The sequence below is a fragment of the Streptomyces sp. NPDC020898 genome (assembly GCF_044333925.1).
In the GTDB taxonomy this organism is placed as follows: Bacteria; Actinomycetota; Actinomycetes; order Streptomycetales; family Streptomycetaceae; genus Streptomyces.
This window is the reverse complement of sequence record NZ_JBIRRV010000004.1, coordinates 134,859-248,396: the sequence shown is the minus strand read 5'-3', so window position 1 is coordinate 248,396 and position 113,538 is coordinate 134,859. Positions and strand designations below refer to the sequence as shown.

Here is a 113,538-nt window from a genome sequence, read left to right as displayed (position 1 = left end):
CCCCCACCTCTCCTCGCTCGAACGGGCATGCGCCATAATTGCTTGTGAATGTGAACGCGTTCACAAGCGTGTCCCGTTTGTTCCTCTCGTGCGGGTGGCAACCGGGGCAGACTGCCGCAACGACCACGGCACGTAAGGAGGAGAAGTGGACATCGCTTTGGCGCCGGAGACCCTGGCGCGATGGCAGTTCGGCATCACCACCGTCTACCACTTCCTGTTCGTCCCGCTGACGATCTCCCTCGCCGCGCTCACCGCCGGCCTGCAGACCGCCTGGGTGCGCACGGAGAAGGAGAAGTACCTCAAGGCCACCAAGTTCTGGGGCAAGCTCTTCCTGATCAACATCGCGATGGGTGTCGTCACCGGCATCGTGCAGGAGTTCCAGTTCGGCATGAACTGGTCCGACTACTCGCGCTTCGTCGGCGATGTCTTCGGTGCCCCGCTCGCCTTCGAGGCGCTGATCGCCTTCTTCTTCGAGTCCACCTTCATCGGGCTGTGGATCTTCGGCTGGGACAAGCTGCCGAAGAGGATCCACCTGGCCTGCATCTGGATGGTCTCGATCGGCACGATCCTGTCGGCGTACTTCATCCTCGCGGCCAACTCCTGGATGCAGCACCCCGTCGGCTACCGGATCAACGAGCAGAAGGGGCGCGCCGAACTCACCGACTTCTGGCTGGTTCTCACCCAGAACACCGCGCTGACCCAGGTCTTCCACACCCTTACCGCGGCCTTCCTCACGGGTGGCGCCTTCATGGTCGGCATCGCCGCCTTCCATCTGACGCGCAAGAAGCACATCGAGGTGATGAAGACCTCGCTGCGGCTCGGGCTGGTCACCGTAGTCATCGGCGGTCTGCTCACCGCGGTGAGCGGGGACTTCCTCGGCAAGGTCATGTTCAAGCAGCAGCCGATGAAGATGGCCGCCGCCGAGGCCCTGTGGGACGGCGAGGCGCCCGCGCCCTTCTCCGTCTTCGCCTATGGCGACGTCGACGCCGGCCACAACAAGGTCGCCATCGAGATCCCCGGCCTGCTGTCCTTCCTCGCCAACGACGACTTCAGCTCGTACGTCCCGGGCATCAATGACGTCAACAAGGCCGAGCAGGAGAAGTTCGGGCCCGGTGACTACCGGCCCAACATCCCGGTCGCCTACTGGGGCTTCCGCTGGATGATCGGCTTCGGCATGACGTCCTTCGCGATCGGGTTGCTCGGGCTCTGGCTGACCCGCAAGAAGTTCATGCTGCCGCAGCATCTACGGGTCGGCGACGGCGAGGTGCCGCACCTCTCACTGCTGCCGGGTAAGGCGCTCGGTCCGGCGCTCACCAAGTGGTACTGGCGCATCGCGATTCTGACCCTGGGCTTCCCGCTGATCGCCAGTTCCTGGGGCTGGATCTTCACCGAGATGGGCCGCCAGCCGTGGGTCGTGTACGGCCTCTTCCAGACCCGGGACGCGGTCTCCCCCGGGGTCTCGCAGGGCGAGATCATCACCTCGATGATCGTCTTCACCTCGCTGTACGCGATCCTCGCCGTCATCGAGGTCAAGCTCCTGGTGAAGTACGTCAAGGCCGGGCCGCCCGAACTGACCGAGGCCGACCTCAACCCGCCCACGAAGATCGGCGGCGACCCACAGGACGCCGACAAGCCGATGGCCTTCTCCTACTAGGCCCAGGGAGCTGGAATCGCCATGGAACTTCACGACGTCTGGTTCGTCCTCATCGCCGTCCTGTGGACCGGCTACTTCTTCCTGGAGGGCTTCGACTTCGGGGTCGGCGTCCTCACCAAGCTGCTCGCCCGCGACCGGGCGGAGAAGCGGGTCCTGATCAACACCATCGGGCCCGTCTGGGACGGCAACGAGGTGTGGCTGCTGTCGGCGGCCGGCGCCACCTTCGCCGCCTTCCCCGAGTGGTACGCCACCCTCTTCTCCGGGTTCTATCTGCCGCTGCTGCTCATCCTGGTCTGCCTGATCGTGCGGGGCGTCGCCTTCGAGTACCGGGTGAAGCGCCCCGAGGAGAACTGGCAGCGCAACTGGGAGACCGCGATCTTCTGGACCTCCCTGCTGCCCGCGTTCCTGTGGGGCGTGGCCTTCGCCAACATCACGCGTGGGGTGAAGATCGACGCCGACTTCGAGTACGTCGGCAGTCTCGCCGACCTGCTCAACCCGTACGCCCTGCTCGGCGGCCTGGTCACCCTGTCGCTGTTCACCTTCCACGGCACGGTGTTCGTCGGCCTCAAGACCGTCGGGGACATCCGGGAACGGGCACGGAAGCTGGCGGTTCGCGTCGGACTGGTGGCCGCCGTCGCCGCGCTCGTCTTCCTGGCCTGGACCCAGGCCGACAAGGGCGACAGCGGCTCCCTGGCCGCGACGATCGTGGCCGTGGTCGCGCTTCTCGTGGCGCTGGGGGCGGCACAGAGGGGACGTGAGGGCTGGGCGTTCGCGTTCTCCGGGGTCACCATCGTGGCCACCGTCGCGATGCTGTTCCTGACGCTCTTCCCGAACGTCATGCCGTCCTCGCTCAACCCGGACTGGAGCCTCACGGTCACCAACGCCTCGTCGAGCCCGTACACGCTGAAGATCATGACGTGGTGTGCGGGGATCGCCACTCCCGTGGTTCTGCTCTACCAGGGCTGGACGTACTGGGTGTTCCGCAAGCGGATCGGCACGCAGCACCTCGCCGAAGCCGCGCACTGAGTCGCTTTGTCTGCGGGGGACGGTTTCGCGATGTTTCACGTGAAACATCGTGAAACCGTCCCCTTGGACCGAAGGGTGTGTTTCACGTGAAACCAATCGATCCGCGGCTCCTCCGGTACGCCGGTGCCACGCGCCGCTTCCTGCTGGCGGTCGTCGGCCTGGGTGCCGTCGGCGCGGGGCTGGTCATCGCGCAGGCCATGCTCATCGCCGAGGTGGTGGTCGGCGCCTTCCAGCACAGGCTGTCGGTCACTGAACTCCGTACGCCCCTGCTGCTGTTGGTGGCGGTCGCCGGGGGCCGGGCGATCGTGTCCTGGCTCACCGAGCTGGCCGCGCACCGGACGAGCGCGGCGGTGAAGTCGGAACTGCGCGGGCGGTTGCTGGAGCGGGCTGTCGCACTCGGTCCCGGGTGGCTGAGCGGGCAGCGGACCGGGTCGCTGGTCGCCCTCGCGACCCGGGGGGTCGACGCGCTCGACGACTACTTCTCGCGCTATGTGCCGCAGTTGGGGCTCGCGGTGGTGGTGCCCGTGGCGGTGCTGGCGCGGATCGTCACCGAGGACTGGGTGTCGGCGGCGATCATCGTCGGCACTCTGCCGCTCATCCCGGTCTTCATGGTGCTGATCGGCTGGGCGACCCAGTCCCGGATGGACCGCCAGTGGCGGCTGCTGTCCCGGCTGTCGGGCCATTTCCTCGATGTCGTGGCCGGTCTGCCGACGCTGAAGGTGTTCGGCCGGGCCAAGGCGCAGGCCGACTCGATCCGGCGGATCACCGGCGAGTACCGGCAGGCGACGATGCGGACCCTGCGGATCGCCTTCATCTCGTCCTTCGCACTGGAACTGCTGGCGACGCTGTCCGTGGCGCTGGTCGCGGTGACCATCGGTATGCGGCTCGTGCACGGCGAGATGGACCTGTACATCGGGCTCGTCATCCTCATCCTCGCGCCCGAGGCGTACCTGCCGCTGAGGCAGGTGGGCGCCCAGTTCCACGCGGCGGCTGAGGGGCTGGCCGCGGCCGAGGAGATCTTCGCCGTCCTGGAGACGCCGGTGCCGGCATCCGGGACCGGGGCGGTTCCGGAGGGCGGGGTGGCCTTCGAGGGCGTGACGGTCCGGTACCCCGGGCGGTCGGCGGACGCGGTGACAGACGCGTCCTTCGCGGTGGAGGCCGGCGAGACGGTCGCGCTCGTCGGGCCCAGCGGTGTGGGCAAGTCGACGCTGCTGCACGCGCTGCTCGGGTTCGTACAACCGACGGAAGGGCGGGTGCGCGTCGGGGGCGCCGACCTTGCCGGCCTCGACCTGGAGCAGTGGCGCTCCAGGGTGGCCTGGGTGCCGCAGCGGCCCCATCTGTTCGCCGGGTCGATCGCCGAGAACGTACGGCTGGCCCGCCCCGACGCCGACGACACCGCCGTACGGCGGGCACTGGCCGACGCCGGTGCGCTGGCGTTCGTGGACGCGCTGCCCGAGGGCGTCCACGCGGTGCTCGGTGAGGACGGGGCCGGGCTCTCCGCCGGGCAGCGGCAACGGCTCGCGCTGGCCCGGGCGTTCCTCGCGGACCGGCCCGTGCTGCTGCTCGACGAGCCGACTGCCGCGTTGGACGGGGAGACCGAGGCCGAGGTCGTGGCCGCCGTGCGGCGCCTTGCCGTCGGGCGGACGGTACTGCTGGTCGTCCATCGGCCGGCGCTGCTGGGAGTGGCGGACCGGGTGGTGCGCCTGGAGGAGGCTGCCGGGCCCGCTCACCTGCTTGGTTCCGGGCAACCGGACAGTGCGTTCGGGGCTGCCGGCGGAGATGGGCTGCTCGTGGGCCATCGGGAGAGCGCGCAGGTGCCCGTGTTCGGCGATGCGGAAGCCGTTTCCGGGGCTCCCGCAGGGCAACGTGGTGTGCTCGCGCGGGTGCGGGCCATGTCCGGCGCCTGGCACGGCCGGCTCGGACTCGCGCTGCTGCTCGGGAGTCTCGCGCTCGGCAGTGCCGTGGGGCTCATGGCGACCTCCGGGTGGCTGATCTCGCGGGCCTCGCAGCAGCCGCCCGTGCTGTATCTGATGGTCGCCGTGACGGCCACGCGGGCCTTCGGGATCGGGCGGGCCGTCTTCCGGTACGCCGAGCGGCTGGTGTCGCACGACGCCGTGCTGCGGATGCTGGCCGACACCCGGGTCGCCGTCTACCGGCGGCTTGAGCGGCTGGCGCCCGCCGGACTGCGGACGACCCGGCGCGGGGACCTGCTGTCGCGGCTCGTCGCCGATGTGGACGCCCTCCAGGACTACTGGCTGCGCTGGCTGCTGCCCGCCGGGGCCGCGCTCGTCGTGTCCGCCGCCTCCGTCGGGTTCACGGCGTGGCTGCTGCCCGAGGCCGGGGCCGTGCTCGCGGCCGGGCTGCTCGCGGCCGGCGTCGGCGTCCCGCTCGTGACCAGTGCCGTCGCCCGGCGCGCGGAGCGCAGGCTGTCCCCGGCCCGCGGGGCACTCGCGACACACGTGGCCGACCTGCTCACCGGAACCGCCGAGTCGACGGTCGCCGGCGCCCTGAACGGACGTACCGGGCAAGTGCGGCGATGCGACTCCGAACTCACCCGGATCGCCTCGCGCGCCGCCACCGCCACCGCGCTCGGTGACGGACTCACCGCGCTGCTGTCCGGACTCACCGTCGCGGCCACCGCCCTCGTGGGCGCCCAGGGCGTCGCCGACGGGGCGCTGAGCGGCGTGACGATGGCCGTGGTCGTCCTCACTCCCCTGGCCGCCTTCGAGGCCGTCCTCGGGCTGCCGCTCGCCGCGCGGTACCGGCAGCGGGTGCGCAGGAGCGCGGAGCGCGTGTACGAGGTCCTGGACGCGCCCGAGCCCGTACGCGAACCCGAACAGCCGCAGCCGGCGCCGCTGTCGCCCTTCCCGGTCGTTCTCCAGGAACTGGCCGCCCGCCATGCCGGACAGGACCGGGACGCGCTCGCCCGGCTCGACCTCACCCTCGACGAAGGGCGTCGGATCGCCGTGGTCGGCCCGTCCGGGTCCGGCAAGACGACGCTCGCGCAGGTCCTGCTGCGGTTCCTGGACGCGGACACCGGCTCCTACACGCTGGGCGGAGTGGACGCGTACGCGCTGGACGGCGACGACGTACGGCGACTGGTCGGGCTGTGTGCCCAGGACGCGCACCTCTTCGACAGTTCCGTCCGCGAGAACCTGCTGCTGGCGAAGAAGGACGCGACCGAGGGCGAGTTGCGGGACGTGCTCGCGCGGGCGCGGCTGCTGGACTGGGCCGAGTCGCTGCCCGACGGGCTCGACACGCTGGTCGGCGAGCACGGGGCGCGGCTGTCCGGCGGGCAGCGGCAGCGGCTGGCGCTCGCCCGGGCGCTGCTGGCGGACTTCCCGGTGCTCGTGCTCGACGAACCCGCCGAACACCTCGACCTGCCGACCGCCGACGCGCTCACCGCCGATCTGCTGGCCGCCACCGAGGGCCGTACGACACTGCTCATCACGCACCGGCTGGCCGGCCTCGACGCCGTGGACGAGGTGATCGTGCTGGACGGCGGACGGGTCGCGCAGCGGGGGGCGTACTCGGAGCTCGTCGCCGTGGACGGGCCGCTGCGGAGGATGGCGGAACGGGAGGCGGAGTCCGAGAAGCTGTCGCTGCTGGCGGCGGTGGGGTAGGCGCCTGCCCGGCAGGGGGCGCTGCGCTCGACTTTCGGGGGCAAACGCGACTAACTACGCTCGGGGGATGTCCGACGTACCGCATTCCCCGGAGTCGACCGCGTGCGTCCCGCAGTTGCTGGAGGCGATGCGGGCCGTCGGGAGCGGGCTCGGACTGCACGCCACCCTGGAGCGGATCTGCGCGACGGCGGTGGCCTTGACGGACGCCGCGCACGCGGCCATCGGGGTCGTCGCCGAGGGCACCGCCGGTTTCGCCGACCTCGTCCACCACGGCGTCGACGAGGAGAGCGCCCGGTGGGCGCAGGGGCTGACCGACGGGCACGAAGCGCTGCTGAGCCAGGGCCTCCTCGACGTCCCTGTCCGGGTGCACGGCGAGGTCCTCGGGACCCTGTACCTGGCCGGCAAGCGCGGTGGCGGGCCGTTCACCGAGCACGACGTGACCCTGGTCCGCGTGCTGGCCACCGAGGCGGGCATCGCCATCGGCAACGCCCGCCTGTACGAGGCCGCCCGGCAGCGCGAGCGCTGGATCGACGGCTCCGTGGCCGTGACCACCGCGCTGCTCTCCGGCGGCGACATCGACGGCTCCCTCCGGATCGTCGCCGAACAGGCCCGCCGGCTCTCCGGGGCCGCGGCCGGGATCGTGCTGCTGCCCGCCGACGAGGGCGGCCTGGAGATCGTCGCCGTGGACGCGGAACCGGCGTCGGACGCGCTCGGCGTGATTCTCCCGCCGGAGAGCGAGATCGTCGCCGAACTCCTCGACGGCGAGCCGGTGTTCGTCGCGGACGCGGCCACCGACCCCCGGTTGGCCCACGTGACCGGCCTCACCCGCGACCACGGGCCCACCATGCTGCTGCCCCTCCAGAGCGACGGCCGGGTCGTCGGCAGCCTCGCCATGCTCCGCGCCCGGGGCGAGCACGCGTTCACGGAGACGGAACGCGCCCTCGCCGTCCAGTTCGCCGCGCAGGCCGCCCTCGCGCTGATGATGGCCGAGGCACAGCGCGACCGGGAGCGCCTCGCGGTGTACGAGGACCGCGACCGGATCGCCCGTGACCTGCACGATCTCGTCATCCAACGACTGTTCGCCACCGGGATGATGCTGGAGAGCGCCCAGCGCGGGCCGGTCGCGCCCGAGGTACGGGACGGGGTCGGCAGGGCCGTCGACGAACTCGACGTCACCATCCAGGAGATCCGCACCGCGATCTTCGCCCTGGAGGAGGACCCCGGCGAGGTGCCGTCCGAGCTGTCCACCCGGGTGGAGCGGGAGGTCCACATGGCTGCCGTGGCGCTCGGCTTCAAGCCCTCGCTCCGCGTTGCCGGTCCGGTCGACACCGCCGTCGGCGAACCGACCGGCAAGAATCTCGTCGCCGCTCTCCGCGAGGGCCTGTCCAACGCCTTCCGGCATGCCGGGGCGTCCAGGATCGACGTCGTGGTCGACGCGAACGTGACCCTGCCCGACGGCCGGCCGGCCGTACGGCTGACCGTCGCCGACGACGGCGTCGGCATCCCTCAAGGCGGTCGGCGCAGCGGCCTCAGGAACCTGAAACGGCGTGCCGAGTCGCTGGGCGGCGACAGCCGGCACGGGCCCGGCAGCGGCTCGGACGGCGGCGGTACGACGGTCGTATGGCAGGCGCCGTACTGAGCCCGTGAACGGCCCCGGCTGACCCGTTCGTGGCAACGGGTCCCCCAGGCGTACGACTTGAACAGGCAAACGGGCCGGTTTGCGGTACACGATCGCTGACATGGGCTCACCTCGCCGTCACCCGCTGCTCGTTCCGGCACTGCTGTGCGCGCTCGCGGTCCTGGTCGCCCGGCCCACGGCCGCCTCCGGCGAAGACGCCGACCCCGGGCCGGACTCCGCCACGGACTCGGGCCTCAGCACCCAGGTGACACGGCTGTACGCCGATGCCGCCGTGGTGACCCAGCAGTACGAGGCCGGGCGGCGCGAGGCCGAGGTGGAGCGGGCGAGGGCCCGGCGGTACGAGGAACTCCTCACCCGCGAACGGCGCGACATCGCCGTCCTGCACGAGGACCTCGGCCGGATCGCCCGCGGCCAGTACCGCAGCGGCGGCGGCCTGCCGCTCACCGCGCAGATGCTGCTCGCGGACAACCCCGAAGAGCTGATGCGCGGTCAGCGGGCCGTGTGGCAGGCCGATCTCGCCGTGAACAACGCGATCGACAAGAGCCGGCGTGCGGAGGCCCGGCTCGCCGCCGACGAGGCGAAGGCGGCGGCGCAGTGGCAGACGCTGGAGCGGCAAAACAGCGAGATCGCCAAGCTGAAGCGGACGATCGAGGAGAAGCTCGAAGAGGCCCGCTGGACGCTGCAGGGCCGCGCCGACGCCTCGGTCGCGGCGGGCTCCTGCCGGGGCGCCGTCCGGCTCGACCAGCCGGACCCCGGGACCATGCCGGAGTACGTCACGCCCGTGGAGGCGTACGAACTCTCCGCGAGTTTCGGCAGTGGCGGCGACCGCTGGGCGAACGGGCACACCGGGCAGGACTTCGCGGTACCGATCGGCACGCCGGTGCGGGCGGTCGGCGCCGGCACCGTGGTGTCGGTGTCGTGCGGGGGCGCCTTCGGCATCGAGATCGTGATCGAGCATGCCGGGGGCTACTACACGCAGTACGCGCACCTCGCCGCCGTCACCGTCGACCAGGGTCAGCGGGTGACCCCCGGGCAGTGGATCGGCCAGACCGGCACGACCGGCAACTCGACCGGCCCGCACCTGCACTTCGAGGTACGCGTCACACCGGAACTGGGGTCGGGGGTGGACCCGGCACCCTGGCTGACGGCGCGCGGGGTGCAGTTGTAGGGGCCCGGTCCGGCCGGCTCAGAGGCGTTCCGCGAGCAGCCGCTCGATCACGACCGCCACCCCGTCCTCGTTGTTGGGCGCCGTCCGTCCCGAGGCCGCGGCGAGGACGTCGGGGTGCGCGTTGCCCATCGCGTACGACCGGCCCGCCCAGGTGAGCATCTCGACGTCGTTCGGCATGTCCCCGAAGGCGACGACCTCCTCGTGCGAGATGCCCCGCTCGGCGCAGCACAGGGCCAGCGTGCTGGCCTTGGAGACACCGGGGCCGCTGATCTCCAGCAGGGCACTGGGGCTGGAGCGGGTGACGGTGGCACGGTCGCCGATCGCGAGCCGGGCGGTGGTGAGGAAGGCGTCGGGGTCGATCGTGCGGTGGTACGCGAGGATCTTGAGCACGGGCTCACCGTCGCTCGGCCCGCCCGGGGCCAGCAGTTTCTCGGCGGGCTGGAGGTTGTCCGGCACCTCCATGTGCAGCTTCGGGTACTCCGGCTCCTGGTGGAAGCCGTACGTCTGCTCCACGGCGTACACGGTTCCCGGCGCGGCCTCGCGCAGCAGGCGTACGGCGTCCAGCGCGTTGTCCCTGGCCAGGTCCCGCACCTTCACGAAGCGGTGGGCGCCGGGGCCGCCGTGCAGGTCGACCACGGCGGCGCCGTTGCCGCAGATCGCCAGGCCGTGCCCGTGGACGTGCTGGCTGACGACGTCCATCCAGCGGGCCGGGCGGCCGGTGACGAAGAAGACCTCGACACCCGCGGCCTCGGCGGCGGCCAGGGCGGCGACCGTGCGCGGGGACACCGACTGGTCGTCGCGCAGCAGCGTGCCGTCGAGGTCGGTGGCGATCAGCCGGATCGGGACGGCGGCGGCGGGGGTCTCGGGCTCTCTGGTCGCTGAGGTCACCGGGCCATTCTCGCGTATGTGCGCGCACACCCAGGCGGGCGCCCGCACAGGCGGGTGGCCGTCCCGGCAGAAAGCGTCAGCGCAGCTGTGCCGGTGCCTCCGTGGCGATGCGCTCGAAGACCTGCTGGTCGGCGGCGAAGTCGGAGTCGGGGATGGGCCAGTGGACCACGATCTCGGTGAAGCCCAGTTCCTGGTGCCGGCCCGCGAAGTCGACGAACGCGTCCACGGACTGCAGCGGGCGGCCCCGGTCCGGGGTGAACCCGGTGAGCAGGATCCTGTCGATCCCGTTCACGTCCCGGCCGATCGCGGCACAGGCGTCGGCCAGCTTCTCGGCCTGTCCGCGCAGCGCCTGGACCGACTGCTCGGGCGTGCCCTTCTCGTACAGCCGGGGGTCGCCGGTCGTCACCCAGGCCTGCCCGTACCGCGCCGCGAGTTTCATCCCGCGCGGCCCGGTGGCGGCCACCGCCAAGGGCAGCCGGGGACGCTGCACACAGCCCGGGATGTTGCGCACCTCGTGCGCCGAGTAGTAGTCGCCCTGGTACGAGACGCCGTCCTTGCCGTCCTCGACCAGCAGCTTGTCGAGCAGGGTGACGAACTCGCCGAACCGGTCGGCACGCTCCCGGGGTGTCCACGGGTCCTGGCCCAGCGCGGTGGCGTCGAATCCGGTGCCACCCGCGCCGACGCCGAGGGTGAACCGGCCGTTCGACACGTCATCGAGGGAGATCAGATCCTTGGCGAGCGTCACCGGGTGCCGGAAGTTCGGCGACGTCACCAGGGTGCCCAGGCGCAGCCGGTCGGTGACAGCGGCGGCGGCCGTGAGCGTGGGGACGGCACCGAACCAGGGGCCGTCCCGGAAGGTGCGCCAGGACAGGTGGTCGTACGTGAACGCGGTGTGGAAGCCGAGCTGCTCCGCGTGCTGCCAGGTCGAACGGCCGCCCTCGTGCCAACGGCGGTACGGCAGGATCACGGTGCTCAGACGCAGACTCATGCCTCAAAGCCTAGATGCCGTCATGTTTCACGTGAAACATGACACCGGGCGGTCACCGAGCGCGGTCAGGTGTCAGTGCGGCCTGGGAAACCGCAGATAGCGCGGCGGTACGGCCTCGGTGAGCCACACCCCGTTCGCGCTGACGTGGAAGAGGTGGCCGTCGCGGTGCATGGCGGCCGAGTCCACGGGGAGCACCACGGGCCGGCCTCGGCGGGCGCCGACCCGGGTCGCGGTCTCACGGTCGGGCGAGAGGTGGACGGCGTGCCGGTTCATGGGCCGGAGGCCCTCGGCGCGGATCGCGTCCAGAAAGAGGCCCACCGTGCCGTGGTAGAGGTACGGCGGCGGGGTCGCCGGGGGCAGCCCGAGGTCGACCTCGACGCTGTGGCCCTGGCTGGCGCGGATCCGGGTGCCGTCGATCGCGAAGCGCTTCTTGTCGTTGGCGGCGACCACGTGGTCCAGCTCGTCCCGGCTGAACCGGAAGCCGTGTGCGGCGCACGCGGCGATCAGCTCGTCGATCTCGACCCAGCCGGCCTCGTCGAGCGTGAGCCCGATCCGCTCCGGCTGGTGCCGCAGATGCTTCGACAGGTACTTCGACACCTTCACGGTGCGTCTTTCATCCATCCTGTTCTCGGTCATCCCGTAAGGGTGCCGGGCGAGACGGTGATCACGCATTTGATTTTGGTCCGGAGGTTTGATCCACAGCCAAGTCCAGTTATCCACAGGGGAATTGAAGAAACTGTGGACAACTGGCCTGCGGCTTTGGGGCTATTCGTCAACTTAGTTCTATTTGTTCCTCTTTGGGGTTTCCGGTCACAGCGGTGGATCCACCCGCGCCAACGCCCTCAACGCCCCCGGCATGAAGCGGGACATGAGATGCGTGCCCCGGGCCTCCGGGGTCACCGGGACGACCGCCTCGTCACGCGCCACCGCACGCAGGATCGCCGAAGCGACCTTCTCCGGCGGGTAGTTGCGCAGCCCGTACAGACGGGCCGTCCGCTTCTGCCGACGGGCCTGCTCCTCGGCGTCGACTCCCGTGAAGCGCGCGGTCGTTGTGATGTTCGTGTTGACGAACCCGGGGCAGATCGCCGAGACGCCGATGCCCTGGTTCGCCAGCTCGGCGCGCAGACACTCGCTGAGCATGAGCACCGCGGCTTTCGAAGTGCTGTACGCGGGCAGCGCCTTGGAGGGCTGGTACGCCGCGGCCGACGCGATGTTCACGATGTGGCCGCCCTGCCCGCGCTCGGTCATCTGCTTCCCGAAGAGGCGGCAACCGTGGATCACGCCCCACAAGTTGACGTCCAGGACCTTCTTCCAGTCCTCCGGCGTCGTGTCGAAGAAGGACCCGGAGAGCCCGATCCCCGCGTTGTTCACGAGTACGTCCACCACGCCGTACTCGGTGGCGACCTTCTCGGCCAGCTTCTCCATGGCCTGTTCGTCCGAGACGTCGACCGTTTCCGCCCAGGCCTCGGGGGCGCCGACCAGACGGGCCAACTCGGCGGTGCGCGCCGCGCCTTCGGCATCCCGGTCGACGGCCACCACGCGGGCGCCCGCCTCGGCGAACGCGAACGCCGTGGCCCGTCCGATGCCACTGCCCGCCCCGGTGACCAGGACGAGCCGGCCGGAGAAACGCTCCGCGTACGCGCCTGTTGCCTTCTTCGGGAGCCGTCCGCTCTCGTTGGCGGTCACGAACTCGTCGATCCAGGCGGCCAGTTGGTCGGGCCGGGTGCGCGGGACCCAGTGTCTGGCAGGGAGCGTGCGGCGCGTCAGTCGGGGCGCCCACCGCTCCAGTCCGTCGCACAGCCGCTCGGAGAGGAAGACATCCTGCAGGGGCGTGATGAGCTGCACGGGCGTGTGGGCGTACGCGTCCGTGCGCGGCCTGTTCAGCCGGGACCGCACGTTGTCCCGGTACAGCCACAGGCCGTTGACCGCGTCCGAGGACAGGGAGGCGGTCGGATAGGAGTCCGTGGAGACCTGTTCGAGGCGGGTCAGCATCTTCGGCCAGCGTTTGCCGAGCGGGCCGCGCCAGGCGAGTTCGGGCAGCACGGGCGTGTGCATCGCGTACACGTACCAGGACTTGCCGGCCTGGCCGAGGAGTTGGGCGAGGGCGCGCGGCGTGGGCCTTCTCATGCGCTGCTTTATCCAGTGGCCCAAGTGGTCCAGGGACGGCCCGGACATCGACGTGAACGACGCGATCCGGCCCTCGGTACGGGCGACGGTGACGAACTCCCAGGACTGCACCGAGCCCCAGTCGTGTCCCACCAGGTGCACCGGCCGGTCCGGGCTGACCGCGTCCGCGACCGCCAGGAAGTCGTCGGTCAGCTTCTCCAGGGTGAAGCCGCCGCGCAGCGGACGCGGCGCCGTGGAACGGCCGTGGCCCCGCACGTCGTACACCACCACATGGAAACGGCCGGCGAGGCGCGCGGCGACCTCCGACCACACCTCCTTGGTGTCCGGGAAGCCGTGCAGAAGGATCACCGTGGGGTTCGCCGGGTTCCCCGACTCGGCGACGCACAGCTCGATTCCGCCCGTCCGCACCCGGCGCTCACGCGCTCCGTCGAGAGTCACTCGTCCTCCACCCGGCGCTCCTGCGCGTCCTCAAGGTCCACGACCGTCACTTCGCCTCCGCCCAGCGCCGCACATGCGGCAGATCGTCGTCCAGCCAGAACGCGCTCTCCTGCGGGTCCGCGGAGTCCGTGACGACCAGGATCTCCTCGAACTTCGCACCCGTGCCCCGGAATCCGAGATGCGGCTCGACCGCCCACAGGCCCGGCTGCGGAGGGTGGTCGGAGAAGCGGTACGGCGACCACAGCGGCGACCAGCCCTCGCGGTGGCCGCGCAGCGCGTCGCCCGCCAGCCCCTTCAGGGACTGCGTACCGAACCCGAACAGCCTGGGTGACCAGGGCCGTTCCCGCACCCGGTCGATCTTGTGCGCGATCACTCCGAAGGGGTACGCGCGATGCCGGTTGGCGTAGCCCTGGCGGACCATGAGGCGGTCCACGTCCTCATAGATCTCGCGCAGCGGGCGCCGCTCGCGCACCTCGCGCAGGATCAGCTCGCGGTGCGACTCCAGGTCGGCCATCAGCCGGTCCTGCACCGGGTTGCCGTCGAGCGAGCCCGAGTAGCCGATGTCGGCCGCGAAGCCCTGGTGGACCGGGGCGAGGTCCAGGATGAACGGCATCCCGGGCTCCAGCCGGCGGCCGGTCGGGAAGAACTGGAGCGGGACGCGGAAGTTCACGAAGGCGGTGCGGTCCCCGAACCAGGCGAAGGGCAGATGGAACCAGTCCCGCACACCCCGCTCACGCAGCCACTCCCGCTGCATCCGGGCCGCCTCCCGCTCGGTGATCCCCGGTTCGAGGCGTGCCGCGACGGCCTCCGCGCACTCGTACGCCAGCCGCTGCACCCGCCTGAACCCGGCCAGTTCCGCGGTGAGTTCGCCCGCCTCCGCCGTCGCCATTGCCGCCGCCCACCGTCCCCATCGACCGCGCTACGCGCCCGTAACTTGACCTCGCGAATCTGGCACTTGTTAGAGCCTGCGTCAACAGTCGAACGTCTGTCTGTGGATAACCGCGCTGATGTGGACAACCCGTCGTCGGTTGTTCGACCTCAGGGGGACCCCTACGGGCCCGTACGCCTGAAGTCGGACGCCGAGACAGCTCTTCGGGTTGACGACCGGTGTGGTGTGCGCCACTACCGTCGAGGACGTGACTGTGATCGCGACCGAAAGCCTGAGCAAGCGGTTCCCCCGGGTGACCGCGCTCGACCGGCTCTCCATGGACATCGGACCCGGTGTGACCGGACTCGTCGGCGCCAACGGCGCCGGCAAATCCACCCTGATCAAGATCCTGCTGGGTCTGTCTCCCGCTACGGAGGGCCGCGCCGAAGTGCTCGGCCTCGATGTCGCCACCAAGGGCGGCGACATCCGTGAGCGGGTCGGCTACATGCCGGAGCACGACTGCCTGCCACCCGACGTCTCGGCCACCGAGTTCGTCGTGCACATGGCGCGCATGTCCGGACTCCCGCCTGCCGCCGCCCGCGAGCGCACCGCCGACACTCTGCGCCATGTCGGCCTGTACGAGGAGCGCTACCGACCCATCGGCGGCTACTCGACCGGCATGAAACAGCGCGTGAAGCTCGCCCAGGCGCTGGTCCACGACCCGCAGCTGGTCTTCCTGGACGAGCCGACCAACGGCCTCGACCCGGTCGGCCGCGACGAGATGCTCGGCCTGATCCGCCGGATCCACACCGACTTCGGCATCTCGGTCCTGGTCACCTCGCACCTGCTCGGCGAGCTGGAGCGGACCTGCGACCACGTGGTGGTCGTCGACGGCGGCAAACTCCTGCGGTCCAGCTCCACCACGGACTTCACCCAGTCCACGGCCATCCTCGCCATCGAGGTGACCGACACCGACGAACACCCGGACGGCACCAACGCGGTGCGCGAGGCGCTCCACGCGCGCGGGGTGGACACCCATGAGGGCAGCGGCGGCCTGCCCGGCGCCGGACACATCCTGCTGCTCACCGCCCAGGGCGAGGACACCTACGACCTCGTACGGGACACGGTCGCCGACCTCGGCCTCGGCCTGGTGCGCATGGAACAGCGCAGGCACCACATCTCCGAGGTCTTCACCGACAGCGACGAGAAACAGAGCACCGCACAGCACAGCGCGGGAAAGGAGGCGGTCGGCCATGGCGGTTGAGCAGACCCCGGCACAGGCGGGCCCCCAGTCCCGCATCCACAACATCGGCTACCGCTCGTACGACGGCCCGCGCCTCGGCCGGGCCTACGCCCGGCGATCGCTCTACTCGCAGTCCCTGCGCGGCTCCTACGGCCTCGGCCGCTCGGTCAAGTCCAAAGTGCTGCCGATGGTGCTCTTCGCGGTGATGTGCGTCCCGGCGGCCATCATGGTGGCGGTCACGGTCGCCACCACGGCCAACGAACTGCCCGTCGAGTACACGAACTACGCGATCGTCATGCAGGCGGTCATCGGTCTGTACGTCGCCTCGCAGGCACCCCAGGCCGTCTCCCGCGACCTGCGCTTCAAGACCGTCCCCCTGTACTTCTCGCGCCCGATCGAGACCGCGGACTACGTCCGCGCGAAGTTCGCGGCGCTGGCCTCGGCCCTGTTCCTCATCACCGCGGTGCCGCTGGTCGTGCTCTACGTGGGCGCCCTGCTGGCCAAGCTCGACTTCACCGACCAGACCAAGGGATTCCTCCAGGGGCTCGTCTCCGTGGCACTGCTCTCGCTGCTGTTCGCCGGTATCGGCCTCGTCATCTCGGCGGTCACCCCGCGCCGCGGCTTCGGTATCGCGGCCGTCATCGCCGTACTGACCATCTCCTACGGCGCGGTGTCCACGCTCCAGGCCATCGCCGACGTGCAGGGCAGCGGCGGTGCCGTCCCCTGGATCGGCCTCTTCTCGCCCATCACGCTCATCGACGGGGTGCAGACGGCCTTCCTGGGCGCGACGTCCGCCTACCCCGGAGGGGTAGGCCCCAGCACCGGTGAAGGCGTGGTCTTCCTCCTTGTCTTCCTGGGTCTCGTCGCCGGCTGCTACGGCCTTCTGATGCGCCGCTACCGAAAGGTCGGACTGTGACCACGCTCAACATCGACCATGTCTCGCGCTGGTTCGGCAACGTGGTGGCGGTCAACGACATCACCATGACGATCGGCCCCGGCGTCACCGGCCTCCTCGGCCCCAACGGCGCGGGGAAGTCCACCCTCATCAACATGATGGGCGGCTTCCTGGCCCCCTCCACCGGCACCGTCACCCTCGACGGACAGCCCGTGTGGCGCAACGAGCAGATCTACAAGCACATCGGCATCGTCCCCGAGCGCGAGGCGATGTACGACTTCCTGACCGGCAAGGAATTCGTGGTCGCCAACGCCGAGCTGCACGGTCTGGGCGCCAAGGCGGCCCAGCGGGCGCTCGCCACGGTCGAGATGGAGTACGCGCAGGACCGCAAGATCGCCACGTACTCCAAGGGCATGCGCCAGCGCGTCAAGATGGCGAGCGCGCTCGTCCACGACCCGTCGCTCTTCCTGCTCGACGAGCCGTTCAACGGCATGGACCCGCGTCAGCGCATGCAGCTCATGGACCTCCTGCGCCGCATGGGCGCCGAGGGCCGCACGGTCCTGTTCTCCTCGCACATCCTCGAAGAGGTCGAGCAGCTGGCCTCCCACATCGAGGTCGTCGTCGCCGGACGGCACGCGGCCAGCGGCGACTTCCGGCGCATCCGCCGCCTGATGACCGACCGCCCGCACCGCTACCTCGTCCGCTCCAGCGACGACCGCGCCCTCGCCGCCGCACTGATCGCCGACGCGTCCACCTCCGGCATCGAAGTGGACCTCGCGGAGGGCGCCTTGCGCATCCAGGCCGTCGACTTCGGCCGCTTCACCGCCCTGCTGCCCCGCGTCGCCCGCGATCACGGCATCCGGCTGCTCACGGTCTCGCCGTCCGACGAGTCCCTCGAATCCGTGTTCTCGTATCTCGTCGCCGCGTAGGAGGCCGAACATGTACGACCCCACAGTCGCCCGGCTCACCTACCGGGCCCTGCTCGGCCGCCGCCGAGCCCTCATCCTCGGCGCGCTGCCGCTGCTGCTCATCGTCATCGCCGTCGCCGTACGCGTCCTCGTCGGAGCCGACGACCAGACCGCGGCGGACGTCCTGGGCGGGCTCGCCCTCGCCACGATGGTGCCGCTCATCGGTGTCATCGCGGGAACCGGCGCGATCGGCCCGGAGATCGACGACGGCTCCGTCGTCTACCTGCTCTCCAAGCCGATCAAGCGGCCCACGATCATCTTCACCAAGCTGATCGTCGCGATCGGCGTCACCATGGCGTTCTCGGCGGTGCCGACGTTCATCGCGGGCCTCATCCTCAACGGCAACGGCCAGCAGATCGCCGTCGCCTACACGGTCGCCGCGCTGGTCGCCTCCATCGCGTACGCCGCGCTCTTCCTGCTGCTCGGCACGGTGTCCCGGCACGCGGTGGTCTTCGGGCTCGTCTACGCCCTGGTCTGGGAGGCCCTGTTCGGCTCCCTGGTGCCCGGGGCGCGCACGCTGAGCGTCCAGCAGTGGGCGCTGGCCGTCGGCCACGAGGTCACGGGCGGCGAACTGGTCACCTCGGACGTCGGACTGACCACGGCGACGGTCCTGCTGATCGCGGTCACCGTCCTCGCCACCTGGTACGCGGGGCAGAAGCTGCGCACACTGACGCCGACCGGCGAGGAGTAGGCCCGACGGCGGCTTCTTGACAGGGACTTCACGCGTGTCCCGGCACACTGGACAAACGGGGACGCAGGGGCGAGGAGGACGGGGATGGCAAGGAAGGCAGTACGGGGAGAGGGCCGGGGCCAGGAACAGGGCGACGGACCCGCCGGGTCCGAGTCCGGGGACACCTGGGGGGAGCTGGTCCTCGACGAGGACTTCATACGCTCCGCCGACACCGCCGAACCGTCCGCCCGCGCCCGGATGCTCGCGGCGCGGTGGCGCGACAAGGCGCCGGAGCCGCAGCCCTGGCGGTCGGACGAGCCCCCGGCCGGCTGGTTCTTCAGCAAGTCGCGTCGCCGCAGGTGGCGCCGCCGGTAGGACGGTCGGTACGGCGGTCGGCAGAGCAGCCGGCCCGCCCCCGGCGCCTGTTCACGAGTTCACTCAGGTTTTCCTGGCGATGTCCGCACCGGTCACAGCTGCCGACCTGCTCTTTTATGCTGGGGGTCCGGGGGTTATCCCCCGGGAAGGCGCAGTATTGGGTGGCGTTCGAGTTGGCGGACAGGCACAGTAGTTGTGTCCAGTACGCCGGATCTGTCCGAGTCGCGGATCCAGTGTCTGGTGTCGGGTCTGGGAGCGGAGCCGAGCGACGCCGGTGCACGGCGTACCGCACGGCTCCCTTCAGGGCAGCCCGCGGCGGGCTCCGGAGCAGTCACTACCTCCGGGGGGCCGCTCAGCTGGGGGAGCTGCCCGGGGCGGCCAATTCGAGCGCGCGAGTCACTTCGCGCGGGCCGCCCTCCCCAGGCCCTCCGACTCTCAGGCCCCCAACTCTCAGGCCCCGCCTACGACAGCAACCGCTCCAGCACCACCGCGATGCCGTCCTCGTCGTTCGACGACGTCACCTCGTCCGCCACCGCCCGCAGTTCGGCGTGGGCGTTGGCCATCGCCACCCCGCGTGCCGCCCAGGCGAACATCGGGATGTCGTTCGGCATGTCGCCGAAGGCGATCGTGTCCGCGGACTTCAGGCCCAGCCGGCGGGCCGCCAGCGACAGGCCCTTCGCCTTGGACAGGCCCAGGGGGAGAAGTTCGACGATCCCCTCGCCTGCCATGGCGACCGTCACGAAGCCGCCCGCGGTCCGCACGGCGACCTCGGTGAGCTCGTCGGAGGACAGGGTCGGATGCTGGATGTAGATCTTGCCCAGCGGCTCGGACCAGAGGTCCGACGGGTCCGTGAGCGGGACGAAGGGCAGCGCGCCCATGCTCGCGTAGCCCGGCCCGACCAGCACCTCGCCGTCGAGGCCGGCCCGGCTCGCCGCCAGGAACAGTGGCCCGACCTCCGCCTCGATCTTCGCCAGCGCCAGCGAGGCCAGCTGCCGGTCCAGGGTGATCGACGTCAGCAGGCGATGCGCCCCGACGTCGTACACCTGTGCGCCCTGGCCGCAGACCGCGAGTCCCTCGTAGCCCAGTTCGTCGAGTATGTGGCGCGTCCAGCGCACCCCCCGGCCGGTGACGACGATGTGCGCGGCGCCCGCCGCGGCGGTCGCGGTGAGGGCCTCGCGGGTGCGCGCCGAGACCGAGTCGTCGGAGCGCAGGAGCGTTCCGTCGAGGTCGGTCGCGACGAGTTTGTACGGGAACGACCCGGCGGCGTCGGTCACTTGGAGACCGGCTCCAGCAGCTCCCGGCCGCCCAGGTACGGACGCAGCACCTCGGGGACGCGCACCGAGCCGTCGGCCAGCTGGTGGTTCTCCAGGATCGCCACGATCGTGCGCGGTACGGCGCACAGCGTGCCGTTCAGCGTCGCGAGCGGCTGCACCTTGCTCTTGCCGTCGCGGGTGTCGCGCATCCGCACGGACAGGCGCCGCGCCTGGAAGCCGTCGCAGTTGGAGGCCGAGGTCAGCTCGCGGTACTTGCCCTGGGTCGGGATCCACGCCTCACAGTCGAACTTGCGCGAGGCGGACGCGCCCAGGTCGCCCGAGGCCACGTCGATGACCTGGAAGGGCAGGTCGAGGGCGGTCAGCCACTGCTTCTCCCAGTCCAGGAGACGCTGGTGCTCGTTCTCCGCGTCCGCGGGGTCGACGTACGAGAACATCTCGACCTTGTCGAACTGGTGCACGCGGAAGATGCCGCGGGTGTCCTTGCCGTAGGTGCCGGCCTCGCGGCGGAAGCACGGCGAGAAGCCGGCGTAGCGCATCGGCAGCTTGTCGGCGTCGAGGATCTCGTCCATGTGGTAAGCGGCGAGGGGGACCTCGGAGGTGCCGACCAGGTAGAGGTCGTCGTTCTCCAGGTGGTACACGTTCTCCGCGGCCTGGCCGAGGAAGCCGGTGCCCTCCATCGCGCGCGGGCGGACCAGCGCCGGGGTCAGCATCGGCGTGAAGCCGGCCTCGGTGGCCTGCGCGATCGCCGCGTTGACGAGGGCGAGCTCAAGGAGCGCGCCGATGCCGGTGAGGTAGTAGAAGCGCGAGCCGGACACCTTGGCGCCGCGCTCGACGTCGATGGCGCCCAGCGCCTCGCCCAGCTCCAGGTGGTCCTTGGGCTCGAAGCCCTCGGCGCCGAAGTCGCGGATCGTGCCGTGCGTCTCCAGGACGACGAAGTCCTCCTCGCCGCCGACCGGGACGTCCGGGTGGACCACGTTGCCGAGCTGGAGGAGAAGCTTCTTGGCCTCCTCGTCCGCCTCGTGCTGCTCGGCGTCGGCCGCCTTGACGCCGGCGGCGAGCTGCCCGGCCTTCGCCAGCAGCTCGGCCTTCTCGTCGCCCGAGGCCTTGGGGATCAGCTTGCCGAGCGCCTTCTGCTCGGAACGCAGCTCGTCGAAACGGACGCCGGACGACCTGCGCCGCTCGTCGGCGGACAGGAGAGCGTCGACGAGCGCGACGTCCTCTCCACGGGCGCGTTGCGAAGCGCGCACACGGTCGGGGTCCTCACGAAGCAGGCGAAGGTCAATCACCCTCCAAGGCTACCGGTGTGGGATTGGCGCTCACGACTAGGTCTTTCCTTACATGGCTTAACCGGCCATTTGCCCTAAATGTCTCTCACGTCAAAGAGAAGGATGCGACTCCCTGGAAGGGTCAGGGAGCCGCCTCTCGGTTGACTCGAATCCCTTGTGGAGAACGGGACTTGGGGGTGGTCCCGGGCCCGGTAATCCACACCCTGGAAAAGTTATCCACAGGCTGTGCGAAAGATCTGTGGATTACGGAAGTGATCGTTCCGAAAGGTGTCCACGAGGTGATCAATTCCCGAAGCAAACCACCTTCACGCCCACTTTCGGGTGGAAATGCGTAACCCCCGCGGGTTACGCCAGGGAAACGGGTGGACGAAGGGTGGTGTGTGCGGTTGTGGACGAACTCGGCGTCCGCAGGCCGATTTGTCGACAGACCGGCATACCGTTGTCGACTTGTCCCCAGGTCGAGAAGCCAGCCTGTGGATAACTTCTGTGGATAACGGAAATCTGCTGGTAGGACCGGCCGCCCACCCGGCACCTGGCGCCCGCCCGGCACCTGGCGCCCGCCCGGCACCTGCCGGCCGCCCACACCGGGCACCCCTGGTTAGAAGCGGCCGTCCTGGCAGCGCGCCACCCAGTCCGCGGCCGTCACGAACTCCTCGTCGGACGTCCCCGGCAGCGGTGCCCGGACATCCTCCACGCCGATGTCCGCACGCGGGTACGACCCCAGGTACCGCACCTGGAGACAGATCCGCCTGAGCCCCATCAGGGCCTCGGCGACCTTCCGGTCGGAGATATGGCCCTCGGCGTCAATGGCGAAGCAGTAGTTGCCGATGCCCTGCCCGGTCGGCCGGGACTGGAGCAGCATCAGGTTGACGCCCCGCACGGCGAACTCGCCCAGCAGATCGCGCAGTCCGCCGGGGTGGTCGTCGCGCTGCCAGATGACGACGGACGTCTTGTCCGCGCCGGTCGGTGCCGCGGGCCGGGCGGGTCTGCCCACCAGGACGAACCGTGTCTGCGCGTTCTCCGCGTCGTGGATGCCGGTCTCCAGCGGGACCAGGCCGTACCGGGCGGCGGCGAACTCGCCCGCGAAGGCGGCGTCGTAGCGACCCTCCTGCACCAGCCGGGCACCGTCCGCGTTCGAGGCGGACGACTCCCAGATCACGTCCGGGAGGTTGATCTTCATCCAGTTGCGGACCTGGGTCTGCGCGGCCGGATGGGCGGTGACCGTCTTGATCTCCGACAGCTTCGTGCCCGGCCTGACCAGCAGCGCGAAGGTGATCGACAGCAGCACCTCGCGGTAGATCATCAGCGGGGTGCCGGCGACCAGCTCGTCGAGGGTGGTGGTGATACCGCCCTCGACGGAGTTCTCGATCGGGACGAACGCGGCCTCGGCCTCACCGCTGCGCACCGCGTCGAGCGCGGCCGGCACGGACACCATCGGGATCAGTTCCCGGGTGGCCGCCTCGGGAAGCGTGCGCAGGGCGACCTCGGTGAAGGTGCCCTCGGGGCCGAGATAGGCGTAGCTGGCTGGCATGACCTCACCCTAATGGCCCTTGCGGAGGCCGGCGCACGCTTCCCGCCCCCACCGCCCCAAGGGGTGAGACCGGGCCCCGGACGCATCCCCGGTCCGCCTCACCCCTCCAGCAGCCGCTGACCCACGTACTCTCCCTCGGCCGCCCCGCCCGGTACCGCGTACAGCCCGCTCGACTCGTGCCGGATGAACGTGGACAGCGCGTCCCCTCGGTCGAGCTTGCGCTGGACGGGGACGAAACCGCGCAGCGGGTCGGCCTGCCAGCAGACGAACAGGAGTCCGGCGTCGGGCGTCCCGTCCGTGCCGATCCCGTCGTGGAAGGAGAACGGGCGCCGCAGGACGGCCGCGCCCCCGTTCTCGTCGGGGCGGGTGATCCGGGCGTGGGCGTTGATGGGGACGACCAGATCGCCGTTGGCGTCGACCTTCTCCAGGTCCATCGCGGTCGTCTCACCGCCGCCGGAGAGCGGTGCCCCGTTCGTTTTCCGCCGCCCGACGACGTTCTCCTGGTCCTTGACCGACAGCTGTTCCCAGTCGTCGAGAAGCATGCGGATACGGCGTACGACGGCATAGGAGCCGTTCGCCATCCAGGCTGGTTCGCCGGAGGCGGGCACGAAGATGCGCTGGTCGAAGTCGGCCTCGGACGGCTTCGGGTTGCGGGTGCCGTCGATCTGGCCCATCAGGTTGCGGGCGGTCATCGGGTGGGCGGTGGCACCCGGCGACCGGTTGAAGCCGTTCATCTGCCAGCGGACGCGGGCCGCGTTGCCCGCGTCCTTCTGGATCGCGCGCAGCGCGTGGAAGGCGACCAGGGCGTCGTTGGCGCCGATCTGGACCCAGAGATCGCCGTTGCTGCGGGCCTTGTCGAGGTGGTCGGAGGAGAAGTCGGGCAGCGGGTCGAGCGCGACCGGGCGCTGTTTCTCCAGCCCGGTGCGGGCGAAGAAGCCGTACCCGAAGCCGAAGGTGACCGTCAGGGACGACGGGCCCGCGTCCCGGGCGACGTCCGTGTCGTCGTTCGCGGCGGCCTCGCCCGCCATGAGCCGCTGGGCGGTGTCGGACCAGCGGCGCAGCAGCGCGGCGGCCTCCTTGCGGCCCGCGCCCGCCGCCAGGTCGAAGGCGACGAGGTGGCCGCGGGCCTGGAGGCCTTCGGTGATCCCCGGCTGATGTTTCCCGTGAAACATTGCCATGTCCGCGCCCACCGAAGTGAGCGCCACGGACCGGCCGGAGGACTCGGAACCGGAGGAGTCGGAGGAGCCGACGGCATAGCCGGTGGCCCCGCCCGCAGCCCCGAGCGCGAGCCCGGTGGCACCGGCGGTACCGAGCAGCCGGCGACGCGAGAAGCCCTGCGGGGCCTTTCCCGCGGCCCCTGCCTCGGCGCTGTCCTTGTTGCTGTTGCTTTCCTTGGTGGACTGGTCAGACATGGTGCGGTTCAGCCGATCTGCGCGTTCTTGTCGACGGTTACTTGGTCGATGTCGGAGGTCCGCACGGTCACGGCGATGTTCCAGTTGCCGGCCATGGGGATCTGGAGTCCGTTCGCCGTCCAGTGTCCGGTGGCGAGGTGGTCCGGGGTCACGGGCAGCGGCCCGATCTTCTTGGCGGTGAGGGTGAAGGCGACCTTCACCTCGGGCACGTCGAACGCCCTGCCGTTGGGCCGGTCCACGTACACGTGCATGACGTTGCCGCCGACCTGGGCGGGGCTGATGTCGACCCGGACGACGCCCTTGCCGTCCTGGCCGCCGGTGTCGAAGGGCATGTCCAGGGTCAGCGCGCCCGTCGCGTCCGACGAGGAATCGGAGGAAGAGGAGGACGACGACGCCGAGGTGGCGGCCTTGGCCTCCTCCTCCGTGCGGCCCGGTTCGGTGGACGTCAGCGCCGTGGTGACGGCCAGCAGCACGACGGCGATGCCCGCCTCGGCGAGCACCGAGCGGCGCAGCCCCGAGCGCAGCGGGTCGGCGTTGCGCAGCCGCTTCAGCCGTGCGGTGTCGACGGCCGCGCGCTGCCGCGCGAGCTGGGCGGTCCGCTTGGCGTCCCCGCCCCCGGCGGCCCCGGCGGCGACCGGTTCCTTCTCGGCGTCGGCGGCCAGGTCCTCCGTATGCTCCGCCGCCACGGTGGCCGCGGTCTCCGGCAGCTGTGCGGTCCAGCGGCGCGAGATGTAGGCGATGCCGACGAGGACGACCACCAGGCCGATCTTGACGAGCAGCAACTGGCCGTACGAGGTGCCGGTGAACGCCGACCAGGAGCCGACCTGGCGCCACGACTGGTAGATGCCGGTCGCGACCAGCGCCAGCACGCTGCCGAAGGCGACCTGGGAGAAGCGGCGTACGGCCGAACCCTCGATCGGGGCGTCCGCGGGCGCCCGGAACAGGGCGACCAGGAGTGCGCAGAGGCCGCCGAGCCAGAGGGCGACGGCCAGCAGGTGGACCACGTCGACGGGCATCGCGATGCCGGCCTGGAGGCCGGTCGAGGCGTGTTCGGCCAGCGCCCAGGTGGCGGCCAGCCCGATCGCCACGACACCGCCGCCGATCGCGAGCCCGAAGGTGAGGTCCCGCTTCGCGGAGTAGCCGTCCTCGGACTCGTCGGCCCCCTCGGCCCCTTCGTCCGAGTCCGCGGCAGCGTCCTTGTCGGCCTCGTCCTCGGGCCGGGCGTACGCCCCGAAGAGGACCGCGATGAACAGCGCGGCGGCCGCGAGCAGCAGCAGCCGGGAGACGAGGGCCGCGCCCGTCTTGGTCTGGAGGACGTCTGAGAGCAGGCCGAGGTCGAAGATGTCGCCGACCTTGCCGGAGCCGGTGTACGAGCCGCGCATCAGCAGCAGCGCGAGCGTGGCCGCGGTCATCGCGAGCCACCCGGCGGCGACGAACCGCTGGAGTGCCCGTACGCCGGCCCCGCGCTGCCAGCAGGCGAGGACGAAGGCGGCGCCACCGACCATGACGATGAAGCCGGCGTACGAGACGTACCGCCCGAAGCCGTAGAGGGCGCCGACGACTCCGCCGCCCGCCGACTCGTCGGAGACCTTGACGGAGGTGACGGAGGGGGCGCCGATGGAGAAGGTGAAGGCGCCGGCGACGGGGTGGCTGTCCGCCGAGACGACCTGGTAGGCGACGGTGAACGTGCCGTCGGGCAGGCCGGAGTGGAGCGGGACGGCGTAGGTCGTGCCGCTCACCTCGGTGGCCTTGCCGGTGTCGACGCGCTTGCCCTTGGGGTCGAGCACGCGGATCGCGCCGTCGGACAGCGCGATCTGCTCGGAGAAGGTCAGCGTCACCCGGGCCGGTGCCTTGTCGGCCACCGCTCCCTGCTGCGGTGCGCTGCCGATCAGTGCGGCGTGTGCGGAGACCGGCGCGGCGCCGGCCAGGCCGGCGAGCAGCGCGCCGACGACCGCGAGGAACAGCAGCACCAGGGGCCGTACGCGGGGGGCGATGGTCTGTGTCACGGTGATCCCTCCCTCGGTCTCAGTGTCCGGTCTTCGGGTTGTACGTCGGGGACTTCACCGGCACATCGACGGTGATCGGCGAGGCTTTGGCAAAGCGCAGTTCGACGGTGACCTTCTCGCCCTCGCGCGGCTTGCGCTTGAGCTGTTCGAACATCAGATGGTTTCCGCCGCTCTGGAGGACGAGTTCGCCGTGGGCGGGGATGTCGAGGCGCGAGGCCTCCTCCATGGTCTGCCCGACGGTCCTGTGCACGGTGACCTGGCCCGCGATGTCACTGGTGACGCGGGTGAGCGCGTCACCGGCGCCGCCGTTGTTGGTGATGACGAGGAAGCCCGCGGCCATGGAGTCCGAGACCGGCTGGGGCATGTAGGCCGAGCCGACGGACAGTCCGGTGCCGGCGGCGTCGTCGGACCCTGAGCCCGAACTCCCGCACCCGGCAAGGGCGAGCGCTCCGGCGAGGACCGTGGCCGTCGCGAGGGCGAGATGCCGCACGGGCCTTGCGGGCCTCGGGAGCTTTACGGGCCTCACGGGTTCTGCCCCTTGATGATCTTGGGGAGGTCCTTGGTGTAGTCGTCGACGGTGGCGTCCTCGCCGTACAGGACATAGCCGCCGTCGGTCTTCGGGGAGAACGCGATGACCTGGGTGCCGTGCATCGAGATCGTCTTGCCGTTCTTGTCCTTGGACGTCGGCTCGATGGAGATGCCGAGGGTGCGGGCGCCGGCCTGGATGGTGGCGAAGTCGCCGGTCAGGCCGACCACCTGGGGGTCGATGCCCTTGAGCCACTTGCCGAGCTCGGCTGGGGTGTCCCGCTTCGGGTCGGTGGTGACGAACACGATGCGGAGCTTGTCCTGGTCGGCCTCGGACAGCTGCTTCTTGGCGACGGCGATGTTGCTCATCGTCAGCGGGCAGACGTCGGGGCAGTTGGTGTAGCCGAAGTAGACGAGCGTGGGCCGGCCCTTGGTCTCCTTGCGGAGGTCGTACTGCTTGCCCTGGGTGTCGGTGAGGACGAGGTCGGGCTTCTCGAACGGCTGGTCGAGGATCGTGGCCGCCTTGTCCGTGCCGGTCTCGACGGAGACGTCGGCGACGGACTGGCCGGAATCATCGCCACTGGCGCAGGCGGAGAGGGTCAGGGTGGCCGCGACGAGCAGGGCGGACGCGGCGAACAGCTTCTTGCGCATAAGAGAGGTTTCCCGAAGGTGTTGTTCGTGGGAGGTCCGGTGCGCACCCGAGGGTGTACGGGACACAGGGGGCGTGCGGGACAACCGCCCGCCCCCGGCGCGCACCGGAAGGTGAACGGGTGTCAGGCGGTGGTGCGGCGACGGCCGGCCAGTACGCCGAACGCCACGCCCGCGACCCCGACGACGATGCCCACGACGCCCAGCACGCGCGCGGTGGTGTCGCTGGTGTCGGCGGGCTCGGCGGCGGTGGTCGTGGTCTTCGCGGCGGGCTCGGCGGAGGCCGCCGCGGACTCCTCGGCGGTCGAGGAGCCGCCGTGGTGGTCCTCGGTGGCGGCGGACAGCGCCAGCATCGGAGCGGGGTTGTCAGGCTCCTCGGCGCCCGCCTCCGGGACCTCGATCCAGCGGACGACCTCCTTGTTGGAGTACGTCTGGAGCGCCTTGAAGACGAGTTCGTCGGTGTCCTCGGGCAGCTGGCCGATGGAGAGCGGGAACTTCTGGAAGAAGCCGGCCTGGATGCCCTTCCCGTCGTCGGCGGTCCAGGTGACCTTGGAGACGGCCTCGGAGATCTTCTCGCCGTGCAGCTCGACGGGCTTGTCCAGCTTGGAGCTGGTGACCTTGATGGTCCAGCCGTCGATCGGCTCCGGCATCACCGAGGCGAGCGGGTGGTCGGTCGGGAAGCTGACCTCGAGCTTGGTCGTCGAGGCGTTGTCGCGCTCGTTCGGCACCTTGAAGTTGACGGTCGCGTAACCGCCCTTGGCGGCGGTGCCCTCCGCCGACACGCTGACGTGCGCGAAGGCGGGGCCGGACAGGGCGAGGACGGTGGCACCGGCGAGGGCGCCGGCGGCGGCGATACGGGAAACCTTCATGACGTGAGAGAGCTCCACTTCGAGTGACGATCCGGTGAGGAAGAGGGGCGCGGGTGCGAAGCGGTGCCCACGGGAGCGTCTGGAGCGGCCAGAGCGAGCCGTGGGGAACACCGGCACACGCGCGCGTGCCGCACGACGGCGGCGTCTCCTTCCGGTGTCCGGGGAGCGGTCGCGTCGTGTCAGGCGGCGAGCACGGGAGCGTCGGCGGGCGGGCCGCGCCGGATCACCGTGTGCTGGAGCGCGGTGGCGGGCGGCCCGATCGGTACGAGGGTCCACGCGCGCGGGGCACACGGTGCGGTACCGGGCGTACCCGGAAGGCCCGTACGGAGTGCGCGCGCCAGAGCGAGCGCCCCGCGCAGGGATCGTACGAGCGCCCCCTCGGCCACCCCGTGTGCCGACAGCCGCAGGAGCCGCAGCAGGGCCAGATCGCCGTGGCGCAGCAGCCAGCCGGTGGCGACGGCCGCGAGGACGTGACCGAGCAGCATGGGCAGGGACGGCAGGAGGGACGGCAGTACGGAGGTGGCGGACCCGGCGGAGGCGACGGCGTCCGCCGCGTGGTGTCCGGACGCCAGGTCCGTACCCGTACCGATCCGCGCGTCGGCGAGCATCTGCTGGGCCCGGGCCGGGCTGATCGCCGCGAGCGGGGCGCCGCACAGCAGGCGGGCGGCGCGGGCGACCAGGTCGGTGTCCGTCGCGGCGGCGGTGGAGGCCACCGGCGACGTCGAATGCTGGCCCAGTCCGAAGAGCGTGTGCAGGACGGTCTGGCCGGCGGCCAGCAGGGCGGCTATGCCCGGGAGCGAGCGTTGCCGTCCGGCGAGCGGCGCCGCGCACGCGAGGACCCCGAGGAAACCGGCGCCCAGCGTCCACAGCGGAACCGAGGCGCAGGAGGCGAGCGTGTGACCGGCCCCGGCCAGCACGACACAGACCGCGGCGAACACCGCGGCCCTCAGTATCCGCAGATCGCTTCCGGAGGCGTTCCCGGAGTGCGCTGTGCGCCGGCGGCGGGCAGTCATGGCGGGGTCATCATCGCACTGGCCCCACCGCGCACACAGGGCAGGTCCACAAGGTGGCGTACGGCCGGGTACCGCCGGGCAAAAACAGATGAAGACAGATAAAGACAGGCACAAACGGAAGATCGGTATTGCCACCTGACGCCCTACATACACCGATTGCAGCCCTCGCTACATCCCCCGTATGGGCGGCATCACGTCAATAGCGTGCTTACACACCGCCACTCGCGGCAATACGTACAGGTATGTCGAGCCGCGGCCTGGAGGCTGGAGCATGAGCATCTGGTGGTCACTCCATCTGCGGCGCGAGGCTGCGAGCGTTCCGCTCGCCAGGCGCCTGCTGCTGGGCACCATGGAGACGGCGGGCGTCGACCCGGACATCTCCTACGACCTCTCCGTCGCGCTCACCGAGGCGTGCGCGAACGCCGTCGAGCACGGCGGGGGCACCGCGCACGGCGACTCCCTCGGGGCCTATCGCGTCACCGCGTACCTCGACGGGGAGAAGTGCCGCATCGAGGTCGCGGACTCGGGCCCCGGTTTCCCGGCGGTCCGGGGGGAGCGAGGAGTCCTCGCCGTCCAGGAGGCCCCGCGCCGACCGGTACCCGTCGCCGCCGTGCCGTACGACGCGGAGCACGGCCGCGGTCTGTCCCTGATCGAGGAACTCGCCGATCACGTCACCATCGGCAACAAGCCGGGCCGGGGCGGTGCGGTGGTCAGCTTCGACAAGATCCTCAAGTGGCGGAAGGACGCGCCGCTGATGGCGGTGTGACGCCCTTCCGGCCCTAGACCCTTTTCAGCCGGACGCCCTTCCCACCCGACGCCCTTTCCGCCGACGTCATGACTGGGGAGATTCCGGTCTGCATACTGACCGGACGGGAAGTCGGCGTGACGTCGGGCCACGGGGGGACTGACCATGGCATGGACGGTACGGGCGGGGGACGGGCGGCGGCTGTCGGTCGAGGAACGGGGTGATCCGCAGGGCCGTCCGGTGTTTCTGCTGCACGGCACCCCCGGCAGCAGACTCGGACCCGCGCCGCGGCCGTCGCTTCTCTACCGCATGAGGGTCCGGCTGATCACGTTCGACCGGCCGGGATACGGAGGTTCGGACCGCAGCCCGGGCCGTTCGGTGAGCGCGGCGGCCGAGGACGTCCGCCTGATCGCCGACGCCCTCGGACTCGGCACGTTCGGGGTGGTGGGCCGCTCGGGCGGCGCTCCGCACGCGCTCGCCTGCGCGGCGCTGCTTCCGGAGCGCACGGCACGGGTCGGCTCACTGGTCGGGCTCGCCCCTCCGGACGCCGCCGACCTCGACTGGTTCGCCGGTATGACCGAGGCCAACGTCCACGCGTACGTCAACGCGGCCGCGGGACGGCACCGGCTCACCGCCACCTTGGGGCGGCGCACGCTGACCATCCGCGCCGATCCGGCGGCCTCCATCGCCGAGATGCGCAGCGGGCTGCCCGAGTCCGACCGCTGGATCATCGCGGACGCCGGTATCCGGGCCATGCTGGAGCGCAACTTCGCCGAGGGGCTGCGCAGTTCCGCCGACGGCTGGGTGGACGACGTCATGGCGTTCAGCACCGGCTGGGGCTTCGAGCCGTCGGGCATCACCGCCCCCGTCTTCCTCTGGCACGGCGAGGAGGACATCTTCGCCCCGGTGGAACACACCCGCTGGCTCGGCCGCAACATCCCCGGCGCCCGCGTCGAGGTCGAACGCCATGCCGCCCACTTCGGAGCGCTGCGCGTGATGACCCGCATCATCGGATGGGCCTCCCGGCACGACGGATGAGCACGACGGATGACCGCGACGGATGAGCACCACGCGCCCGCTCACACCTGCTGCGGCTCCAGATCCCGGTCGATCCGCAGCCACCCGACCACCGCCGCGCTCAGGGGATGCGTCTCGACCAGACGTTGGAGCAGCCCGGTCTCCGCCTCCTGGTGGAGCTGGGTGGCCTCCTTGTCCCGGCCCAGCTCGCGGAGGGTGATCGCGAGGTTGGCCATGCTGCTCAGGGTGTCGGGATGGGTGGGGCCGAGCCGCCCCCGCAGGCCGGTCACGGCCGGCCGCTCCCAGCGCTCGGCCTCTTCCAGGCGTCCGAGGTCGGCCAGGGCGTTGGCGAGGGTGGTCCGCGTGCTGAGGGTGGACGGGTGTTCGTCGCCGAGGGTCGCCGCGAGACCGGCGTGGGCCTGTTCGGCCAGTTCCGCGGCCTTCTCCGGCTCGCCGAGGGCCCGGTGGTAGGTCGCCAGGTTGTTGAGGCAGAACATGGTGAACGGGTGTTCGGGACCGAAGGAGTTCCGGTAGCCCGCCTGCACCTCCGCGATCTGCTGCACCGCCCGCCGGGCCCCCTGCTCGGGGTCGGTGGCGAAGTAGTCGGCGGCGAGATTGAGTCCGCAGGCCAGTTCCTCGGGAATGGAGCGGCCGTACCGGTCGCGGTAGCGGGTGTGGGTCTCCCAGGTCTGCTCGCTCAGCCGCAGCGCCTCCTCGAGCCGGCCGGCCCTGCGCAGGGACACGGCGAGGCTCTTGTCGACCCGCAGCACCTCCGGAACGTACGGGTTGAGCACCTGCCCGAAGTTGTCCCTGACCTCGCGCAGGATCTCCACCGAGTCGTCGTACGCGCCGAGCTCCCTCAGGTCGCGGGCGTAGTGGCTGCGGGTGGTGAGGGTGTACGGGTGCCGGGGGCCGTCCAGCGCGGTGCGGCGGCGCACGGTGTCCTCGTCGAGTCGCAGGGCGGCCTCGCTGTCCCCGGTGAGGCGGTGGTCGATGGCGAGGTTGTTGGCGGAGCGCAGGGTCCGGGAGTCGTCCTCGCCGAGGATCCCGCGGAATCCGCTGTAGATCCGCTGGTCCAACTGCAGAGCCTCGTTGAAGCGGCCGAGCGCCCGCAGGTCGGCGGCCACACTGCCGGAGGTGATGAGCAGGGAGGGATGGTCCTCGCCGAGGAGCCGGCGTTGTGAGGTCAGGGTGTCCTCGTCCATCTTGCGGGCGGCCTGGTACTCGCCCTGGGAGCGCAGGATGTTGGCCAGCTCGAAACGGAGGTTGAGGATCTGCTCGTCGTTGGAGTCCGGGAACTCGGTGCTCCAGAACTCGTTGAGCTGCGTGCCCAGGGTGCGGGCGACATGCAGTTCGCCGCGCTTCCACAGATAGCGCATCCGGTCCACCATCAGCTGCCGGGGTTCCTCCTCCGCGCACTCGCGGATGTTGGAGGGGACGAGGTGCGGCCAGATCACTTCGAACTTCGGCCACTCGGCGGGGTTGTCCACCGCGCCCTCCGGCGGCCGTACGGCGGCGAGGATGCGGTGCACCTCGTGGACGGTGTCCTCGGCCACGTCCGGGGCCATGCTGTCGCGCACCGCGGCCTGGACCAGCCGGTGCACCTGGATGGTGTTGTCGGTGGAGTCGACCTTGGCCAGCGCGAACTTGCGCAGCGCCTGGGTGACCTTGCCGAGCATGTACCGGGCGCGCAGGTCCTTGTCGTAGGGCAGCAGCGCCCTGATCATGGGGTCGCTGCCGACGAGGGTCATGGAGATCGGCTCGGCGGACAGGAAGCTGCACAGTTCGAGCAGCCGGGCCGCCGCGGGGGATTCATGGCGCAGCCGGGTGATCGAGATGTTCCAGGTGGCGCCCACGGAGGACGGGTACTCCACGGCGTCGACGGCGGCGGGCATCGACAGCACCCGGGTGCTCTGCTCGCGCAGCTGCTCGATGTACTCGCCCACGGGCGTCGCGGTCGTCTCCAGCCAGCCCGCCGCGACCTCGATCGCCAGGGGCAGGTCGCCGACCGCGTCGGCGACCAGGGCCGCGTCCTCCTCGCTCAGTCCCGGGACCCGCCGGGTCAGGTGCTCGACGCTCTCCTCCCGGGTGAAGACCTCGACCTGCAGCGACCGCACCTGGGTGGAGGTCGGCTTGGTGCGGGTGGTGACGAGGAGATGGCCGTAGACATCGTCCGGGATCGGGCCGGTCAGTTCGCTGAAGCGGTTGATCACCTGGTCCAGGTCCTCGACGTTGTCGAAGACCAGCAGCCAGCGCTTGTACGGGCGGGCCGCCCTGAGCGCCTGGAGCGCGGCCTCGACGGCCTCGGACACCTCGTCGCCGATGCTCGGGTCGAGCCGCCGGCCGAGGTCGGCGAGCTTGGGCGCGACCAGGTCGGGCTGTTCGGCGTCGACCCACCACACCAGGTCGTAGTCGGCCTTGAAGCGGTTGGCGTACTCACGGGCCAGATGGGTCTTTCCCACGCCGCCGAGACCGTGCAGCACCTGGGGCAGCCGCTGTCCGGCGGCGGCTGCCACGAACTGGCTGCGCACCTGCTCCAGGAGCGGCGAGCGGCCGGTGAAGAACGGGTAGCGGGGCTGGACGTTGGACACACTGGTGCTGGTGTTCGGGAAGCGTGTGCCGGGCGGGCGGGCGGTCGTCTGGGGCGATCCGGGGCGGCCCAGACCGGTGAGCAGCGCGGTCGTCGCCGTCTCCTCGTCCAGCCGGGCGAGATCGATGGTGCCGCCCCGGCTCGCGTTCGGGATCTGCTGCACGTCACCGACCCGCAGGGCGACCGGCTGGTGCTTCTGCGAACCGCCGAAGTGCACCGTGGCCTCCCAGGCCGCCATGGCCGTGCGGGAACTGAGGAAGGTGGGGGAGACCACGGCGAGCACCCGGTGCGAGCCGCTGGAGACGGCCTCGCCGCCGACCTCCAGGGTCGTCATCGCCCGCACGTCCTGGGAGACCACGTCGAACCGCGCCTCGCCCAGCACCGACTCCAGCCAGTCCACCCACATCCGGTCCTCGGAGACGTACTGCAGCAGCAGCTTCGACGGGGGCAGGGGGCGGCGGCGGGTGTAGGCCGTGACGTACTGGTTGCGCTTGACCTCGTTGAAGGGCGGCAAGGAGGCCACGCGGCCCGCGGTGACGACGGAGGTCAGCCGTTCGCAGGCGGTCAGCATGGAGCTGGCGACCTTGGGCGGGTCGCCGAAGGGGGCGAGGATCTCCTCGTAGGCGTAGTAGGGGCGGTAGGGGATCTCCAACGCGCCCCAGTAGGCGTCGAGTTCATCGGCGTCCAGACCGCTGGGCAGGCCTTCGAAGCGCTCCCTTGCCAGCGCCCGTCCCGCGTCGACCTTGTCCTTCTCGCCGTCGTCGATGCGCATGGCGACCGGGAGGATGCGGATCCCCTTGTCGCCGTAGCGCTCCTCGATGTCCTGGGCGACCGCGGCGGCGCCGTCGATGCTCTGGTCGCTGAGGGTGTAGCAGACCACCAGGGTGCTGGGCATCTGCACGGTGCAGATGTCGGCCAGGTCGCTGTGGCCGGTACGGCTGTCGATCAGTGTGTAGTCGTAGTACCGCTCCATGTCCGAGCGCATCGCGTCGAAGAACTGCCCGCCGCCGTAGCTGCTGTAGAAGCTGTCCCAGTCCATGTTGCCGACGATCGGGTAGTCGCGGTGCTGCATGCCGGCCGACAGGAAGTCCAGGCTGCCCGGCTTCGGGAAGGTCCAGTCCAGGGAGATGGCATGGGGGCGGACGCGGGCGTAGCGGCGGTGCCAGTCCGGCTCGCGGTCGGGGAGGTCGCGCAGTGCCTCGCGGCGGTAGTCGTCGATCAGGTTGATCAGGCCGGGGGTGGCCCGCAGTAAGGAGGGCTTGAGGAACGGGTGGAAGAACCGGTGCAGGCCCGGGGCCTCCAGGTCCCAGTCGACGGCGAGCACGCGATACCCGTTGGCGGCCAGGATCCAGGCCACGTTGGCGAGCGCCATGGTCCGGCCGGTCCCGCCCTTGTACGAGTAGAAGGTGATCACTGAACCCTTGCGGTTCTCGGTCATGGAACCCTCCGCTGTGTCGGCCTTGCTCTTCCCTCGTGCCGTGTCCGCCGGGTCTCCCGGCGGCGTGCTCAGACGGGATTCCCCAGCCTGGGCAGCCACGGAGGATCGGTGGGCGTCCCCGGCGGCGGGTAGGTCTTCGCGTGGGCCTCGTAGTAGGTCACTGCCTGTCGTACGGCCTTGTGGAGTTCGGCCTGGAAGGCTTCCAGCGTGCGGATGCCACCGCTGTGCGACCGATGACCCGAGCCGACGGTCTGCCGTGCGGCCAGGGCCCGGTCGGTGAGTTCCTGCAGTTGCCGCTCCCGGTCCGGGGGGATCGCGTCGTCCTTGTACTGGGGGACCATCACGCTGATCCAGGGCCGCTGCTGCTCGCCCAGTTGCGCCATGAGCTGGGCGACGCGCGGGGAGTACAGGGCCCACCGGTCGAGCAGCAGCAGGACGGGGGCGGTGGGCGGGCCCGTGGAGAGGAGGCGGTCGGCATCGTTCTCGAAGTCGCTGACGGTGACCTGGTAGTTCATGGCCCGTACGAGGTCGGCGGCGTGCTCCGCGATGGGGCGGGTCGACACCGGGTGGTACGGGTTCCACTCGGCCGGCGTGTCCCCGTAGTAGTCGGGCATCCGGCCCAGGGGCAGGTCCGACCGGGAGGGGGCGATCACCGTGACGTCGAACTCGGGAGGGTGCGCGGCGTCACCGAAGGCGCTGGGCAGCGACTCGTACTGCCGGAAGACCTGTCCTTCCTCCAGGTCGACGGCCCTGCTGGCGCGCACGATCCGCTGGGCCAGCCGGTACACGGCGCGTTCGTACTGCTCGTTGAGGTAGCTGAGCTTGGTCAGTCCGTAGAAACCCTCCGTCGAGTAGTCGTCCCCGAAGTCCGCGTGGTGGAACTGCAGGTCCTTCGCCACCTGGGGCAGTTGGGCGAGTTCGACGGGCACCCATAACGCCGGGACGATGGCGCTCTCGCGTGACTCCCCGCGCAGGGCCCGGCGGTAGATCTCCCGCTGGGAGAACGCCCACCACTCACGTCCGCACTGGTCGCTGATGAAGTACCGGGGCGAGTACAGCGGCACGAACACCTGGCAGCGCGCCAGATTCTCCGACAACTCGTCCGTCCACCGCGTCCCCAGCGCCATTCCCTGGTCCAGAAAACCGGCCTTCGCGCCCACCGGTAACGACGTCATCTCCAGAATGTGCGCACACAGCCCGTCGTAGAGCTTTTTCACCCATGCGTTGGGACCGGCGACCTCGGAGTCGTTCCGTGGCGTGTGCGCGTAACTGAGGAAGAAGTACGGTCGCCCGTTCCTGGGGTTTTCCGCGTCCACCCGCACGAAGACCCCCCGATACGCCGCCGATGACGACTCAGTGTAGGAACGTGAGCCTCAACTGCGGAACAGCGCAGCGAAGTTGACGGCGGAAGTGCTTGTGCCTACGGCGTGGCCCGCACCCTGTGGTCCGCCGCCGTCCTGCGGGCCTCGGCCAGGGCGTCGGCGCTCACCGGATCCGTCAGGCGTGCCGACAGGGTCTCCTCCATGGCCGTCACGAACCGCTCCCCCAGCGCCGTCAGGGCCCCGGAGCCGGCCAGCGTCCCGGCCGCCGCCACGGTCTGCTCGCGCCACCGGGCGAACCGCACCTCGGCGGCACGCGCCTCGGCGCCGTCTGCCGCGGTCCGCCACCGCGCGCGCCAGTAGTCCACCACGGCGATGTGTGCGTACGTCCCCTGCAGCAGCCCCTCCAGCGGCCGCGGATCCGGACGCCAGGGCGCGTAGAACAGCCGCTCGCAGCCGGGGTCGTAAAGATCCGTCAGATCGAGTACGGCGCCCAGCTTGACGTGCTGGAACTCGTGCACCAGCAGACATGCCAGAGTCCGGGGCTCCCCGGGCCGCGCGACGGCGACCGCGCCGAAGGCGTCCCGCGCCGCCGAGCTGATGTCCGCGCCCGTGGCGGCCTCACGCAGGGGGGTGACGACACTCAGCCCCGCGGCGAGGCCCGGCGCGTACGCGGGCAGTTCGCGTCGGATCCACTCCCACGCGGCGGCGAGATCGCTCCGCCAGTCCTCGGCCGCCGCGGCGGACAGCCGGGCCCGTACGGGATACCCGTGGGCGTCCCGCCAGGGGTCGGTGTCCTCCAGGGCGACGGCCCAGCCGGACAGTTCGAACCGGTGCCGGGCCAGCCACGCCGGATCCGAACCGGCCTTGCGGCCCACGAGGTGCTCCCGCCCCGAGACCCGGACACCGAAGCCCTCGTCCCCACTCGCGGTGACCCGCGCCTCGCCCGCCTCGCCCACCACCAGGGCGCCCAGCGTCGGCAGCCGCAGCACCCCGGAGCCGGTCGGCACGGTGACCGTGCCCCCCCGCCCGGACCGGAGCAGCGCGGCCGCGGCGAGTTCCGCCACCCCGCGCATCGCGAGCGGACCGGCCTCCGCGTCGCCGGTCAGGACCCGCTGCGCCCAGGGCCGCAGGTAGGGGTGGGCCAGCACCGCGTCCACCGACTCGGGCGCCTCGGCGTCGAGGACCGCCAGGGTCTCCCAGGCCGCCGTACCGGTCGCGTCGTGCCGGCTGTTGTGCCAGACGGCGCCGAGGAGTTCGCGGTTGACGGTCAGCTCGTGCCGGGCCAGCGCCTCCACGGCGTCGGCGCCACCGAAGCCGGCGGCGAGTTCACTGAAGTGCGCGTCGTCCAGGGGGAGTTGGGGAACGGGCATCCTGCGGGCCTCCCTGTCACGGATCCCGGTGATGAGCTGTTTCAGGTCGGCGCAGTACACGGACGGGTTCATGAATCCGCCGGCACCGCTCCCGGAGCGGTAGCGGTGCGCGTACAGCCCGCCGCCGCACGACTGGACGACCTCACAGGTGCGGCAGGTGTCGCACAGTCCGTCCAGCCCCAGCTGCCGGGCCACGATGCCGGGGTGCGCGGCCATCGCGTCCAGCGAGTCGGCGGTGACGTTCATGCCGGTGCCGGGTGCTCCGTCGTACGCCGTCTTCAGCGAGTCCGCCTGTTCGAGCGAGCCGTCGGTCTCGATGACCGCCAGCTCCACCGGGGCCAGTCCGAGGGACTCGGTGAGACTGTCCGCCCCGCGCAGGGTGCGCAGCACGGAGTCGAGCACCCGTACTCCCATGGGCCGGCCCGTCGCGGTCCAGCGGTCATGGACGGTCAGCAGCCAGTCGCCGTAGGACATGCTGCCGACGGGGCGTGCCGGTGGCTCGTCCCAGGTGGCGTGGGGGATGAGGAAGTCGATGCGCGGCGGCGCGAGCTCGGCCAGGGAGTCGTAGACGGCGACGGGATCGTTGCGCAGATCGACCGTGCAGAGCAGGCCGGCGAAGAGGTGGAGGTAGCGGGGCCGGCTCAGCAGGCCGATCGCGCGCAGCACCTGATCGTGGCTGCTGCGGCCGTCGCGATAGCGGCGGTGCAGGTCGTTGGCGGCGCGTCCGCCGTCGAGCGAGACGCTGACCTTGATGTCGAACTCCGCGAACAGGTCGCAGAACTTCTCGTCGAGGGTGACGCCGTTGGTGTGAATGCGCAGATCGAGGGCGCAGACACCGGAAAGGGCGGTCTGTAAGTTCTCCGCCGCCCGGCGCAGTCTCGCCCGGCCGGCGAGGAGGGGCTCCCCGCCGTGCAGGACGACGTGAACGGTGTCGAGCCGATGGGCGCGGGCGTGCTCGGCGATGCGTTGGGCGGTGAGGTCCAGGATCTCACCGGAGATCACCTTGGGACGGCCACGCCAACTCTGGTCCGCATGTTCGAACACATAGCAGTGATCACAGGCGAGATCACAGCGGCTGTGCATCTTCAGTACGAACTGGCTCAGAGGGTGCGGCGACGGGTCCATGAGCGCTCGGCGCGGTTGCCTGCCCGGCGGCGGCGGATCAGAGCGCCGACTGGAATGCCGCGACCGACACACGACCGGGCCCGCGGCCCGGGTCGCCGTGCGACACGACACGGGTGAGGGCACCGGAACCGAGACCGTCCGCGCGGGCGGCGAGCCGCACCAGGGGGACCCGCTCGGGTCCGGCGGCCGACTGCTTCCCCGGCTCTTCGGTCGAGGCGGTGGTGGGCGCGTTCATGGGCGAACCTCGATCTTCCGTAAGTCCGGACAAAAAGGACATTACGATACCTGGAGCGTCCCGGGTGGCGAACACGCTCATGGCTGATGGCGGCCCGGATGCCGGGCCTTCGGGCAGCCATGAAACCATCCATGCGGCTCGCCGTGTGACGGTCGCCCAACTCCGCTTCTGGCTAAGGGGGTTGCGCATATGACCATATGGGCTTCGAATCCCCGGTCCCGAGAGAGTGTTTGTCGTGGGTTTTTCGGCGTCGGAGTCATTTTTTAGGGATTCAAGCAATACCCGACCGGTTGTGAACGTGAGGGTATGTTATCGAATCGTTACCGCGGTGGGGGGTTTGAAACGGCAGTACCCGCGCGCAAGTTCACGCACGCGCGTCACGGTCGCACCCCCGTGCGCCTGTCAAAGGTGCCGTTTTAGCTTTTTCAGCATCCTCAGCCCGCACACAGCTCCCGCCCAAGTTCTTGAGAGCCCGCGCTTCTACCGTCCCGTTCATGACGGGAAACCACAAGGACACAACGATCACCCGGCGCCGCGCTCTCGCGGTGACCGGAGGCACGCTCGCCGCCGGCGGACTCGCGGTCGCGGGCTACCAGTCGGCCTTCGCCGACGAGGCGACGACCACGGCCACGGCCACCGCGTCCGACAGCGCAAGTGAGAGCAGCGGCACCTGCGTCCTCATGTCCAGCGTCACGGAGGGGCCGTACTACCTCGACAACGCGCTGGTGAGAAAAGACATCACCGAGGGCAAATCCGGCGTCCCACTGACACTGCGCATCACCGTCCAGGACACCACCGAATCCTGCGCCCCGGTCGCCGGCGCGGCCGTGGAGATCTGGCACTGCGACGCCTGGGGCTACTACTCCGGCTACACCACCGCCAACCCCGGCGGCTCGGCTCCCGCCGAGAGCGAGGACGGCTCCACCGCCGACGACAACACCTATCTGCGCGGCTACCAGATCGCCAACGCCAACGGGGTCGTCAAGTTCGAGACGATCTTCCCCGGCTGGTACACCCCGCGCACCTGCCACATCCACCTCAAGGTCCACACCGGCGGCCAGAAGGAGGACGGCACCTACGAGGGCGGCACGGTCAACTACACCGGCCAGCTGTTCTTCCCCGACGACGCGGCCGAGGCGATCTTCGCCCTGGAGCCCTACTCCCAGCACTCCGGCAGCTACACCACCCTCGACAACGACATGGTGTACGACGGCGGCGGCGCCTCCAGCGGTCTCCTCACTCTGCAGCCGGTCCACAAGAAGGACGTCTCCAAGGGCTACAAGGGCTTCATCACCCTGGGCATCGATCCGGACGCCGAGAACACCGGCGCGGGCGGTGGCGGTACGCCTCCGAGCGGCGAGCCTCCGACGGATGCCCCGTCCGACAGCGCCTCCCCCGCCGCCTCGGCGTCCTCGTAAGGTACGGCCATGAGCAGCCGTGAGGACGAGGCTCTGGCGCTGGCCGCCGTGGACGCGCTGACCGGGCAGCTGGCCCTGGCTCCCAAGCCGGGCCTGCCCGACCCGCGCGATCTCGACGCCCGCGCCACGCGCAAGGACCAACTTGCCCTGCGCTGGTCGGCGAAGGCGCTCGCGCCGGGCCTCGCGGCGATGGCCGCCGCGGCCCGCCGCACCGGCGAACCGACCCCCGCGCTCCGTACGGAACTCGGCGCGATCGGCCGGTCCACCGAGCACTCGGTGGCACTCGCGGGCGGAGGCCACCGGGGTGCCCTGTGGGCGCTCGGCCTGCTGGTCGCGGCAGCCGCCCTGAACCCCGGGGCCAAGGCACTCGACGTCGCCGCAGCGGCCAAACGCATCGCCTCCCACCCCGACAAGCGCGCCCCGCGCCGCCCCTCCCGGGGTTCCTCGGTGTCGGCCAAGTACGGTGCGGCCGGCGCCCGCGGCGAGGCGAGGGCCGGATTCCCGCACGTACGGCGGGCGTTGGACGCCCTGGCCACCGCCCGCTCGAACGGCGCACCGGAGGCCGAGGCCCGCCTCGACGCCCTCCTGACCGTCATGTCGACGCTCCAGGACACCGAGTTGCTCTACACGGCGGGCCCGCACGGCCTACGGCACGTCCAGGCGGGCGCCCGCGAAGTACTGGAAGCGGGCGGCACGTCCACGAAGGCGGGAGCCACAGCCCTGGCCGCCTTCGACGACGACCTCCACACCCGCGCCTGGAGCCCCCGCGGCAGCGCGGGCCTCCTCGCGGGGACCCTGTTCCTGGACTCGTTGCCGGTCAACGCGGCGCCCCTATAGGGCGCGGGGAACTGCGCGATCAGCCACGAACCACCCGCAGACAAAACTCAACCCTTGAGTCGCGCCATCCAAGCCTCGACCTCGTCAGAACGCCGAGGCAGCCCACCCGACAGATTCCGGTTCCCGGACTCAGTCACCAGAATGTCGTCCTCGATCCGCACCCCGATACCCCGATACTCCACAGGCACAGTCAGATCATCAGCCTGGAAATACAGCCCGGGCTCAACGGTCAGCACCATCCCAGGCTCCAACGTCCCGTCGACATACGACTCCACGCGCGCCGCAGCACAGTCATGAACATCCATGCCGAGCATGTGCCCCGTCCCGTGCAGCGTCCACCGCCGCTGCAACCCCAGCTCCAGCACCCGCTCCACAGGCCCCTCGACAAGCCCCCACTCCACGATCCGCTCGGCCAGCACATGCTGCGCCGCATCGTGGAAGTCCCGGTACTTGCCCCCGGGCCGTACCGCCGCGATACCGGCCTCCTGGGCGTCGTACACCGCGTCGTAGATCTTCTTCTGGATGTCGGTGTACGTGCCGTTGATCGGCAGCGTCCGTGTCACGTCGGCCGTGTAGTACGTGTGCGTCTCGACGCCCGCGTCCAGCAGCAGCAGCTCACCGGAGCGCACGGCCCCGTCGTTGCGCACCCAGTGCAGCGTGCAGGCGTGCGGACCGGCCGCGCAGATGGAGCCGTAGCCGATGTCGTTGCCCTCCACGCGCGCGCGCAGGAAGAACGTCCCCTCGATGTACCGCTCGCTCGTGGCCTCGGCCTTGTCGAGGACCTTCACCACGTCCTCGAAACCGCGCACCGTCGAGTCGACGGCCTTCTGCAGCTCACCGATCTCGAACTCGTCCTTGACCAGCCGGGCCTCGGACAGGAAGACCCGCAGCTCCTCGTCGCGCTCGGCGGTGACCTTGTCGGTCAGCGCGGCCTCGATACCGGCGTCGAACCCGCGTACGACCCGCACCGGGCCGGTGGACTCCGTCAGCGCGCCGGCCAGCTCCCGCACGTCCGAGGCCGGAATGCCGTACACCTGTTCGGCCTCGGTGAGGGAGTGCCGGCGGCCGACCCACAGCTCACCCTGTCCCGAGAGCCAGAACTCACCGTTCTCACGGTCGGAGCGCGGCAGGAGATAGATCGTCGCCCTGTGGCCGTCGGCGACCGGCTCCAGGACGAGGACGCCGTCCTCTGTCTGGTTGCCGGTCAGGTAGGCGTACTCGACCGAGGCGCGGAAGGGGTACTCCGTGTCGTTCGAACGCGTCTTCAGGTTGCCCGCGGGGATCACCAGGCGCTCGCCCGGGAAACGCGCGGAGAGCGCGGCGCGGCGGGCAGCGGTGTGCCCGGCCTGCGCGATGGGTTCGAGCCCGTGCAGCTCGGTGTCCGCCCAGCCGGACTTCATGCTCTCGGCCAGTTCGTCGGACACGCCCGGGTACAGACCGTTCTTCCGCTGCTTGATCGGTTCTTCAGGCTCGGTCTCAGTTTCCGGGATCGCCGGATTGAGCTCGTCCGCCACGGTCATCCTCCTAGATACGGCACTGGACCCCGTCCATCGTACGGTCGTACAAGACAGGGCCCGGAGCCATAAAAGGCGACCGGCCGCTCACTCGAACCGAGCCGCCAGCAGTACGACGTCCTCCTGGCCGTCCGACGCGTCCACCTCGTCCGGCAGCATGCTCCGCAGGACGTGGTCCGCGACCGCGCCGGGATCGTCCCGCAGCCCCTTGGGCACGCTCACCGCCGCCGCGTGCAGCCGCGAGAAGGCCCGGTCCACGGGGTCGCCGGTACGGTGCAGCAGCCCGTCGGTGTAGAGCAGAACCGTCTCCCCGGGCTCGGTCAGGAACTCCACGCTGGGCGCCTCCCAGCAGGCCAGCATCCCGAGCGGCGCCGACACGGTGGTCTCCACGAACTCCGTGCGCCGCTCGCCGATCACCAGGGGCGGGCAGTGCCCGGCGCCGGCCAGCGTGACCTTGCGCAGCGCGGGCTCGCAGTACGCGAACAGGGCGGTGGCGCAGCGGGCGGGTTCGGTGAGCCTCAGGAGCAGCTCCAGGTCGGAGAGGACAGCCACCGGGTCCTCGCCCTCCATCACGGCGTACGCGCGCAGGGAGGCCCGCAGCCGGCCCATCGCGGCGATCGCGCTGGGCCCCGAGCCGGTCACCGCGCCCACGGCCAGGCCGAGGGCCGCGTCGGGGAGCGGCAGCGCGTCGTACCAGTCGCCACCGCCGCGCGGACCGGTGCGGTGCCGGGCGGCGAGCTGGACGCCGGCCACCCGGGGCAGCCGGGCGGGCAGCAGTTCCTCGGCGATCGTCGTCAGGCACGCGCGCGTGCGCTCCACCTCGACCAGCCGCGCCAGGTGCTCGGTCGCGTACCGCGCGTACAGGCCGACGAGATGGCGCTGCCGTTCGACGGGCTCCGCGGGCTCGTCGTACAGCCAGACGGCCGCGCCCAGGCGGCCCGCGGCCTCGGTGGAGAGGGGGAGCGCGTAGCTCGCCGCGTAGCCGAGACGGGCGGCCACCTCACGGTGGCGGGGGTCGAGACCGTCCTCCGCGAGGAGATCCGGGTGTGTGATTTCGCTCTCGCCGCCGGGCAGCCCGGCGGCCGTGTCGAGGAGCGGTCCGTACGGCATCGCGCCGCGCGGGATCGTCTCCATGTGACCGAGGTCCGCGCGGGCAAGTCCCAGGCCAAGGGTGGTGTCGGGGCCGAGTCCGTCACCGGGTTCCAGGACGACGAGACCGCGCCGGGCACCCACGAGGGCGGCTCCGGCGCGCAGCAGTTCCTGGAGTGCGTCGGTGAGTGTCGCCGTGCGCACCAGCCGTTCGGTGAGTTCGTGCAGCGTTGTGAGGTCGGACACCCACCCGGCGAGCCGGTCCTGAAGGAGGGCACCGGGGCCGTTCTGGCAGGTCAGCGCGGTTGTGTCCGCAGAGGTGTCCGGGACCACGGGCGCGGGCGCGACAGTGTGTGCGGGCGAGGGAACCGTTGCATCGATTCCAGCCACTTTCGGGAGGTGAGGGGCGTTCATGGCGTCCGGCTTTCCGACCGGCGCTTATTGCTCAATAGCATCGCAAACCCCCATGTGATTCTGCGCCGCTAGCAGTGTCTCCACATGTACACGCACTCGTGAGGGGATGTCCAGCATTGTCCTGCCGGGATTCCTGGTGTCCGTGAGTTCACCGGGTCCCCTTGCGAAAAAGCAAAGTTGGCCTAAAACTGACTCGGGTAGCGGGTTATTGCGGTCGACTGGCCTGGTTCGACGGAGCGTCACAGCGGTCTTGATGGGTACGTACTCGGTGAAGGCCAGGGGTGGTTGTACAACCGCCCGGAACCTGGCGTCGGACCCGGGCGTCTTAACCATCGACGACCGTGCCCCATCCTCCCGTGGTGGAGGCGGAGAGAACTACGCGGGACAGCAAACGCCAGACTCCGCCACCCCACGCCATGCCCATGCTTTTGATGAAGATCAGTGTGGACGCGGACGCAGCCAACGCTTGATGCTCGGCCCGCCAGCGGGCCGCCCTTTGTCTGCGGCAGGGGTGTGATGCGCCAACAGGTACGCACAGCGAAGTGATCGACACATGGTGTGAGTGGCCCACGGTGTTGCCAGGCGTGCAACGGAAAGGAACGAGCGCTCATGCGCGAGATCCTCGGAAGGCTCGGAAGGCGACGCAGGCTCCTGTCCCGGCGTAACGGCGGGAAGCCTGAGGTGCTCGGCGCGGCCCTGACGTTCGCGGCCGCATGGCAGTGGCCCGTACTCCCGGGCGTGGCACCGGATCCAGAGGGGCGCGCCCGTTGCGGCTGCCCCGACCCGGAGTGCACGGTCCCGGGTGCTCATCCGTTCGACCCCGGTCTGCTCGCGGCCACCACCGACGAGCGCATGGTCCGCTGGTGGTGGACGAACCGGCCGACGGCCCCGATCATCCTCGCCACCGGCGGCGCGGCCCCGTGCGCGGTCAGCCTGCCGGCCCCGGCCGCGGCCCGTGCTCTCGGCGCACTCGACCGCATGGGCATGCGGCTCGGCCCGGTCGTCGCGGCGCCCACCCGCTGGTCGCTGCTCGTGAAGCCGTACACGATGGAACAGCTGGGCGAGCTGCTGTACGCGAAGGACTTCGTGCCCGGCTCCCTCCGCTTCCACAGCGAGGGCGGCTACATCGCGCTGCCCCCGTCCGAGACCGGCCAGGGTCAGATCCGCTGGGAGCGCGCACCGCTGCCCGGCTCGGCCTCGCCCTGGGTACCCGATGTCGAGGCCGTGGTGGACGCCGTGGTCGAGGCCCTCACTCGTACGGGTGTGAGCGCGCCCGAGTTGTAGGGGTGTCGGGCGCGCGGGGAACCGGGCGCCCCTCCCCGGTCGTTATGTTCACCACCATGAACCTCCGTCTGCTCGCTCTCTCGGGCGTCGTGGCGCTCACGGTCGTGCTGCCGCTGGCCGTCGCGTCCGCGGGTCCCGTGGGCGACGCGGACCGCGACGCCCTCCTTTCCCTGCTGCCGGACGAAGGTTCTCAGGAGGTCCCTTCCGGGGCTCCTGGGGACGGCAAGGCGGGCGAAGCCGCCGAACCCACCGACTCCCCGACACAGCTGGGCCTGGGGCTCGCCACGGCCGCCCGCTGCGGTCCCGAAGTCACCTCTCCCGACGGCATCGAGGCACAGACCTGTGTCCTGGCCCAGGGGGAGGAGACCTGGGCGCGCACCTACTACCGCAACGCGACCGGCCACGAACTCACGTCCGTACTCAGCCTCATGGGCCCTCGGGGCCGCACGGTGCAACTCCGGTGCGCCGTGGGCGCGGAGGACGAGCCGGGGGTGTGCGAGACGCCCAGGGAGCGCACGGCGGGCGGGCCGGGGTCCTACACGGCGGTCGCGGAGTTCGCGGCGGCGGCACGGGGCGGGGCGCAGGCGCGGGATGTCGGAGAGGGTCCGCTGCTGCTGCGTTCGGGGAGCAACTCCGGGGCGCCTGGCGGGAGTTGACGGACGACGCTGTTCCGTACAGAACGTCGTGCGGATCTCCGGGCAGAGAAAGACCCGGTTGCTGGCGACGGGGGATGCACCAGCAACCGGGCTGCTCCAACGCTAACAAGAGATCGGCTGTTAGCAAATTCGATCTCGGCTATTCGGACACCGATTCACCGGTTCTCAGAGGGAGTTGTGACCGGAGTCACCGCCTTCCGAAGTCCGCTGGGTGTCAGCTGAGCGTGACCTGCCGGTTGGTCAGGCCGCCGCGGGCCCGGCGCTCTTCGGGGGTGAGCGGGGAGTCCGAGGCCAGCGCGGTGGCGAGGCGGTCGGCGAACTCGGCGGCCGGCTTCTCGATGTCCTCCGCGGTGACGCCGGTCGGCAGGTCCCAGACCGGGACGGTGAGCCCGTGCGCACGGAAGGAGCCCACCAGACGGGTGCCCTCGCCCAGGCTGGACTGCCCAGCCGCGTGCAGCCGCGCGAGCGCGTCGAGCAGGTGCTCCTCGGCGTGCGGCATCACCCAGCGCAGGTGGTTCTTCTCCGGGGTCTCGCACCAGTACGCGGCGTCGACACCCGTCAGCTTCACGGTCGGGATGGCGGCGTCGTTGGCCCGCTCCAGGGAGGCGGTGACATCCGGCGTCGCGTTCTGCGCGTCCGGAACCCAGAACTCGAAGCCCGTGTGCACAACTGGCTCGAACACGCCTTCGGGATCGAGCAGATCCTGCAGGCGCGGCCCCTCGGCCGGGGCGCGGCGGCCCTGGACGGGAGTCCCGGGCGCGGCGGCGAGCGCGCGCTGGAGGGTGTCGGCCAGGTCGCGGCTGATGTCGCCGGACGCCGTGTCGTTCTGGAGGCCGAGCAGCACCGAGCCGTCGTCGCGGCGCAGGGCGGGCCAGGCCATCGGCAGGACCGTCGCGAGTGTGACCGAGGGAACGCCCTCGGGGAGGCCGGCCTTCAGGGTCAGCTCCACCGTGGCGGCCGGGACCAGCTCGCGCAGGGCGACCCAGTCGCCCTCGCCGGGCAGGCCCTCGAAGGGCCGGTGCACCAGTTCGGTCACCGCGTGCGCGGCGGCCCGGCCGTGGCAGGCCTTGTAGCGCCGGCCGCTGTTGCAGGGGCAGGGCTCGCGGGCGCCCACAACCGGGATCTCTCCTGCGGCGAGCTGAGGCCGCGAGGCCTTGGTCTGGGGTCGCTTCTTCGCCATCGTGGGTGTCTCCCGGTTACGGCTCGTCTCGTACTGGCGCGAGCCTAGCCGCTCGTACGACGGCCGAAGGGACCCTGTGGACAACGCACCGTACGACGGCGGCCGGACCTGTGGACACGTACCGCCGTCGATCTGTCGTCGATCCGACCTTCGATCTGCCGTCAGTCCAGGTCGTCGAACGCGTCTGCGAAGCCCAGGTCGGGTATCGCGGACATCGAGCGCGCCGTGATGCGGGTCGCGAAGTCCGTACGCCGGTGGCCGGCATCCGGATCGTGGACGTCGTCGTTGACGACGACCCACACCGTGACCTCGCCGCGCGTGTCGTCCCGGACGCCCCAGTCGTTGGCCAGCGCCGTGATGATGTTCAGCCCGCGACCGCCGTGCGCCGTGACCGAAGGGGTCGCCGGAACCGGGCGGGTCGGGCCGCCGCCGTCCGTCACCTCGACGGTGAGTCTGCCGCCGGAGTCCACGCGCCACGCGGCCCGGACGTCGCCGTCCCCGGCCAGGGCTTCGCCCAGTGGCCGACCGTGCTTGCACGCATTGCTCAAGAGTTCGGACAGGATCAATACGGCGTCGTCGATGACCGATTCCGCCACGCCACCCGTGCGCAGCTGATCGCGCATCCGGTGTCTCGCTTTCCCCACGCCCGCAGGACCATGGGGAACGGCCATGCTCGACGACGCGGGCACCTCCTGTGCCACCACAAACGCCACCCCCGAGACCTCCTTTGCCCCACGCCACGGTGTGGATGCCCCTTTGGCCTGTACCGGAAACCGGCCGCTCGACCTTCAGTGACGCACTCGCAATGATCGAACACGGACCGAACGCGCCGGTGCACTCCCTGTAACCGAGTGGCCTGTTTTCGACGGTATGGCCGAAGGTGGAGGTTTCCTCACAAGGACCGCCAGGTCAAGAGCCTGGACGCGAACCGGGGTCGGAGTCGGGTAAGAGACGGCTCGCGGCTCGGGAGATTGCACGGTTGCGGAAGTGCGCCAGGTCAGCGGCCGAGTTGCCGCAGGACCGCGCCCGGGCGGTTGGTGATGATGGCGTCGATGCCCAGATCGACGCAGAGGCTGACGTCCGAGGGCTCGTTCACGGTCCAGACGTGCACCTGGTGACCGGCGCGTTTCAGCCGCTCGACGTACGCCGGGTGACTGCGCACGATCCGGATCGAGGGGCCCGCGATCCGGACCCCCACGGGCAGCCGTCCGTCGCGCAGCCGGGGCGAGAGGAACTGGTTCAGATAGACCGTGGGCAGCGTCGGCGAGGCGGCTCGCACGCGGTGCAGCGAGCGCGCCGAGAAGCTCATGACCCGTACCTGCGACTCGTCCGGGGACTCCGGGGTGTCCAGACCGAACCGTTTGAGCAGGAACAGCAGCCGCTCCTCCACCTGGCCCGCCCAGCGGGTGGGGTGCTTGGTCTCGATGGCCAGCTCCACCCGCCGCCCGGCGTCGGCGACGAGCCCGAGCAGCCGCTCCAGGGTGAGTACGGAGGTGTCCTCGCGGTCCTCGGGACGGTGCTCCCAGTCGGGGGCCTCGTCGCGGTTCTTCCAGGAGCCGAAGTCCAGGGCGGCGAGGTCGGCGAGCTCCAGCGCGGAGACCGCGCCGCGACCATTGGACGTACGGTTGACGCGACGGTCGTGGACGCAGACGAGATGTCCGTCCGCGGTCAGCCGTACATCGCACTCCAGGGCGTCGGCGCCGTCCTCGATGGCCTTCTTGTAGGCGGCCAGTGTGTGCTCCGGAGCCTCTTCGGAGGCTCCGCGGTGGGCGACGACCTGGATCGGGTGCTGTCGTGCGTGGGTCACCGCGTCATGGTGTCACCGTCGGAGAGCGGACGTGACGCCGGAGGCGCCCAGGGCGCGTAACGGACGCTCTCGTTCGTGCGACTTGTCCGATATAAAGGATGGCAGTGGACCCACAGGCACCGCTTATGGTGCCCTGACGCCCTGTGGGAAAAGCTGACGGCATACAAAAGGACACGCACCACCGAGTCACGGACGACCGTGTACCCGTACTAACGGGTACGAGTACGTGTGTCGGGCGTGACCTAGTGCGATCGAGAAGGACCAGCCGTGGACCGAGGAGAAGAGCTGTGAGCACCGAGAACGAGGGCACTGCGGTACCCCCCGCCCCGTCCGCACCTCCCGTGCCGGTGGAAACTCCTGCCGCCTCCCCGCAGGCCACCGCGCACGAGGCCCCGACGGCTCCGCTCCCGCCGGTGCCGCCCAGCGCACCGGAGCAGGAATTCGCGCACGCGGGCCAGGCATCCGCGTACGCGTCGGCAGGAGCGCCTGAGGGAGCCCAGGGCCCGGGCCCGGCCTCGTGGCCACCCCCGCAGCCGCCGAACACACCGTCGTACATGGACGGCGGAGGCGGCGCTGACACCGGCGCGCCCTGGGGCGCCACGTACGACCAGCAGCCCAAGCCCAAGTCCGGGCGCGGCGGACTGTTCGCCGCGGTGCTGGTGGCCGCGCTGGTCGCCGGCGGCCTGGGCGGCGGCCTCGGCTACACGCTGGCCAAGGACAACGACTCCACCACGTCGACGACGGTCTCCGCGGCGCAGCAGAGCGGCGGCGACCTCAAGCGCGACGCGGGCACGGTCGCGGGCGTGACCGCCAAGGCCCTGCCGAGCACGGTCACCATCGAGGCCGAGAGCGCCGGCGGCGAGGGCGGCACCGGCACGGGCTTCGTCTTCGACACCCAGGGCCACATCGTCACCAACAACCACGTCGTCGCGGACGCGGTCGACGGCGGCAAGCTGACGGCGACCTTCCCCGACGGCAAGAAGTACGACGCCGAGGTCGTCGGCCACGCGCAGGGCTACGACGTCGCGGTCATCAAGCTCAAGAACGCCCCGTCGGATCTCCAGCCGCTCACCCTCGGCGACTCCGACAAGGTGGCCGTCGGTGACTCGACGATCGCGATCGGCGCCCCCTTCGGCCTCTCCAACACGGTGACCACGGGCATCATCAGCGCCAAGAACCGCCCGGTGGCCTCCAGCGACGGCAGCGCCACCAGCAAGGCGTCCTACATGAGCGCTCTCCAGACGGACGCGTCGATCAACCCCGGCAACTCCGGCGGCCCGCTCCTGGACGCGTCGGGCAACGTCATCGGCATCAACTCGGCCATCCAGTCCTCCAGCAGCGGCGGCCTGGGCGGCACCGGCCAGTCCGGCTCGATCGGCCTGGGCTTCGCCATCCCGATCAACCAGGCCAAGTACGTCGCCCAGGAGCTGATCAAGACCGGCAAGCCGGTCTACGCGAAGATCGGCGCCTCGGTCTCCCTGACCGAGGGCACGGGCGGCGCGCAGATCACCGAGAAGACCACGGACAGCACCGAACCCGTCGAGGCGGGCGGCCCGGCGGCCGCGGCGGGTCTGAAGCCCGGCGACGTCATCACCAAGCTCGACGACCACGTGATCGACAGCGGCCCGACCCTCATCGGCGAGATCTGGACCCACCAGCCCGGCGACAAGGTCCAGATCACCTACGAGCGCGACGGCAAGGAAAACACCACCGAACTGACCCTCGGCTCTCGCGTGGGCGACAGCTGACCCACCCCCGCCCGCCCGGACCCGTTACTCTTGTCCCGCGCCGCGCTGATCACGCCCGGCACAGGTGGGTTGTCCGAGCGGCCTAAGGAAACGGTCTTGAAAACCGTCGTGGCAGCGATGTCACCGTGGGTTCAAATCCCACACCCACCGCAGCAGGTCAGCCTGTGAGCTGACCAGGAGGGGCGCCCCGGTACCGGGGCGCCCCTCCTGGGAAGCCGTACGGCCCTCTCGGGGGAGCGGGGGCTGTGCGGCTGGCTTACTGGGGCAGCAGGTCGATTTCGATGGCGAGTGTGCCGAGGGCTTCCTTCTCTGCTGGGTAGATCTCGCGGATGTTGGCGAGTTGCTGCTTGCGGCTCGATGCAGGGTTGATCTTCGCCGGTCCCTCCCCATCGAGCAGTTCCTCGAACGTCGCGTACTCGGTCACCCGCTTCACTCGGACGTCACATGTCTCGTCCGTGCCTTTGATGCGGAAGCGGATCACGTCTCCGGGCGTGAGGTCTTCGAGGTGGGGGTACTTCACCCGCACTTCGATCGTCTTCCGACGAGCGGCGACGAGATCGAAGTACCGGCGGTAGAGGTGCAACTCGCGGACGCGAGCAGCGGCGGTTTCCGTCATGGGGCGGGAACGCTCCTAGGTACTGGTGTTGCGGTGTTCATCAGCCGACCGAGTTCGCCGGCTGAGTACGAGCGGAAGAAGTGGCGAGGGTCGGCGAGTAACACCTCGGTCAGGGCGAGTAGGCGGTCGACGTACTCAGTCAACGACCCTGGCCATTCTCGGGTGTCGAGCATCCAGGGCGCCGCCCCTTCGGGCAAGGACGCCCGGCCCTCCCTGATGAGGGACTTGGACAGCTTGGCGCCCGTGTCCGTGACCACCTGGGGGCAGAACAGTCGCGCAGTCAGCTGTCCGTGGGTGAGACCGACGGCCTGTAGGGCACCGTCGACGAGCATGCAACCGGGCATCCAGTCGGAGCCCTTCACCATGACATGTAGCGTGCCGACCGCTCCGGTGACGGCCAGTTCCTTGACGAGGTTCCGGTAGAGCGTGGCGAGGTCCAGGTACCCGCCGCTCGTCGGTTCGATGACGACCTCGTACTCGCCATGGTGCAGACACGCGGCCGAGATGGTTGCCCGCTCGAAGCCGTCGTCGCGTACGCGGGTGCGCTCGGCGTACTTCTCGGCCCACCCGCAGCCAGGCCGGGGACACGGAACGCGAACGTGTGGGATGCCCGACGACGGGGACAGATACCAGCGGGCGGCGTCTACGCGGGGCAGCATGCGCAGCCAGGTACGGCGGAAGTGCTCGCCCGACTGCTGCTGGCTGTAGGTCTCGACGGAGTAGGGCACGTTCAGGCGCTTGGACAGAGCGGTGAACAGTGGGCGGTACAACTCGTCGATCTGATCAGCGATGCATGCCTCGCCCAGGGCGTGCACATAGGCACGCTGGTAGCGGTGCCCGGTCTCCTTGTCGGTGACGATGGCGTACGGGGCGTTGTCCAGGGCACCGAACTGGACTTTGTTCGGGAGGCCGAACCTGTCCCGGATGCGGGCCGCAGTGGCGAACGTGAGCGACTGAACCAGGGATGTCCCGACGTGCGGCGCTCCGTTGATCTGCGTTCCCACCACGAACACGATGCGCTCCGGAGCCGCGTCGGCGATGTGTGGCCTGAGTAGGTCCTCGGCGTGCGTGAGCGCGTTGGCCAGCACGGTGTTCGGCGATACGGGATAGGTGGTCACCGCGTCTTCCCCTCGGTAGATGGGCAGGACTGCGCCGCAGAGCGACGGGTGTGAGTTCAGCGGTAGAGCTGCGCTTGCGTGGTGGACCCGCCCCTGCGCCGGGGGGAACCGGAAGAGACGCGAGGGCGGGAGTCATCGGGGCGGGCGACGCTCGCGGGGTCGTCGGTGGGGGCCCGTCCCCGACTGAGGGTGAGGCGGACCCCCGGCGAGGGCGGGATGCTGCGGGAGGCGCGGCGGCGACTCGGCAGCGGGTACACGCAGAGGGAGTACCGCGCGTCGTAGTCCGTCACGGTGAACACGATCACGTGGCCTACGGCGAGGGCGCGGAGCGCTTGCTCGTACGCCCGATCGCTGTCGGCCCACGCGCGCAACTCCGCATCGGGACGCGGGATTTCAGGACCGGCGAGGATGTGCGGTGCGTCATGGAGGCCCACGGCCCCGAGGTCCGGGCACAGCAGCCGGGCGAAACGGTACGCGGAGGCCCGCAGCCACCGGGCGGCGAGGCGTGGGGAACGGCCGCTGTAGGTGGCGAGCAGGACTTCGCGGGAGCCACTGAGGTCGTGGGCGGTGGCTTCGCAGCGGAATGCGACGGGGGGCGCACGAGAGCACGTGCAGAGGTCGGTGGGGCGAGCATCAGCACGTCTGGGCTCACCGCTTACGATCCTGGGCCGATTCCCTCGCCTTGATCATGCGTTCCAACTGGGTGTGGAACAGCTCGACTTGTGCGGGGGTGAGAACGAGCAGTGACTCGCAACTGCCCCCATCCTCGTAGTGGACGGTTACCGCCAGGCCGGCCTGTTGCGCACGAGGGTCGTAAACGGCGTCGCGCCGCATAGGCGTGGCGTGCGTGACCGGGACCGGCACGGCGCGGAGGGTGGTTCCGTCGGATCGTGCGCGCCAGTCCGCGCCACCGCCGGGCGGACGCAGTTGGTACGACGCCGAACTGTCGCTGGGCAGCGCGACGACCACCCCGATTGTTCCCCCCTTGGCGAGATCAACGGCGAGGTCACCAAGGCGGGGGTGGAAGGGGCTGCCTGCGCCTAACGCGGCGCTGCGCGAGGGGAGTTGCTTCGAGGTTCGATCGGCCATGCCCCGAAGCTAGGCAGACGCGCTGGGCCCAATATGAACCGCAGGAATACGACCCTTATCCGTCGAGGTGAAAGCGGTCTGACATGCGGCGCAGCTTCTCACGGGTGGTCGCTCGCTCGGCGTACACGATGCTGCGCAGGGTTGACCGAGCGATGGGGTGGTTGCGGACGAGCTGGGGCGCGATGAGCTCGGCCTTCTCCAGCTCCTTCAGCGACTTGTCACGATTCCCATCCCACAGCCAGGCTCGCGCCAGATCCATGTGGTGATGGCCGCGGCGGGAGTTGGGAAGCGATTCGATCACGTTCGGACTTGTGCGCCGGTTTATCGACAGTGCCTTGCCCTGTTCGTGCATCTCCAGCGCGACGCTGATTGCGTGGATCTGTACGTTGCCGGGCGAGAAAGTTGTGCTGTGGCGGTCGTACACCGGAGGGCCGGCGTACTCCGTCATTCGATCCGCTGCGGTCCGCGCGTAGTCGACTCGGTCACGAGCTTCTGCACGGTGACCACCCCGAGCGGCGGAGATGGCCGCGCGCAGTTGCAGGGAACCCCACGCCCGTACGGCGAGTGGCTCACCCAGGTCGTATCCCTCCTGCACACTGCGGATGGCTTTGTCCGACAGGGCGATGGCGTCGTCCCAGTCCGCGGTAGCCCACATGTCCCAGACGCGCATCCAGTCGGCGACAGCTGGCAGGACGGGGTCTGCGGACTGTCGCGCGGACCAGGCGGCCCGTTCGCAGGCCATGGCGACCAGCTCCGGGTGACCGAGGGCATGCGCGGAAGTGTGAGCGAACTTGCAGCACACCGCGTATATCGCGAAAGCCTCTTCCCGCTCGTGCCCGTTGGCGATCTCGGCCAGGGCACGCGTCTCTCGGAGCAGGTCAGGCAGCACCTCCAGGATCGCCACGTTGGCGGCGGCATCGCGGAGGCGATGGAGACGGGTGGTTTCCTGCCAGAGCTGACGGGCTGGCCTGGGCGTGCCGTCGAAGACGGGGGCCAGGTCGTAACGGCGCATCTCGCGCGTGATGGCTGCGGCAGCGACCTGCCACTGATTCTCGGCCGGGGAACTGTTGTAAGGACGCCCGATCAGGTCGTTGGGGTGTACGTGCAGCTCCGAGGCGAGCAGGTTGAGCAGGCCGACGCGGTCGAGTTCGATGTGCCCGCGTTCCATCTTGGACACCCACCCTTGCGTCTTGCCAAGAGCGGCGGCGAGGTCGGCCTGCGTCATGCCGAGGCGGAGCCGTGCGCGGCGTGCGCGACGACCGATCTCTTCGGCTTCCTCCAGCATCGGTGCTCCATCCGTAGGCTTCTACCCTTAGACGGTACCGAGGCCGCGCGCCGAGTGTGGAGTGGTACGGGTCGGGGAAACTCCGGTAGTTGCCCTTACCGCCGCCGCTCAAGAAAGTGGTGCGTCAGCGGATCGCTTCGTCCATGAGCACGTACAGGAGGCCGACGAGGGATCCGCTGCTCACGATCTCCCGGCGGTCGATCATCCCGCGCACCTCGCTGAGGGGGATCCACTCGATGCGGTCGGACTCGTTCTTCTCGGTTGGCGGGCCGTCGTAGGCCGCGCCGTCCGCGCGGAAGACGTGATGCTGGGAGTCGGTGATCCCGTTGGCCGGCTCGGCGTAGATCAGCGGCTTGATGGGACCGGGGCGCCAGCCCGTCTCCTCCAGGACTTCACGCGCAGCCGCCTCTTCAGGGGACTCACCCTCCTCGACCAGGCCCATGGGCAACTCCCAGGCCCAGGAGTCGGTGATGAAGCGGTGCCGCCACATCATCAGCACCTCCTGGCGGTCGTTGACGACGGCGGCCACAGCCAGGTGCCGGAGGCGAACGACGTGGTACTCCCACCGGGCTCCGTCAGGCTGCTGGACGTCGACCAGACACAGGTTCACCCACTGGTTGGTGTAGATCTGTCGCTCACCGTGGGTCTTCCACTCCATGCCTGCGGCCCCTCTCGATCGGACTCCAGGATCTCAGACCGATCGAGAGGTGGGCGCAGGTTCGGATCCTTTCGCGTCACCTTGACGAGCCGACGTGGGAAGCCATTGGAAGCGACCTCCCTCCCAGCAGCGCGACAAGGGCCGTCAAGACAATTTGCGGACGATATTGTCGTAGCGTTCCTGAATGTGATCCTCTTTTACTTTCCCATTCCTGGCCTGACGCAAGAAAATCATCAGGTCTTTTTCGTTCAGAGGCAGGACGAACCCATTATTGTTCGTGACGATGCGATCCAGGTGGCCGAAGTAAGCGGGTTTCATCTCACCTCGGAAGGCTAGGACAACAAATCGACCTCCCACGTCGCTCATGTAGTAGCTGAGCTGATGGAAGTCATCCGCCGAAAGGTTATCGTAGTTCTTGCATTCCCAGATTACTTGGACCGCGCCGTATTTAACTCGAATTGACTCCCAGAATCCAATCTGGGCCCTGTTTGCGGCGATCCAATCTCGGATTACCCTCCCGCCCTGACTTCTGCTCTTTTCTTCTACGTTTCCCAGGGCTCTGAAAAAGCAAAGTTTGATTACATCGCCGACGATCTCTTCAAAGTCGGTGGCTCCTTCGGGACCGAGTGGAAGTTCCTTCAGGGATGACATCACAAGATCGATAGAATCCGCATATTCGGATTCATCAAAGCCATTCGGGAGATCCTCGATGATCCCGATGCGACCGAATTCCTTGTCTACTGGCAGATCTCTTACCAGGGATTCTTGCAGGTCGAGTGCATCCCAATAGCATCGGTGAATCACGACATCTGTAGTATCAGATACGGGTGGAGGGCTGGTGTCCTGTGGGCCCAGAGCTCGGAACTTGGGCAGCTTACCGTTGGCTCTAATTCCCACGAACCCGATGTTATATAGAAGGCGGATGAACTTCTCTGGCGATGCATTATCGTGCAGCCATGATCCGCACAGGCGAACTACTTCGGCATCATTGTGCAATTTGCGGATAAATGACTCGATACCTCCGAAGGTATATGCATTGCCCAACCCGTAAAACCGAGAGAGGACGAGCGAAATTTTCGGATAGTTTTCTGCATACTCGTCGCCGAGGTCGCGGAATCGGTTGTCTGAGAACCTCCTTCTGGCTTGTCGAACATCGTCGATCGTGATTTTTTCGTGCCCGCTATTCTGGGCTGCCTCTACTGCATTACTCGTATAGATGAGGATATCGCGCGGCCTTTTCTGGCAATATTCCAAGACCGACCCCCATGAGTCCTCAGGGTCTTCAAAGAAGGCGTTCCAGGTGCTACCGCCTAGGCCGAATTTGGCCGTGAGTCCTCGATTAAGCCTGCGCTCTACGACTTCGAGTAGCTGACGGTCATTCCATTCCATCCCGACCACGGCTGTTTCGAGTCGGGAAGATTCCATATCCCGAGCCCTGACACGTTCAAAAATGTTCTCTCGTACAAATAGAATAGTTCTTGCCCATGGAATTTGTGTCGATGTCTCAAGGCATGCGTGCATGAAGGCGGTGAGATAGATGAGGCCCTCGTCGCTGCCCTCCCAATAGTCATCGATGCTGTCGATGAGTAGCGTGTGAGTCGCCAGCCCTCCTGATCCCAAAACCTTCATGCTCTCCGCAATATTTTTAGCGACCTTGTTTTCTATGAGCCATTTCTCGTCATCGCCATCAGCGAGTGCACCGCTGATGCGAGAGATAAAGTGCAGACATCGAAGATCGAAATCCATTTCTGCGAATGACTCAAGCTCTCCAGCAATATCGCTCGGAAGCTCAAAGTGGGCAGGGTGGCGTTGATGCCACATGGACAAAATTTCCACCTGCAAGGCTCTACGGAATGCTGAAACCAGTGAGCGAAATGGACGTTGTCTAGTGTTAGCCAACAATCCCTTTTCTTGTAGTGTGGAAGAGGGGCTAAATATTTCGGGGACGATGACGCGAGTCTGGCCACCGTTTTGGTCGCAGTATTTGCGAATCGCCGTTTTGCCCGTTCCCCGCCGTCCAACGAAGAAGACTTTTCCGCTTTCTGGATCTTGCGCAGAGGAAAGTGCCGGAGTGTGGACATAAATACTCAGGTCGCTCAATGCCGAGTCGTATTCCGCGAATGACTGACCGATCTTGATTCGACCGATGGCACCTTTAGGCAACTTTGTCGATGCCGCAGGGACGGGTACGTGTGGGATTGTTTTCTCTGCTTCGAGAGTGACCTCGGTAGGAGCCGGAAACTCCGTGCTCGCTTTCCGCTGCTTGTCTCTACGCTTACGTCGGACCACTGGAGTACCCCCTGCGTCAACCGGTGCCAGCGCATAGCTTCTCGGCCCTACCGAGCACGTGAGAGCGCCCTGCGTACACAGCATGGTCCTCCTTCCAGTGCCCTTCTGTGACCCTTTCCTTGACATCGACGACCAGAACGTAGCTACGAGCATGCTCGCGCGTCCCAGCAGATGTGGTGTTCCTCGCCGGAGGAAGTCTGACGTGACATCGCCGTCGGGAATGCGGCACCGCCACAATGGTGACCTGTGAGCCGTACCGGGAGCTGCTCGCCGCAGGCACTCTTTGCTCGGCGGTGGGGCGGGCGCATGCCGACGCCAATAGCTGACGTTTCGCCTCACGGCCGGGGACTGTGGGCCATGTGCGGGCCGGAGGCCCGCCAACGGCGCCGGAACGACGCTCCTGCGCAGGTCAGACAGGGTTTTGTTCCTGATTCCGCGACGCTCTTGAAAACCGTCGTGGCAGCGATGTCACCGTGAGTTCGAATCTCACCGCTTCCGCGTAGGTCATAGATGTGCTGGTCAGAAGGGGTGTCCCGGTTTCGGGGCACCCCTTCTGTGTTCACCTTGCCTCACGCTGGCTCGGAGCTGTCCCGGCTTGGAGCCAGCGCGTGTGGCCATGTGTGGGCCAGGGGGCTTCCATCGGCGCCCCGCGCGGTGATCCCGGTGAGCCGCAAGACGCCCGAGGATGAGTGACGCCGGCGCGGCGCCCTTTCAGTAGGGCGGCCTTGTGGCATGCGGTTCCGGAGTCCGGGCCGCTCCGCCAGTACACGCGGGTTCCTACAGCTCGTGATCCAGGGCCAGTTCCTCCCAGGAGATGGCGTGCAGGGCGGAGTCCGCGTCGTCGCCGGATGGCACGGTCGCCGTCGCCTGGAACCAGACCACCGTGAGAGCGGAGCGGTACAGCAGGGGGTCATGGTCCGAGGCGACCGGTGTGGACGAGAACGCTCCGATACAGGCCACCGCGGGTAGCACCTCGACCGGGCCGAAGGGGCCGACGGGCGGGCCGGTGTCGGGGCGTTCCAGGGGTGGCCGGATCAAGTGCACCGGTGAGGCGGGGAAAGTCAGTCCGGCGGTGTGCAGGAGGCCCTTGGTCTTCATGTCGTTGACCGGCCGGCAGGGGTACCCCTCCAAGAAGCCGCTGTACGTCGATGAGAGGTGCAGCGCGGTCAGTTCTACGGAGCGGCCCGAGATGAGGACGAGGCTGGCCAGTGGCATGGGGACACCCTAGGGCGGGGGCGGGGCTTCCCCGGACGGCCCCGGACTCTCACCCCCGCCACCCCGTCATCCGCCCCGCCGAAGCCACAGTCGCCCGCGCCTCCCGTTCCGTCAGCCCCGTCTGGACGGCCGCGTCGATCAACGGGGCCTCCAGGGCGGGCCCCAGGCCGTTTTCGTAGGCGCGGCAGGCTGCCCAGAAGAGGCGGGTGTTGCGTTGGCCCTCGTGGGCGGCGAGGACGAACTGGACGAGGCCCTGGCCGTGTTCGCCCGATGCGGGGGATGAGGGGGGCGTGGAGCGGTGGGGGCGGGGTGGGGGGAGGAGGAGGCGTAGGAGGGACGGTGGGCAGAGGGCCGGGGTGAGGTGGGCGGTGCCGGGGGCTGTGCCGTAGACGCCGTGGTCGGTGCGGGAACCGGGGCCGACGAGGTAGCCGCCGGCTCCTCGGATGTCGATGCCGGGGGCCAGGCGGCCGGCGGAGTTGGGGACAACGGCCTCCGGGGGGCCCGTGAGCCAGAGGTGGCGGCCGCCGGACGGGGTGAGGACGACCACTGTCTCGGGGATCGTGAACAGGTGGCGCAGGGCCAGTTCGCGCAGGGCGGCCGAGGAGTCCGTACCCGACTTGGTGTCCAGGTCGATGCCGATGAGGTGGTGCGGGGGCAGGCCGCAGGCGATGCCGTAGCCGGTGGCCCAGGGGGCGGCGGCGAAGAGTTCGCGGATGCGGGACGGGTCGGTCGTGGCGTCGTAGACGCCGTGGCCCGCGGCTCCGCACTCGCCGTGGCAGGGGACGGGGACCGGGTCGTCGCGGTGGGGGGAGCGCAGGGCCGGGAGTTTCGTCCGGGACAGGGGGATGACGGCCAGGCCGCGTTCGGCGGCTGACAGGGCGTGTGCGAGGGCCAGCGTCGTGGCCTGCCGGTCGGTGGTGGCCATGCTTCTATTTTCGTACGTGTGTTCGAGAAAGGGAAGAGGGTGGCCGGTCGCCGTGACCGGTTCGGCGGAATGGCTGGAAATGTGCGGGAACGCTTCGTCCCTTGTGTCCCTTGGGTGTCGTCAGTGGCTGGGTGGCGTGAATTGTTGCTCCTTCACCCCTACTGCCCTGACCTGCGGATTCTGTGATGTGAAGAGGGTTTATCGACTTGTCATCACGCTTCAGGGGGAATAAACGGTTCCGGGGTGGTTCGCCGGGGATTCGGTGGGCAATCCTGATCTTGCGACGCAGTGCACGGCGGCGATGCAACACCGGGGCGGGTGGCCAACTGCCTTGGGAGTAGAGGTAGTTCACGTATTTCGCATCTTGCTTCACACGTACTTCGTACGGTCCGGCACGGAGCCGGGGCGTACATGTTCTGGAGGAACAGACATGGCAAGCATCCGTACCGCCCGCGTTCTAGCCGCCGTTTCGGCTCTGCCCCTCGCCGCCGCTCTCTTCAGCGGTGTCGCGACGGCGGACAACGGCGCCTTCGCGGACGACGGATCGAACGCGGCCGCCGCGAGCATCATCGGCAGCGGCGTGGGTGGTGACAACAACGGCAACTCGTCCACCTCGCAGCAGCAGGCGGTCGGCTCCGGTGCCTCGAACCAGAACAACACGGCCCAGGTGAACGGCTCCGGGTTCACGGCCATCGACCAGTCCAACGCCGTCGTCAACTTCACCAACCTCTGGTAGGCCCGGGGGCCGACGGGGTCGTGGGTCCCCGGCGGTCCTGAACTCCCTTGTGGGGAGCGCTTCATGGGGTGTAACGCGTCTGCGCGGCGGCACGTACTTCGGTACTTCGTGTCGCCGCGCAGGCGTGTGCGCAGGCGTGCGTGCAGAGGCTTTCCAACCCTTGACACCCTTCCGTATCTGACGGACAGTCAGAAACTGTGAGTCACTCATCCAGTAATCGGGCGAGTCGTCAACTCGCCGAGCGGCTCGCCGCGTTCGAAGGGCGCCCCGCCGTCGTCGGTGGTGTCGGCAAGGATCCCGTCAACGAGCCGATGATCCGGCACTGGTGCGAGGCGCTGGGCGACGCCGGTCCGGCGTACACGGGGCCGCACGCCGTCGCGCCGGCCGCCATGCTCCAGGTGTGGACCATGGGCGGCCTCTCCGGGCATTCGGGCCGCTCGGCCGCGTACGAGGAACTGCTGGCCCTGCTCGACGGCGCGGGCTGCACCTCCGTCGTCGCCACCGACTGCGAGCAGGAGTATCTGCGGCCCCTGCGGCCAGGGGACCGGGTCGCCTTCGACTCGGTCGTCGAGTCCGTCGTCGGGCCCAAGGCGACCAAGCTCGGCACCGGGTACTTCGTCACGACCCGGATGGATGTACGAGTGGACGGTGAGCCGGTGGGCACCCATCGGTTCCGGATCCTCAAGTACGCCCCCTCGCGCGCCACTGAGCCTCCTGAACAGCCCAGCACCCGCCCCCGGCCCGTCGTCAACCGCGACAACGCCGGATTCTGGGCCGGCGTGGAGCGGCATCAGCTGCTCATCCAGCGGTGCCTCGGATGCCGCACCCTCCGTTTCCCCTGGCTGCCCGGGTGCAACGCCTGCGGCGGCGGCGACTGGGACACCGTCGAGGCGTGCGGCGACGGCACCGTCTTCTCGTACGTCGTCCTGCATCACCCGCCCTTCCCGGCGTTCGACCCGCCCTACGCGGTCGGGCTGATCGAGCTGGCGGAGGGCGTGCGGATCGTCAGCAACGTGGTCGGTGTGCCGTACGACAAGGTGCGGATCGGGATGCCGGTACGGCTGGAGTTCGTGCGGTACGAGGAGGGACAGTCCGAACTTCCCGTGTTCCGGGGCGAGTCCGTGGGAGAGGCGGGCGGCGTATGAAGGCCGGGGACGAGCTGCCGCCGCTGGAGATCGCGGTCACGCGCACGCTGATCGTCGCGGGGGCGATCGCGTCCCGTGACTACCAGGACGTCCACCACGACGCCGAGTCGGCGCGGGCGAAGGGGTCTCCGGACATCTTCATGAACATCCTCACCACGAACGGGCTGGTGGGGCGGTACATCACCGACTTCTTCGGGCCCGCCGCCGTACTGCGCCGCATCGCCATCCGCCTCGGCGCCCCCAACCACCCCGGCGACACCATGGTGTTGACCGGCCGCATCGAGGAGGTCATCGAGGGGATCGACGGCGACACGGCCGTCGTACGCGTCCTCGGGGCCAACGGGATCGGCCGGCACGTGTCCGGGACGGTGACCGTCTCTGTCCCGCCGTCACTCCCGTCATCCCCGTCGTCCTTGCCGGGAGGCACCCCGTGACCCTGCACGCGCGCGACGATCTCGGGGGCCGGGCGGCTGTCGTGGGCATCGGGGCTACCGAGTTCTCCAAGGACTCGGGGCGCAGCGAGTTGCGGCTGGCCGTGGAGGCGGTGCGGGCCGCGCTCGACGACGCCGGGCTGACGCCCGCCGACGTGGACGGGATGGTCACGTTCACGATGGACACGAGTCCGGAGATCACCGTCGCGCAGGCCGCCGGGATCGGGGAGCTGTCGTTCTTCTCGCGGGTCCACTACGGGGGCGGCGCCGCCTGTGCGACCGTGCAGCAGGCCGCGCTCGCCGTCGCGGCCGGGGTGGCCGATGTCGTTGTCTGTTACCGGGCCTTCAATGAGCGCTCCGGGCGGCGGTTCGGGTCGGGGGTGCAGCGGCGGGAACCGTCGGCCGAGGGGGTGGCGCTCGGCTGGTCGCTGCCCTTCGGGCTGCTCACGCCCGCCTCCTGGGTGGCGATGGCGGCCCAGCGGTACCTGTACGCGTACGGGCTGACGGCGGAGGCTTTCGGGCAGGTCGCCGTCCGTGGCCGGAAGTACGCGGCGACGAACCCGGCCGCCTACTTCCACGGCCGGCCCATCACCCTCGCCGACCACGCGGCCTCGCGCTGGATCGCCGAGCCGCTGCGGCTGCTGGACTGCTGCCAGGAGACGGACGGCGGCCAGGCGGTCGTCGTCACCTCCGTCGAACGGGCGCGCGAGCTGCGGCAGCCGTCCGTCGTTGTCGCCGCGGCTGCTCAGGGCGCAGGGCGGGCCCAGGAGCAGATGACCAGCTTCTACCGCGACGACCTCACCGGGCTTCCCGAGATGGGCGTGGTCGCGCGGCAGCTGTGGCGGACCGCCGGGGTGCGCCCGGCCGACATCGATGTGGCCATCCTGTACGACCACTTCACGCCGTTCGTGCTGATGCAGCTGGAGGAGTTCGGTTTCTGCGCCCCGGGTGAGGCGGCCGATTTCGTCGCGGCCGACGGGCTGCCCCTGAACACGCACGGGGGTCAGCTCGGGGAGGCGTATCTGCACGGTATGAACGGCATCGCGGAGGGCGTACGGCAGCTGCGCGGAACGTCCGTGAACCAGGTGCCGGGCGCGGAAAGGGTGCTGGTCACTGCGGGTACGGGGGTGCCGACCTCGGGGTTGGTGCTGGAGGCCGCCGGGTGAGATCGGCCGGCCGGTCGGCCGCCGGGCCCGCGGCTCCGGCTACTACCGGAGGAGCAGCCTCCGTACTACCGATGTACGACCCCTCAGGGTTGAACCCTCATAGGCCCGTACCCTGCCTCCACCTGTAGGAGGTGGAGCCAGCCCCCCACCTACAACCTGAGGCGGACGCGGCTTCGGGACCTGCGGCCGATCCGCCCGAGTAGGGGGCGAACCTAGCGTAGAGCCATGACCACACTCGTCTGCACCAGCGCGTCGAACGCGGCCACGCCGGCGACGCAGACCCTGTCGTTCGCGTCGTACACCTCGTACCCGTCGTTCTCGTCGTACGTGAAGGCCCGCCGCCCGGTGCTGCTGCGTACCGCCCGGTCGCTCACCGCGAACCCGAGTGACGCGGAGGACCTGTTGCAGACCGCGCTGACCAAGACGTATGTCGCGTGGGAGCGGATCGAGGACCATCGCGCGCTGGACGGCTACGTCCGCCGGGCGCTCCTCAACACGCGGACGTCGCAGTGGCGGAAGCGGAAGGTCGACGAGTTCGCCTGCGACGAGCTGCCGGAGCCCGACGGGACGCCGGTCGGCGATCCGGCGGAGCACCAGGCGCTGCACGACGCGATGTGGCGCGCGATCCTGAAGCTGCCGGCGCGGCAGCGGGCGATGGTGGTACTGCGGTACTACGAGGATCTGAGCGAGGTCCAGACGGCCGAGGTACTCGGGGTGTCGGTCGGCACGGTCAAGTCGGCCGTCTCACGGGCGCTCGGCAAGCTGCGCGAGGATCCTGAGCTGGTGCTCGCCCGGTAGCCCAAGAAGAACCCATGGGTTCCCAAAGGGAACCTCTGCTGACTCCCGATAGTTCCCCAGGCACGACGTGATCTGATCGATCACACTCCCCTAGTGACGTACCACTCGGTATGTGCGCAGAATCAGCACACCATTTACCACCGAGTAGGCAATGAAGCCCCGGGAGGACGCCGTGCTGAGCACCATGCAGGACGCACCGCTGCTGATCTCAAGGATCCTGACCCATGGGTCGACGATCCACGGCGAGTCGCAGGTCATCACCTGGACCGGCGAGGCCGAACCGCAGCGTCGCTCCTTCGCCGAGATCGGGGCCCGGACGGCACAGCTCGCACACGCCCTGCGTGACGACCTGGGTGTCAGGGACGATGACCGGGTCGCGACCCTCATGTGGAATTCGGCCGAGCATGTCGAGGCCTATTTCGGCATCTCCTCCATGGGCGCCGTTCTGCACACCCTCAACCTGCGTCTGCCCCCCGAGCAGCTGGCGTGGATCGTCAACCACGCCGCCGACAAGGTGGTCATCGCGAACGGCTCGCTGCTGCCGCTGCTCGTCCCGCTGCTCCCGCACCTCAAGACGGTCGAGCACGTGATCGTCTCCGGCCCCGGTGACCGTTCCGGCCTCGCCGGATCGCACGCCCAGGTGCATGAGTACGAGGACCTCATCGCCGGGAAGCCGACCAGCTACGACTGGCCCGAGCTGGACGAACGTACGGCCGCCGCCATGTGTTACACCTCCGGGACGACAGGTGATCCCAAGGGTGTGGTGTACAGCCACCGTTCCATCTATCTGCACTCCATGCAGCTCAACATGGCCCAGTCCATGGGGCTGACCGACCAGGATCTCTCCCTCGTCGTGGTCCCGCAGTTCCACGTCAACGCCTGGGGAGTGCCGCACGCGGCCTTCATGACCGGCATCAACATGCTGATGCCGGACCGGTTCCTGCAGCCCGGCCCGCTCGCCGAGATGATCGAGAAGGAGCGGCCGACGCACGCCGCCGCCGTCCCCACCATTTGGCAGGGCCTGCTCGCCGAGCTCCACGCCCGTCCCCGGGACGTGAAGTCGCTGGTTCAGGTCAGCGTCGGCGGCTCCGCCTGCCCGCCCTCGCTCATGGCGGCCTTCGACAAGCTGGGCATGCGCGTCTACCACGCCTGGGGCATGACGGAGACCTCCCCGCTCGGCACGATGGCCCGGCCGCCGGCCCACGCGATGGGTACGGAGGAGGAGTTCGCCTACCGCCTGACGCAGGGCCGTTTCCCGGCGGGCGTCGAGGCCCGGCTGACCGGTCCCGACGGCGAACGGCTCCCCTGGGACGGCGAGTCGGCCGGTGAACTGGAGGTGCGCGGCCCTTGGATCGCGGCCTCCTACTACAACGGCGTCGACGCCGAACCCCTGCGCCCCGTCGACAAGTTCAGCGAGGACGGCTGGCTCAAGACGGGCGACGTGGGCACCATCAGCGCCGACGGCTTCCTGACCCTCACCGACCGGGCCAAGGACGTCATCAAGTCCGGCGGCGAGTGGATCTCGTCCGTCGAGCTGGAGAACGCCCTCATGGCCCACTCGGACATCGTGGAGGCGACCGTCGTCGCCGTCCCCGACGAGAAGTGGGGCGAGCGCCCGCTGGCCATCGTCGTGCTGTCGGAAGGCTCCACGGCCGACTTCGGGTCCCTGCGCGCCTTCCTCGGCGACGAGGGCAAGATCGCCAAGTGGCAGCTCCCGGAGCGCTGGACGGCCATCGAGGCGGTACCGAAGACGAGCGTCGGCAAGTTCGACAAGAAGCTGCTGCGTAAGCAGTACGCGGAGGGCGGCTTCGAGGTCACCAAGCTCTGAGTCAAGCTCTGAGGGCTTGGATGTGTAGCGGGGTGGGGCAGTGTTTCACGTGAAACACTGCCCCACCCCGCGTGCGGAATGAGCTAATTGGTACCGATACGCGCTAGCAGATCGACGATCCGCTCCTGCACCTCGGTACTGGTGGACCGCTCGGCGAGGAACAGCACCGTCTCGCCCGAGGCGAGCCTCGGCAGGTCGGCCTGGTCGACGGCGGCCGTGTAGACGACCAGCGGAGTGCGGTTCAACTGCCCGTTCGCCCGCAGCCAGTCCACGATTCCGGCCCTGCGCCGCCGTACCTGAAGCAGATCCATGACCACCAGGTTCGGCCGCAGTTGCGAGGCCAGCGTGACCGCGTCGGCGTCGCTCGCGGCCCGCGCGACCTGCATCCCGCGCCGCTCCAGCGACGCCGTGAGCGCGAGCGCGATCTCCGCGTGCTCCTCGATGAGCAGCACCCGCGGCGGATGCTGCTCACTGTCACGCGGGGCTAGCGCCTTCAGGAGTACGGCGGGATCGGCGCCGTACGCCGCCTCGCGCGTCGCCTGACCGAGTCCCGCCGTCACCAGTACCGGGACCTCGGCGGCCACGGCGGCCTGCCGTAGCGACTGGAGGGCGGTCCGGGTGATCGGCCCGGTCAGCGGATCGACGAACAGTGCCGCCGGGAAGGCCGCGATCTGGGCGTTGACCTCCTCGCGCGAGTGCACGATGACGGGCCGGTACCCGCGGTCGCTGAGCGCCTGCTGGGTGGTGACGTCCGGCGCGGGCCACACCAGCAGCCGGCGCGGGTTGTCGAGCGGCTCGGGCGGCAGCTCGTCGTCCATGGGCTGCGGCTGCGGCTGGTCGGAGACCTCGACGGCCCCGCCCGGCCCGTCCAGCGGCTCGGGCCCTTCGTCGGCGTTCTTGTCCGGTGCTCCTATGGCGTACGAGCGCCCTGCTCCGTCGGTGAACCCGGGAAGCCGGGGAGTGCCCGGGGCGAGCTGCGTCTGCCCGGCGAGCGAGGGCTGCGCGGGCAACGGCACCTGGGCGAGCGGCACTTGTCCGGCGAGGGACGGCTGACCGGGCAGGGGCGCCTGTCCGGCGAGGGAGGGCTGGGCCGGGACCGGTGCGGCCGGGGCGGGGGCGGCGGGCTGGGCTGCCGGCGGCGCGGTGGGAGCACCCTGCGGGTGGGGCCGGGCCGTTGTCTCCGGCTGCCCTGCGGGCTCGGGGCGCGTACCGAGCTTGCGGCGGCGGCCGGAGCCGTTCGAGCCGTTGGTGCCGTGCGCGGGTGTGGCCGGCTGGGGCTGGCCCGGCGTCTGGACCTGCGCCGCCTGCCGACTGAACGGCACGCCCTGCCCGAGGGTCCGCACACTGAACGCCCGCCCCTGCGTCGAGTTCGGGTCGAACGCGGCGGCCTCGGCGGGCACCGCCTGCCCGAGCCGGGACGGCGCGGGACGCTCGGGCGGAAGCGGGGCGGCTGCCGACTGGGCGACGGGGGCAGCGGGAGCAACGGGAGCAGCGGCAACGGGCGGGACGTTCGGGGTCGGCAGTACGGGGGTGCCGGTGTCGGGGGTCTCGTCGTCGGCCTGGGGCCAGGGCTGGGGCTGCGGAACGGGGGCGGCCTGGGCCGGGATCGCCTGGGCGGGGGCGAGGCCCTGTGCGGGGGCGGGCTGGGGCGCCATACCCTGCGCCGGGACCTGCTGGGGCACCTGCTGTGCAACGGGCTGGGGGGCCTGCTGCGGGACCTGTTGGGGGACCTGTTGGGGAATCTGCCGGCCCGGAACCTGGACGCCCTGTGCCGGAACGGGCTGCCCCGGGGCGGGCTGCGCGACCGGCTGGCCGAGCGTCGGCTGCCCAGGAAGCCCCTGTGCGGGGACCGCCTGTGCCGGTACGGACTGCGCGACCTGCGCGACCTGGGCCGCAGGAACGGCCTGTGCGGGAGCCGCCTGTCCGGGGATCCCGCCCGGGGGTACGGTCCCCGGCGCCGCGGGCGTCGCCGTCGGCTGGTCCGGGGCCTGGCGTGCGCGGCGGCGGCCGGTCGGGGTGGAGGTCGGGTGTGGCTGGGGCGGGGTGTGGTCGGCGTCGGGATCGTGCGTGAGCCCGTCATGACGGCCGCCGTCATCGAACTGGGCGGCGCCGACGGATCCGGCTGGTCCGGCGGGTACGACAGGCACCTCGGGGGCGCCCTGGTCCGTCCGGTCGGCCTCGGCCGGGGGCAGGGCGAACACCGTACGGGCGCCCGCCTCCTGTGCGGCGCCGCGCTCGGCCGCTGCCGCGAGGGCACGGCGCCGGCGCCCGGTCGGCTGGCCGCCCGCGCTGTCGTCGGCGGCGCCCTCCGCACCGGCGTCCTGGGAAGGAGCCGCGGGCAGGGCGGGCGGCAACGCGTGCTGCTCGCCTCCGCCACGCCGCGCCGGAGCGCCGGGCACGCCCTGCGGCGGCACCGTCCCGCCCAGACCGGTGCCCACGGCAGCGGTACTCACGCCGTGCTCGCCCGCCATGACGACGGCACCCTCGGAGACACCGTCGCCGCCTGCTGTGTTGTCCGGGGTGCCCGCGTCGACGGGGCTGGGCCGGCCACGACGCCGTCCGGTGCCGCTGTCCCCCTCGGGCGAGGGCGCCGACGCCGGCTGAGGGGCGGCACCGGGAGCGGCGACGGCCTCCTCGGCGGCACGCCTCCGGCGCCGCCCCGTGGGCGCGACCGCCTCGCTCGCGGAGTCGCCGGAGCCGCCGGTGCCCACGGGGACGAGGCCGTCACCGGACTCGCCATCGCTGTCACCGTCGCCATCGGCGTCGACCTCGGCGGCGCCCTCAGGGACGTCGCTCTCCAGGAAGGCGTCCACGGAGGACCGCCGGGCCCGGCGCCGCGCGCTGACGCCAGTGGTGCCGTTTCCGTTGTCGTTGTGGTTGTCGTCGCCTGCCGGGGACTGCTCGGGCAGGGCGAGTTCGGCGCCGGTGGAGGGTTCCTCGGCGATGACCGCGCCCGCCCCACCCCCGATGGGCACCTCAAGGACGTACGCGCTGCCGCTCATCCCCGGCACCTCGTGCGTCTGGAGCACACCGCCGTGGGCGCGCACGATCCCGCGCACGATCGGCTCGTGCACCGGGTCTCCCCCGGTGTACGGCCCGCGCACCTCGATCCGTACGACCTCACCGCGCTGCGCGGCGGCGACCACCACGGTGTTGTCCATGTAACCGCCCGCCGAGGCGGGGGAATTGCCGGTCGCGTCGACGCCGGCGACGTCCGCGACGAGGTGCGCGAGCGCGGTGGCGAGGCGCTTCGGATCGACCTCGGCCTCGATGGGCGGCGCGTGCACGGCGAACTGGACGCGCCCGGGCCCGATCAGTTCGACGGCCCCGTCGACACCGGCGGCGACCACCGCGTCGAGCATCACCTTCGTACGGGTGATGGAGTCGGTGCCCGTGTCGAGCCGCTGGTAGGAGAGGACATTGTCGACGAGTGTGGTGATACGCGAGTAACCGGCGGACAGGTGGTGCAGCACCTGGTTGGCCTCGGGCCACAGCTGCCCGGCGTCGTCGGCGGCGAGGGCGGCCAGTTCGCGGCGCAGCTCGTCGAGGGGCCCGCGCAGCGAACGTCCGAGCAGGACGAGCAACTGCTCCTGCCGGCCGGCGAGGGCCTCGTACCGGTCCTTCTCGCGCTCGCCGAGCGCCGCGTAGCGGTCCTCACCGGCGGCGAGTTCCTCCTCGTGCTCCTCGCGCAGCCGCTCGAGTTCGGTGACGTGCTGCTGGCGCAGGGCGGTGAGTTCGGAGGCGTGCTCCTCGGCGACGCGCTCCAGCGCCTCCTCGTGCAGCTTGTCGGCGGCGTCCTTCTCCTCGGCGAGGGAGTCGTACGGACGCCGGTCGGTGAAGGTCATCACGGCGCCGACGAGCTGGTCCCCGTCACGGACGGGCGCGGTCGTCAGGTCGACGGCGACCTGGTCCCCGCTCTTGGACCACAGCACCTGCCCGCGCACCCGGTGCTTGCGCCCGGACCGCAGGGTGTCCGCGAGCGGCGACTCGCCGTACGGGAAGGGCTCACCGTCGGCGCGCGAGTGCAGGATCAGCGTGTGCAGCTCGCGCCCGCCGAGATCGCTGGCCCGGTAACCCAGTATCTGAGCGGCGGCCGGATTGACGAGAACGACCCGTCCCTCGGTGTCCGTCCCGACGACGCCTTCCGCCGCGGCGCGCAGGATCATCTCGGTCTGACGTTGCGAACGCGCGAGTTCGGCCTCGGTGTCGACGGTGCCGGACAGATCGCGCACGACCAGCATGAGCAGCTCGTCATTGGCGCCGTAGCTGTCGTACGCCTGCTGGCCGTTCTCCAGATTCGCACTGGTGACCTCGACGGGAAACTCGCTGCCGTCCGTCCGCCGGGCGATCATCCGGGTCGGCTTGGTCTGGCCGTGCGGGTCCATGGAGTCGGGCCGCCGCATGGTGCCGGGGATCAGCCGCGAGTCGAACTGCGGCAGCAGATCGAGCAGCCCGCGCCCGACGAGGGCGGTGCCCGGCGTCTCGAAGGCCGCGAGGGCGATCGTATTGGCGTTGACGACGGTCCCATTGGCGTTGACCAGCACCAACGCATCGGGCAGCGCGTCGAGTATGGCTGCGAGGCGAGCAGCGCCTCGGGATGGCCTGCTGCTCACGAGACGCTTCCTCCCTGTTACCGCACCTTGCCGACCGCGGGCGCCATCTTGCCAACCGGCCCGCAACCTGTCACGCGAGGGAGTCTAAGGGCAGTGGTTGCGCTCGCGACGCCGGATGAGAGGGAGGTCGCACGACGAAGTGACAGAGACCCGGTGACCGTGCACGTCACACCACTTATGCGGTACGGGGTCCCTGTGACCGTGGTGTGAAGGCCCTCGGGAGGCGTTGTCGTACCGGCGAGGGCCTACCGAAGATCAGGAAGCAACGGCACGAGCCGGTCCCAGCGCGCGATCTGGCACCCGTTGCTGCGGTCGTACGTGGCGTCGACGGGACGCCCGGCCCAGGTCCCGGTCACATGAGCGGTGGCGGGACCCCCGTACATCATGGTGCAGACGCTGTCGGGGGGTACGGGGGCGAACGGGTCCTTCCCCCACCGCGCGCCCCGGTCGAGCGACCCGCAGGCGTCATCGACGTCGGGGTGGGAGCCGCCACCGGGATGGCAGTACAGCTCGAACCGCCCGTCACCGCGCCCACCGGTGCCGCGGACGGTGACGGTGAGGTGGTCGGAGGCGCGCCTCGTGGGTGTGAGGAGGGGTGCGAAGGGCGTGAAGGGTCGAACCCGGGGCGCCGCGTCGGCGTACGCGGCGGCGGGCGACGCGGAGAAGGACGCGGCGGCGAGGGAGGCGCCGGCGGTGGCCGCGAAGACGAGGCGCCGGAGGGCGCGGGTGCGGGTGGGATGACCGGCCTCAGGGATGCCAGGGGCGATGGGGACGACAGAGATGGCAGGGATAACAGGGGTGACCTTGAACATGACCTGACTAACGCCTGATGCCGAAGGACGTTGCGCAAGCCCGGTCGTCACCTGGCAGCACACGCGGCATATCGGCTTTGCCCTGCGCCCCGCCTGCCTAGTACCGTGGGAGGCGATTGGTGACACCGCGCTCGTCTGTGTCATCATCTGCACGCACCATTCGCGCTCGCGCGGGCGGTTGTGCTGGAGGCGTCGCCTAGTCCGGTCTATGGCGCCGCACTGCTAATGCGGTTTGGGACTTACATCCCATCGAGGGTTCAAATCCCTCCGCCTCCGCACCTCACCCCGAAGCCCTGGTCACCCTGACCGGGGCTTCGGCCGTTCCCGGCCGCGCCGGGTGCTCCAGCAGGCCCTGAAAGGTCGTTTTCGCAGGTCAGGCGGGGTGCGGTTAACGGATTTCACCTCACGCCGCCAGTCATGTAATGTTGTTCCCGCAACGCCGACCGGGTCGAAAAACCCGGAAGGAAGAGCAAACACAACAGAACAGACAAGCACTCGTAGCTTAACGGATAGAGCATCTGACTACGGATCAGAAGGTTGCAGGTTCGAATCCTGCCGAGTGCACAGCAGACCAGAGGCCCCGTGGAGGAATCCACGGGGCCTCTGGTTTTTGCGTTGAGCGGGAGCGCCCCGAGGTGAGGGGTGGGCGACGGGCGCCGGCGCTTGTTACTCACTTTCGGGTGGCGTCGCACGCGTTGGTGGGGTGGCGTGGCAGGAGTGGCGAATGTCCGGGGGCAATAGGCGCACGGGCCGCTGTCGCGTCGGGGTGTCAAACTGGTGCATACGTCTCATAGATGGGTGATACAGGGGAGAGTCACGATGATGTGGGCGATTCGTAACGTAGTTCATGTCTCGTCCGCATCTCTGGCATATCGGGTCCATGGTGTGGATGTGCGGCCGACCGGTCGCCACCCGCACACCGCAGACCCCGTCGGTCGACTGGCCGCAGGCGGGGTTGTGCACCGAGCAGGGAGAACCTGTGCCTGTTTCCAAGATCGTAACCGCCCGCAGTCTGGCCGCCGCGGCGCTGGCAGCCGGCGTCCTGGTCGGGACGGTGACGCTGTCGGCGTCCGCGGCCGACCGCCGTCCGCACCGGTCGAACGTGGAGATCAGCGACGTCCAGTACGACGCCCCGGGCCGCAACGACAACTCGAACCGCTCTCTGAACAAGGAGTGGGTGGAGATCAAGAACAACAGCCGCCACAGCGTGAACCTGGACGGGTGGACGCTGGCCGACAAGGACGGCCACACCTACACCTTCCACCACTACCGCCTGGACGGACGGGCCACCGTCCGCGTCCGTACCGGCGATGGCCGTGACAGTCGTAGTGACCTGTTCCAGGACCGTCGCCGCGAGTTCTGGGACAACCGCTCCGACACGGCCACCCTGCGTAACGACCACGGCCGCTTCGTCGACGACAGCTCCTGGGGCGACCGTGACCACCACCGTGGTGGCGGCCACCGTGGCGGCGGCCGCCACTGATTCACCCCCGGCCGGCTGATGGCCGTGACGGGTGGCTACGCCCGTCGCGGGAACGCGAGCGGGCGGGTCGAACCGACCGGATGAACCGCGAGATATGACGGCCTGACGGTCCGAAGCGGGAGTGAGCCTCGGTGATGATCACTCCCGTCCACCCGGACGACGTTGCCAAGCTGCCGGCCTTCCATGCGGAGGCCGGCAGCTTGGCTTTCTCGGCTTGGTGCCGATCAGTGGCAGCGGCGCTACTTCGCTGACCGGCTCCTGGAGGCCATCGAGGCGGGAAACGCGTTCCTGGTCGTGGGCGGACGAGGTGGGCGAAGGTTGCTACGAGAGCCCTCAGTTGGCCCGGTCGACATGACGGCAACCACGGCACACACGTGGATGTTGATCACCGCGGTCAGCAATCCGTTCTGGCGAAGACGAAGCTTCCCTCAGACTGCCCGCCCGATCCTGCGGATCAGGAGGGTGCAGGTTCGAATCCCGCCGAGTGCACATAGGTCAAAGGCCCTGGATTACTCCGGGGCCTTTAGCGTTCAGGTATGACGATCTTGCCGCCGTCCGTCCTGCGCGCGCTTGAGCGATTTCACGCTGCTCACCCCTGGGACCACAACGCCCGCTACCACCCGTGGATCATGCGGCAGTTGCCGAGGCGGTACGGCCGTGTGCTGGACGTCGGGTGCGGCAGCGGCGATCTGGTGCGGTTGCTGGCCGGGCGGAGTACGTCGTCGGTGCTCGGCGTCGACTCCGACCCTGTGATCGTCGATCAGGCGCGGGAGCTCACTTTCCCCACCCTCCCCATCACGTTCACCGCTGCGGACGCGATGACCGGCCTGTCCGACGGCCCAGACAGTTCGTACGACGTCATCACCTGCGTCGCCGTCGTCCACCACCTTCCGTATGTCGACGCACTCGCCCTCTTCCGGCGGCAGTTGGCGCCCGGCGGGACGCTGGTCGTGGTGGGGCTGGCTCGGGCCGAGAGTCTCGTTGATCATCTGCTGGGGAGTGTCGCCATTCCCGCGAACGTCGTCATTGCCTGGGTGAAGAACCGGGGGCGGCCGGTGGCGCGGCCGGTTGCCATGAGTGCGCCGACGCGGGCGGCGGAGATGGGGTTTCGTGAGGTGGTGAGGGAGGCTCGGAGGGTGCTGCCCGGGTGTCGGGTGCGGCGGCGGCTCTTCTGGCGGTACACGCTGGTGTGGCGGCAGCCGGTGCGGAGTTGACCTCTTTCTCGTCCTCCTCCACGGCCTCCTTCTGTGTCACCGTGGGCCCATGGCCGAGCCGGTGGGGCGTGTGGAGCTGGTGGAGCGGGTGGACGAACGGGATCGGGTCGTCGGGGTGGTGGAGCGCGGGGCGGCCGTTCGGCGTGGGTGGCTGCACCGGGTCGCCGTCACCGTGTGACGGGCTGCCGGTGGGCGGGTGCTGGTGCATCGGCGGGCTGATGGGCTCGCGCGGTTTACCGGGGCAGTACGACTGGCTGGTCGGCGGTGGTGCCGACGTCGGGGAGAGCTGGGAGGAGGCCGCCGCGCGTGAACTCGCCGAGGAGTTGGGGGTGCGGGTGGATGTGCGGTTCGCTTTCAAGTTCCTTTGCCAGGGGGCCATCAGCCCCTACTGGCTCGGCGTTCACGAAGCCGTTGTCGCCCAGGAACTCTCCCCCGATCCAGCGAAGATCGCCTGCCACGGGTGGGTCGGTGAGGGCGAGTTGTGGGAGCTGACCCGGCAACATTTCTTCGTGCCCGACGGTGTTGAGGCTCCGAGACGGTTCTCGTCTGCTGGTCTCTCCCGTCTGCCCCTTCCCCGTTCTCCTTTTCAGGTGTCTGTCCCGCCGATCTCGTCCATGTACTCCCGGGCGAGGCGGCCCTGGCGGGTGAACCAGTCGGCCAGTACGGCGACTTCGGCGGGGGAGTAGTCGGCGATGAGGGCGGCGAGGCGGGCGTAGTAGGGCCCGTAGAGGGCGTGGAGCCGGGCGACGGCGTCCGATTGGGCGGCCACGCGGACCCGGCGGCGGTCGTTCGGGTCGGGGCGGCGGGTGATGTAGCCCGCGCGTTCGAGGCGGTTGAGGATTCCGGTGACCGCGCCCGTGGTGACGTGGGCGCGCTCGGCGAGGTCACCTGCGGTGAGCAGCTCCTCGCCGGCCTCCAGGACGAAGGCGAAGCAGGTCAGGTCGGTGACGTTCAGGTGGAGACGACGCGCCATCTCCTGCTGGCTGAGCAGGTGCGTCGCGATGGTGTGGTCCATCGCGGTGAGGGCTTGGGCCGGGGTCGCGGGCGGGCGGGGCGTGTCTTGCATCGAGAATTGCCTTAGATGGTGAGAGGTTTTTTTGCTAAACTACTTACGACGTGAGAGATCGCAATCCTACGGGGAGACGCATCGACGTGAGCGCACACGACGAGGGACACACCGTCGCCGGCTGGACCGGCACCGCCATCGCGACCGCCGGGTCCACCGTGCTCGGGCTGGGGGTCGTGATGGTCTCGGCTCCGGTGATGTCGGGCGGGATCGCGATGCTGGCGGTCGCCTGGCTGGTCACCTGGGTACTGCATCTCGCCGGGTGGGGGAAGCCGCCGGGGGTGCGGCCGGTGGGCGAGTGGGGGATGCGCGTCCGGGACCGCTCGGCGCGGGCTGGGCACACGGGATGCTTGGGGTGCCGGCTGGCGGGGCGGGAGCGTCGTGCGGCCGGTGCGGAACGGACGGTCGCTGTCGCCGAGGTCGTCGTGCCGGAACGCGTCTGACTCTCCGGACGGCTGCCTCTCGTCCCGTCCGGCGCGTCCTGCTCGTTCTGGTCCCACTGGCTATCTGACCTGGGCGTTTGTTGGTGGAGGGGGCGTTGTCAGTGGGACCCCCTAATCTCGCAGGGGATGGCACACGCATGGAGATGCTCGGGGCTGCGCTGGTCGGCGGACGGTCCCGCGCTGCGGTGGGACGGTGGGCGCAGTAGTGCGCTGACGTGGGGGAAGAGGGTGGCCTTCGGGGTCGCGGAAGGGGGCGTACGGACATGTGTGGGAGCGCGGGGCAACGCCTGTCCGATACGGGCGGGGGTGTCGGGGCGGAGTACGGGGGCGCGGTGCGAGGAGTGTGCGCGGCTGGACCGGGCGCACTCGGTGGCTGCCGACACGATCGCGGACGATCCACGCCCCTATCACGTATATCTGGCGTGGTTCGGGCCAGGGATGACCAAGGTCGGCATCACGGCGCTGGAGCGGGGCTCGGCGCGGCTGCTTGAGCAGGGTGCGGTCGTCTTCAGCTGGCTCGGGGTCGGCCCGTTGATGGCCGCCCGGCGTACCGAGGAGCTGCTGCGCGCCGCGCTCGGAGTGCCGGACCGGATTCCGTACGCCGACAAGCGGGCGGTGCGGGCCGCGCTGCCGGGGACGGCGGCGGAGCGGGCCGCCGAGGTCGAGGAGCTGCACGCCCGGGCGGTGGGGCTGGGCGGCTGGCCCGATTCCCTGGAGCGGGAGCCCTGTCAGGTCGTCGACCACGTCGGGGCGTTCGGGCTGACGGGGCTGGCGCCGGCCGTGTGCGCGGTGAGGGAGCTGGCGGCGGGGGGCGTCGTCGGGGGCGAGCTGGTGGCGGCGGCCGGGCCCGATCTGCATCTCGCGGCCGAGGGCGGGCGGGGCGTGGTGGTGCTGGACACGCGGCTGATGACGGGGTGGGAGCTGGTGCCGGTCGGGAGCGGTGGACTTACCGTTCCGGTACGGGAGTTCAAGGAGGCGGCCGGGGTGCAGGACGGGTTGTTCTGAGCCCGGACGCCGTACGGAGAGGGGATGACGGTGGACGCCACGAGGGAAGCCCCGGAGGGCGGAATCGGCGACGGCGACGGCAACGCCGATGTCGAGGCCGCCGATGCCGTGTCCGAGGCCGCCGAGGTCCGGCGGTTCTGGGCGCGGCTCGGCCTGCCCGGTCTCGTCGACGTGCACACGCACTTCATGCCCGAGCGTGTACTGCGCAAGGTCTGGGCCTACTTCGACGCGGCGGGGGCGATGCACAACGGCGTCGAGTGGCCGATCACCTACCGCCTGGAGGAGGACGAACGGGTCGCGCTGATCCGGGAGTTCGGGGTGCGGGCCTTCACCGCCATGCTCTACCCGCACAAGGCCGGTATGGCCCAGTGGCTCAACCAGTGGGCCGCCGACTTCGCCGGCCGGACCCCCGACTGTCTGCACACCTCGACCCTCTTCCCCGAGCCGGGCGTCGAGGCGTATGTCCGGGAGGCCGTCGAGTCGGGCGCGCGGATCTTCAAGGCGCACGTCCAGGTGGGGGCGTACGACCCGGCCGACGAACTCCTCGACCCGGTCTGGGGACTGCTCGCCGAGGCAGGCACACCCGTGGTGATCCACTGCGGTTCCGGACCGGCGCCCGGCAAGCACACCGGGCCCGAGCCGATCGGGCGGGTGCTGGCCCGGCATCCCCGGCTGCGGCTGGTGATCGCGCACATGGGCATGCCCGAGTACGTCGAGTTCCTCGACCTCGCCGAGCGGTACGGCGAGGTGCGGCTGGACACGACGATGTCGTTCACCGACTTCGCGGAGCGGATGACCCCGTTCCCCCGGCCCGCGCTCCCCCGGCTGGCGGACCTCGGCGACCGCATCCTGCTCGGCTCGGACTTCCCGAACATCCCGTATCCGTACCTCCACCAGCTGCACGCCCTGGAGCGCCTGGACCTCGGCGACGCCTGGCTCAGGGCCGTGTGCCACGACAACGGGGCGCGGCTGTTCGGGCTGTGAGGGTGTGAGGGGGTTGGAGCTGCTCACCAAGGCGTGCGCACAAGGCCGCATTAGCTCGATCGTGTGATGGTCCGCTTGCGGGCTTGCGGGCTTGCGGGCTTGCGGGCTTGCGGGCTTGCGGCGCCCTGGGCCGTTCGGGTTAGCGTGGTCGTGCGACCTGGGACACCGGGTACGGCGTCAGCGTGCGGGGCCCCTGTTCCACCAGAGGATGGTTCAGGGCCTCCCCGTCGCCCCTGGCCGTACCCATCTGGCCAGGTCGTGAGGGCTGTGTTCATAAGCGGCCTCCGGCCGCGGGGCCTCCCGGGCCCGGACCACGCACAGGATGCGTGTCGCCACCCGGGGTCGAGTACGCCGGGGACCAGGGCGCCCAAGACCGTTCGGGGCGCGCGGCTGAACGGACTCACTCCCGCTCAGTCCCCAGGAACGGTTCCCTGAGTGGTTCCTGTGAGTTTCTCAGGAAAATCACAGGTTCCAGAAAGCTCGCTCTCAGAGGACACCGACATGGTGTCCGCTATGACCACAACCTCGCCCCAGGGGCGCACCGAACTGCTGAGGCCGGACGGGAGCCCCGTCCGAGTGCTTGTGGTGGACGACGAGCTGTCGATCACCGAGCTGCTGTCCATGGCCCTCCGCTACGAAGGCTGGCAGATCCGCAGCGCGGGTGACGGAACGGGTGCGGTGCAGACCGCGCGCGAGTTCCGGCCCGACGCCGTCGTCCTCGACATGATGCTGCCCGACATGGACGGCCTCACCGTCCTCGGCCGGCTGCGGCGCGAGCTGCCCGACGTACCCGTGCTGTTCCTGACGGCGAAGGACGCCGTCGAGGACCGGATCGCGGGCCTTACCGCCGGCGGCGACGACTACGTCACCAAGCCCTTCAGCCTCGAAGAGGTCGTGGCGCGGCTGCGCGGGCTGATCCGGCGTTCCGGTGCCGCCGACCGGCGGTCCGAATCCGTGCTGATGGTCGGGGACCTCACCCTCGACGAGGACAGCCACGAGGTGTCACGGGCCGGGGACGGCATCCACCTCACCGCGACGGAGTTCGAGCTGCTGCGGTTCCTGATGCGCAACCCGCGGCGCGTGCTCAGCAAGGCCCAGATACTCGACCGCGTGTGGTCGTACGACTTCGGTGGCCAGGCCAACGTCGTCGAGCTGTACATCTCCTACCTGCGGCGGAAGATCGACGCCGGGCGCGAGCCGATGATCCACACCCGGCGCGGCGCCGGGTATCTGATCAAGCCCGCCGGCTGACCCCATGTCACTGGTGGTGCCGCTCCGGAAGACGTCGTCGAGCCCGGCAGGAGGGCAGCACAGTGAGCAGTAAGAGGAAAGCGGGCGGGCAGCGAAGGCTCGGCAGGTCGCAGCAGAAGGAGCAGCAGCGGCGGAACAAGCCGCGGACCCTGCGTACGCGGCTCGTCGTCTCGGCGGTCACGCTGATCGCGGTGGTGTGCGCGGTGATGGGCACGGTGACGACCATCGCGCTGGAGAAGCATCTCTACACTCAGCTCGACTCCCAGGTCAGCGACGCCGCCAAGCGGGCCGGCGGTCCTCCGAAGGGGGCGGGCCCAGGCGACGGCGAGAGCGCCCCGAGGGCTCCCGAGCAGCCGAACAGCGGCTCGACGGAGACTTCTTCCGGCACGTCGGGTACCAGCACCACCACCGGCGCCTCCACGCAGAACCTCTCGCCCGAGGCGCGGATCGCGTTGTTCGTCACCAGCGGTCCGACGCAGGTGGACACCATCGCTGCCAGTGTGGATGCGAACGGTGGCGTCACCAGTGCGGTCATCGCGACGGAGGCCTCCAACACCAACACCGACTTCAAGATGAACGCCACCGCGCTGAACCAGGCCCAGATGTCCGAACTCGCCGCTGTCTCCCGCGACGGCGGCGTGCACACCGCCACCCTCGGCAACCTCGGTGAGTACCGGGTCAAGTACGTCATCAGCAGCAACGGCAACGGCAACTACTACGTCGCTCTGCCCACCAAGTCGGTCAACACGACCATCAACACCCTGATCCTCGTAGAAGTCAGCGTCACCGCCGCAGGCCTCGTCGCCGCCGGTATCGCAGGCTCCGTCCTTGTCGGTGTGGCCCTGCGTCCCCTCCGGAAGGTCGCCTCGACGGCCACCCGGGTCTCCGAACTCCCCCTGCACACCGGCGAGGTGACCCTCAACGAGCGGGTCGCCGAGTCCGAGACCGACCCGCATACGGAGGTCGGGCAGGTCGGCGCCGCCCTCAACCGGATGCTCGACCATGTGCACGGCGCCCTGCACTCGCGTCAGCAGAGCGAGATGCGCGTACGCCAGTTCGTCGCGGACGCCAGCCATGAGCTGCGTACGCCCCTGGCGTCGATTCGCGGGTACGCCGAGCTGACCAGACGTGGACGCGAGGAAACGGGGCCCGACACCCGGCACGCCCTGGGGCGGATCGAGTCCGAGGCGGGCCGTATGACCCTCCTCGTCGAGGATCTCCTCCTCCTCGCGCGCCTCGACGCGGGCCGGCCGCTCCAGTTCGACCAGACCGACCTCGTACCGCTCGTCGTGGACACCGTCAGCGACGCGCGCGCCGCCGGCCGGGACCACAACTGGCGCCTCGACCTGCCCGACGAGCCCGCGCTGGTGTCGGCGGATGCCGCCCGGCTCCAGCAGGTCCTGGTGAACCTGCTGGCCAACGCCCGTACGCACACCCCGCCCGGTACGACCGTCACCGCGCGCGTGCAGCGGCGCGGGCCGTGGCTGTGTGTGGACGTGCAGGACGACGGGCAGGGCATCCCGGCCGACCTGTTGCCGCACGTGTTCGAACGGTTCGCGCGCGGCGACACCGCGCGCTCCCGCACCACCGGATCCACCGGCCTCGGGCTCGCCATCGTGCAGGCCGTCGCGACCGCGCACGGCGGTGCCGTGACCGTCGACAGCGTGCCCGGGCAGACCGTCTTCACGGTGCATCTGCCTGCCCTCGCCCCCGAGTCCGTACCCGAAACAGACTGGCAATCGGACTCACAGGCACAGCACAGTGCCACCACATGGGTGGAACAGGGGGCCTGACGAAAGTCGGTCCTATGCGAACCGACTCTTCTCCCGGCACCCTGCCGGCGCGGGAGCACCTCCCGGCCGCAGCAGCCGGTACGCCTGTCCTGGACGTAGTGATCCCCGTCTACAACGAGGAGAAGGACCTCCAGCCATGTGTGCTCAGACTGCACGAGCACCTCAAGCGCACGTTCCCGTACGCGTTCCGCATCACGGTCGCGGACAACGCGTCCACGGACACCACCCCGCTGGTGGCGGCGCGGCTGGCGGCGGACATACCGGAGGTCAGGTCCTTCCGGCTGGAGCAGAAGGGGCGCGGCCGGGCTCTGCGGACCGTGTGGTCCGCGTCCGACGCGCCGATCCTCGCCTACATGGACGTCGACCTGTCGACCGACCTGAACGCCCTGCTGCCGCTGGTGGCACCGCTGATCTCCGGTCACTCGGACCTCGCGATCGGCTCCCGGCTCGCCCGCTCCTCGCGCGTCGTGCGCGGTGCCAAGCGGGAGTTCATCAGCCGGACGTACAACCTGATCCTGCGTGGCTCGCTGCAGGCCCGCTTCTCGGACGCGCAGTGCGGGTTCAAGGCCATCCGGCGTGATGTCGCCCAGATCCTGCTGCCGCTGATCGAGGACACCGGCTGGTTCTTCGACACCGAGATGCTGGTGCTCGCCGAACGCGCCGGCCTGCGCATCCACGAGGTGCCGGTCGACTGGGTCGACGACCCGGAGTCGACCGTCCACATCGTCAAGACCGCGACCGACGACCTGAAGGGGGTGTTGCGCGTGGGCAAGGCCCTGGCCTCCGGTTCGCTGCCGCTGGACCGGCTCGCCCGACCCTTCGGCGACGATCCGCGTGACCGCGACATCAAGGACGTACCCAAGGGGCTGGCCCGCCAGCTCGTCGGGTTCTGTGTGGTCGGCGCCATGTCGACCCTCTTCTACCTGCTGCTCTACAGCGCCTTCCGGGGCTTCGCGGACTCGCAGATCGCCAACGCGATGGCCCTGCTCGTCTCCGCCGTCGCCAACACGGCGGCCAACCGGCGCCTGACCTTCGGGGTGACCGGCAAGGGCGGTGCCGTCCGCCACCAGGCGCAGGGCCTGGTGGTCTTCGGCATCGGACTCGCCCTCACCAGTGGCTCGCTCGCCGCCCTCAACGCGGCGACCAGCGACCCCGGCCACTCCACGGAACTGGCGGTGCTCATCGCCGCCAACCTCGCGGCGACGGTGCTGCGGTTCCTGCTCTTCAGGGCCTGGGTGTTCCCGGACCAGCGCGACGAGCCGACGGCCTCGACCGTCGTGGCCTCGCACACGCCGGACTCGCCCACCTATCGGGCGTACACCTCGACTTCGTACAACAGCCCTTCGTACAACGGCACTTCTTCTGCCTACGACAACTCCCCTTACCCCACCACGCGGCTCCGGCCGGTGCGCCCGCACGACAGCCAGGATCCGAGGAACCCGCGATGACCACTCACTTCGACCAGACGACCCGTTCGGGCCCGGGGGATGCGAGCCCCTCGTATCCGCCGCCGGACTCAACTGCCGTACAGCAGGCGGTAGTTCCCGAAACCGTCGTGCCGGGGCCGTCCTCCGACGAGCCCAAGCAGCCCTTCGTCCGCAGACTGTGGCGCGGACGGCCCGAGGACAACCAGTGGACGCGGCCCGCGTTCCTCGCCACGCTGCTGGTGATCGGCGCGCTGTACACCTGGAACCTGACCGCCTCCGGATACGCCAACTCCTTCTACTCGGCGGCGGTTCAGGCCGGCAGCCAGTCCTGGAAGGCCTTCTTCTTCGGCTCGCTCGACTCGGCCAACGCCATCACCGTCGACAAGCCCCCGGCCTCCCTCTGGCCGATGTCGCTGTCGGTCCGGGTCTTCGGCCTCAACTCCTTCGCGATCCTGTTCCCGCAGGTCCTCATGGCCGTCGCCACGGCGGGTGTGCTGTACGCGTCCGTGCGGCGCCGGTTCAGCGCCACGGCGGGCTTCCTCACGATGGCGGTCTTCGCGCTGACGCCCGTCGCCGCGCTGATGTTCCGCTTCAACAACCCGGACGCGCTCCTCGCGCTCCTCATGGCCGCCGCGGTGTACGCCACCCAGCGCGCCATGGAGGAGGCCCAGACGAAGTGGCTGCTCTGGGCGGGTACGGCGATCGGTTTCGCCTTCCTGGTCAAGACGCTCCAGGCCTTCCTGATCCTGCCGGTACTGGCCCTGGTGTACGTCCTGTTCGCGCCGACGAGCGTGCGCAGGCGTATCGGACAGGTGCTGGCCGCCGGGCTCGCGATGATCGTCGCGGGTGGCTGGTGGGTCGCGATCGTCGAGCTGTGGCCGGCGTCCTCGCGCCCCTACATCGGCGGCTCGCAGAACAACTCGTTCCTTGAACTGACCTTCGGCTACAACGGACTTGGCCGGATCAACGGTGAGGAGACCGGCAGCGTCGGCGGTGGCGGCGGAGGTGGCTGGGGCGAGACCGGCTGGGACCGGATGTTCAGCTCCAGCATCGGTGGCCAGATCTCCTGGCTGATCCCGGCCGCACTGATCCTGCTCGTCGCGGGCATCTGGGCCGGCCGCAAGGCCACGCGCACGGACGGCGTCCGCGCCGCGCTTCTCCTCTGGGGCGGCTCGCTGCTGATCACCATGGTGATCTTCAGCTTCATGCAGGGCATCTTCCACGAGTACTACACGGTCGCCCTCGCCCCCTACATCGCGCCGCTGATCGGTATCGGCGCGGCTCTGCTCTGGCGGGAGCGGGACAAGATGTGGGCGTCGCTGACGCTCGCGGGCGCCATGACGGCCACCGCGGTCTGGGGGTACGTCCTCCTCAACCGCTCCTCCGACTACCTGCCCTGGCTGAAGTGGCTCGTGCTGGTGGGCGGGCTCGTGGCCGCGCTGGGTCTTCTCTTCATCAACAAGCTCGGGCGCCAACTCGCCCTGGCGGTCGTCGGGTTGAGCTTCGTGACCGCGGTCGCGGGTCCGGCGGCCTACTCCCTCACCACCCTCAACGAGGGGCACACCGGCTCGATCGTCACCGCCGGTCCGTCGGTGTCGGGCGGTCGCGGTGGCCCCGGCGGCGGTATGGGTGGCGGTCCCGGTGGCGGCGGCACCACCCAGCGTGGCCAGCAGGGCAACCAGCAGGGCGGCGGCACGGGTCAGCCCCCGACCGGCGGCTTCCCCGGCGGCGGCAGCACCAACGGCAACACCCAGCAGGGTGCCCCCGGCGGTGGGACCGGTGACGGTGGCGGTATGGGCGGCGGCGGTGGTGGTGGCATGGGTGGCCTGATCAACGGCGCCAGTGTCACCAGCGAGGCCAAGGCGCTGCTGGAGAAGAACGCGAGTGACTACACCTGGGCCGCGGCGGCCATCGGCGCCCAGAACGCGGCGAGTTACCAGCTCTCCACCGGCGACCCGGTGATGGCGATCGGCGGCTTCAACGGCACCGACCCGTCCCCGACGCTGGCCGAGTTCAAGAAGTACGTGGAGGACGGCAAGATCCACTACTTCATCTCCAGCGGCTCCGGCGGCGGTGGCATGGGCGGCAGCAGCAGCACGACGAGCACGTCGTCGCAGATCAGCACATGGGTCGAGAGCAACTTCAAGGAAGTGACGGTGGGTTCGGCCACCTTCTACGACCTGACCCAACCGACGAGCTGAGGGTTCTTTTCCCCTGATGGCCCGGAGCGAGCTCGCTCCGGGCCATCACCATTTCTCTTTGTTGTACGCCGTACAGGAATTGTTCTACGGTGTACAGCATGACTACGTCCCCCCAGGCGAACCCCCTGGAGTCGCCGCCCGCCCAGGGCCACCCCCAGCGCTGGCTGATCCTCGGTGTCATCTGTCTCGCGCAGCTCACCGTGCTGCTCGACAACACCGTCCTGAACGTCGCGATCCCCTCGCTCACCCGGGAACTGGGCGCCGGTACCTCCGACATCCAGTGGATGATCAACGCGTACTCGCTGGTCCAGTCGGGCCTGCTGCTCACCGCCGGCAGCGCGGCCGACCGCTACGGCCGCAAGAAGATGCTGATAGCCGGGCTGGCCCTGTTCGGTGTGGGCTCACTGGTGGCCGGACTGGCCGACAGCACCGGCCAGTTGATCGCGGCGCGCGCCGGGATGGGCGTCGGCGGCGCGCTGCTGATGACGACCACCCTCGCCGTGGCGATGCAGATCTTCACGCCCGAGGAACAGCCGAGGGCCATCGGCATCTGGGCCGCGGTGAACTCGCTGGGTTTCGCGACCGGACCACTCATCGGCGGCTTCGTGCTCGACCACTTCTGGTGGGGCGCGATCTTCCTGATCAACCTGCCGGTCGCGGCGCTGGGGCTGGTGGCGGTGATCGCCCTCGTCCCGGAGTCCAAAAACCCGCAGGGCGACCGCCCCGACCTCCTCGGCGCCCTGCTCTCCACGATCGGCATGTCCTCCCTCGTGTTCGCGATCATCTCCGGCCCCGAGCACGGCTGGACGTCCGGCCGGGTGCTGGTGCCGGCGGCCGTCGCGGTCGTGGCGCTGGCCGCCTTCGCGTACTGGGAGAGCCGGATCCCGTACCCCATGCTCGACATGCACTTCTTCAGGAACCGCCGGTTCACCGGCGCGGTCGCGGGCGCGGTGCTCATCACCTTCGGGATGGGCGGGTCGCTCTTCCTGCTCACCCAGCACATGCAGTTCGTGCTCGGCTACGGCCCCCTGGAGGCGGGGCTGCGGACGGCGCCGCTCGCGCTCATGATCGTGGCGCTGAACTTCACCGGGGTGTCGGCGAAGTGGGCGGCCCGGCTCGGGACCCCCCTTGCCATCGGGCTGGGCATGACGCTGATGGCGGCGGGCCTGTTCTCGATCGCGACGGTCGCCTCCGGCGGTTACGCCGGTACGTTGCTGGGCCTGGTGCTCATCGGTACGGGCGCCGCGGTGGCCAGCCCGGCGATGGCACACGCGATCATGAGCGCGATCCCGCCGGAGAAGGCCGGGGTCGGGGCGGGGATCAACGGCACGGTGGCGGAGTTCGGGCAGGGGTTGGGCGTCGCGGTGCTCGGCGCTGTGCTGAACTCGCGGTTCGCGGCGCTGATTCCTGTTGCCGCGGTGTCCCTGCCGGGGGCGTTGGCGGAGGCGGGGTCGGCGGCTGAGAGGGGGCGGATTACTGATGCGTTCGCCTCCGGCTTGGAGGCCAGTCAGTTGGTGGGGGCGGGGGCGGTGTTGCTGGGAGGTTTGGTCGCAGCGGGTCTGCTGCGTAGGGCTGAGCGGGTAACGACTGCCTAGGAACTCGGGGGTTCGGCTTGTTGTGCGGCCGCGGGTTGTCTGTGGCTGATCGCGCAGTTCCCCGCGCCCCTGAAGGGGGCGCCTAGCATGGCCCGTGTTGGAAGGCTGACGAAAGGTAAGTACGGCCATGGTGAGGGCAGCCGAGGGGCCCACGCGGACCAGTGTGTGGTTGGACGGGAAAGCCGTGCGGCGGGGTGGTGGGGGCCGTGGTGGGCAGCCCTCCGGGCTCGATCGGGGGCGGATCACCGAGGTGACCGTGGGGCAGCTGGACGCGGAGGGGCTGGCCAGGTTCTCGATGCGCCGGCTGGCCGCCGAGCTGAACGTGACGGCGATGTCCGTGTACTGGTACGTCGACACCAAGGACGACCTGCTCGAACTCGCCCTCGACGAGACCTACGGCGAGCTGCGCCTCCCCGACCCGGACGCCGAGGGCGAGGACTGGCGCGACCAGCTGCGCGTGCTGGCCGGCGAGTACCGCGCCCTGCTGGTCCGCCACCCCTGGGTGTCGCCGCTCGCCGGGACCTACCTCAACATCGGCCCGCACTCCCTGGCGTTCTCCCGTGCCGTCCAACGCGTCCTGCGCCGTACCGGCCTGCCCGCGCGAGGCCTGACGGGTGCGATCGCCGCAGTCTTCCAGTTCGTGTACGGGTTCGGCACGATCGAGGGCCACTTCATCGCCCGCTGCGCGGACGCCGGCATGAGCCAGGACGCCTACTTCCGCCACGCCATGAGCGCCGTCGGCGCCGCCCCGGAGACCGCCGAGGTCATCCAGGAGTCGGTGGACCTGATGGCGGCGCGGGGCGGCGGCACGGTGGAGGAGATGCGCGAGCGGGACTTCGACTTCGCGCTGGAGCTGCTGGTGGCGGGCATCGAGGCGATGGTGGAGAAGGCCTGAGAGTCCCGCGTACGCGATGTAGTTCGCGTACGCCGAGTACTTCTCGTACCTCTTACGCCTCCTCGGTCGCAAGCCGCGCCGGGAACCCACCCGTCGCCACCGGCCCCCACCGCTCCGGCGTGACCCGGATGATCGACTTGCCCTGCTTCAGCATGGCTTCCCGGTACTCGTCCCAGTCCGGGTGCTCACCGGCGATGTTCCGGTAGTACTCCACGAGCGGCTCGACCGACTCGGGGGAGTCGACGACCTCGGCCGTTCCGTCGATCTGAACCCACGGCCCGTTCCAGTCGTCGCTCAGCACCAGGAGGCTGACGCGCTCGTCCCGCTTGGCGTTGCGCGTCTTCGCGCGCTCAGGGTACGTCGACACGACGACCCGCCCCGAGTCGTCGACCCCGCAGGTGAGCGGCGAGGCCTGCGGGGACCCGTCCGCACGCCGGGTGAGGAGGATGGCGCGGTGCCGGGGCCGTACGAAGTCGAGCAGCTCGGCCAGGGACACGGAGGTGTTCGTAGCGATGTTCGGTGCCATACAGGCAGCGTAGTTGGAGCAGTGCCGTTCCTACGGCTGCGGCAGCGCCTCCCCCCACACCGCCTGCACCTCGATCTCGACCCGCAGGGTCGTACCGATGGCCGCGATCCCTGCCTGCACCACCTGGTTGTCGTTCATGGCGAAGTCCTCGCGCCGCAGCTCCGCGCTCGCCCGGAACGCGGCCCGCGTACCGCCCCACGGGTCGGCGCCGGTGCCGAGGTAGGCGAGGTCGAGGTCGACCGGCCGGACGACACCGCGCATGCTCAGCTCGCCGTGGACGGTCCAGCGGTCGGTGCCGGCGGCCGGGGTGAGACCGGTCGAGCGGTACGTGATCTCGGGGTGGGATTCCACGTCCAGAAAGTCGGCGGACCGCAGATGACCGTCCCGCATCGCGTTCCCCGTGTCGATCGAGGCGGCCGAAATGACCGCCTCCACACGGGACTTGGCGACCTCGTCCGGCGCGATCTCGATGACCGCAGTGAACTCGGTGAACCGCCCGCGCACGCTGGAGATACCCAGATGCCGGGCGACCGCGCCGACGGACGAGTGGGCCGGGTCGACGGTCCACGGCCCGGACGGCGGCAGTTCGGCGCCGCCGCCCAGCCGGGCGAGGGCGACGGTCCCGACCTCGGCCCGCCCGCTCGCGGTGACAATGGCACTGGACGCGGTGGGCGCGTATCCGACGGCCGTCACGATCACGGTGTACGCCCCCGGCGCGAGCGGAGCCGTGTCGCGCACGACCCCGTCCGCGTCGGCCCCGGCGCGCACCACCTGCTGCCCGGTGAGGTCGGTCACGGTGACGACGGCGTGGGACAGGGCCCACCCGTCCCGGGTGAGAACCCGCGCGCTCAGCCCTGTTGTGCCTGCCGTGCCTGCCATGGTCCGCTACTCCCCGCCCGGGTGGGCGAGTTCGATGTCGTGGCCGTCGGCGCCGCGGCCGGTGACGGTCAGGGCGGTGGCCACCGGCGGGTAGCCGGTCGCGATGACCGTGTACTCGCCGTTGTCCAGATCAGTGAAGGCGTACGCCCCGTCCGCACCGGTCGTCGACGTGCCGACCACGTTGCCCGCCGCGTCGACGAGCGTGACCCGCGCGTCCCCGAGCGGCCCGTGCGGCGCCCGTACGACACCCTGGACATGCGCTCCGGACGCCAGTTCCACCTCGACACGGGTCACGCCCGTGCCCCCGACCTCGACAGGCAGCGCCCGCGGCCGGTACCCGGCGGCGTTCACGGCGACGGTCACCGCACCCGGCACCAGCTCGGCGAACGTGAACTCGCCCTGCTCACCGGTGGTCCCGGTGGCCAGCACATCCCCGCGCACATCGGTGACGATCACCATCGCGTCCTTGACGGGCAGCCCGCTCCCGGCGCCCCGCACGAACCCGCCCAGCCCGCTGGTGCCACTGAGCAGGACGTCGTACGAGACCGGCTCACCGTTCACGACGACGGTCGAGGCCTGCGGCTGGAACCCGTCCGCCGAGGCGATCAGGACGTACGAGCCCGTGCCCGGCGCGTCCAGCGCGTAGCTGCCGTCGCCCTGTGCGACCGCGCGGCCCAACTGCCGCCCGGCGAGGGAGATCAGCGTGACGGCGGCCTGCGGAACGGGCGCGCTCTCGGCCCCGCGCACGTGACCGCGTACCGGAATCCCGCCACCGCCGGCCGGCTCCTCCACAGTCACCGTGGCGACGGCGGCGGACTGAACAGCCGTACCCGTCTCCGCCTCTGTCTTCGCGACCGGAGTCGAAGGAGCGGCACCCGCCTCCTCCGCGGCCTGCGCGAGCGCGCCCTTGGTCCGCAACGGGACCTCCTTGATGAAGAGGGAGAAGACGAGGGCGAGCAGGGCGGCCGGGGCGGCGTAGAGGAAGACGTCGCCGATGCCGTGTCCGTACGCGCCCTCGATGACCGTGCGCAGCGGCGCGGGCATCGCGTCGAGGTCGGGGATGGTGTTGGAGGTGGAACCGGAGAGCCCCGACGCGTACTTCGGGTCGATGGTCGCCAGACCGTCCTTGAGGTGGTCGGTGATCCGGTGGCTCAGTACCGCGCCCAGCGCGGAGACGCCGATCGCGCCGCCGAGGGAGCGGAAGAAGGTGACGACCGAGCTGGCGACGCCCAGGTCGGAGGGGTCGACCTGGTTCTGGGTGCACAGCACCAGGTTCTGCATCATCATGCCGACGCCGAGGCCGAGCAGCGCCATGTAGACGGCGACGTGCCAGTACGGGGTGTCGTAGCGCAGGGTGCCCAGCAGGCCCAGTCCGGCCGTCACCAGCACGCCACCCGCGAGGAGCCAGGCCTTCCAGCGTCCCGTACGGGTGATGACCTGGCCGGAGACGGTGGAGGCGACGAACAGGCCGCCGATCATCGGGATCGTCATGACGCCGGACATGGTCGGCGACTTGTCGCGGGCCAGCTGGAAGTACTGGCTGAAGAAGATGGTGCCCGCGAACATCGCGACGCCGACGAAGAGCGAGGCCAGGGAGGCGAGGGTGATCGTGCGGTTGCGGAAGAGCCGCAGCGGGATGATCGGCTCGCTCGCCTTCGCCTCGACGAGGACGAAGAGACCGAGCAGCAGGGCCGTACCGCCGAGCATGGCGCCGGTCTGCCAGGACAGCCAGTCGTACTTGTCGCCGGCGAACGTCACCCAGACCAGCAGCAGGCTGACGGCCGCGGAGATGAAGAAGGCGCCGGCCCAGTCGACCTTGACCTGACGCTTGACGACGGGCAGGTGCAGCGTCCGCTGGAGCACGATGAGCGCGATGACGGCGAAGGGTACGCCGACGTAGAAGCACCAGCGCCAGCCCAGCCAGCTGGTGTCGGTGATGACACCGCCGATCAGCGGGCCGCCGACCATCGCGGTCGCGAACGTGGCGCCGAGGTAGCCGTTGTAACGTCCGCGCTCACGCGGGGAGATCATCGCCGCGAGAATGATCTGGGCGAGGGCGGACAGACCGCCCATGCCGACGCCCTGCACGGCGCGGAAGCCGATGAGCATGGCGGCGTTCTGGGAGAGCCCGGCGGCGGCCGACCCCAGGACGAAGATGACGAGCGCGACCTGGATCAGCAGCTTCTTGGAGATGAGGTCGGCGAGCTTGCCCCACAGCGGGGTGGACGCGGTCATCGCGAGCAGCGACGCGGTCACGACCCAGGTGTAGGCGTTCTGGCCGCCGCCGAGGTCCTTGATGATGTCGGGCAGGGCGTTGGAGACGATCGTCGACGACAGGATCGCGACGAACATGCCGAGCAGCAGCCCGGTGAGCGCTTCCATGATCTGCCGGTGCGACATCGGCGCGCCGTCGGCGGAGCCTCGGGAGACCTGGGAGCCTCCCCCGTGCTTGGCGTGCGCCGCCCGCACACCGGCCGGTGTGGTCGTTGCCATGAGCTTCCTTGTCTGTTTCCGCGTTTTCTTACGTGTGCTGCGTCGTGTGGTGTGTCGTGTGCTGCGTCGTTCGTTGGGCGTCGAAGCTGTCCCGGAGCCGTCCCATGAGCCGGGCGAGCTGGCCGACCTCCTCGTCGCTCCAGTCGGCGAGCCGGTGGGTGAGCAGCTCGGTGGTCCGCCGCGACAGCTCGCCGATCTGGTCGTGCCCGGCCGGGGTGAGCCGCAGAATGCGGGAGCGCTTGTCGGTGGGGTCGGGCAGCCGTTCGATCCAGCCGCGTCCGGCGACGTGTGCGACATGACGGCTGGTCACGGACATGTCGACGGCGAGCAGCTCCGCGAGCCGGCTCATCCGCATGTCCCCGTACCGCCCGAGCAACGTCAGCACGGTGGCGGAGCCGCCGGAACACTCGGGCGGCAGAATCCGCCCCATCTCCCGCTTCACGGCCCCGAAGGCACTGAACTGACGCACCAACTCCTCGTACTGCGCCTGCTCGGCCATCACACCCCCTGAGTCATGAGGAATCCCGCAGTATTTGTTGCTTGGGGCAACCATAGAAAAGAATGGTTGCTACAGGCAAATGAAATGGGGAGGGAACGGGCTAAAAACTTGGCAAAGGCAACCGTTGGCGAACGTAAACGCCCAGGTGGGGGCAGGGCGAGACGCCCCCCACTTGGGTGCGCACCGCCGGGTTCGCTAGGGTCTCGCACCATGGCCAACACCCAGAACCCCGAGGGCAACCACGACCCCGCGGGCAGCACCCAGATGTTCCGAGCGTTCGTCGACGAGACCCCCCAGGGCAGCCGGCCGGCTGCCGCCCCGGCCGGCCCCCGCATCGGCCTGATCGTCGGCGTGGTCGCCGCCGTACTGATCGTCGCGGCGGTGGCCTGGCTGGCCCTGAAGTAGGACAGGCGCGCACCGATGTCCCCCGGCAGCGACTGGGTCAGCACCTCCATGCCCTATCTGGCGCCGCGAGCGAACGGGCAGCGTGACGCCTGGAGCGAGGAGGCCGCCGCGCCAAGCGCTCCGCGGGATATGCAGTTCGTACGCCGCGGGCCGGTGGGGGCTGGTCGCGCCCCTCGGCGGAGCCGCAGATCGATACAGCCCCGCGCCCCTGAGATGCGCGGCTCCGCCGCGCACTCGACCTCACCAGGACCGCTCAGGGCGCCGGGGGACACAGCGCATCGTCCACGCGGGGGAGGAGCCGGCGTCCGGGAAGGTCGCCGGGCTGCTCGGCGTCGCCGCGGGCGAGACGGTGATCGTGCGGCGCCGGGTCGTCGAACTCGACGGTGAGCCCTGCGAGTTGACGGACACCTACTACCCGCCCGGATCGCCTCGGGCACCGCACTCGCCGGTGCGGCCAAGATTCCCGGTGGGGCCGTCACCCTGCTCGCGCGGCTCGGGCACGTGGGCGTACGGGTACGTGAGGACGTGACCGCCGGGCTGCCCAACGCGGCGGAACAGCGGGCGCTCCGGCTCGGCCCGGACCAACCCGTCCTGCGGCTGACCCGGCTCACCCTCGACGCCGGCGACGGCCCCCTTCAGGCCGACCTGATGACCATGCCCGCCCACCGCCAACGCCTGCGCTACGAACTCCGGATCGGGTGACGGGCACCGTCGCCGTCACGCCCACTCGACCTCGACGTCCCGTGTCTCCACCCGCATCCCCCACGGCACGCGCCACGCCTCGACGCACACCGTCCAGGTCTCTTTCGCTCTCGCACCCGGCCCGATCGGCACCGGAAGCGGCACGCTGGACTCGATCGTCGCCCAGTCGATCCCCAGCGCGTCGATGATGTGCGTACCGAAGGTCACCGTCCCCGAACGCACCGGTGAGCCACCGGCGTTGTGGAAGGCGAGCGTCACCTGCTCGCACCAGCGTTCGTCCGTGGGTTCGCGTTCGGGGTCGCCCGTGATCAGGCGCGCGGGACCTGCCGAGGGAACCTTTGTGGGAGGCGGCGAACTAGGACTCGCGCCCACGCCTGTACTCGGGCCCGCACCCGCACCCATACCTGGGCCTGGGCCTGTACTGGTGTCCGCACCGCCGGAGTTGGTGCCCTCCACGGAAGAAACGGAAGAAGGCGCCCGACTGCCCGGTGTGCGGACCGGCGCCGGTGTGGTGGTGGGCGGCCGACTTGCCTGTGCGGGAGGCGAGTTGGACGTGACCCTTGGTTTCGGCTCGTCCAGCGGTACGAACGTCACGTCCCCGGTGGGAGCGACCGCCGTACCGCCGACCGCCGGTCGCTCGACCGCGACGTAGCCCTCGTCGTGTCCGCCACCGCCTCCGCAGGCCACCAACACCCCTGCCAGGGCGGCGCAGATGGCCAGGGCGGGGGTGCCCCGGTGGTCGGACAGGCGCGTCGGTCGAAGCGGCATCGCGACATCGTCGCTGATACCCCGTCAGAAGTGAACCCTCGGACGGGGATCGAGCCCGGCCCTGGGGCCGGCGGCCTTCGACTCGCTCAGTTCCCTCAGTCGGAGATCAGGCCCTCGCGGAGCGTGGACAGGGTCCGGGTCAGGAGGCGGGACACGTGCATCTGGGAGATGCCGACCTCCTCGCCGATCTGCGACTGGGTCATGTTGGCGAAGAAGCGCAGCATGATGATTCGGCGCTCGCGCGGCGGGAGTTTGGCCAGCAGCGGCTTCAGCGACTCGCGGTACTCCACGCCCTCCAGCGCGGTGTCCTCGTAGCCGAGGCGGTCGGCCAGGGAGCCCTCGCCGCCGTCGTCCTCGGGGGCCGGGGAGTCCAGGGAGGAGGCCGTGTACGCGTTGCCGACCGCGAGGCCGTCGACGACGTCCTCCTCGGACACGCCCAGGACCACGGCGAGTTCGGGCACCGTCGGCGAGCGGTCCAGCTTCTGGGCGAGCTCGTCGCTGGCCTTGGTGAGGGCCAGGCGCAGCTCCTGGAGGCGGCGAGGTACGCGCACCGACCACGACGTGTCGCGGAAGAAGCGCTTGATCTCGCCGACGACCGTCGGCATCGCGAACGTCGGGAACTCGACGCCGCGTTCGCAGTCGAAGCGGTCGATCGCCTTGATCAGGCCGATGGTGCCGACCTGGACGATGTCCTCCATCGGCTCGTTGCGGGAGCGGAAGCGGGCCGCCGCGTACCGGACGAGAGGGAGGTTGAGCTCGATGAGGGTGTCCCGGACGTACGCACGCTCGGGGCTGTTCTCGTCGAGGGCGGCGAGCCGCAGGAACAGGGAACGGGACAGGGTGCGGGTGTCGATGGCCCCCGTGGCCGGAGCGGCCGGGAGGGCCTGGACGGCCGGGGCTGCCTCTGCCTCGACCTCCACTACGAGGGCCGGGACGTCGTGAAGCTCGGCGGGCGCCGGCTCGCTCTTCATGAGCGTGAGCACCTTCGAGCTGCCCTGGTCTACGGACATGCCACCCCCTTTGGGTCGCGGACGGTCGCGGCGGACGCTCCCGTCTGAGGAACGCAGCCTTCACCTGAATACCGGAGCCGAAGCCCCGGCAAACGCTCTTCCCGCAGAATGTCACATGTCGGCAACACGCTGTAGTGACATGTCGACATGGAGGTACCGAATCGGCCCTGGAAAGAGGGGGTCTGACGGTTTTTCAGCCAAGAACCACCGGGAAAGACCTTGCTGAGCGATTCGCTCTCGCAGGTGACGACTCGATCCTGTGTCCGGTCGGGTGACCGGCTACGCCTCGATGCGGTTCGCCGAGCGCAGCCGCGCGAAGCTACGCGCCAGTAGCCGGGACACGTGCATCTGGGACACGCCCAGTTCCGCGCTGATCTGCGACTGGGTGAGGTTGCTGTAGTAGCGCAGGAGCAGGATCCGCTGTTCGCGTTCGGGGAGTTGGACCAGGAGATGGCGGACCAGGTCGCGGTGCTCCACGCCGTCCAGCGCCGGGTCCTCGTAGCCGAGGCGGTCGACCAGGCCCGGCAGGCCGTCGCCCTCCTGGGCCGCCTCCAGCGAGGTCGCGTGGTACGAACGGCCGGCCTCGATGCACGACAGCACGTCGTCCTCGGAGATGCGCAGCCGCTCGGCGATCTCGGCGGTCGTCGGGGTACGCCCGAACGCTGTCGTCAGGTCCTCGGTCGCACCGCTGACCTGCACCCACAGCTCGTGCAGCCGGCGCGGTACGTGGACCGTGCGGACGTTGTCCCGGAAGTACCGCTTGATCTCGCCGACGACGGTCGGCATCGCGAAGGTCGGGAACTGCACGCCCCGGTCCGGGTCGAACCGGTCGATGGCGTTGATCAGGCCGATGGTGCCGACCTGGACGACGTCCTCCATCGGCTCGTTGCGGGAGCGGAAACGGGCGGCCGCGTAGCGCACGAGCGGGAGGTTGGCCTCGATGAGCGCCCCGCGTACGCGGTTGTGCTCCGGCGTACCCGGGTCCAGCTCCTTGAGCTGGCCGAAGAGGACCTGAGTGAGCGCCCGGGTGTCCGCGCCGCGGCTCCGTGGGGGAGCGGGCTCCTGGGGAGCGGCTTCCTGGGGGACGACAGGCGTGACGTGGGGCGTGACGTGGGGCGTGACGTGGGGCGTGACGTGGTCCTGGGGGACGACAGGTGAGATGTGCTGGGGTGCGGCTTCCTGGGGTGGCGCAGTACTGGCCGACACGGTCAACGCCACCTCTTCATCGGTCTTCACTCGGTCTGTAGCAGTCAACTCATCCGTCAAAAGCGGTCATAGCATCACAAGACATGTGCACTGTGTGCAAGCACCCCATAACACCGTGTTGAGGGAGAAGTTGGGGCGCAAGACGCGAAAAAGCCCCGCACCGATCCGATGCGGGGTTGACCGTGCGGCCGAATGGCGGCCCCAGGGCTCAGAATTCGTAGTCGGCGATCACCCACGTGGCGAACTCGCGCCACGGCGCGACCGCCGCCTGATGCGCCGGGTGTTCCAGGTACCGCGAAAGCGCGTCCGTGTCCTCGACCGCCGAGTTGATCGCGAAGTCGTAGGCGATGGGGCGGTCGGTGATGTTCCAGGCGCACTCCCAGAAGCGGACCTCGCCGATCTGGCCGGGCAGCGCACGGAACGCCTCGACGCCGGCCACCACACTCGGATCGTCGCGCTTGACGCCCTCGTTGAGCTTGAAGAGGACCAGATGGCGGATCACATGTACTCCCTGGCTGCTACTTGGCGCCGTCGGCGACCCACGTCATGAAGTCGCCTATCGCGCTGGCCGCGTCCGAGACACCTTCGAACGCTATCCCGACGTAGTCGGCCGCCCCTCTAGGGTCCGTGATGATCACGTACAGCACGAAGACCACGACCGCATAGATGGCGACCTTCTTCGAATTCACCGCCATCGCGGCCTCCCCTCAGACCCCACCGGACCAGACCCGACTGATGTCGCACGAAAGGCCCCGCCGTCCGGCGAGGCCCTTCTCCAGCGGTAGCGGAGGGATTTGAACCCTCGGTGACTTGCGCCACACTCGCTTTCGAGGCGAGCTCCTTCGGCCGCTCGGACACGCTACCGAGAGAGACCTTACATCAAGGTGCGGCGAGGTCAGAAATCAGTATGCGAGGTCAGCGGTCGCGGCGGTCGTGCCGGAAGAAGTCGGTCAGGAGGCGGGCGCAGTCGTCCGCGAGGACGCCGGCGATCACCTCCGGCCGGTGGTTGAGCCGGCGGTCGCGGACGACGTCCCAGAGGGAGCCGGCCGCGCCCGCCTTCTCGTCGCGGGCGCCGTAGACGACCCGGTCGACCCGGGACTGCACGAGGGCGCCCGCGCACATCGTGCAGGGCTCCAGCGTCACGACGAGCGTGCAGCCGGACAGCCGCCACTCCCCCAGGTCGGCCGCCGCTCGCCGGATCGCGAGGACCTCCGCGTGCGCGGTCGGATCGCCCGTCGCCTCGCGCTCGTTGTGCCCGGTCGCGAGTACGGTCGTACCGTCCGCGGCCAGGACGACGGCACCGACGGGAACGTCACCGCCGAGGACCGCCCGCCCGGCCTCGTCCAGGGCGAGCCGCATCGCGGCCCGCCAGGGATCACGTACCGGGTCGAGCGGTTCCTCGCTGGTCAGACCCTCTTCGCTCAGCGCACTGTCTCCAGGACCTCCGACGCTCCCAGGGCCTCGGCGATCGCGCCCAGCGCCTCGTCGGCGTCGAGAGCGCGCAGTTCCTTCTCGCCGACGCCGAGGTCGTCGAGGATCTGGGTGTCCCCGACGGGACCGTGCGGTACCGCCTCGGCGGAGGTGTCGTCGGGTTCGTCGTCGGCGTCCGGATCGCTGTCCGTCTCACCGTCCTCGGTACCGTCAAGGTCCAGGGCGTCCAGATCGGGCTCGTCGGCGTCCGGATCGCGGCCGAGCAGCTCGGCCGTGAGCAGGATCTCGCCGTAGGAGCTACGAGCGGCGGCGGCGGCGTCCGAGACGTAGATACGGGGGTCGTCCTCGCCGTCGATGCGGACGACGCCGAACCAGGCGTCCTCCTGCTCGATCAGCACCAGCACCGTGTCGTCCTCGGGTGAGGATTCACGGGCCAGTTCGGCCAGGTCCGACAGCGTTTCCACATCGTCGATCTCTGTGTCGCTCGCTTCCCACCCGTCTTCGGTGCGCGCGAGCAGTGCGGCGAAGTACACCGTGACTCTCCCACTGGTCATAGGTGTGCCGGTTGGAGGTCCTCCCGGCGGAGGTCATGGGCGGGGAATGCTGTGCGCCGAGCCCCGCCCACTCGGAATCGTGGCAGAAACGGAGCGTTCAGGGGACGTCTTCGGCTCCCTGTGTCCGGCTCTTTTGATCGCACGAGCGGATCGTAACCGCCTTCCCTGCCCGCCCCGGCACGGCCACCCCATCAACGCGCGCACTACCAGCGGAACGTACGCATACGCATGGCGTGGCGCAGCCTGGCCGCCTTGGCGCGGCGTGGCTGGACACGGTCGCGCAACTCGCGCGCCTCGGTCAGCTCGCGCAGGAACAGGGCCCGTCGCCGACGCCGCTCGGCCTCGGTCTCCGACCGACCGTCGCGGGCGCGGTCGGGTGCACGGTCGGGTTCGTGGTCAGGCATGGGAACACCCCCAGTCCGATCCCTCCCACTTTCCCTCCGTCGGGCGGTTTGATGCCAGCGGGAGGGTGATGGGGAGGCAGAGCCGCTGTACGGGAGCACGGCTACTGTTAGGGACATGCGTCTCCACGTCGTCGACCACCCTCTGGTCGCCCACAAGCTCACCACCCTGCGCGACCAGCGCACGGATTCCGCGACCTTCCGCCGCCTCGCCGACGAGCTGGTCACCCTGCTCGCCTACGAGGCCACGCGAGACGTGCGCACCGAACAGGTCGACATCACGACGCCGGTCGCCTCGACCACCGGTGTCAAGCTGTCCTACCCGCGCCCGCTGGTGGTGCCGATCCTGCGGGCCGGCCTCGGCATGCTGGACGGCATGGTCCGGCTGCTGCCGACCGCCGAGGTGGGCTTCATGGGCATGGTGCGCGACGAGGAGACGCTGCAGGCGTCCACGTACGCCACCCGCATGCCCGAGGACCTCTCCGGGCGCCAGGTGTACGTCCTCGACCCGATGCTCGCCACCGGCGGCACCCTGGTCGCGGCGATCCGGGAGCTGATCAAGCGCGGCGCCGACGACGTGACGGCCGTGGTCCTGCTGGCCGCCCCGGAGGGCGTCGAGATCATGGAACGCGAGCTGGCGGGCGCCCCGGTGACGGTCGTGACGGCCTCGATCGACGAGCGCCTGAACGAGCACGGCTACATCGTCCCCGGCCTCGGAGACGCGGGCGACCGGCTGTACGGCGCGGCCGAGTAGCACACCCCAGTAGGGGGTGGGCGTACGAGGCTCAGCAGCCCTTCGGGCTGCTGGAGGGCGTCGGTGCGGGCCTGGTCAGCGCGACCAGGGCCTGGTCGGCGTCCTTTTTGCTGCTCAGGGCCGTGAACGCGGTGCCGATGATCAGGTCGACCTCGGTGGCCGACGTGCGCGTGTCGGTCTTCAGGGGCGCGCCGGCGAGCTGGGTGCCGAGGACGGGCAGGGCGGCGTCGGCGGCCGACTTCGCGCCGAGCACCATGCCGGCGCCGGGGACCTTCTTGTCGTAGGTCTTGCTCGCGTTGCCGACGTCGCCGATGCGGAAGCCGCGCTTCTTCAGCTCGTCCGCGGTCTTCTTGGCGAGTCCGCTGCGGGGCGTGGCGTTCAGGACGTTGACGGTGATCCGGCCGGGCTCGGGCAGCGCTCTGGAGGCCGTCGTCGCCGTGGGCGAGGGGGTGGCCCTGGTCGCGCAGTCCGCCTTGGGTCCGGCCGCCGTGGCCTTGCTGCCGCCGCCGGTGAAGACGTCGATGAGCTGCAAGGTGCCCCAGCCGATCAGGCCGAGGGCGGCGACGGAGGCCACGAGTCCGAGTACGAACCTGCGGCGCCCCCGGGGTCGGCGCATCCGCGGGTACTTGTCGCCCGTGATGCGGTACTGGCCGCCCATTCCGGGGGGAGTCAGCATGCTCATGGGCGCAGCGTAGTGCGCCTGGAGGGCGATGCCTACTAAATGATCATTGACCTGGCCGGGGTACTACCCGAAAGGGCCAATAAGGAAGGTAAAGAGAGCCGCGAACGAGGCCGGGAAGGACGTCAGTCCAGTTCCAGGACACGGGCGTGCAGCACCTGGCGTTGCTGGAGGGCCGCCCGGACCGCGCGGTGCAGACCGTCCTCCAGATACAGGTCGCCCTGCCACTTCACGACATGCGCGAAGAGGTCGCCGTAGAACGTGGAGTCCTCGGCGAGCAGGGTTTCCAGGTCGAGCTGGCCCTTGGTCGTCACGAGCTGATCGAGGCGGACCGGGCGCGGCGCGACATCCGCCCACTGCCGGGTGCTTTCCCGGCCGTGGTCGGGATACGGCCGGCCGTTTCCGATGCGCTTGAAGATCACACGGAAAGCCTACCGGTCCTGACGTTCCGGGCGCAGCCATGGCGACGGAGTGCGACGCTGGAAAAGATGCCGTAAACCGGGGCAAACCGGAAGAGGGGCCCGACATGAGCGACAGCGAGACCGTGCCATCGGCCACTGCGAAGGCCGCCGCGGAGCCCATGCCACCGGCAAACGCGCCCGGCTCACCACCCCGCGCGCCGGGGGGCGCCCCCGCGCTCCCCCAGCGTGCCCTGGAGATCGCCGCCGGATACGCCTTCACCGGCCCGGCGCTCGATCTGGGCGCCCTGCTGTGGGACGGAACCTGTCTCCCGGACGCCCAGATCCGCATCCCGCTCCCCATGCTCAACCGGCACGGTCTGGTCGCGGGCGCCACCGGCACCGGCAAGACCAAGACGCTCCAGGTGATCGCCGAACAGCTCAGTGCACAGGGTGTGCCCGTTTTCCTGGCCGATGTGAAGGGGGACGTCTCCGGCATCTCGGCGCCGGGGGTGACGAACGACAGGGTCGCCTCGCGCGCCGCCGAGGTGCACCAGCGGTGGACGGCGACCGGATTCCCCGCCGAGTTCTACGCCCTCGGCGGGATAGGCCACGGCATCCCCGTCCGCGCCACGATCACCAGCTTCGGCCCGGTGCTGCTGTCCAAGGTGCTCCGGCTCAACCAGACCCAGGAGCAGTCGCTCGGCCTGATCTTCCACTACGCCGACCAGAAAGGGCTGGAGCTGGTCGACCTCAAGGACCTGAGGGCCGTCGTCGCCTTCCTCACCTCCGACGAGGGCAGGGCCGAGCTGAAGAACATCGGCGGGTTGTCGACGGCCACGGCCGGGGTGATCCTCCGTTCCCTCACCGCCTTCGAGGCGCAGGGCATGGCGGACTTCTTCGGCGAACCGGAGTTCGACACGGCCGAGCTGCTGCGTACGGCGGCGGACGGGCGGGGCCTGGTCTCGGTCCTCGAACTGCCCGCCGTACAGGACAGACCGCAGCTGTTCTCGACGTTCCTGATGTGGCTGCTGGCCGACCTCTTCCACGATCTCCCGGAGGTCGGTGACGTTGACAAGCCCAAGCTGGTCTTCTTCTTCGACGAGGCGCATCTGCTCTTCAACGACGCGTCGAAGGCCTTCCTGGACGCGATCACACAGACCGTGCGGCTCATTCGTTCGAAGGGGGTCGGCGTCTTCTTCGTGACGCAGACGCCGAAAGACGTGCCCGCCGATGTCCTCGCCCAGCTCGGCAACCGCGTCCAGCACGCGCTGCGCGCCTTCACGCCGGACGACCAGAAGGCGCTCAAGGCCACGGTGAGGACCTTCCCGGACTCCGCCTACGACCTGGAGGAACTGCTCACCGGCCTCGGGACGGGGGAGGCCGTGGTGACCGTTCTGAGCGAGAAGGGCGCCCCGACACCGGTCGCCGCGACGCGGTTGCGCGCCCCCGAGTCGCTGATGGGTCCGGTCGACGCGGCCACCCTCGACCGGGCGGTCACGGAGTCCCCGCTGCACGGGCGTTATGCACAGGCTGTGGACCGGGAATCGGCGTACGAGAGGCTGACGGCGGCGCGGACCTCCGGCGGAGCGGGCGGAGCGGGTGGAGCCAAGGGTCCGGACGAGATGAAGCCCGCGCAGCCCACGAAGCCTGCCAAGGTCGTGAAGCCCAAGGAGGACCCCTCCGTCGTCGAACAGGTGGTGGGCAGCGGCATGTTCAAGTCCCTCGCCCGTTCCGTGGGCACGCAGATCGGGCGGGAGATCACCCGCTCCCTCTTCGGGACGGCACGACGGAGGCGGTAGCTCCGCGAGAAGCTCCGCCCCCGCCGACGGGTCAGCGGCCCGGCTCCTTCTGGGGCTGCTGCGGTGTTGCTTCCTTGACCTGCGGTTTCGGCGCGTTGCGTGCGGCCTCGGCGCGCAGCAGGGCGCGCAGGACCGCGTAGGGGTCGATGGCCATGTCGGGTTCCTTGTCCCTTGCGTCGTACTGATGGACCGGGGGAGCCGGGTCTGTCAGCAGCGCAGGACCACCGAGCGCAGGGCGTGGAGGGAACGCGGGGTGTGCGGGGGCAGGGACCGGGCGGGCGGGGTGGTGGGAGCCGCGGCCGGGAAGGGGGCGGGCCGCAGTGGTGCGACGGGGCGGCCGGTGCCCCGTGTCACCGGTCGCAGCACGGTGTCCAGGACGTCGTACTCGAAGACCGCCGAGCCGCTCTCGGCCGCCGTCAGGGGGGCGGGTACCGCCTGCGCGTGCGCGCCCGGCACGGACAGGGCGAGCAGCAGGACGAACGCCCGCAGCCAGGCGTACCTACGGGCGGGGCCGAGGGCGTGCGGTGCGGCGGTGTTCACGGGGGTGATCTCCCCGTGCGGAGTACGTCGTTCATCCCATCGGCGGGGAGAACCGCCCGCTCGGCGTACCCGTCGCCGCCCGGACGGCCGCTACTTGCCGGAGGCCTTCGCGGCCTTCGCCGCCGCCTTCATCTCCTGCTTGTGCGCCCGGACCTTGGTCAGGGACTCGGGGCCGGTGATGTCGGCGACGGAACGGAAGGACTTCGGTTCGCCGTAGGCGCCCGCGGCCTCGCGCCAGCCCTTGGGCTGTACGCCGAGCTGCTTGCCGAGCAGGGCCAGGAAGATCTGGGCCTTCTGTTTGCCGAAGCCGGGCAGGTCGGTGAGCCGCTTCAGGAGCTCCTGGCCGGTCTCCGCGTCCCGCCAGACCGCCTCGGCGTCGCCGTCGTAGTGCTCGACGAGGTACTGGCAGAGCTGCTGGATGCGCTTGGCCATGGAGCCGGGGTAGCGGTGGACGGCCGGTTTGTCGGAGAGGAGGGCTGCGAAAGCCTCGGGGTCGTGGGCCGCGATCTCGTGCGCGTCGAGGTCGGTCGAGTCGAGGCGTTGCGCGATCGTCGCGGGCCCTTTGAACGCCCATTCCATCGGAACCTGCTGGTCGCAGAACATTCGCAAAAGAGGTGATCAATGTTACAATAAGTAACAGGAGATCACCCTATGCAGTCACAACCGAATATCATCCAGCTCGCCCATCGTGGCGATTTCACCGGCCTCAAGTTCGCCGGGCTGGTTCGGTTGTCCTTCGAGATCAACCCCGACCGTGAGCGGTCGGAAGTCCCCCTCTCCGGCGCAGACATCAACAACCGTGAAGAACAAGAGCGGTTGTGTCGCGAGTACGTCGAGTCACGGGGTGGCACGTACATCGGGACGTACGACGAGCCCCACACCTCAGCTTGGAAGAAGAAGCGCATCACGCAGCCTGACGGCTCGTATGCGTACCGGGTCATTCGCCCCGTCTTCGAGGGGATGTTGGGCGACCTCAAGCGCGGCGCCACCAGCACCAAGTTCTTCACGCCGCTCAACGGCTTCTTGCCGCGCACAGAAGTCGACGCTGCCATCGTCTACGACGTCGACCGCTTGACGCGCGACAACCGGCATCTTGAAGACGCCATCGAGACGGTGGAGTTCTTCAATCGCCCGATCATCGACATCACGGGCACGCTCGACCTGCTGAGTGAGAACGGCCGAGATATGGCCCGCGTCATGGTGACGATGGCGGGTAAGCAGTCGGCCGCAACTTCCCGCCGAGTCAAGAACATTCACCGTGCCATGGCCCGTGAGGGTATTCCGGTAGGTGGCACCCGCCCGTTTGGTTGGAAGGCGGACAAGCGCACAGCTGACCCTGAAGAGAAGAAGCTCATTGAAGACGCCGCCCGCGACTTGCTGGATGGTGTCAACGTCAACACTGTACTGAAGCAGTGGAAGAAGAAGGACGTTCGCACGGCACGAGGCAACTTCTGGGTGCGCTCAACCTTCATCCACATGATTACATCGCCGCGCATGGTCGGCTGGCGAGTGCACGGTCCGGAGAATCAGCCGCTTCATGAGCGCTACGCCCGTGATGCAGAAGGTAACCCGATCAAGGCGCAGTACGAGGCTCTGCTGGACGAGAAGATTTGGCGGGCAGTCGTCGACCTCTTGAAGGGGCCGGACCGCCCTGGTGCCGGTGAGTACACCGGAAAACTCAAATACATGTGCTCGGGCATCATCCGCTGTGGCAACTGCGGTACCAAGTTGCGCGGTAACGCCAAGGCGAAGAACAGTCACGAGTATGTCTGTGACGGTTGTCGCAAGGTGACGGGTTCGGGAAGGGCAATCGACAAACTGATCACCGAACTAGTTCTTGCTCGCCTTGAACAAGAACAGTTGGCTGTCCCGGTTGCCAACTGGCCCAAGACAGACGAGCTTGCAGCGCTAGAAGCCTCCAAGGCTGGTTTGCTCGCTCAGTTCAAAGAGAACCCCGACATGGGGGCACACATCTGGCCGGAAGTTCGTAAGCGGGAGATGGAGATTACCAAGCTGACCAGGGAGCGGGCGGCCTATTTGCGCAAGACGGCACGAACGCAGCGACCTAACCTAGTGGAAGTGTGGCCCAGCTTGGAAGTGGAGCAACGGCGCGAGATTTGCGCCGAACAGTTCGAGGCGATCATCTTGAACTCGGCAACCAAGGGTGCGAACCGATTTAACCCGGCTAGGCTTCAGGTGGTCTATCGGCAAGAATTTGCTCAATACGCTTCCGCTGCTTAGGCGTAAGCGGAGGTGCGTCCTTGAGCTGTGACGCCACCCAAGCCTGAATCTCGGCATCAGAAGAAGCGTCGGCCTTAGCGGCTGGCGCTTCTTTCTTGTGCTCTTTCGGTTCTGGTGGGGTGGTTTTGTTGCTCACAGCAAAAATTCAACTTCTTATTGCTTAATTATATCAGTCCTGTTCGACACTTTGAATACTGAAAGGAGTTGTCGGCATGGCATACGTGACACGGCGCGTCAGCGATCTGTCTGGCACCGAAGGTGCAGAGTCCGATTTCGCAGCCCTCACCGTTCGCCGGTACCCGGGCCTTGAAAAGCCCGTTCAGCTGGACGTGACGCCGGAGGAGATCAAGGAACTCAAGGACAACGAGGAAGTTGTCATAGTCGAAGTCAAGCAACCCGGCAGCAACGATTCCGAACTCGTCCACATGCTCCGCGACGACTTCGACGCGCTTGCACCTAAAGACAACATGGCCGCACTACTTGGTCAGGCTCGCGGCACTCGTGGCCGTCGACCTGGAACCAAGGTCAATGGCAACGGCGGCTGAGGCGTAGTCACCAAAAGCCCGTGCTTCTCACTACCACTGCGGTGGTGGGAAGCACGGGCATCTCTCGACACTCAGGGTGTGTGCGTACCCCGTGTGGCGAGCGTGTGGTGACCCCTACGCCTGGACGGTCGTTGACCTCTGTGAACGGGCGACTCAACGCGGGCACAGCTACCCGCAGAAGGGAGGTTCTTCTGATGGAACTCAGCGCAAGGGATATGGAGGTGGTCAGGGTCGTTGGACGCTTCTACCAACTAGCGTCCTCGCATGTAGCGACGCTGCTTTTTCCAGACACGACGGGGACGCCGGTGGATAGGACGCTGGCTCGACTGGTTCGCCTGGAAGCGTTGAACCGGATCGGTCGGCGTGCAACCGGCCCGCAGGGTGGAGCTGGCGCTTACGTGTACCAACTCGGCGCGCGTGGTTGGTGGCTTCTCGGGCGTGAGGGTCGCTACCGACCGTACCGCTCGATTAACCACCACGCGTTGCGGGTGGCAGATGTGTACGTGGACCTCGTGACTGCGGAACGGGCAGGAGGGATCAAGATTCTGCATGCTGAACTGGAGCAACCCATTGGCAACGCTCGGCCAGACCTGACTGTTGAACTCGGACTCGTCCAGCAGCGCCAGAAGACGAGTTACGCGATCGAGGTGGACCTTGGCTCCGAGAAGCCGCGAATCATTACAGCCAAGTGCGCCGCGTACATCGAGGCATTCAAGCGCGGCCTGCGCGACCCGTTCCCGTACGTCCTCTTCCTCGTGCCTGACGAGTGGCGGAAGTCTGAGGTTTCTCGGGTGCTCGGCCGGCTGGCTGAAGGCCGGGAGGTTTTCAGTGTCGGACTGTTCGACGAGCTTGCTGCCGGATTCTTGGTAGCGCCGTGACGTTCAGGTCTGCCTCAGTCTTGCTCGATACTATTGACCAATATATAGGAGGCTTCATAATAGAGCGCAATGAGTAAGCAGCAGGAAGAACTACTAGAACAGATCGACAAGCAGTTTGGTGAGCAGTTCGCGAAGCTCTTTAAGTATTTCGATGACAAGATTGATGCCCTTGATGCAAAGCTCGATACCAAGGCGGATGCCGGACGAACTTACGCATCCTTGGATGCGATTGTGAGCAGACTTGACCGAGATGAAACTGAGCGAGCTGCCGTCACCTCACAGGTTGATCGGCATGAATCGATGCTACAGAAGGTCGCCCGCAAGTTGGGTTTGAACTAGAGGGCTAGCAACCTGGGCGGTCAACTGATATAAGTTACGGCTATGCAGACGCGTCAGGCCATTCAGAACCTTCAAGAGCTCAAGCAGGAAGCTGACACGGAGGGATTGGATCTGAGGAAATCGAGCAAGTTCTCCTCCTGGAAAGGAAGGGTACAATCAGTCCTCACTAGGTCGCTTGGTGCGGATCATCACTTGACTCAGGGGTTTGCAAAGAACCGCTATTCCCTTTCTGTCGCCTCATCTGACACGCCACAGAGTCAATGGGACAAGGCTTTCCTTGGTGGAGTAAATCGCGCTACGGGAATTATTGATGCAGCTATCTTTGAACTTCAGCAGGCTGGCACCAGCGACGACGCGGTGGACGAGACGGCATTTGATCCGGACCTCTGGGCGCATGTGCAGACTCACGTACAGAATGAAGACTGGTCGGCTGTAGCAAGCCAAACAGCGATCTTTGTAGAAGACCGCGTACGTCAATGGTGCGGCGACCCGAAAGGTAAGGACGGACAAACGCTGGTCGGTAAAGGGCTATTCGCCAAGGTCTTCGCTAACGACGGACAGTTCCGACTCGGTAAGGAAGCCGGAGAGTGGGAAGGTTGGCGCGGGCTCGGTATGGGGTTTGCGCAGGCGCTTGGCAATGTCGATCGCCATAACATTCAAAAGCGTACCGACGCAAAACGGTACGCTTTTGGTGTATTGGGTCTCGGCAGCTTGATCCTTACGCAGCTTCGTTATCAGCACGCCGAGGATCTGAACATCGAGAGCTAGAGGTTTGAGCTTGCTGTTTGACGGCTAAGTCGACGGCAACGACACCAAGAACCCAGCTCCTTGTGCATCTCGCCATAACCCTCTTCACCTCTGTTGTACGCTCGTGTACGCAGCAATAATTGGAACTCTTAAGCAGGGTGTCGTGGGTTCGAGCCCCACCTGGCCCTCCACGGAAAAAAGTCGACCACAACAGTGGTGGACTTTTTTCTTTGGTTGTCTTTTGGGTTTGCTTCACGACGGCCTCAAACGTGCTTTGACGGCTAATTTGACGGCTACGGTTGCCGTCATCGCCTTCCGTCGACTTCTCCGCGCTATCAGTTGGTTGACTCAGAACGTCTTGCAGTGCCTCCAACGCATCCCGCTTCACGTCCATGTCAGCGTGCTGGTAAATCTGTTGGGTCACGGAGACGTGGGAGTGGCCGAGGATGAGCTGAACCACTCGGGGCGGTACGCCAAGGCGAAGCATGATGGTCGCGGCCGTGTGGCGCTGATGATGAAGCTTGATGATCCGTACCTCCGCTTCGGTGCAGAGCTGCCGGAACGTCCTGCCGAAGTTGCGCGGGTTCAAGGGTGTTCCGGTCGTTGAGGTGAACACCAAGTCGTGTGCGGACGCCGGCGAGCCTGTCAGGTCGCGAAGAACAACGAGAGCGTCGGCAGCAACCTTGATGAGCGGGAGTCCGCGGCGGCTGGCGTTGGTTTTGAGCGGCCCGACCTCGATCTTGCCCTTGACGTCCTGGAGCTGCTGACGCACGTCGAAGGTGCCTTCCACGAAGTCGATGTCTTGCCAGCGCAGCCCAAGTACCTCGCCCCGGCGCATGCCGTAGAACAGGGCGAGCACGAAGGCTGCGTGTAGTCGGTGATGTCGTGCAGTGGCAAGGAACTGTTGTGCCTCTTCGATGGTCCACGGAATCACCTCGCTGGCCTGCGTCCCCGCACGAGGGAGTTCCACTAGACGTGCGACGTTGCGAGAGATCAGTTCCTCACGCATAGCGCGGCGGAGGGCTGCACTCAAGGTGTTCCGCATCATCTCGATGCGGCGTGACGAGTAGTGGCCTTCTGCGGCCTGCTCGTTGAGGAAGGCTTGGACGGCCTTGACGCTGAGACCGGCGAGGGTGTGGTGGCCGAGCGCAGGCTTGAGGTTCAGGCGACAGATCAGTTCGTACTGCTCGTAGGTCTTCGGGCGCTTGGTTCGCTGAACGACCTCCGCCAACCAGTAGTCCAGGTAGTCACCGAGCTTCCATGACTTGTCTGCGGCCGGAATGCCCTGGTCGTTCTTCGCTTTGGCTTCGGTGAGCTTCTTGTGCGCCTCGGCGCGGGTCGCGCCGTAGACGCGGACCCGCTTGCGCACACCGCTGGTGGTCAGGACGTAGACGGCACCTTCCCAACGCCCGTCCTTGCGCTGGTAGGTCGTGCCTTCGCCGTTGGAGTGACGGCGAGCCATCAGGCTGTGGACTCCTGCTGAAGTTGCTGCACGAGTGCCTGCACGGCCGCGGCGGGGATAAGTCGCCGCCTACCGATCTGGATGGTGGCCAGTCGGCGGGAACGGATCAACTGGTAGAGCGTCCACTTGCTGATCCGCAGTTTCTCCGACGCCTCCTTAACTGTCAGGAGCTCGGGTTCATCGGGATGATGGTTCTGTGGGTGAGTTTCTATATTTCCTCCTATCTGGGGGTTACACCCCACTTTCTATCTTGATGCCTGATTCTGAGTTTGGGCTTGCGTGCTGCTGAGCCTGTCGATGTCCTCGGGCTCCTGGCCCTCGTGGCCGGCTGCGGTAAGACGGTCGGGTTCAACGACACTCGGAGCCGGGGTCAGCTCTTGTCCATCTGCCCAGTCGGCTTGGGTCCGTTGAAGCGGTGAGTCATGCGGAGTGTTGTTCCTGCGATGCCCCGCAGCTCACGGACGAGCTCATCCATCTCGCTCGCGCTGACTCGTAGGTCGGTGTCGGTCTTCGGGTGCCATAGCGCTAGCTCTGCTTCCGACAGATGGTCGGCAAGCCGCAGCACCTCGACGGCGTGAACCAACCGGTTGCGCTCCCAGAGCGCTTTGGACATCCGCTGTTCCAGGTTGACGAGATCCTTGTAAAGCCCGTCGTCCGTACCTCTAGCCGCTCGGGTTTCATCGCAGAGCTTCAGGAGCTGCTGACGTGCCCCACCCACACGTTTCAGGGTGGACGACAGTTGCGACTTGTCATGGCCTCGCGCCACTGTGACGAGGTAGGCCACGCAGTACTCGACGGCCGATGCTTCGACGGTGATCTCTCCGAGAGCCTGAAGGAACTTGTCGTCTGCCATGAGGCCAGCGTGTCAGGAGGCTGCCCCTTGAAGTGAAGCGGTGACGGAGCTGTGACGCGCTGAGATGAACGCCGCGACAGGCGGCCACCGCGGCGTCGGCCTGGTGGTGCGGTTCCATCCTCACGCCGGCGGCGGGGCGAGGTCGCGTGGTTCTTGGGCGTTCACCGTGACGCGGATGAGGCACGGTCATCCCCGTGGCTCTGGGCGGCGTAGATCAGGCGCACCATGTCGCCGTGGAGCTCCCGGAGGGGTAGAGCCCCAGATCTATCCGACATGGAAAGCCATGTGGTCTCACATCTGCGCAACAAGGTTATTGGGCAGTGCCTACGCTCAACGCTTTTGATTATGAATTATGCTTCTGGTTCGTCAAGCTATCTGAGCGCTTTGCAGGGGACGAGGCCGTAGGTGGCGGCTCATCCCCTTGCAAGACCCGAGGGACTAAGTGAGAGTGTACGGAGTCTGATCACTTGCCTGGCTGTGGCGCTCCACGCTTGTTACACGGACTATGAGCTTTCCTCCCGAGCAACAAACACCCACGCTGCCGCCAGGAACAGGAATTTCTTCGGCGACAACACCGTTCTTGTCGGCCCGGTAGACGTGTTCACCGTTGTAAGGGCCTTCGAACTTCGTGAGGCCAGTTCCCTTGTCGAACTCGATTTTCACGTCTTCGTTGGGGAGGAATCCAGTGGCCCGGACCTTGATGTCTGTGCTTCCCCCAAGGCCCGACGATGGGTTGATGGAGATTTGCGGCCGGGTTGTCGGGCTGGACGAGGGGGGCAAGGGTGGTCCATCAGGCGTGACTAATACGGACGCGCTGACAGGTGCGGAAGGACTCGGCGATTTCTTGTCCTCGGGCTCATCTTCCCTAATAAAGATGGGGGCGGCTGCAATAAGGGCAGCCACGATGACAGCGCCTGCACCGATGGCAGCCACAATAATTGCTATTTTTGAGCCCCCAGGAGGTTCCTGGGATGACGCCGAGCCGGGAGGGTCCGGCCGTCGAGTCTGTGTTGTGGCCTGGCCGCCAGATGAAACCGGAATGTCTTGAAAAGAGGCGGCGGCCTCGTGCTGGTGGGGTGTTGCGTTGAGCTGGATGGCTGGGAAGTCGCTCAGCACCTGAGCCCAGATCTTGTTCCTGCCGTCGACCATGCGACCAGCGCTTAGTTGCCTGTTGACGTCCTTCCAAAAGGAACCGGCAGTGGTGAAGGCAGCTGACGAAGGAGCATGGTCGCTGGGGAACCCTGCCGCATCGAGCAGCTGCATCGCATCTACATGAGTGCGGTATTTCTGGCAGATCTGCGCCAGCTCCGCTCGGCTGAAGCTCTCTTGCACTTGATCCTCTTGTCGATCCCGCCACGCGGTGAGGCGGACGGCCTGTCGGTACACGAACATGGCACAGCGTGAAAATGATCTTCAAGCCGCGCCAGATACCCCGTGGGGGCAAGTTACAGAACTTCCGCCGTTCAGACGTCGAGATCGTGAATTTCCCTTTTTGATCATGACTTTTGGCATATGTCTTCTCTATGGATGCCGCAGAAAGATATTAATTGCCGCAATAGATCCATATTAGATAGTTATGTTCTACATGCCGAATATGTCGGATGCTGAACTGGCTACGTGGGAGGGCGAGGAGGCCGGCTCGTAGCTCGATCAAGGTAGAAAAGTAAAAACCCTGCCGCTGGATGCGGCAGGGTGAATGTTTGGTGGCTCAGGTCACAGTGCTAATAGCACGGCCCATCTTGCCAACCAGCGGAGATATCTGGCCTGCTCATGAGCCAGCCATATGGAGTTGGGTCCTCGAAGAAGGGTTCAACTCCAGTACAAGCAACTTTGGTTCCGTCGGTCATGTAAGACCAACTTGAGTCGTCTCCCGATCCGATGCTCTTGCGATACACCCCTTGGCTTTCTTCACCAGGATTCCAGACGGTCACGCGACCGTAGATGAAATCTTTACCGAAGATCAGGGTTGTTCGCTTGAGTTCTGTGAGCGCCGTGTAGCGGCCCCAGTTAGCTGCACACGAAGGTGAGTAACGCAGTTCAAGCGTTCCTACCTCATCGTCTCCATACGTGATGGCTTGGCGGCCAACTGTGATGGCGTCACCGTCGCAGAGTCCTTGTGGATTCTTGCCCGTACAGTCGGAGCCGTAACAGCCCCCAGTTTCGGCGTCGGCCGTAGCCGGAACGCCAAATAGCAACGTGGCAGAGGTAACTCCCACCACGATTGCCTTTTTCAGTCTTCTCAACTCACCCCTCCAAGGTGAAAGTATTGAAGCTTGCCTTTTGAGTTTTGCAACTTTTTGCAATTAGGTCAAGGATAAGTTAAAATTCTCCTGTATGGAAAATTTGAAATTACCTGCCCTGGTTGGCCTTGGAGTCGCTGCTGCTATTGCTTTGTTTGAGGCTGTCGTAATGCTAATTGGTGTCCGACAGGCATCAGGAAGCCCAATTGGCTTCATGCTTTCACTCGTACTGCCCGTTGCTGCGGGTTCGTTCATGGTCGGTAGGTTTAACTTTAAGGCCGGAGCTGAAATTGGCATATTTGTAGTTCTGCTTTCTCTCGGGCTCATCGGATATATCCATTTGATCTCCAATGTGTTCGTGCGCGGGGCGGCCTTTTTCTTGCTCTACTCCGTCGCTTTTTCCTTAGGTGCACATCTGTTGGAGGTCCGAGTGCTCACTCCAAAACGCAGGTGGGTGATATTCTCAAGTCTTGTTGTCGCCGTGGTTGTGTTGCAGATCGGCGTCAATTTCGCAACGCGTCTGGTATTTTCAAACGCTAGCTGATTGTGCCATTATAAGAGTTCACCCTCCAAGGTGACCCGGCCGCTTTTTCTTGCGGCCGGGTTTTTACTTCTACCACCCCCGCACCCCAGCATCTAACTCGTGATAGAGATTCGTCATGGCAGTGATGCCCACACCAAGCTCTCGGAGCGACTCCTTGATGTGCTCTCGAACCTGCTCGACAGTCTGAGTAATGGTGTCGCTGCTCATCGAGTCGCTCGACATCGGCCAGAGCCGTTCAGCCTGATTAGCTAGATGAGTCAGTTCACCGAACGTGGCATGCGCATACGCCTCGGCCTCCAGAATGAATCGCTGGAGGTCCGGTAGATCGGGAGCCATCAAGGTGTCCATTCCTGCGACCCGACGCGCGGTCGCTGCGGTGCGGGTGGCTCGGGTGCAGTTGTCCGCTGGGTAATCTCAGCCAGCACCTCGTCACGTGGACGGCCGTAGCGGTTGGTGGCTCGTTCCCACGCTTGGTCGGCCAGACCAAAGCCCGCGAAGGGCTGGGCAGTCCGGCCGGTCATGGGTGGGCTCACCCCGTCCCCGGTGACCAGGCGGGTGATCACCTCGTACGCGCCGAGGTTCATGAAGTCCTCCTCGGTGACGGCCTTGCCGAACTCTCGGGAGAAGGCGTACGCGTCATCGCGGGTGGTCTGGAAGACCACCTTGCTGCGGGCGTTCGCCATGACGGCCGCCCGCATCTCGCGCGGTAGCTGGTCGAGGTGCTGGTGAGCGAGCACCATCCCGAGCCCGAACCCCCGAGCTTGGGCGAGCATCGACTCAGGGGAGATCGGGAGCTGCAAGAAGTCCTGGAACTCATCGACGTACAGGAAGGTCGGTTGTCGTCCGCGACCCTGGCGTACGGCTTGCCACAGGGCGTTGATGAGCAGCGTCCCGGTGAGACTTGCGGTTTCTTGCCCGAGGCCGGCGAGGTTGACCAGCAGAATCTTGTTCTGCTCGATTACGTCGCGCATCTGGAAGCTTGAGTGTGTTTGACCAATAATGTTCCGAATTTCAGGACGTGCGTTCAACTGCCAGATGCGGTCGAGCACCGGTTGAACGACTCGCTCCTGTTGTGGCCGCGGCAGGGCGTTGAACCGATCCCAGAAGTGACGCAGCTCAGGCTCCTTGAGCTCTCGGATCAAGGCGTCACGCCAGCGCTGTTCACCGGGGCTGCGCGGTGCAAGTAGAGCGGTCAGGTCTACGAAGGTGTGGCCGGCTCGACTGGTCAGCGTCGACAGCCCGAAGTACAGAACCTCCCTTGTGTAGACGCCCCTTGTCTCCCGGTACAGGTACTCGAAGAGCCCCCCGATCTCCTCGACGACGGCGCGCGGGTTGGTCTGGTCGAGCACGTTGAAGCCCACCGGGCGGGATGAATCGGTGACATCGAGCACCACCAGGTCGTCAAGCCGGTGCTCCGGTACTGCGTCGAGTACTGCACGGTGGAGGTCACCCTTACTTTCGATGACCACCACGCCGTACCCCGCCGAGATGTCTTGGGCGGCGAGGTTTGCCAACAAGGTCGTCTTGCCCACGCCGGTTGGCCCGATGACATGCAAGTGCTTCAGACCATCCGTCGCGCTGGTGGCCAACGGGCGTTCGGAGCCTGGGAAGTTGGAGAAGGCGAGCACGCGTCCCGCA

The 113,538-nt window shown here is 68.8% G+C and carries 101 protein-coding genes, 4 tRNA genes and 3 pseudogenes (1 of these 108 cut by a window edge); 48 read left to right on the top strand and 60 right to left on the bottom strand.

The genetic code is table 11. The annotated features are described in order from the left end of the window. The first annotated feature begins 145 nt into the window (after window positions 1-145). From ACH4TV_RS15530 to ACH4TV_RS15510, 5 genes are all read left to right on the top strand, one after another. On the top strand, window positions 146-1,654 hold the full coding sequence (locus ACH4TV_RS15530) for a cytochrome ubiquinol oxidase subunit I (RefSeq protein ID WP_398398189.1): 1,509 nt from the start codon (window positions 146-148) through the stop codon (window positions 1,652-1,654). Between the two features lie 21 nt (window positions 1,655-1,675). Then, window positions 1,676-2,680 carry a cytochrome d ubiquinol oxidase subunit II gene (gene cydB, locus ACH4TV_RS15525; protein ID WP_398398187.1) on the top strand — a complete coding sequence of 335 codons (1,005 nt, stop codon included), beginning with the start codon at window positions 1,676-1,678 and terminating at the stop codon, window positions 2,678-2,680. A gap of 86 nt (window positions 2,681-2,766) precedes the next feature. Then, entirely contained in the window at window positions 2,767-6,303 is a 3,537-nt protein-coding gene (gene cydD / locus ACH4TV_RS15520; protein ID WP_398398186.1) for a thiol reductant ABC exporter subunit CydD, read from the top strand. Between the two features lie 67 nt (window positions 6,304-6,370). Next, window positions 6,371-7,942, top strand: a complete 1,572-nt coding sequence (locus ACH4TV_RS15515) for a GAF domain-containing sensor histidine kinase (protein ID WP_398398184.1) — start codon at window positions 6,371-6,373, stop codon at window positions 7,940-7,942. Window positions 7,943-8,042: 100 nt separating this feature from the next. Next, on the top strand, window positions 8,043-9,110 hold the full coding sequence (locus tag ACH4TV_RS15510) for a M23 family metallopeptidase (RefSeq protein WP_398398182.1): 1,068 nt from the start codon (window positions 8,043-8,045) through the stop codon (window positions 9,108-9,110). An 18-nt stretch (window positions 9,111-9,128) separates the two neighbouring features. Here ACH4TV_RS15510 and ACH4TV_RS15505 read toward each other — a convergent pair whose 3' ends face one another. The 5 genes from ACH4TV_RS15505 to ACH4TV_RS15485 form a co-directional block, all read right to left on the bottom strand. Beyond that, window positions 9,129-9,998, bottom strand: coding sequence for a Cof-type HAD-IIB family hydrolase (locus tag ACH4TV_RS15505; RefSeq protein ID WP_398398180.1), 870 nt, complete (start codon window positions 9,996-9,998; stop codon window positions 9,129-9,131). Window positions 9,999-10,074: 76 nt separating this feature from the next. Then, complete coding sequence (locus ACH4TV_RS15500; RefSeq protein ID WP_398398179.1) at window positions 10,075-10,986, bottom strand: LLM class flavin-dependent oxidoreductase; 912 nt, start codon at window positions 10,984-10,986, stop codon at window positions 10,075-10,077. Between the two features lie 72 nt (window positions 10,987-11,058). Next, complete coding sequence (locus ACH4TV_RS15495) at window positions 11,059-11,622, bottom strand: RNA 2'-phosphotransferase (protein WP_398398177.1); 564 nt, start codon at window positions 11,620-11,622, stop codon at window positions 11,059-11,061. Between the two features lie 174 nt (window positions 11,623-11,796). Next, a complete protein-coding gene (locus tag ACH4TV_RS15490; RefSeq protein ID WP_398398175.1) occupies window positions 11,797-13,551 on the bottom strand; it encodes an SDR family oxidoreductase in 1,755 nt (584 codons plus the stop codon). Between the two features lie 46 nt (window positions 13,552-13,597). After that, window positions 13,598-14,440, bottom strand: coding sequence for a M24 family metallopeptidase (locus ACH4TV_RS15485; RefSeq protein WP_398398174.1), 843 nt, complete (start codon window positions 14,438-14,440; stop codon window positions 13,598-13,600). 247 nt (window positions 14,441-14,687) lie between these two features. Between ACH4TV_RS15485 and ACH4TV_RS15480 the strand changes: the two genes are divergently transcribed. The 5 genes from ACH4TV_RS15480 to ACH4TV_RS15460 all read left to right on the top strand — a co-directional run bounded on the left by ACH4TV_RS15480 (window position 14,688) and on the right by ACH4TV_RS15460 (window position 18,570). Continuing rightward, window positions 14,688-15,683: an ABC transporter ATP-binding protein gene (locus tag ACH4TV_RS15480; protein ID WP_398398172.1), complete on the top strand. Its 996-nt coding sequence runs from the start codon at window positions 14,688-14,690 to the stop codon at window positions 15,681-15,683. Further along, window positions 15,673-16,578: an ABC transporter permease gene (locus tag ACH4TV_RS15475; RefSeq protein WP_398398170.1), complete on the top strand. Its 906-nt coding sequence runs from the start codon at window positions 15,673-15,675 to the stop codon at window positions 16,576-16,578. Before ACH4TV_RS15480 ends, ACH4TV_RS15475 begins: the two co-directional genes overlap by 11 nt. After that, entirely contained in the window at window positions 16,575-17,486 is a 912-nt protein-coding gene (locus ACH4TV_RS15470) for an ABC transporter ATP-binding protein (protein WP_398398168.1), read from the top strand. The genes ACH4TV_RS15475 and ACH4TV_RS15470 overlap by 4 nt, the downstream gene beginning before the upstream one ends. Before the next feature lie 10 nt (window positions 17,487-17,496). Beyond that, the gene (locus ACH4TV_RS15465; RefSeq protein ID WP_398398167.1) at window positions 17,497-18,216 is read left to right on the top strand and encodes an ABC transporter permease subunit; all 720 of its coding nucleotides are present in this window, start codon (window positions 17,497-17,499) and stop codon (window positions 18,214-18,216) included. An 84-nt stretch (window positions 18,217-18,300) separates the two neighbouring features. Then, complete coding sequence (locus ACH4TV_RS15460; protein WP_398398165.1) at window positions 18,301-18,570, top strand: hypothetical protein; 270 nt, start codon at window positions 18,301-18,303, stop codon at window positions 18,568-18,570. A gap of 461 nt (window positions 18,571-19,031) precedes the next feature. On the opposite strand, the gene ACH4TV_RS15455 is transcribed toward ACH4TV_RS15460, so the two are convergent. From ACH4TV_RS15455 to ACH4TV_RS15415, 9 genes are all read right to left on the bottom strand, one after another. Continuing rightward, complete coding sequence (locus ACH4TV_RS15455; RefSeq protein ID WP_398398163.1) at window positions 19,032-19,844, bottom strand: HAD family hydrolase; 813 nt, start codon at window positions 19,842-19,844, stop codon at window positions 19,032-19,034. Next, on the bottom strand, window positions 19,841-21,130 hold the full coding sequence (gene serS, locus ACH4TV_RS15450; protein ID WP_398398162.1) for a serine--tRNA ligase: 1,290 nt from the start codon (window positions 21,128-21,130) through the stop codon (window positions 19,841-19,843). Before serS ends, ACH4TV_RS15455 begins: the two co-directional genes overlap by 4 nt. A gap of 598 nt (window positions 21,131-21,728) precedes the next feature. Beyond that, window positions 21,729-22,661: a prephenate dehydratase gene (gene pheA, locus ACH4TV_RS15445; protein WP_398398160.1), complete on the bottom strand. Its 933-nt coding sequence runs from the start codon at window positions 22,659-22,661 to the stop codon at window positions 21,729-21,731. Between the two features lie 98 nt (window positions 22,662-22,759). Further along, the gene (gene efeB / locus ACH4TV_RS15440) at window positions 22,760-24,073 is read right to left on the bottom strand and encodes an iron uptake transporter deferrochelatase/peroxidase subunit (protein WP_398398157.1); all 1,314 of its coding nucleotides are present in this window, start codon (window positions 24,071-24,073) and stop codon (window positions 22,760-22,762) included. Between the two features lie 8 nt (window positions 24,074-24,081). Continuing rightward, entirely contained in the window at window positions 24,082-26,079 is a 1,998-nt protein-coding gene (locus ACH4TV_RS15435; RefSeq protein WP_398398155.1) for a copper resistance CopC/CopD family protein, read from the bottom strand. 19 nt (window positions 26,080-26,098) lie between these two features. Beyond that, a complete protein-coding gene (locus ACH4TV_RS15430; protein ID WP_398398153.1) occupies window positions 26,099-26,569 on the bottom strand; it encodes a copper chaperone PCu(A)C in 471 nt (156 codons plus the stop codon). A gap of 32 nt (window positions 26,570-26,601) precedes the next feature. Further along, window positions 26,602-27,255 (bottom strand): SCO family protein, encoded by a 654-nt coding sequence (locus ACH4TV_RS15425; RefSeq protein ID WP_398398151.1) that lies wholly within the window; start codon window positions 27,253-27,255, stop codon window positions 26,602-26,604. Window positions 27,256-27,377: 122 nt separating this feature from the next. After that, window positions 27,378-28,121, bottom strand: coding sequence for a YcnI family protein (locus ACH4TV_RS15420; RefSeq protein ID WP_398398149.1), 744 nt, complete (start codon window positions 28,119-28,121; stop codon window positions 27,378-27,380). A gap of 179 nt (window positions 28,122-28,300) precedes the next feature. Further along, on the bottom strand, window positions 28,301-29,134 hold the full coding sequence (locus ACH4TV_RS15415) for a hypothetical protein (protein WP_398398147.1): 834 nt from the start codon (window positions 29,132-29,134) through the stop codon (window positions 28,301-28,303). Between the two features lie 271 nt (window positions 29,135-29,405). Between ACH4TV_RS15415 and ACH4TV_RS15410 the strand changes: the two genes are divergently transcribed. Together ACH4TV_RS15410 and ACH4TV_RS15405 are read left to right on the top strand one after the other, a co-directional pair. Beyond that, a complete protein-coding gene (locus ACH4TV_RS15410; protein WP_398398145.1) occupies window positions 29,406-29,900 on the top strand; it encodes an ATP-binding protein in 495 nt (164 codons plus the stop codon). Between the two features lie 144 nt (window positions 29,901-30,044). After that, entirely contained in the window at window positions 30,045-30,917 is an 873-nt protein-coding gene (locus ACH4TV_RS15405) for an alpha/beta fold hydrolase (protein ID WP_398398143.1), read from the top strand. A 41-nt stretch (window positions 30,918-30,958) separates the two neighbouring features. Here ACH4TV_RS15405 and fxsT read toward each other — a convergent pair whose 3' ends face one another. The 4 genes from fxsT to ACH4TV_RS15385 form a co-directional block, all read right to left on the bottom strand. After that, window positions 30,959-34,924, bottom strand: a complete 3,966-nt coding sequence (gene fxsT / locus ACH4TV_RS15400; protein ID WP_398398141.1) for an FxSxx-COOH system tetratricopeptide repeat protein — start codon at window positions 34,922-34,924, stop codon at window positions 30,959-30,961. A 68-nt stretch (window positions 34,925-34,992) separates the two neighbouring features. Next, window positions 34,993-36,240 carry a TIR-like protein FxsC gene (locus ACH4TV_RS15395; RefSeq protein ID WP_398398139.1) on the bottom strand — a complete coding sequence of 416 codons (1,248 nt, stop codon included), beginning with the start codon at window positions 36,238-36,240 and terminating at the stop codon, window positions 34,993-34,995. 104 nt (window positions 36,241-36,344) lie between these two features. Further along, window positions 36,345-38,741 carry an FxsB family cyclophane-forming radical SAM/SPASM peptide maturase gene (locus ACH4TV_RS15390; protein WP_398398137.1) on the bottom strand — a complete coding sequence of 799 codons (2,397 nt, stop codon included), beginning with the start codon at window positions 38,739-38,741 and terminating at the stop codon, window positions 36,345-36,347. A gap of 37 nt (window positions 38,742-38,778) precedes the next feature. After that, window positions 38,779-38,976 (bottom strand): FXSXX-COOH protein, encoded by a 198-nt coding sequence (locus tag ACH4TV_RS15385; RefSeq protein WP_398398135.1) that lies wholly within the window; start codon window positions 38,974-38,976, stop codon window positions 38,779-38,781. Between the two features lie 494 nt (window positions 38,977-39,470). Between ACH4TV_RS15385 and ACH4TV_RS15380 the strand changes: the two genes are divergently transcribed. Together ACH4TV_RS15380 and ACH4TV_RS15375 are read left to right on the top strand one after the other, a co-directional pair. After that, window positions 39,471-40,394 carry an intradiol ring-cleavage dioxygenase gene (locus tag ACH4TV_RS15380; protein ID WP_398398134.1) on the top strand — a complete coding sequence of 308 codons (924 nt, stop codon included), beginning with the start codon at window positions 39,471-39,473 and terminating at the stop codon, window positions 40,392-40,394. Between the two features lie 9 nt (window positions 40,395-40,403). Then, window positions 40,404-41,231, top strand: a complete 828-nt coding sequence (locus ACH4TV_RS15375) for a triphosphoribosyl-dephospho-CoA synthase (RefSeq protein WP_398398132.1) — start codon at window positions 40,404-40,406, stop codon at window positions 41,229-41,231. A gap of 47 nt (window positions 41,232-41,278) precedes the next feature. Here ACH4TV_RS15375 and ACH4TV_RS15370 read toward each other — a convergent pair whose 3' ends face one another. Further along, window positions 41,279-42,745, bottom strand: a complete 1,467-nt coding sequence (locus ACH4TV_RS15370; protein ID WP_398398130.1) for an aminopeptidase P family protein — start codon at window positions 42,743-42,745, stop codon at window positions 41,279-41,281. Window positions 42,746-42,832: 87 nt separating this feature from the next. Further along, on the bottom strand, window positions 42,833-44,248 hold the full coding sequence (locus tag ACH4TV_RS15365) for a PP2C family protein-serine/threonine phosphatase (protein ID WP_398398128.1): 1,416 nt from the start codon (window positions 44,246-44,248) through the stop codon (window positions 42,833-42,835). Window positions 44,249-44,857: 609 nt separating this feature from the next. Between ACH4TV_RS15365 and ACH4TV_RS15360 the strand changes: the two genes are divergently transcribed. Beyond that, a complete protein-coding gene (locus tag ACH4TV_RS15360; protein WP_398398126.1) occupies window positions 44,858-45,532 on the top strand; it encodes a bifunctional DNA primase/polymerase in 675 nt (224 codons plus the stop codon). A 56-nt stretch (window positions 45,533-45,588) separates the two neighbouring features. Further along, a complete protein-coding gene (locus tag ACH4TV_RS15355) occupies window positions 45,589-46,188 on the top strand; it encodes a hypothetical protein (protein ID WP_398398123.1) in 600 nt (199 codons plus the stop codon). 214 nt (window positions 46,189-46,402) lie between these two features. On the opposite strand, the gene ACH4TV_RS15350 is transcribed toward ACH4TV_RS15355, so the two are convergent. The 3 genes from ACH4TV_RS15350 to ACH4TV_RS15340 form a co-directional block, all read right to left on the bottom strand. Further along, a complete protein-coding gene (locus ACH4TV_RS15350) occupies window positions 46,403-47,368 on the bottom strand; it encodes a DUF5926 family protein (protein ID WP_398398121.1) in 966 nt (321 codons plus the stop codon). Window positions 47,369-47,529: 161 nt separating this feature from the next. After that, window positions 47,530-48,081, bottom strand: coding sequence for an ATP-binding protein (locus ACH4TV_RS15345; RefSeq protein ID WP_398398119.1), 552 nt, complete (start codon window positions 48,079-48,081; stop codon window positions 47,530-47,532). A gap of 284 nt (window positions 48,082-48,365) precedes the next feature. Then, on the bottom strand, window positions 48,366-49,175 hold the full coding sequence (locus ACH4TV_RS15340; RefSeq protein ID WP_398398117.1) for a glycerophosphodiester phosphodiesterase: 810 nt from the start codon (window positions 49,173-49,175) through the stop codon (window positions 48,366-48,368). Window positions 49,176-49,462: 287 nt separating this feature from the next. Here ACH4TV_RS15340 and ACH4TV_RS15335 point away from each other — a divergent pair, with 287 nt between their 5' ends. Further along, window positions 49,463-50,923: a S1C family serine protease gene (locus tag ACH4TV_RS15335; RefSeq protein ID WP_398398115.1), complete on the top strand. Its 1,461-nt coding sequence runs from the start codon at window positions 49,463-49,465 to the stop codon at window positions 50,921-50,923. Between the two features lie 63 nt (window positions 50,924-50,986). Continuing rightward, a tRNA-Ser gene (locus ACH4TV_RS15330) sits at window positions 50,987-51,073 on the top strand. A gap of 106 nt (window positions 51,074-51,179) precedes the next feature. Here ACH4TV_RS15330 and ACH4TV_RS15325 read toward each other — a convergent pair. The 9 genes from ACH4TV_RS15325 to ACH4TV_RS15285 form a co-directional block, all read right to left on the bottom strand. Then, window positions 51,180-51,539 (bottom strand): ASCH domain-containing protein, encoded by a 360-nt coding sequence (locus tag ACH4TV_RS15325; protein ID WP_398398113.1) that lies wholly within the window; start codon window positions 51,537-51,539, stop codon window positions 51,180-51,182. Continuing rightward, window positions 51,536-52,657 (bottom strand): hypothetical protein, encoded by a 1,122-nt coding sequence (locus ACH4TV_RS15320; RefSeq protein WP_398398111.1) that lies wholly within the window; start codon window positions 52,655-52,657, stop codon window positions 51,536-51,538. Before ACH4TV_RS15320 ends, ACH4TV_RS15325 begins: the two co-directional genes overlap by 4 nt. A 56-nt stretch (window positions 52,658-52,713) precedes the next feature. Continuing rightward, complete coding sequence (locus ACH4TV_RS15315; protein ID WP_398398109.1) at window positions 52,714-53,091, bottom strand: hypothetical protein; 378 nt, start codon at window positions 53,089-53,091, stop codon at window positions 52,714-52,716. A gap of 214 nt (window positions 53,092-53,305) precedes the next feature. Then, a complete protein-coding gene (locus ACH4TV_RS15310) occupies window positions 53,306-53,746 on the bottom strand; it encodes a hypothetical protein (RefSeq protein ID WP_398398108.1) in 441 nt (146 codons plus the stop codon). Window positions 53,747-53,801: 55 nt separating this feature from the next. Then, the gene (locus ACH4TV_RS15305) at window positions 53,802-55,031 is read right to left on the bottom strand and encodes a helix-turn-helix domain-containing protein (protein ID WP_398398106.1); all 1,230 of its coding nucleotides are present in this window, start codon (window positions 55,029-55,031) and stop codon (window positions 53,802-53,804) included. A gap of 124 nt (window positions 55,032-55,155) precedes the next feature. Beyond that, complete coding sequence (locus tag ACH4TV_RS15300) at window positions 55,156-55,689, bottom strand: NUDIX hydrolase (RefSeq protein ID WP_398398104.1); 534 nt, start codon at window positions 55,687-55,689, stop codon at window positions 55,156-55,158. Between the two features lie 144 nt (window positions 55,690-55,833). After that, window positions 55,834-58,062, bottom strand: coding sequence for a P-loop ATPase, Sll1717 family (locus ACH4TV_RS15295; RefSeq protein ID WP_398398102.1), 2,229 nt, complete (start codon window positions 58,060-58,062; stop codon window positions 55,834-55,836). A gap of 693 nt (window positions 58,063-58,755) precedes the next feature. Continuing rightward, window positions 58,756-59,193, bottom strand: a complete 438-nt coding sequence (locus ACH4TV_RS15290) for a hypothetical protein (protein WP_398398100.1) — start codon at window positions 59,191-59,193, stop codon at window positions 58,756-58,758. Between the two features lie 49 nt (window positions 59,194-59,242). Further along, window positions 59,243-60,118: a bifunctional DNA primase/polymerase gene (locus ACH4TV_RS15285; protein ID WP_398398098.1), complete on the bottom strand. Its 876-nt coding sequence runs from the start codon at window positions 60,116-60,118 to the stop codon at window positions 59,243-59,245. 430 nt (window positions 60,119-60,548) lie between these two features. Here ACH4TV_RS15285 and ACH4TV_RS15280 point away from each other — a divergent pair, with 430 nt between their 5' ends. From ACH4TV_RS15280 to ACH4TV_RS15255, 6 genes are all read left to right on the top strand, one after another. Next, entirely contained in the window at window positions 60,549-60,854 is a 306-nt protein-coding gene (locus ACH4TV_RS15280; protein ID WP_398398096.1) for a hypothetical protein, read from the top strand. Between the two features lie 197 nt (window positions 60,855-61,051). Continuing rightward, on the top strand, window positions 61,052-61,999 hold the full coding sequence (locus tag ACH4TV_RS15275; protein WP_398398094.1) for a bifunctional MaoC family dehydratase N-terminal/OB-fold nucleic acid binding domain-containing protein: 948 nt from the start codon (window positions 61,052-61,054) through the stop codon (window positions 61,997-61,999). Continuing rightward, window positions 61,996-62,433, top strand: a complete 438-nt coding sequence (locus tag ACH4TV_RS15270) for an acyl dehydratase (protein WP_398398092.1) — start codon at window positions 61,996-61,998, stop codon at window positions 62,431-62,433. The genes ACH4TV_RS15275 and ACH4TV_RS15270 overlap by 4 nt, the downstream gene beginning before the upstream one ends. Continuing rightward, window positions 62,430-63,596 (top strand): lipid-transfer protein, encoded by a 1,167-nt coding sequence (locus ACH4TV_RS15265; RefSeq protein ID WP_398398090.1) that lies wholly within the window; start codon window positions 62,430-62,432, stop codon window positions 63,594-63,596. The genes ACH4TV_RS15270 and ACH4TV_RS15265 overlap by 4 nt, the downstream gene beginning before the upstream one ends. 225 nt (window positions 63,597-63,821) lie before the next feature. After that, complete coding sequence (locus ACH4TV_RS15260) at window positions 63,822-64,394, top strand: SigE family RNA polymerase sigma factor (RefSeq protein ID WP_398398088.1); 573 nt, start codon at window positions 63,822-63,824, stop codon at window positions 64,392-64,394. A gap of 151 nt (window positions 64,395-64,545) precedes the next feature. Beyond that, complete coding sequence (locus tag ACH4TV_RS15255) at window positions 64,546-66,222, top strand: long-chain fatty acid--CoA ligase (RefSeq protein ID WP_398398086.1); 1,677 nt, start codon at window positions 64,546-64,548, stop codon at window positions 66,220-66,222. A gap of 83 nt (window positions 66,223-66,305) precedes the next feature. Here ACH4TV_RS15255 and ACH4TV_RS15250 read toward each other — a convergent pair whose 3' ends face one another. Continuing rightward, window positions 66,306-70,835 carry a PAS domain-containing protein gene (locus ACH4TV_RS15250; protein WP_398398084.1) on the bottom strand — a complete coding sequence of 1,510 codons (4,530 nt, stop codon included), beginning with the start codon at window positions 70,833-70,835 and terminating at the stop codon, window positions 66,306-66,308. Window positions 70,836-71,080: 245 nt separating this feature from the next. Next, window positions 71,081-71,647, bottom strand: coding sequence for an SSI family serine proteinase inhibitor (locus ACH4TV_RS15245; protein WP_398398082.1), 567 nt, complete (start codon window positions 71,645-71,647; stop codon window positions 71,081-71,083). A gap of 185 nt (window positions 71,648-71,832) precedes the next feature. Here ACH4TV_RS15245 and ACH4TV_RS15240 point away from each other — a divergent pair. The 5 genes and pseudogenes from ACH4TV_RS15240 to ACH4TV_RS15220 form a co-directional block, all read left to right on the top strand. Then, window positions 71,833-71,923, top strand: a tRNA-Ser gene (locus ACH4TV_RS15240). A gap of 215 nt (window positions 71,924-72,138) precedes the next feature. Then, window positions 72,139-72,211: transfer RNA gene (locus ACH4TV_RS15235), tRNA-Arg, on the top strand. Between the two features lie 415 nt (window positions 72,212-72,626). Beyond that, entirely contained in the window at window positions 72,627-73,130 is a 504-nt protein-coding gene (locus tag ACH4TV_RS15230) for a lamin tail domain-containing protein (RefSeq protein ID WP_398398080.1), read from the top strand. A gap of 536 nt (window positions 73,131-73,666) precedes the next feature. Then, window positions 73,667-74,344, top strand: a complete 678-nt coding sequence (locus ACH4TV_RS15225; RefSeq protein WP_398398078.1) for a class I SAM-dependent methyltransferase — start codon at window positions 73,667-73,669, stop codon at window positions 74,342-74,344. A 49-nt stretch (window positions 74,345-74,393) separates the two neighbouring features. Beyond that, window positions 74,394-74,898 (top strand): annotated as a pseudogene (locus ACH4TV_RS15220) (NUDIX domain-containing protein); the annotation flags it as partial. A 32-nt stretch (window positions 74,899-74,930) separates the two neighbouring features. Here the strand turns inward: ACH4TV_RS15220 and ACH4TV_RS15215 are convergent. Next, entirely contained in the window at window positions 74,931-75,410 is a 480-nt protein-coding gene (locus tag ACH4TV_RS15215) for a MarR family winged helix-turn-helix transcriptional regulator (RefSeq protein ID WP_398398076.1), read from the bottom strand. Window positions 75,411-75,496: 86 nt separating this feature from the next. Here ACH4TV_RS15215 and ACH4TV_RS15210 point away from each other — a divergent pair, with 86 nt between their 5' ends. The 9 genes from ACH4TV_RS15210 to ACH4TV_RS15170 all read left to right on the top strand — a co-directional run bounded on the left by ACH4TV_RS15210 (window position 75,497) and on the right by ACH4TV_RS15170 (window position 87,004). Then, a complete protein-coding gene (locus ACH4TV_RS15210) occupies window positions 75,497-75,853 on the top strand; it encodes an HGxxPAAW family protein (protein WP_398398075.1) in 357 nt (118 codons plus the stop codon). A gap of 126 nt (window positions 75,854-75,979) precedes the next feature. Next, the gene (locus ACH4TV_RS15205; protein WP_398398074.1) at window positions 75,980-76,858 is read left to right on the top strand and encodes a DUF2797 domain-containing protein; all 879 of its coding nucleotides are present in this window, start codon (window positions 75,980-75,982) and stop codon (window positions 76,856-76,858) included. A 24-nt stretch (window positions 76,859-76,882) separates the two neighbouring features. After that, on the top strand, window positions 76,883-77,842 hold the full coding sequence (locus ACH4TV_RS15200; RefSeq protein WP_398398073.1) for an amidohydrolase family protein: 960 nt from the start codon (window positions 76,883-76,885) through the stop codon (window positions 77,840-77,842). 513 nt (window positions 77,843-78,355) lie between these two features. After that, a complete protein-coding gene (locus ACH4TV_RS15195) occupies window positions 78,356-79,093 on the top strand; it encodes a response regulator transcription factor (RefSeq protein WP_398398072.1) in 738 nt (245 codons plus the stop codon). Between the two features lie 62 nt (window positions 79,094-79,155). Then, window positions 79,156-80,886, top strand: coding sequence for an ATP-binding protein (locus ACH4TV_RS15190; protein ID WP_398398071.1), 1,731 nt, complete (start codon window positions 79,156-79,158; stop codon window positions 80,884-80,886). Between the two features lie 14 nt (window positions 80,887-80,900). Continuing rightward, entirely contained in the window at window positions 80,901-82,334 is a 1,434-nt protein-coding gene (locus tag ACH4TV_RS15185; RefSeq protein ID WP_398398070.1) for a glycosyltransferase, read from the top strand. Then, the gene (locus ACH4TV_RS15180; RefSeq protein ID WP_398398068.1) at window positions 82,331-84,514 is read left to right on the top strand and encodes an ArnT family glycosyltransferase; all 2,184 of its coding nucleotides are present in this window, start codon (window positions 82,331-82,333) and stop codon (window positions 84,512-84,514) included. Before ACH4TV_RS15185 ends, ACH4TV_RS15180 begins: the two co-directional genes overlap by 4 nt. A gap of 98 nt (window positions 84,515-84,612) precedes the next feature. After that, window positions 84,613-86,109, top strand: coding sequence for an MFS transporter (locus tag ACH4TV_RS15175; protein WP_398398066.1), 1,497 nt, complete (start codon window positions 84,613-84,615; stop codon window positions 86,107-86,109). Between the two features lie 127 nt (window positions 86,110-86,236). Next, a complete protein-coding gene (locus ACH4TV_RS15170) occupies window positions 86,237-87,004 on the top strand; it encodes a TetR/AcrR family transcriptional regulator (RefSeq protein WP_398398065.1) in 768 nt (255 codons plus the stop codon). Between the two features lie 52 nt (window positions 87,005-87,056). On the opposite strand, the gene ACH4TV_RS15165 is transcribed toward ACH4TV_RS15170, so the two are convergent. Genes ACH4TV_RS15165 through ACH4TV_RS15150 form a run of 4 tightly spaced genes read right to left on the bottom strand, consistent with a single transcriptional unit; the run spans window position 87,057 to window position 91,401 of the window. Further along, window positions 87,057-87,530 carry a PPOX class F420-dependent oxidoreductase gene (locus ACH4TV_RS15165; RefSeq protein WP_398398063.1) on the bottom strand — a complete coding sequence of 158 codons (474 nt, stop codon included), beginning with the start codon at window positions 87,528-87,530 and terminating at the stop codon, window positions 87,057-87,059. A gap of 30 nt (window positions 87,531-87,560) precedes the next feature. Further along, entirely contained in the window at window positions 87,561-88,409 is an 849-nt protein-coding gene (locus ACH4TV_RS15160) for a YceI family protein (RefSeq protein ID WP_398398061.1), read from the bottom strand. A 6-nt stretch (window positions 88,410-88,415) separates the two neighbouring features. Next, the gene (locus tag ACH4TV_RS15155; protein WP_398398060.1) at window positions 88,416-90,902 is read right to left on the bottom strand and encodes an MFS transporter; all 2,487 of its coding nucleotides are present in this window, start codon (window positions 90,900-90,902) and stop codon (window positions 88,416-88,418) included. Between the two features lie 28 nt (window positions 90,903-90,930). Then, window positions 90,931-91,401, bottom strand: a complete 471-nt coding sequence (locus ACH4TV_RS15150) for a MarR family winged helix-turn-helix transcriptional regulator (protein WP_398398058.1) — start codon at window positions 91,399-91,401, stop codon at window positions 90,931-90,933. Window positions 91,402-91,611: 210 nt separating this feature from the next. On the opposite strand from ACH4TV_RS15150, the gene ACH4TV_RS15145 reads away from it, so the two are divergent. Both ACH4TV_RS15145 and ACH4TV_RS15140 read left to right on the top strand, forming a co-directional pair. Then, entirely contained in the window at window positions 91,612-91,806 is a 195-nt protein-coding gene (locus tag ACH4TV_RS15145) for a hypothetical protein (protein WP_398398056.1), read from the top strand. Window positions 91,807-92,062: 256 nt separating this feature from the next. Next, a pseudogene (locus ACH4TV_RS15140) lies at window positions 92,063-92,508 on the top strand (GntR family transcriptional regulator); the annotation flags it as partial. Between the two features lie 15 nt (window positions 92,509-92,523). Here ACH4TV_RS15140 and ACH4TV_RS15135 read toward each other — a convergent pair. From ACH4TV_RS15135 to ACH4TV_RS15095, 9 genes are all read right to left on the bottom strand, one after another. After that, window positions 92,524-93,276 (bottom strand): hypothetical protein, encoded by a 753-nt coding sequence (locus ACH4TV_RS15135; protein WP_398398055.1) that lies wholly within the window; start codon window positions 93,274-93,276, stop codon window positions 92,524-92,526. Between the two features lie 95 nt (window positions 93,277-93,371). Beyond that, the gene (locus tag ACH4TV_RS15130; protein WP_398398053.1) at window positions 93,372-94,286 is read right to left on the bottom strand and encodes an RNA polymerase sigma factor SigF; all 915 of its coding nucleotides are present in this window, start codon (window positions 94,284-94,286) and stop codon (window positions 93,372-93,374) included. 279 nt (window positions 94,287-94,565) lie between these two features. Beyond that, entirely contained in the window at window positions 94,566-95,492 is a 927-nt protein-coding gene (locus ACH4TV_RS15125; RefSeq protein ID WP_398398051.1) for a SigB/SigF/SigG family RNA polymerase sigma factor, read from the bottom strand. Window positions 95,493-95,700: 208 nt separating this feature from the next. After that, on the bottom strand, window positions 95,701-95,994 hold the full coding sequence (locus ACH4TV_RS15120) for a Dabb family protein (protein WP_398398050.1): 294 nt from the start codon (window positions 95,992-95,994) through the stop codon (window positions 95,701-95,703). A gap of 16 nt (window positions 95,995-96,010) precedes the next feature. After that, window positions 96,011-96,187: a hypothetical protein gene (locus ACH4TV_RS15115; RefSeq protein ID WP_398398048.1), complete on the bottom strand. Its 177-nt coding sequence runs from the start codon at window positions 96,185-96,187 to the stop codon at window positions 96,011-96,013. 84 nt (window positions 96,188-96,271) lie between these two features. Further along, a tRNA-Ser gene (locus ACH4TV_RS15110) sits at window positions 96,272-96,356 on the bottom strand. A 51-nt stretch (window positions 96,357-96,407) separates the two neighbouring features. Then, window positions 96,408-96,851 carry a tRNA adenosine(34) deaminase TadA gene (gene tadA / locus ACH4TV_RS15105; protein ID WP_398398046.1) on the bottom strand — a complete coding sequence of 148 codons (444 nt, stop codon included), beginning with the start codon at window positions 96,849-96,851 and terminating at the stop codon, window positions 96,408-96,410. A gap of 62 nt (window positions 96,852-96,913) precedes the next feature. Further along, a complete protein-coding gene (locus ACH4TV_RS15100; RefSeq protein WP_398398815.1) occupies window positions 96,914-97,456 on the bottom strand; it encodes a hypothetical protein in 543 nt (180 codons plus the stop codon). A gap of 224 nt (window positions 97,457-97,680) precedes the next feature. Continuing rightward, window positions 97,681-97,881 carry a hypothetical protein gene (locus tag ACH4TV_RS15095; RefSeq protein ID WP_398398044.1) on the bottom strand — a complete coding sequence of 67 codons (201 nt, stop codon included), beginning with the start codon at window positions 97,879-97,881 and terminating at the stop codon, window positions 97,681-97,683. Window positions 97,882-97,996: 115 nt separating this feature from the next. On the opposite strand from ACH4TV_RS15095, the gene upp reads away from it, so the two are divergent. Next, window positions 97,997-98,632, top strand: a complete 636-nt coding sequence (gene upp, locus ACH4TV_RS15090) for a uracil phosphoribosyltransferase (protein ID WP_398398042.1) — start codon at window positions 97,997-97,999, stop codon at window positions 98,630-98,632. A gap of 31 nt (window positions 98,633-98,663) precedes the next feature. Here the strand turns inward: upp and ACH4TV_RS15085 are convergent, their stop codons facing one another. Both ACH4TV_RS15085 and ACH4TV_RS15080 read right to left on the bottom strand, forming a co-directional pair. Further along, complete coding sequence (locus ACH4TV_RS15085) at window positions 98,664-99,314, bottom strand: LytR C-terminal domain-containing protein (RefSeq protein WP_398398041.1); 651 nt, start codon at window positions 99,312-99,314, stop codon at window positions 98,664-98,666. 122 nt (window positions 99,315-99,436) lie between these two features. Next, window positions 99,437-99,733: a type II toxin-antitoxin system VapB family antitoxin gene (locus tag ACH4TV_RS15080; RefSeq protein ID WP_003999914.1), complete on the bottom strand. Its 297-nt coding sequence runs from the start codon at window positions 99,731-99,733 to the stop codon at window positions 99,437-99,439. 104 nt (window positions 99,734-99,837) lie between these two features. On the opposite strand from ACH4TV_RS15080, the gene ACH4TV_RS15075 reads away from it, so the two are divergent. Next, complete coding sequence (locus ACH4TV_RS15075; protein WP_398398039.1) at window positions 99,838-101,511, top strand: helicase HerA-like domain-containing protein; 1,674 nt, start codon at window positions 99,838-99,840, stop codon at window positions 101,509-101,511. Between the two features lie 31 nt (window positions 101,512-101,542). Here the strand turns inward: ACH4TV_RS15075 and ACH4TV_RS15070 are convergent, their stop codons facing one another. The 3 genes and pseudogenes from ACH4TV_RS15070 to ACH4TV_RS15060 form a co-directional block, all read right to left on the bottom strand. Beyond that, the gene (locus ACH4TV_RS15070) at window positions 101,543-101,665 is read right to left on the bottom strand and encodes a hypothetical protein (RefSeq protein ID WP_398398037.1); all 123 of its coding nucleotides are present in this window, start codon (window positions 101,663-101,665) and stop codon (window positions 101,543-101,545) included. Between the two features lie 53 nt (window positions 101,666-101,718). Next, a complete protein-coding gene (locus ACH4TV_RS15065) occupies window positions 101,719-102,051 on the bottom strand; it encodes a hypothetical protein (protein WP_398398035.1) in 333 nt (110 codons plus the stop codon). A gap of 90 nt (window positions 102,052-102,141) precedes the next feature. Then, window positions 102,142-102,663 (bottom strand): annotated as a pseudogene (locus tag ACH4TV_RS15060) (HhH-GPD-type base excision DNA repair protein); the annotation flags it as partial. 39 nt (window positions 102,664-102,702) lie between these two features. On the opposite strand from ACH4TV_RS15060, the gene ACH4TV_RS15055 reads away from it, so the two are divergent. The 5 genes from ACH4TV_RS15055 to ACH4TV_RS15035 all read left to right on the top strand — a co-directional run bounded on the left by ACH4TV_RS15055 (window position 102,703) and on the right by ACH4TV_RS15035 (window position 106,822). Continuing rightward, window positions 102,703-104,292 (top strand): recombinase family protein, encoded by a 1,590-nt coding sequence (locus ACH4TV_RS15055; protein ID WP_398398033.1) that lies wholly within the window; start codon window positions 102,703-102,705, stop codon window positions 104,290-104,292. A gap of 212 nt (window positions 104,293-104,504) precedes the next feature. Next, window positions 104,505-104,837: a hypothetical protein gene (locus ACH4TV_RS15050; RefSeq protein WP_369029002.1), complete on the top strand. Its 333-nt coding sequence runs from the start codon at window positions 104,505-104,507 to the stop codon at window positions 104,835-104,837. Between the two features lie 194 nt (window positions 104,838-105,031). Beyond that, complete coding sequence (locus tag ACH4TV_RS15045) at window positions 105,032-105,715, top strand: replication-relaxation family protein (protein WP_398398031.1); 684 nt, start codon at window positions 105,032-105,034, stop codon at window positions 105,713-105,715. A 69-nt stretch (window positions 105,716-105,784) separates the two neighbouring features. Beyond that, complete coding sequence (locus ACH4TV_RS15040) at window positions 105,785-106,054, top strand: hypothetical protein (protein WP_398398028.1); 270 nt, start codon at window positions 105,785-105,787, stop codon at window positions 106,052-106,054. A 42-nt stretch (window positions 106,055-106,096) separates the two neighbouring features. Further along, window positions 106,097-106,822, top strand: a complete 726-nt coding sequence (locus tag ACH4TV_RS15035) for a TIGR02391 family protein (RefSeq protein WP_398398026.1) — start codon at window positions 106,097-106,099, stop codon at window positions 106,820-106,822. Here ACH4TV_RS15035 and ACH4TV_RS15030 read toward each other — a convergent pair. The 5 genes from ACH4TV_RS15030 to ACH4TV_RS15010 all read right to left on the bottom strand — a co-directional run bounded on the left by ACH4TV_RS15030 (window position 106,773) and on the right by ACH4TV_RS15010 (window position 111,419). Next, window positions 106,773-108,263 carry a tyrosine-type recombinase/integrase gene (locus ACH4TV_RS15030; RefSeq protein ID WP_398398024.1) on the bottom strand — a complete coding sequence of 497 codons (1,491 nt, stop codon included), beginning with the start codon at window positions 108,261-108,263 and terminating at the stop codon, window positions 106,773-106,775. The genes ACH4TV_RS15035 and ACH4TV_RS15030 overlap by 50 nt on opposite strands. Further along, window positions 108,263-108,505 (bottom strand): helix-turn-helix domain-containing protein, encoded by a 243-nt coding sequence (locus ACH4TV_RS15025; protein ID WP_398398022.1) that lies wholly within the window; start codon window positions 108,503-108,505, stop codon window positions 108,263-108,265. The genes ACH4TV_RS15030 and ACH4TV_RS15025 overlap by 1 nt, the downstream gene beginning before the upstream one ends. 128 nt (window positions 108,506-108,633) lie before the next feature. Further along, window positions 108,634-109,116, bottom strand: coding sequence for a hypothetical protein (locus ACH4TV_RS15020; protein WP_398398020.1), 483 nt, complete (start codon window positions 109,114-109,116; stop codon window positions 108,634-108,636). A 438-nt stretch (window positions 109,117-109,554) separates the two neighbouring features. Next, window positions 109,555-110,448 (bottom strand): hypothetical protein, encoded by an 894-nt coding sequence (locus ACH4TV_RS15015; RefSeq protein WP_398398019.1) that lies wholly within the window; start codon window positions 110,446-110,448, stop codon window positions 109,555-109,557. 389 nt (window positions 110,449-110,837) lie between these two features. Continuing rightward, the gene (locus ACH4TV_RS15010; RefSeq protein ID WP_398398017.1) at window positions 110,838-111,419 is read right to left on the bottom strand and encodes a DUF2690 domain-containing protein; all 582 of its coding nucleotides are present in this window, start codon (window positions 111,417-111,419) and stop codon (window positions 110,838-110,840) included. Window positions 111,420-111,450: 31 nt separating this feature from the next. On the opposite strand from ACH4TV_RS15010, the gene ACH4TV_RS15005 reads away from it, so the two are divergent. Beyond that, window positions 111,451-111,900, top strand: a complete 450-nt coding sequence (locus tag ACH4TV_RS15005; protein WP_398398015.1) for a hypothetical protein — start codon at window positions 111,451-111,453, stop codon at window positions 111,898-111,900. 69 nt (window positions 111,901-111,969) lie between these two features. On the opposite strand, the gene ACH4TV_RS15000 is transcribed toward ACH4TV_RS15005, so the two are convergent. Together ACH4TV_RS15000 and ACH4TV_RS14995 are read right to left on the bottom strand one after the other, a co-directional pair. Next, window positions 111,970-112,248 (bottom strand): hypothetical protein, encoded by a 279-nt coding sequence (locus ACH4TV_RS15000; RefSeq protein ID WP_398398013.1) that lies wholly within the window; start codon window positions 112,246-112,248, stop codon window positions 111,970-111,972. Beyond that, window positions 112,236-113,538, bottom strand: the 3' portion of a protein-coding gene (locus ACH4TV_RS14995; protein WP_398398011.1) for a type IV secretion system DNA-binding domain-containing protein. 953 nt of this gene lie beyond the right edge of the window; the window shows 1,303 of its 2,256 coding nt (coding positions 954-2,256); the start codon falls outside the window, past its right edge; the stop codon is at window positions 112,236-112,238. Before ACH4TV_RS14995 ends, ACH4TV_RS15000 begins: the two co-directional genes overlap by 13 nt.

Bases quoted from the DNA above. Each gene is read 5' to 3' on its own strand.
- cydB (WP_398398187.1), top strand. From the start codon at position 1,676: ATGGAACTTCACGACGTCTGGTTCGTCCTCATCGCCGTCCTGTGGACC.
- ACH4TV_RS15515 (WP_398398184.1), top strand. From the start codon at position 6,371: ATGTCCGACGTACCGCATTCCCCGGAGTCGACCGCGTGCGTCCCGCAG.
- ACH4TV_RS15510 (WP_398398182.1), top strand. From the start codon at position 8,043: ATGGGCTCACCTCGCCGTCACCCGCTGCTCGTTCCGGCACTGCTGTGC.
- ACH4TV_RS15500 (WP_398398179.1), bottom strand. From the start codon at position 10,986: ATGAGTCTGCGTCTGAGCACCGTGATCCTGCCGTACCGCCGTTGGCAC.
- ACH4TV_RS15495 (WP_398398177.1), bottom strand. From the start codon at position 11,622: ATGACCGAGAACAGGATGGATGAAAGACGCACCGTGAAGGTGTCGAAG.
- ACH4TV_RS15485 (WP_398398174.1), bottom strand. From the start codon at position 14,440: ATGGCGACGGCGGAGGCGGGCGAACTCACCGCGGAACTGGCCGGGTTC.
- ACH4TV_RS15475 (WP_398398170.1), top strand. From the start codon at position 15,673: ATGGCGGTTGAGCAGACCCCGGCACAGGCGGGCCCCCAGTCCCGCATC.
- ACH4TV_RS15465 (WP_398398167.1), top strand. From the start codon at position 17,497: ATGTACGACCCCACAGTCGCCCGGCTCACCTACCGGGCCCTGCTCGGC.
- ACH4TV_RS15460 (WP_398398165.1), top strand. From the start codon at position 18,301: ATGGCAAGGAAGGCAGTACGGGGAGAGGGCCGGGGCCAGGAACAGGGC.
- pheA (WP_398398160.1), bottom strand. From the start codon at position 22,661: ATGCCAGCCAGCTACGCCTATCTCGGCCCCGAGGGCACCTTCACCGAG.
- efeB (WP_398398157.1), bottom strand. From the start codon at position 24,073: ATGTCTGACCAGTCCACCAAGGAAAGCAACAGCAACAAGGACAGCGCC.
- ACH4TV_RS15425 (WP_398398151.1), bottom strand. From the start codon at position 27,255: ATGCGCAAGAAGCTGTTCGCCGCGTCCGCCCTGCTCGTCGCGGCCACC.
- ACH4TV_RS15420 (WP_398398149.1), bottom strand. From the start codon at position 28,121: ATGAAGGTTTCCCGTATCGCCGCCGCCGGCGCCCTCGCCGGTGCCACC.
- ACH4TV_RS15415 (WP_398398147.1), bottom strand. From the start codon at position 29,134: ATGACTGCCCGCCGCCGGCGCACAGCGCACTCCGGGAACGCCTCCGGA.
- ACH4TV_RS15410 (WP_398398145.1), top strand. From the start codon at position 29,406: ATGAGCATCTGGTGGTCACTCCATCTGCGGCGCGAGGCTGCGAGCGTT.
- ACH4TV_RS15405 (WP_398398143.1), top strand. From the start codon at position 30,045: ATGGCATGGACGGTACGGGCGGGGGACGGGCGGCGGCTGTCGGTCGAG.
- fxsT (WP_398398141.1), bottom strand. From the start codon at position 34,924: ATGACCGAGAACCGCAAGGGTTCAGTGATCACCTTCTACTCGTACAAG.
- ACH4TV_RS15390 (WP_398398137.1), bottom strand. From the start codon at position 38,741: ATGGACCCGTCGCCGCACCCTCTGAGCCAGTTCGTACTGAAGATGCAC.
- ACH4TV_RS15385 (WP_398398135.1), bottom strand. From the start codon at position 38,976: ATGAACGCGCCCACCACCGCCTCGACCGAAGAGCCGGGGAAGCAGTCG.
- ACH4TV_RS15380 (WP_398398134.1), top strand. From the start codon at position 39,471: ATGACGGGAAACCACAAGGACACAACGATCACCCGGCGCCGCGCTCTC.
- ACH4TV_RS15375 (WP_398398132.1), top strand. From the start codon at position 40,404: ATGAGCAGCCGTGAGGACGAGGCTCTGGCGCTGGCCGCCGTGGACGCG.
- ACH4TV_RS15365 (WP_398398128.1), bottom strand. From the start codon at position 44,248: ATGAACGCCCCTCACCTCCCGAAAGTGGCTGGAATCGATGCAACGGTT.
- ACH4TV_RS15360 (WP_398398126.1), top strand. From the start codon at position 44,858: ATGCGCGAGATCCTCGGAAGGCTCGGAAGGCGACGCAGGCTCCTGTCC.
- ACH4TV_RS15355 (WP_398398123.1), top strand. From the start codon at position 45,589: ATGAACCTCCGTCTGCTCGCTCTCTCGGGCGTCGTGGCGCTCACGGTC.
- ACH4TV_RS15350 (WP_398398121.1), bottom strand. From the start codon at position 47,368: ATGGCGAAGAAGCGACCCCAGACCAAGGCCTCGCGGCCTCAGCTCGCC.
- ACH4TV_RS15325 (WP_398398113.1), bottom strand. From the start codon at position 51,539: ATGACGGAAACCGCCGCTGCTCGCGTCCGCGAGTTGCACCTCTACCGC.
- ACH4TV_RS15310 (WP_398398108.1), bottom strand. From the start codon at position 53,746: ATGGCCGATCGAACCTCGAAGCAACTCCCCTCGCGCAGCGCCGCGTTA.
- ACH4TV_RS15305 (WP_398398106.1), bottom strand. From the start codon at position 55,031: ATGCTGGAGGAAGCCGAAGAGATCGGTCGTCGCGCACGCCGCGCACGG.
- ACH4TV_RS15300 (WP_398398104.1), bottom strand. From the start codon at position 55,689: ATGGAGTGGAAGACCCACGGTGAGCGACAGATCTACACCAACCAGTGG.
- ACH4TV_RS15295 (WP_398398102.1), bottom strand. From the start codon at position 58,062: ATGCTGTGTACGCAGGGCGCTCTCACGTGCTCGGTAGGGCCGAGAAGC.
- ACH4TV_RS15290 (WP_398398100.1), bottom strand. From the start codon at position 59,193: ATGCCACTGGCCAGCCTCGTCCTCATCTCGGGCCGCTCCGTAGAACTG.
- ACH4TV_RS15285 (WP_398398098.1), bottom strand. From the start codon at position 60,118: ATGGCCACCACCGACCGGCAGGCCACGACGCTGGCCCTCGCACACGCC.
- ACH4TV_RS15280 (WP_398398096.1), top strand. From the start codon at position 60,549: ATGGCAAGCATCCGTACCGCCCGCGTTCTAGCCGCCGTTTCGGCTCTG.
- ACH4TV_RS15270 (WP_398398092.1), top strand. From the start codon at position 61,996: ATGAAGGCCGGGGACGAGCTGCCGCCGCTGGAGATCGCGGTCACGCGC.
- ACH4TV_RS15260 (WP_398398088.1), top strand. From the start codon at position 63,822: ATGACCACACTCGTCTGCACCAGCGCGTCGAACGCGGCCACGCCGGCG.
- ACH4TV_RS15255 (WP_398398086.1), top strand. From the start codon at position 64,546: ATGAAGCCCCGGGAGGACGCCGTGCTGAGCACCATGCAGGACGCACCG.
- ACH4TV_RS15245 (WP_398398082.1), bottom strand. From the start codon at position 71,647: ATGTTCAAGGTCACCCCTGTTATCCCTGCCATCTCTGTCGTCCCCATC.
- ACH4TV_RS15225 (WP_398398078.1), top strand. From the start codon at position 73,667: ATGACGATCTTGCCGCCGTCCGTCCTGCGCGCGCTTGAGCGATTTCAC.
- ACH4TV_RS15215 (WP_398398076.1), bottom strand. From the start codon at position 75,410: ATGCAAGACACGCCCCGCCCGCCCGCGACCCCGGCCCAAGCCCTCACC.
- ACH4TV_RS15205 (WP_398398074.1), top strand. From the start codon at position 75,980: ATGGCACACGCATGGAGATGCTCGGGGCTGCGCTGGTCGGCGGACGGT.
- ACH4TV_RS15200 (WP_398398073.1), top strand. From the start codon at position 76,883: ATGACGGTGGACGCCACGAGGGAAGCCCCGGAGGGCGGAATCGGCGAC.
- ACH4TV_RS15195 (WP_398398072.1), top strand. From the start codon at position 78,356: ATGACCACAACCTCGCCCCAGGGGCGCACCGAACTGCTGAGGCCGGAC.
- ACH4TV_RS15185 (WP_398398070.1), top strand. From the start codon at position 80,901: ATGCGAACCGACTCTTCTCCCGGCACCCTGCCGGCGCGGGAGCACCTC.
- ACH4TV_RS15180 (WP_398398068.1), top strand. From the start codon at position 82,331: ATGACCACTCACTTCGACCAGACGACCCGTTCGGGCCCGGGGGATGCG.
- ACH4TV_RS15175 (WP_398398066.1), top strand. From the start codon at position 84,613: ATGACTACGTCCCCCCAGGCGAACCCCCTGGAGTCGCCGCCCGCCCAG.
- ACH4TV_RS15170 (WP_398398065.1), top strand. From the start codon at position 86,237: ATGGTGAGGGCAGCCGAGGGGCCCACGCGGACCAGTGTGTGGTTGGAC.
- ACH4TV_RS15165 (WP_398398063.1), bottom strand. From the start codon at position 87,530: ATGGCACCGAACATCGCTACGAACACCTCCGTGTCCCTGGCCGAGCTG.
- ACH4TV_RS15160 (WP_398398061.1), bottom strand. From the start codon at position 88,409: ATGGCAGGCACGGCAGGCACAACAGGGCTGAGCGCGCGGGTTCTCACC.
- ACH4TV_RS15155 (WP_398398060.1), bottom strand. From the start codon at position 90,902: ATGGCAACGACCACACCGGCCGGTGTGCGGGCGGCGCACGCCAAGCAC.
- ACH4TV_RS15150 (WP_398398058.1), bottom strand. From the start codon at position 91,401: ATGGCCGAGCAGGCGCAGTACGAGGAGTTGGTGCGTCAGTTCAGTGCC.
- ACH4TV_RS15145 (WP_398398056.1), top strand. From the start codon at position 91,612: ATGGCCAACACCCAGAACCCCGAGGGCAACCACGACCCCGCGGGCAGC.
- ACH4TV_RS15135 (WP_398398055.1), bottom strand. From the start codon at position 93,276: ATGCCGCTTCGACCGACGCGCCTGTCCGACCACCGGGGCACCCCCGCC.
- ACH4TV_RS15130 (WP_398398053.1), bottom strand. From the start codon at position 94,286: ATGTCCGTAGACCAGGGCAGCTCGAAGGTGCTCACGCTCATGAAGAGC.
- ACH4TV_RS15115 (WP_398398048.1), bottom strand. From the start codon at position 96,187: ATGGCGGTGAATTCGAAGAAGGTCGCCATCTATGCGGTCGTGGTCTTC.
- tadA (WP_398398046.1), bottom strand. From the start codon at position 96,851: ATGCGGCTCGCCCTGGACGAGGCCGGGCGGGCGGTCCTCGGCGGTGAC.
- ACH4TV_RS15095 (WP_398398044.1), bottom strand. From the start codon at position 97,881: ATGCCTGACCACGAACCCGACCGTGCACCCGACCGCGCCCGCGACGGT.
- upp (WP_398398042.1), top strand. From the start codon at position 97,997: ATGCGTCTCCACGTCGTCGACCACCCTCTGGTCGCCCACAAGCTCACC.
- ACH4TV_RS15085 (WP_398398041.1), bottom strand. From the start codon at position 99,314: ATGAGCATGCTGACTCCCCCCGGAATGGGCGGCCAGTACCGCATCACG.
- ACH4TV_RS15075 (WP_398398039.1), top strand. From the start codon at position 99,838: ATGAGCGACAGCGAGACCGTGCCATCGGCCACTGCGAAGGCCGCCGCG.
- ACH4TV_RS15070 (WP_398398037.1), bottom strand. From the start codon at position 101,665: ATGGCCATCGACCCCTACGCGGTCCTGCGCGCCCTGCTGCGCGCCGAG.
- ACH4TV_RS15055 (WP_398398033.1), top strand. From the start codon at position 102,703: ATGCAGTCACAACCGAATATCATCCAGCTCGCCCATCGTGGCGATTTC.
- ACH4TV_RS15050 (WP_369029002.1), top strand. From the start codon at position 104,505: ATGGCATACGTGACACGGCGCGTCAGCGATCTGTCTGGCACCGAAGGT.
- ACH4TV_RS15045 (WP_398398031.1), top strand. From the start codon at position 105,032: ATGGAACTCAGCGCAAGGGATATGGAGGTGGTCAGGGTCGTTGGACGC.
- ACH4TV_RS15040 (WP_398398028.1), top strand. From the start codon at position 105,785: ATGAGTAAGCAGCAGGAAGAACTACTAGAACAGATCGACAAGCAGTTT.
- ACH4TV_RS15035 (WP_398398026.1), top strand. From the start codon at position 106,097: ATGCAGACGCGTCAGGCCATTCAGAACCTTCAAGAGCTCAAGCAGGAA.
- ACH4TV_RS15030 (WP_398398024.1), bottom strand. From the start codon at position 108,263: ATGGCTCGCCGTCACTCCAACGGCGAAGGCACGACCTACCAGCGCAAG.
- ACH4TV_RS15020 (WP_398398020.1), bottom strand. From the start codon at position 109,116: ATGGCAGACGACAAGTTCCTTCAGGCTCTCGGAGAGATCACCGTCGAA.
- ACH4TV_RS15005 (WP_398398015.1), top strand. From the start codon at position 111,451: ATGGAAAATTTGAAATTACCTGCCCTGGTTGGCCTTGGAGTCGCTGCT.
- ACH4TV_RS15000 (WP_398398013.1), bottom strand. From the start codon at position 112,248: ATGGACACCTTGATGGCTCCCGATCTACCGGACCTCCAGCGATTCATT.